The following is a 115,343-nucleotide window of genomic DNA, read 5'->3' as shown; positions in this document are numbered from 1 at the left end:
GTTAGTAATATCGTTGGGGATATCTCTTATCGCCTCATCACCGAGACTGATACGCATGGGGTATTTCGATATCGGATTTATCATCGTAAGCTTACTATACAATTTTGTTTTTTGCATTACCTGCTGGATTGTTTTCCAATACATGTTCCGGAAGCAATGGTTGCTGATCAAGCGATACAGAGCCATCGTGTCTGGCATAGCCATATTGGGCGTAGGGCTTTTAGCTTATTTATATGATTACCTTTTTTCTGTTTTTTTGAATACCCCATTGCAATTTCCCGAAATAATTGCCAGTAAACGGCAGTATTTAATACTGCTCCGGGGCCTACTGGTAAGCGGATTGTATTACTTCATTTCCTATTACCTGTATGTCCTTTCCGAAAAGCAAAAAAACAGCCTGGAAATTGCCGAGCTACGACAAGCTCAGCTGGCTGCAAATTTGTCATCGTTAAAAGAACAACTTAGTCCCCATTTCCTGTTCAACACATTGAACACGCTCAGCTCTTTAACACAAGAAAAGAATGTAAAGGCCTATGTGGCTGAGCTAGCCAATGTATACCGGTATGTATTGCAATATAAAGAACTGGATACCGCCACAATAAAACAGGAGCTTGCATTTATCACCTCATACCTGTACATCCTTAAAACAAGATTTGAAGACGCGTTTGAGGTAGATATAGCGGTGGATGAAAAGATCATGCATTCCGGTATTCCGCCTCTTACATTACAGTTGCTGATTGAAAATGCCATTAAACACAATATAGCTTCAGTTGCCAGGCGACTAAAAATTCACATCAGTAATTCGCCTGATAATTTTCTGATTGTCTGCAATAATTTTCAACCGAAATCGTCTACCCGATTTTCCACCGGTATAGGATTGGACAATGTAATAAAGCGCTATCAGCTGCTATTTAATAAAGAGGTTATTATCGAGAAGAGCGAAGTATCCTTCACCGTAAAACTTCCTATTGTATGACCCATATCTTAATTATAGAAGATGAAGCCAAAGCAGCCAGGGAGTTGGCAAATATCCTGAAGCATATAGATGACGACATCAACATCCTGGCCATCCTCGATTCCGTAGAAGAGTGCTTGCAGTGGTTCACAGTTAACAAACAACCAGACCTGATTTTCTCTGACATACAATTAGCAGATGGCCTTTGCTTCGATCTGTATAACAAAGTAAATATTCGAAGTCCGGTCGTCTTTTGCACCGCTTTTGATGAATATATGATGAATGCCTTTGACACTAATGCAGTAAGCTATCTACTAAAACCTGTCACCCGTGAAAAGGTGGAGAAAGCACTGGATAAATTTCATACTTTAAAATCGGTGTTTGAAAAAAATGAGCACAACAAAGGACTTCCGGGCCTGCTGAACCAACTGAAGAACAACTACAAGTCAGTCCTGCTGGTACATCAAAAGGAAAAAATCATACCGGTTCAGGTGAGGGAAATCGCCTATTTCTATCTGGATAAAACCATCGTTTACATTACCACGTTAAGCCATCAGAGATTTTACCTTACCAATACACTGGAAGACCTCGAAAACGCGCTCGATCCGTCCATGTTTTACCGGGCTAACCGGCAATTCATCATTAACAAAGCAGCTATCGCGAACGCGGAGCGATTCTTTGCCAGGAAACTGGTTGTAAAACTGGTGGCAGACACACCTGAACACCTAATTGTGAGCAAAGCGAAGGCAAGTGACTTTTTGCAATGGCTGGAAGGTTAGTAAAGGAATAGCTATGAACAAAAAAACAGATGAGCTGTTGCAGGGTTATCCGGAGCTTGTAGTCAGCATGTTTTCGAGGCTTCGGGAATTGATTTCGGAGCAATTGAACGGCATTAACGAAACCCCGGATTTTTCGTCAAAACTGATTGGTTATGGATATGGCCAAGGCTATAAACACACTGTTTGTACCATCATTTTGTCAAAGAAAGGGGTAAAGCTGGGATTATGGCGGGGTACCGAATTGCCGGACCCAAAACGATTGTTACAGGGCTCGGGTAAGGTACACAGGTACGTTGCAATCGAACACGAAGAGGATATAGATAACCCCGCCCTGGTAAAATTGCTGGTCGAAGCCGACAAAGCTTACCGCGTGCGCATGGGCAACCCGGAGTAAATACATACGCAAGGCCGGGATATCAGCTATAATAAGTAGTAATTGAAAACAAAACATGAGCAGGCAACTTTGGATATTCGTCATCATCGCATACGCCATTACATGGCCCATCGTTTTTGGGCTTTATTTTTTATACACACAAAACAGGATTTCGCTGGACCAGCTGAATATTCTGTATTGTTTCGGATCGGCAGGACCATTTCTGGCGGCTATCATTACAAGTGCTGTATGCTATAAAAACGCAGGGGTACGCGCACTGCTGGATACATTACGGCCCGGCCTTATAAATAAAAAGGCTTTTTATCTTTCCCTGACTCCTTTATGCCTTTTTGTGTTGGGTTACCTATTGTATCCGCTATTTACCGGTACATCCTTTTCCTTCGGGACCACAAAATCACAGTTTAGCCTGAGCACGCCGGAGTCTTATGTGGGCTGGGGTCTGCCCTTCGTAAGCTATGCATTATTGGAAGAGTTGGGCTGGCGTGGCTTTGCCCTGCCCCATCTTCAGACCCGATACTCCGCCCTTACCTCATCTGTGTTACTCACCCTGGTATGGGGCCTATGGCATCTGCCCTTTTTCCTATGGCGTTTTCAGTTCAGCGTCGGCATGATATCCGGCTTTTTCTTCGGGCTTTTTGTCGGGACGATTATACTGACTGCAATCTTTAATATCAGTCGCGGAAGCGTATTGGCTGCCATTATTTTTCACCTGACCAACAATATTGCCTCGGCGTTCGATAAGCAGTATATCGTTGCGGTAATCAGTACGGGTTTTGTATTGATCGCTGCTTACCTGCTGATGAAATACAAGCCGGTAAATCTTGCCGATGTGGAACGCAGCAGTTTTCACTTAAAAACCAACCGCCTTGTTGCAAACAGAAATACTATAAATACTACATAAGAAATGAAGCAGACACCAACACTATACGAGTGGGCCGGCGGAATGCCCGTTTTTGAACAGCTAACAACAATGTTTTACAAAAAAGTATTGCAAGACGCGTTGCTGGAGCCAATCTTTAAACACATGGCGCCGCAACATCAGCAGCACGTAGCCCATTTTATTGCCGAAGTTTTTGGAGGCCCCAAAGCTTATACCGAGGCGGGCGGCAGCCATTTTACCATGATCCGGAAGCACTTTTCAAAACACCTTACCGAGCAGCACCGCAAACGATGGGTGGCCCTTCTGCTGGAAACTGCAGATGAGATTGAATTGCCAGGCGACCCTGAATTCCGGTCGGCCTTCGTGGCCTATATTGAATGGGGCACACGTATAGCCGTCTTAAACAGTAATACCGATCACATCGACCTGGCGGAACACGAACCAATGCCCAGGTGGGGTTGGGGCGAAACCGGAGGCCCTTATCAGCCATAAAATATTGTTAGCTAAAAAAACAGAAACATGACCACAGAGCAAGTAGCGCAGCATTATTACGAGCTGGCACAACAACAGAAATGGAGTGAAATCATCGATACCTATTACCATGATGATATTGAGTGTATAGAGCCGCCCAACAGCAAAAGCCAGCCCTATACAAAAGGAATCGAGCATGTAAAGGCAAAAGCAATGCACTTCACATCAATGATTGAAAAAATCCATGCAGGTTACACCACACAACCGATCATTGCCGGCAATATGTTTTCAGTGGGCATTGGTATGGACTTTGACATGAAAGGAGCAGGGCGTATGAAGTTTGATGAGTTTGGTGTATTTACGGTACGGGAGGGAAAAATCGTTCGGGAAGAGTTTATCATGAACTGGAGCGATAGCGGGGGTCACGAGTATAAAGCATAGTTATCATTTCTTAACCATAATTAGTTACACACAACATGACAACACAACAAGTAGCAGACCGGTTTAATGAACTGGCACAACAAAATAAATTTGACGAAATTCTGACTGAGTTATTCAGTGCAGATGCCAGAAGCATTGAACCGGCAAATGCACCGTTTCAGTCGGTACAGGGTATCGACAACATCATTGCCAAAGGCAAGCAGTTTCATGATATGATCGAAGAAATGCATAGTGCCTATACGAACGCGCCTATGGTAGCGGGCAACTTCTTTGCCTGTACTATGGGCATGGACGTTTCATTAAAAGGACTGGGGAGGCAGCAGTTCGACGAGGTAGCAGTGTATGAAGTGAAAGACGGGAAGATCATTTCAGAGCAGTTTTTTTTCTGATAAATTCGAACAACTTTAAAACGAGCCACAGCATTTGTTGTGGCTTTTTTATGCCCGCACACATCTGCGGTCAGGTCGTCACACGGGGCTATTATATACCGTTGGCGCCCGCATCACCGGGCAAATTGCCTGCCTGGGAAACTTAACAGCATGCAAAAATTGGATCATCCGGGAATTTTGTACTCACAATTAAAATAATGCAAAATGACAATGAAACCATTGCTGACGCTCTTACTGTTTATAACAAGTCTGTTCGTAACCGCTGCAAAAGCACAAACAAACGGCGAAGCCATTTTAGGTAAGTGGGCGAATGAAGACCGGACGAGGGTTATAGAGTTCGTAAAAACCGGTGACGGCTACGAAGCCATCATCAAAGAAGCTACCGACAGAAACCTCATCGGCCAAAAGCAGATCACCGGCCTCCAATACAACAACAATGTCTATAGCGGCACTCTGCGCCTGCCAAAAAAAAGAAAGACATTTCCATGCACCGCCAATATAGAAGCCAATGGAGAACTGGAATTATCTGCCAAAGCTGGCTTTATGAGCAAATCACAAACGTGGACAAAGGTTAAATGACGATGCAAAAACGTCTTTGTGCGGGCAGCTTTCGGGCCAGGACTATCACGATGCAAAAGTCATGCGCCCGACAAAGCTTACTGGTATTATTTCTTCTTTTAAAGGCTCCGTATGTTAATGCCCAGATCAGCTTTAGCTCTTTGCCGGACGTATGGGCTTATGCAGACATGCATAACATCCGCATTAAAACAATGGAAGCCGAAAAATACATTGCCAGGAAGAACGTGCAACAGACGTATGGGAATTTATTGCCAGCAATCTCGGCAAATGGTGCATTTACAGACAATATAAAAATCCAGCCTACATTAATACCGGCCAGTCTGTTCAACCCCACAGCACCGGCAGGCACTTATACTGAAGCCACATTCGGCAGACGGTATATTTATAACGCAAACATCACCGCACAGTTTGACCTGCTGAATACCAGAGACTGGTTCAGCATTAAAGCCGAAAAATTAAATGAAGAAATAGCGGGACTCAATATCGCAAAATCAAAGGCAGACCTGTATGAGCAGCTGGCCAATGCCTATTATTCCTGCCTGTTACTGAGCAAGGCAGCTCAATTATCGAGCGAAAACCTGCAAACAGCCACCGCATTATACGATATTGCCCGGAACAAATTCGCCGAAGGGCAGATAAGCGAAGTTACTTTGAACACAGCGTTGATCAATAGAGAAAAGGCCGCCAAAAGCCTTGATATTGCTGAAGAAAATCAGGCATTGCAACGGAACAGCCTCAGGCAGTTACTCAATACAAACGACAGTATCCATATCTCCGACAGTAATTTTATTGCTATCGCTTTTACCGAAGACACTTCGTTTGCGCCAGATCCGGATGTGGCGCTTTCCTACAAGCAAATGCTGGCTTCCAAAACCCAATGGCAATCTTCAAAAGCTGCTTTTGCACCAACGCTTTCGGCAGTGTATCAATACAACACACAAGTTGCTGCAGACGATTTTCTGAAATTCGACAACAGCAATACCATACCGCAGCAGTACTGGGGCCTGAGGTTATCGCTACCCTTGTTCAACGGAAATACCAAACACTATCAGGTACAAAAAGCAAGAATGGATTACGAGCTCAAACAGCAACAATATGAGGCTTCCAGGTTGCAGTCAGCAATTGCCGATCAGGATATCAGGTCATCATTCAATAGTGCCGGAGCTGCCTTTGACCGATCGGGCACCATATTAAAACTGTATCAAAACAATGATGCGCATGCCGGTAAAAGAATGGAAGAAGGCATTATATCCCTGGATGAAAGACTAAAGGTTTATTCAGAGTTGATCACTAACCAGAACGAATATCTGCAAAGCATGAGCGATTATTTCATACAGCAGTACCGGTTAAAAATCCGCCGGATAAATTTTACAGAATGAGACACTTTCCAATCTTTTCAGTGAGCATAACGTTGTTTCTATTTTCCTGCAAGGCAAAAAAAGACGAATTCGTTTCACCCATTATGGCGCCGATAACGGAAGCTGTCTTTGCATCGGGACATATAGAAGCTAAAGACCAGTTCACACTGACAGCGTTGAATGATGGCTATATAAAAGACGTGTTGGTAACAGAGGGCGATACGGTAGCAACCGATCAAACATTGTTTGCGCAGGACAACGCCGCCGCAGCCATACAGCAGCAAAGCGCGGCAGAAAATCTGGACATTGCAAACCAGCAGGCAGCCCCTGGTTCTCCATTGTTACAGGAACTTCAGGCAAAGCTGCTGTCTGCCAGCCAACAACTTCAGGCAGATAAAACACAATTGGAAAGAATGCAACGGCTGTATTATACACATTCCGTAGCAAAAGTTGATCTGGATAACGCACAATTGAACTACGATAATGCAGCAAACAATGTCGCTGTTATCAGGCAAAATCTCGGAGAGACAACATTAAACCTGAAGCAAACGCTCATAAACAGCCGCAGCCAGCTTCAGACGGCATCCGTAAATACGGGATATTATAATGTAAAATCGCCGGGTATTTATAAAGTATATACGCTGCTGAAAAAGAAAGGGGAACTGGTACGCAAAGGGGAAGCTGTTGCTGTATTGGGCAGTGTTGCTGATTTAAAAATAGTGTTGAGCATTGATGAAGTCAGTATCGCGAAACTGCACCTCCGGCAGAAAGTGCTTATTGGGCTGAATACAGAAAAAGGGAAGACATACACCGGTTACCTCACCAAAATATATCCTGCTTTTGATGCCGCCAGCCAGGCATACACAGCAGAAGCAGCTTTTGATACAAGTGCTGCAGGCATTATCAACGGTACCCTGTTACAGGCAAATATCATCATAACCAGGAAAGAAAAGGCCATGCTAATCCCACGCAGTTGCCTCAGCCCGGACGGGAATGTGTTGGTAAAGAAAAATAAGCGGGTGGATACGGTGGCTATTCAAACAGGTATTATATCGAATGAATGGGTAGAAGTGATCTCAGGACTGGCCCTGACTGACAAAATCGAGAAATTATAAGACATGAAAAAAAATGCAGGCGGTATATTCATGGTATTGCTTTTTAGCATCAATGCTACAGCGCAACCTGACACAGGCGATAGCATTCACTTTAGGAATTTTCTTTTTGATATCTCGGGCGGTGTCTACTCGCAGCAGCAATCCTTAAAGAAAGGTGATGCAACAGATATACTGGTGCCCGATTATCTGAACAGCCGCCGTTCGCAGGAGCAGGCACTGGCAAGCCTATGGGGTATAGACCAGCATCTTGCCGCCACCGACAACCCCATGGGACATGGCGCCTCTTACCTGCGCTTTCATAGCTGGTACCATGCCGCAGAAGGGCTAGACGTCTACGGTTCACTGGAAGTTAATAACGGTGGATTTTCATGGGGGCCGTACAACACCTACAATATATCCGTCCTGCCACGTTACTACGTTGACTACAAGAACCTGTTCGCTATAGGCAAAACACCCTTATCCCTGAACGCAAAAATCGGCTACTTCGAAAATTTCAAAGACTATGAAGGACTGAGTATTTATAATATTGACATGCAGGGCTTGCAGGCTGCTGTTTCGTATAAAAAACTACACCTGTCTGCCACATCAGTAACCGATTTACAAAACTCAATAGGCCTGAATATTGACGGCACCAGGACACAAACTGTATCGCTGGAGAAACTGAGCATCGGTACGCGGCTGAATGCGGATATCCGTGCCGGGCATACCAAGTACTTAGGACCTGCTTACGGCAATTCGTCAATAGACGTTTCAGCCGCAGTTTACAACAAAATATTCCGGGCATATACACAGATTGCATATCGCTTCAACGATTCTTTTGAAACCCGAGACAACTATGCTTTGCTGACAGGAATAAAAACCAAGTTCACCGCAGGCAGATGGTATGTAGATGCGACTGCCGAATACCGCTATTATGGCGGCGGTTATAATGATAGATTTCGCAAAGAGCAGAATACACATTATCGCAAAACAGACCGACCTGTCGGTTCTAATTTCACCGGCGATCAGGTATACCCCATCAGCTACAATAATCGTCCCTTCAGCCAGTGGGCAGTATTTACCGAGTACGATCAGAAAGACTGGGTAGCAGGATATACTGCCGCGATCAACACAGAATTCAGCATCAAAAAGAATTTCAAAGCAATGGTAAACTTTGATTTCAACTGGATACAGGCAAAGGACGAAGCTTTGTTTCTCTATCCGTTTTACAAGACAGGCTTTAAGCTGGAGCCGGTAAAAGGTACCTATGTGTCGGCATACGTAACCAACCGAACGCTTAACCTCGATAAACACTATACCACATATTATGCTTTAAAATACCCGTCCTGCCAGCTGGAATTCAGAAGAGACATCAGACAATGAAAATCGGTATCAATACAGAAATAGCATTTACCTACATGGTCAGCCGGCGAAAGCAGACCATCGTAGCAGCATTGGGCGTCACCTTTGGCATCAGTATGTTCATCTTCATGAACGCACTGATTACGGGCAGTAATGAATGGTCAGAGAAGAGCATGCTGAGCAGCACGCCTCATTTACGATTGTACAACGACCCTAAAATGAGCGACAATCAGATGCTTGATAAATATGCCGGCGGGGAAACCATCAACCTTATCAGCAACCCGAAATTTGTCAACACCGACTCCAGAATAGCGGATCCGGATGCTGTACTGCAACAACTGCAACATCGGGCAGAAATCACCGCAATGAGCAAACAGGTAAGTACCAATGTGATTTATGCCAACAGCAACGTACAGGAAAACGGCAATGTGTCGGGTGTGAATATACGGGAGCAGGATAAAATGTTTGACATATCCTCAACCATGATTTCAGGGTCTGTCGACGCACTGGCCGGCAATCCGGACGGAATCATTATTGGCACCGGATTAGCGGAGAAACTGAATGTTTCCAAAGGTGATTACATCACCCTTTCCACGACCAATGCAGCTTCCAAAAGACTGGAGATTGTAGGTATTTTTAAGACAACCATCAAAGGGATTGACAATACCCGAAGCTATACCAACATATCGTTTGTGCAACAGTTGCTGCGTAAAGACCGCAACTATATTACGGACATCTACATCAACATAAAAGATTACAACAACACGACCGGTTTGGCCCGGAGCATAGCGTCCGAAACGGGATACACGGTGGAAACCTGGCAGAGCAATAATGAACAATCACTTGCCGGCAAAAAGATCAGAGATGTTATTGCCAATTCAGTAGTGATCACCATACTCATCGTGGCGGGCTTCGGCATTTACAACATCCTTAATATGGTCATTTATGAAAAAATAAAAGAGATCGCCATACTCAAAGCAACAGGTTTTCAGAGTGGCCATATCATCAGCATATTCATCCGGCAGGCATTGTTTATTGGCGTTGTCGGGGCTGTTGCAGGCTTACTTTTCGGATGGCTCATTTCATTCACCGTTTCCAAAATATACATTGGCCTGGGAAATGTAGCTTATCTGCCCATTGCCTTTCAACTGAGGCATTACGTACAGGGTGCCGTATTTGGTATTGTCACCGCCTTTTTCGCGGGATATATTCCTGCAGTTAAAGCATCAAAGGTTGATCCCGTCACCATTATCAGAGGATAGCTATGTTACCCGCAAATGCATACATGTCTCTTTTTCCAGCCGTATTCATGATTCATGAACTGGAGGAACTGATTATGCTGAAACCGTGGCTCGTGAGCAATAAGACCATGCTTGAGCAAAGGCTAATGAAGCGCCGCCTGTACAAAGTAATACAGCTGCATACAAAAATCTCGGAAAGCGCACGCGCTTTAATTATTGCCGAGGAATTCCTAATGGTAAGTACCATCACCCTGTTATCAATAAACACCAGGTCTTACAACTTATGGTTGGGTCTGGTACTCGCCTTTCAGATTCATTTATTCATCCATATCCTTCAATTTATCATTCTTCGCGTTTACATCCCGGCACTGATCACAAGCCTGCTCTGTTCTATTTACACGTTTATTATACTGTCGGACTGTCGTGACTGCTTTCAATTCGAAACCGTAGCAGTATACACTTTTTTGTTTTTGTGTGCACTTGTCATCAACCTGGCAGGATGCTTTAAAATGGCAATTGCGTTTGATCATTGGCTGATAAAATATTCATCTGACAATGACGGAAAATAGCATCGCTCTTAGGGCTCAGAATATCGGAAAATACTTTTTAACGCCTGAAAGATTCCAGGTGTTGGATGAGGTAAGTTTTGAAGTGAATAAAGGTGAGTTTGTTTCCATCACCGGAAAATCAGGTTGCGGCAAGTCCACACTACTATACATCCTTTCCACCATGGATACAGACTATGAAGGCCTTTTGGAATTGAATGGCGAAAGCGTCACAGGCAGAAAGCAGAATGAACTGGCCGCATTCCGTAATGAACACTTAGGATTTGTATTTCAGTTTCACTATTTACTGCCCGATTTCAGCTGTCTGAAAAATGTAATGATCCCCGCCCTGCGACTGGGTAAGTACAGCAACAAAGAAATAGAGCACCATGCGTATGAAAAGCTGAAAATACTGGGCATGGACGACCACGCGTTAAAACCTGCTTCTAAAATATCCGGCGGGCAACAGCAACGTGTAGCCATAGCCAGAGCACTGATCAATGATCCAGCGATCATCATGGGTGATGAGCCTACAGGTAACCTGGACAGCAAGAATACGGCTATTGTTTTCGAGATATTAAGGCAGCTGGCCGCCGAGCATAACAAAACAATCATCACTGTAACACACGACAATGACTTTGCGGCTAAAAGCGACCGGACTATTGAGATGATGGACGGGAAAATTATCCACGTATGAAACGATACTTCCATCTTGCGCTAATGATATTTGCAGCGCTTAATAGCTTTGCTCAAGACAAGGACCTGTTATCGGTAAACTATGGTTTATCCGGCTTTCAATATCACGACACCGCGGCAATAGCACAGCAAACAGCGCTGAAATGCGCGCTTCCGGTGTACAGGAAAAATAAACATAGCATTGTGGGTGTCATGAATTATAAGAATACCGCATTTTATAATTTTCCGGAAAGCTACAGGCAAACCCTGCATGGCTTTACCCTGCAGGCTATATCGATCTATAAAATGTCGGGTAATAAAAGCATTGCTTTATTTGCGCAAACAGGTTTATTTTCCGATCTGCAGGAAATAAGCATAAAAGACTTTCGGTATACCGCAGGCTTTCGCTACAGGTACAAACATTCCGGCAGGTTGAGCACCGGCTGGGGTCTTGCCTATTCCCGTCAGTTCTTTGGCAACCAACTGGTGCCCTTTATCGACGTGGACTACAAGCCCGGTCGCAAATGGAGTATAACCGGACAATTTCCTATTAAACCGAAGATATTATACCACTTAAACAAAAAACTAAGCGTGGGTATTGAAATCAACGGCGATGCTGCAAGCTACCGCTTATCTGCAAGCGATAAGAACAACAGGTTTATCCAAATTAACCAATGGACAGGGCTCGCCAAGATGGAATATCAATTCAGCGGGGGATGGCAATTGACTCTTGGTGTCGGAAGAAACTTCAGTCAGTCATTCAAGCTATACGACAACGCCTCTGCCTCATCATGGACCATCATTACAATTCCCATCGGCGAGAAACCAGTACCTGTAGAAAGAATAGACAATAAAGGATTCAGGGCAGTGCTTGGCATATCCCTTCAGGCGTTCTGATGACGACCGTGTTTATAAAGATGTATTTGTATTTGGCTTAATGTAAAGCCGTTGAAATAAGCCAGGCAAACGAATAAGTCGGCAGAAGAGGCCAATCTGTAACGTCAACGGGAAAACATACGTCGCTGCAAATGAATGGCAACCTGCTTACAAAGATTTGGACTCGGCTTTCCCATTGTGTTAAAAAGTGAAAGCCTTGCCAGGCAAGGCTTTCACTGGAGTGGAGCCGCCGGGATTCGAACCCGGGTCCAAACATATGCCCAATGAGCTTTCTACGTGTGTATCCTGTTATTATTTGTCGGCGAAAAAGCAGGAAGCAGTCAAACCAACCTTTCGCTTAGCTGCTTTGATTTCACCTTTGCAGCGCAGCAATGCATCGGCTATCCCTATTTTTTTTGATTTAGACGGCGGCTGCAGCTAAGGGCATGCTGCGTTGCGGCGGTCAAAATGGGTGACTAATCACTGATTAGGCAGCCATGGCATACGTAGTATTGCCAGTTATAGTTCGGGTATTCAGATTTACGTGCTAATTATCCAACGCACGACACGCTTACTCACCCTGCCTTATGCTGTCAAAACCAGTCGGCCCCATACTCGGGAACGCCGTCACAAAACGGGTAAAGTAGAATACAAAGGTACATTAAATAAACATGATAAACTGCTAAAAAGCCGCAGTACGCAGCCGGTACAGTCGCCTCCAGCTGAAGTAACCGAAAATCGCAACAATAAACAGAAATACCGTCAGCAACATCGTTACATAATAGCCCTTATACGCAAACAAGGGTATCGCAACCAGATTGGACAGATTCAGCAAAATCCAGTTTTCCACTTTGCGACGCGCCAGCAACCACATACCCGCACAGGCCGTTGCCGATACAAAACTATCCCAACCGGGTACGGTAGACGGCGTAAAGCCCAGCAGGTACCAGAAGAGCGGCCACAAAATAAGCACTATGCCTATCGTGATAAACCACTCTGCCGTGTTGCATATCGAAATTACCAGCTCCGCTGCACCATCACCCCGTTTCCAATGCCACCAGCCATAAAGGGTCATTACAAAGTAATATGTGTTCAGTAATGCCTCCGCATATAAACCCGCTTCTCTGCGCGAGAGCAGATACGCATAAATACCGGTGCTGACCAGGCCTGTCGGATAAAGCAGGATATGGTTACGTTGTGCAAACAACACACTGAATACGCCGAAAACAGCCGCCAGCCATTCCAGCCAGCTGGTCGATTTCACCTGCACCAGAAATTCATGTATCCATGCTGTCATTTACGCGGGCGTTGCTTCTGTCTGATGACGGAAAAGTTTCGCATAGCGCCCGTTCAGCTGCATCAGCTCATCATGCACTCCCTGCTCTGCGATTTGCCCGTCGCGCATTACGATGATCTGATCAAAGTTCCAGCCGGTGAATATCCTATGCGTGATCACCAGCACGGTCTTATCTTCCAGGTACTTTTTCAGATTTGAAAGAATGATCTGCTCGGTTTGCGTATCCACTGCAGAAAGACATTCATCCAGCAGTAATACCGGACTGTTCTTGAGCAGGGCTCTGGCCAATACAATACGCTGCTTCTGACCGCCGGATAACATCACTCCCCTTTCGCCGATCACCGTCTGGTAGCCGTCCGCAAAACTGCTGATCTCGTTTTCAAGATGCGCCATACGCGCGACCTCATATACTTCCTGCTCACTGGCATCGTCTCTTCCGAAACGGATATTGTTGAAGATCGTGTCGGAAAACAGCAACGCATCCTGCGGTGTATAGCTGATGTTCCTGCGCAGGTGGTTCAGATCCATTTCTCTCAGATCCACACCGTCCAGTCGTACGCTTCCGGACTGCGGATCGTACATGCGCAACAGCAATTGACCCACTGTTGATTTGCCGCTACCCGTTTCTCCAAGGATGATTAGCTTCTCTCCCGCCCTTAGCTTCAGTGAAAACTCGCGGAGTGCCTGAATGCCGGTATGCTGGTACGTAAACGAAACTTTATCAAACGCCACATCGCCCAGCACAATCGGGTTCAACGCATGCTCCGGATCTTTAATCGCAGGTTCTGTCTTCAGGAACTCATCGATGCGGGATTGGGAGGCGGCCGCCCTCTGGGTTGTGCTCGCGATCATACCGATAATGAACATCGGGAACATCATCAGGTTGATGTAAATAACAAACTCGGCAATATTCCCCGCAGTTGCCTTCCCGATAATGGTGAAATAACCGCCGACAAGAATTGTAGACAGCATACTGAGACCGACAAAAAGGTTCATGGCCGGAAAATAGATCGCTTCCGTCATTGCGAGATTGATCGTACTGTGTTTGTATGCTTCGGAATGAGCATCAAAAAAACGCATGATATTCTTTTCCTGCACAAACGACTTAATCACACGGATACCCGAAAACGCTTCCTGTGCCGTTGTCGTGAGATCTGACAACTGGCTTTGGATTTTCTCACTTTTTTTATAGATCAGCCGGTTCACATAATAAATAGAAATGCCCAGTATCGGCATCGGGATCAGTACACAAAGCGTAAGCAGCGGATTTACACGCAGCATACCCCAGACGCACATCACCGTAAGCACTACAAGGTTCACGGCGTACATGATCGCAGGCCCGGTGTACATACGCACACGCGATACGTCTTCCGACAAACGGTTCATCAGGTCACCGGTGGCGTGCGATTTAAAAAATTGCGCATCCAGCTGTTGGTAGTGATTATAGATTTCTTCCTTTTGCCCGTACTCAATATGGCGCGACATCACAATAATCGTCTGGCGCATCAGGAACATGAAGATTCCCCGTAAAAAAGCGAGCAGCAGCAACAACATTCCATACCAGAATACCTGACCGAAAATCTCGTTGCGGAAAAGCTCCTGTGTCTTTCCTCCACCGATCAGGTGATACACATCTATCTCCTCACCGACCGCATCAATAACGGTTCTTATCACCGTGGGCGGAATAACGGCGAACAGGTTGGCAATAGTCACAAATAAAATACCCGAAAACAGACGCCATTTATGCCGCCAGAAATATTTATTCAGAGAAGAGAGTCGTTTCATTGCCCGGCAAAGTTATTGGTTATGTATGAGGATGTATGAAAAAGCGCCGTATCTATAAGGATACAGCGCAGTTGATAATATCTATTACTAGCTTTATAACTTGAAATGTATTTCCTGCTCTGAATTGCAAGGTACGTGCTATTATTTTCCAATAGCTCCATTACTCTCTATTAAACTACTTCAAATGACGGATTTTCTATCATTTTTGTTCGTCCAATTGTTATTAATTTACCTTTGATTTTTACTGATTTACCTTGCTTGTGAGCTTCACATGCTTTATCGTAATCAGCATTATTTAGAATTACTTTCGCTTTAGATACTTTTTCTTCGTCCCCGACAATATAATTTAAGATGATTTCGCCTTCAGTTCTTGAATGAATATCCGGATCTGCCTTTGTTAATGATATTTTTCCAATGAAATCGTCTTCAATACCTTTATCAATGGGTTTTACTTTGCTGATTATATTTTCTAAGACAGGAATATAATCATTGCTAAATTTTACAGCTTTGACAATTGCTGGTTGCTCACCTGTAAAGACAGACCAACTTGTGATGATCTCAACTTCAGTAGTTTCTTTAGTAGTAGAGTTTAATTCAACTATGCTCTCTAGAAAGTTCCCACTAATGATATTTCCTCCTTCAAGTTCGACAATTTTGTTTTCTTCGCCACGATCTATTGCATTTTTAATTTCTGATAAAGAATGCATAAGTCTCGTTGTTACTTGTCTTGTGAGAGAATGCCTAAACTCGTCTGCTTGATTAAATATAGTCAATTGTTTAGGTTTGTCCTCAGGCGTTTGATTTATAAAAGGACAAATTACTGATGCAATAAAACTACCTTTTTCTGTTTGACCTAATCTGCACTCCTCGATAAATTGTTGAGCACCTTTCAATCCTAGACGTTTGTGATATTTCTCCGGTTGAACAATATCACAAGCTGTTGTAAACAGAGCTTTTTTTGCTGCCTCTAAAAGATTAAAACCTTCAAGAAAAGAGATGGTACCACCAATGGTATCTTTATTAATAACTCTAAATCGAACGGTATCTCCAGGTGGAATAGATAAATCTGTTAGAACTTGATGTACCTCTCGACTCTCGGCTTGTGCAATATTTTCAAGTACATCCACGATCCTGTAAGCATAGTCTGAATAGTCTTTTGATAACGGTAGGAGAACTTCATAAAAGTTAGTGCCAACTTGCTTTTGGAACAGAGCAATGCTTTGCTTTATTGTATCAATTCTTGCCCAACCAGTATTCCGTAAATAGGCCTGAAGTTCAGTAAACTTCAACTCAAGAACGGCTTTTATTATTTCGTTCGCTGTCATAAGTCTTCTAATTTTGAGGCTTTAATCATTAAATTTCTTAATGCAGAAGGGGTGAGAATATTTACTGTTGGTATATAAACTCGTTGGTGTCCCCCATTCACGCTTGCAGGTTGCCCCTTTAGATTCAGGTAATAACAGCAGTCTCGAATAATGAGTTTATCTGGGTGATGCAATAACCAGTCGACCTGTTGTGGTGGTAAGGTTAAAAGAATAAGTAAACGGGGTAGGATAGTGTTAGCCCTTAAGTCGTCGTAATTTTTTATCGTTAGATCAAAAGGTATGTTCCCTTGGCCATTAGGTTGCGCATTTATTGTTGCTTTCAATTGCACTTCAATTCGTGGCGAGTATCTTAAAGATGTTACATCAATTTTTCCTTTCCCAGAAATAATAGCATCCACGCTATCACTGTCAATGTGGGGAACGTCGACTGCAAATGTTTCTGCAGCGGCTATAGCTTGCAGATATGCAAGACTTAATTCAGCTTCTATTTGATTTCTAGTCAACATCTAATCATTCAAAGGTATCATTTTTTGATTTTGCTGTCAGTTTACAAGTATTTATTTTTGAAAGTACAATATCACAAAACTGCTTCATTACTGATTTCAAATAAAAAAGCGCTGTTACCCGGGGTATACAGCGCCTTTTTTAACGTATGTAAGGATTTATACGGCAAAACTCTCTCCACAGCCGCAGCTACGACTGGCGTTAGGATTGATGAAATGAAAGCCTTTGCCATTCAGTCCGTCTGTAAAATCGAGAACCGTATCACAGAGATAAAGAAAACTCTTCAGATCCGTTACCAGTTTGATGCCATCGCTTTCAAACACCTGATCCTTCGGCTGAAGTTCATTATCGAAATCGAGCTTATACGAGAGACCGGAACATCCGCCGCCTACCACGCCTACCCTAAGGAAATAATCTGCTCCGAGATCGCTATCCTGCATTAATTGTAACACTTTCTCTCTCGCCTTCTCGCTAATAGTAATAGCGCCCACTTCTGCTGCCATAGTTTTAATTTTAAAACCTGCTGTATTTACAATTAGTGTTTCGCGCCTTCTTCAGTTAACTCAGGCAAACCGTTTTTCACACGGTAATCATTGATTGCAGATTTGATTGCATCCTCTGCCAATACAGAACAGTGAATTTTAACCGGAGGCAGATTCAGTTCTTCAACGATATCCATATTGTCAATGTTGATCGCCTCATCCACCGTCTTTCCTTTCAGCCATTCTGTAGCCAGGGAAGAAGATGCGATAGCAGAACCACAACCGAAAGTTTTGAATTTCGCGTCTTTGATAATGCCGCTCTCCTCATCCACCTCAATTTGCAAACGCATAACGTCTCCGCACTCAGGAGCTCCTACCAGACCTGTTCCCACATTTTTTTTGCTTTTATCAAGCGTACCCACATTCTTGGGGTTAGTATAATGATCTATTACTTTTTCTGAATATGCCATGATGTAATTTTTTGATTGTTGTTGTAAAAAAATCCTGAAACAAATGATTAGTGGTGTGCCCACTCGATCTTGTCAAGATCAATTCCCTCTTTAAACATTTCCCAGAGCGGACTCATTTCACGCAGCTTCAGCACTGTGCCGGAAATAGCCTTGATCGTATAGTCGATTTGTTCTTCAGTAGTGAAACGTCCCAATCCGAAACGCAGGGAACTGTGTGCAAGGTCATCGCCAAGGCCCAGTGATTTCAGTACATAAGAGGGTTCCAGAGAAGCAGAGGTACAGGCAGAACCGCTGGACAATGCGATCTCTTTATTGAAACCCATCAGCAGGCCTTCACCCTCTACATATTTGAAGGAAATATTGGTAACGTGGGGCAGTCTGCTTTCGCGATTACCATTCACGTAAGATTCCTCGATCTGAGTAAGCGCAGCTTCGAGTTTATCACGCAGTTTGCTCAGGCGTTTTGCTTCCTCATCCATTTCCAGCCGGCACAACTCGCACGCCTTTCCTAATCCCACAATACCCGGAACATTGAGCGTACCGCTACGCATACCACGCTCATGGCCACCGCCGTCCATCTGGGCAGTTACCTTTACACGCGGATTTTTACGGCGCACATACAATACACCCACACCTTTAGGACCATACATTTTATGTCCGCTGAATGCCATCAGATCGATGCCATCAGCCAGCACATCCACAGGAATTTTACCTACAGCCTGTGTGGCATCAGTAAAAAACAGGATACCATGCTTTTTTGCAATTGCAGAGATTTCGCGGATGGGTTGTACCACACCGATCTCGTTATTTCCATACATAATGGAAATCAATATTGTCTGAGGAGTGATCGCAGCTTCCAGCTGAGCCAGGTCCACCAATCCATCGGGTTGCACATCGAGGTAAGTTACACTTCCTCCGAGCTTTTCAATGTGTTTACAGGTATCCAGTACAGCCTTATGCTCCGTGGTACAGGTAATGATATGATTTCCTTTCGCCGCATACATTTCGTACACGCCTTTGATTGCCAGATTGTCTGATTCTGTAGCGCCCGAAGTGAAAATGATTTCCTTAGGATCCGCATGAATCAGCTTTGCCACCTGCTCACGGGCGTAATCCACCGCTTCTTCCGCTACCCAGCCGAACGCATGGTTCCGGCTTGCAGCGTTACCAAATTTCTCCGTAAAATAGGGCAACATTGCTTCCAGCACTCTGGGATCCATGGGCGTGGTTGCATTATTGTCCAAATATATCGGCAATTGTAATTCCATTTCTAATTGATTGTTGTTTAGTTTTGCAGTACAAAGATAGTCCATCACCGCTACTTTACCCCTAAAAACTAATTCCATAATACTATAAACGTATTTCAAAAAGCTATCCGGATGATCAGAATTGAACACATCGGTATCGCAGTCGCGAATCTTAAAGACTCGATCGAATTATATGAACAATTGTTAAATACACCCTGCTATAAAACGGAAGTAGTGGAAAGTGAACACGTTTCGACAGCATTCTTCCGTGTGGGTGATTCTAAAATAGAATTACTTGAGGCGAGCGACCCGGAAAGCCCTATTGCAAAGTTTATTGCCAAAAAAGGACAGGGCATCCACCACATTGCTTACGAGGTGGAAAATATCCAGGCTGAAATGAAACGACTGGAAGCGCTCGGTTTCGAACTACTGAATGTGAGCCCCAAAAAAGGAGCGGATAATAAACTCGTATGCTTTCTGCACCCCAAAACAAGCGGTGGTGTGCTCGTGGAATTATGCCAGGAGATAACTGATGAGGCATAATACTGATATCTGACAATAAACATTATAACAAAAGCCGCCGGAACACTTATTCCGGCGGCTTTCTTTTGCGTTGCTGGCGCGTTTATTTTCAGACCGTCGCGAGTTCCGGCAGTGGACGCGTCGGATATTTTTTCATCTGATCTGCGATAGCCCGGATATGCGGTGGTGTTGTACCGCAACAGCCTCCGACCAGGTTCACCCAACCGTTCGCAGCAAACGAACCTACTATGGAAGCGGTCATTTCAGGAGTTTCATCATATTCTCCCATTGCATTCGGAAGACCGGCATTGGGATAGGCACTCACGTTACATGCAGCGAGGGCCGAAAGCTCTTCAATGTGCGGGCGCATCTGCTCCGCGCCCAGGGCACAGTTCAGACCAATACTCACCGGGTTTGCGTGCATCATAGAAACATAGAAAGCCTCCAGCGTCTGCCCGCTCAGGGTCCGGCCCGATGCATCGGTGATCGTACCGGAGATCATCACCGGTAAAGGTTCCCGGCCGCTTTCCTCGTAATAACGGTTCAGCGCAAATACCGCAGCCTTGGCATTCAGCGTATCGAAAATAGTTTCAATCAGCAGGATATCCGCTCCCGATTCATCCAGCGCTTTGATCTGCTCATAATAAGCGTCAGCTACCTCGTCGAAAGTAATAGACCGGTAACCGGGATTATTTACGTCCGGCGACAAGGAAAGCGTTTTATTCATCGGACCAATTGCCCCGGCAACCCATTTTTGCGCACCCGGGTGATCCGCTGCAAATGCATCGACCGCAGCCCTTGCTACCTTTACCGCAGCCCTGTTGATCTGGTCGGCATATGCTTCCATGCCGTAATCTGCAAGCGAAACACGCTGCGCATTAAATGTATTGGTTTCGATAATATCTGCTCCGGCGTCCAGGTATTCACGATGGATCGCCTGAATGATCTCCGGGCGGGTAAGACACAGCAGGTCATTGTTACCCTTCAGGTCAGACGGCCAGTTTTTGAATAAATCCCCGCGATAATCCTCCTCTTCCAGCTTGTACCGCTGGATCATCGTGCCCATGGCTCCGTCGATTATCATAATGCGTTTTTTAAGCTCCTGGAGTAACTGTGCGCGCTTCGTCATTGTTCAGTATTTTAAGGGAAACCACAAAATTAAAGGATTTCAGACTCGGAATCTTCTAATTTTGCGCTGCAAACAGGCTTAACAATGAACGCTCAAAAACAATTCATCCGGGAATTCCCCGAAAAACTGAAAAGGATCAGTCCGGATGCACAGCCTTTATTCGGTAAAATGAATCCGCAGCAAATGGTGGAGCACATGGCCGAATATATCCGTCTTGGTTATGGTAATCCTGTAGTTACCGAAAGCTTCTACGCTCCTGAAGCAACGGAAAAATTACATGCATTTCTGCGCAGCGACAAAAGTTTCAGGGAAAATACTCCCAATCCGCTGATGAGCGAAACGCCTCCGGCTACAGTACATCCCGACTATGCAACTGCAGTGGCCGATGTAGCCAGGGCGGTAACTGAATTATTTGATGCCTTTGAGCGCCTGCCGGAACTGAAAGTCGCCAACCCGTTTTTCGGTTTGCTGGACGAAGAACTGAGCTACCATCTCCTGGCCAAACATGCGGCACACCACTTACGCCAGTTTCCGGTGATATCCTGATCTGCTTTTATGGATAAAAACGCTGTTTTCATCTTATAAATACATCTCAAGCGGCAATTTGCGCTACTTTTGCGCCATTCTTAATAAAAAACAGCACTTATGAGCACTCAGGATCAGGACTACAGTCACAATCCCCCCAAATGGAGAGCTTATCTTCACCTTGCCATGGGCCTGGTATATCTTTTAATGGGAGGACTGGTACTATACATGCGGAAATTCGGCAGTATCGAACTGACGGACTTTTCCACTTACGGGCTTTGTTCCCTGCTGGGCCTGTACGGTTTGTTCCGCATCTGGCGCGGATCGAAAGACTTGCAAATGAGCAAAAGCCGCGACTAGCAAGCCTGTTAATTTTCTGTTAGATTCAAAATGCGGGTCAACGATACCACACAATTAATGTCTAAACTTGCACGTATGCGTTTCAAAAATCAGTTAATCGCTCTGTCTTTGGGAACACTGAGCCTGGCGTCCTGCGGCGAAGACAAATCTGTACCGAAGGAAACCGACACTCCTACTTCAGGCGTCCTTAAAATGGTGGTGGATGAAACCTATAAGCCTGTGATCGAGGAAGAAGTGAAGGTGTTTATGAGCAATTACCCCGATGCCAAAATCGAGGTAAGTTATAAACCCGAGGCGGAAGCCATACAGGATTACCTCGCGGGGAAGACCAAACTGATCGTTGTTTCCCGCAAGCTTACCGAAAAAGAAGAGCAATATTGCCTGAACAACAAAAACGTGCCGAGCTCGCTGGAACTGGCAAAAGATGCGGTAGCGCTTGTCTGCAATAAAGATGCAAAAGACACGGCTTTCAGCATATTGGAATTGAAAGGCATTATCGCCGGCGAATCGCAGAAAAAATACACGATTGTTTTCGATAATGCCGGATCCAGTACCCTGCGCTTTATCACCGATTCCGTAATGGGCGGTCAGAAAACAGGTAAAAATCTGTACGCGGTAAAAGGAAACCAGCAGGTGATCGATTATGTAAAGAAAAATCCCGAAGCGCTTGGATTTGTGGGCTTAAGTTTCGTAACCGACACAATGGACTCCACAGCCGAACGTTTTTCAACAAGTATCAAAGTAGCTTCTGTTTACAGCGATACAATGCAGGAATATTATCAACCCTACCAGGCTGATATCGCATTGAAGCATTATCCGCTGGTACGGAAAATGACCTATATCAAAAATGAAACGTACCAGGGTCTCGCCACCGGCTTCAGCAACTTTATGGCTTCAGATATCGGCCAGATGATCATGGGTAAAGAGCGACTGGTGCCTTTGCGCATGAGTATCGTGGTGCGCGAGGCGGAGATCAACACAAAAAAATAAGTACTCATCTAAAAATACGGAATGCTAAAAACTATACGTTAATCTTAACTGTAATGAACAACAAAAAAACAATGCTTGCGATTGCCTTCATGGGTCTTGCCGTTGGTGCAAATGCCCAATCAATGGAGGAAGGAATCAAAATGCTGAATTACGAGAGATACGAAAGTGCTCAGAAAATTCTGCAACCTATGGCTGCCGGTAACGCGCGTGCCAATTATTACCTCGGCCTGGCGCAACTCGGAAATGAAGATACCGCAGCTGCCCGTGCCACCTTTATGAAATTCCCGGAAGATGCGGCGAATATCGCCGGATTGGCACGTCTTGATTTTGCCCAGGGTAAGAATACCGAAGGAACCACAAAAGCCCTTCAGGCTGCTGCTAAAGCAAAGAAAAAAGATACGGAACCACAACGCTTCGCTGCAGACGCCCTTGCTTCTGACGGCGGTTCTCCGGCTATGGCAGTTGATCTGTACACCAAATTGCTTGAAAAAGATCCGAATAATGCGAGCCTGCGTATCGCATTTGCAGATGCATCGCAGCAATTGGATAACGGTGCCGGTAAAGCAATGAGTTCTTATGAAGACGTAATTGCCAAAGACCCTAAAAACTCTCTTGCGTACAGCCGTATCGGAAAACTGTGGTATGCAGCCCGTAAATATGACAGCGCGCTTGTTAACTATGCCCGCGCCAAGGAAGCCGACCCAACCAATCCGCTGCCTTACCGCGACCTGGCAAATGCATACTTCTATGTAGGCAAATACGAACTGGCCAAACAAAACAGCGATGAATACCTGAAATACTCAGATAAGTCGACTGAAGATAAAATCCAGCATGCCAATCTCCTGTATCTGGCCAAATATTATCCTGATGCGATCGCTGAAATGCAGCAACTGATCTCAGAAGGAGCAGAAAAGCCATACATGTACCGCGTTATCGGATACAGTCAGGCGGAAACAAAAGATTACGCAAACGCGCTGATCAACATGGATAAGTTCTTTGCAAAACAGGATCCGAAAAAAGTTCTGCCTTCCGATTACATGTACTATGGAAAAATTCTGGCGCAGACAGGCAAACCTGATGAAGCCGACACTTATTTCAATAAAGCCGTTGCAGCCGATACCTCTAAAGACAAATCGGAAACCTACCGCAGCATTGCCGAAGGGTTCGTGGAACTGAAAGCTTATGGTAAAGCAGGCGAATGGTTTGGCAAAATAGTTGCCGAAAAACCAGACACCAAAGTAATGGATTACTTCAACTGGGGCTTGTACAAGTATTACGGTAAAGAATACGAAGAAGCGGGTAAAGCATACGCGGCTATGCACGCTAAATATCCCGAACAACCTTCCGCGGTTTACTGGCAGGGACGGGTAGCTGCAGCAATTGACCCGGAAGCTAAAACCGGCGCGGCGCTGCCTTACTTCAACGATTGGTTGAAAATCCCGGATTCAGAAAATTACACGAAGAAAAGTCCTGACCTGATCAAAGCATACCAGTATATCGCCCTCTATAACTACAATACAGGAAATAAAGCGGAAACCAAAGTATACATGGACAAGATCACCGCTCTGGACCCCAACGATGGCCTGGTGAAACAACTGAAAGACGTAATGGCGAAACCTGCCGGTAAAACAGGTAAATAATCGCCCTTTCAATAAGATACCAATACCCTGTACGGTTTCGTACAGGGTATTTTATTACCTGAACTTATACCCGCATCACGACAAAATACACCGTTGAAATGGAACGAAATAAGTACTTTTGAGTATGCAATTAAGCGAATTGTACGCGAAGGCACTGAACTTCGAATTTTTAAGTGTTGCAGAAGGAGTATTCCTGTATGAGCACGCCCCGCTTACCGAACTGATGTATGTGGGCAATGAACTGAGAAAAAAACAGGTACCCCACGGAAAGGTTACATGGATCATCGACCGGAACATGAACACTACCAATGTTTGTGTGGCCAACTGCAAATTCTGCAATTTTTACCGTATTCCCGGTCATCCCGAATCTTACATTACAGACATTGAGACCTACAAGCGTAAAATAGAAGAGACCTTCCGTTACGGAGGAGAACAATTACTGCTCCAGGGTGGACATCATCCTGAATTAGGAATCGAATATTATACGGATCTTTTCCGCGAACTCAAAGTCCTGTATCCGCAACTCAAACTTCATGCTCTGGGCCCTCCCGAAGTGGCACATATCTGTAAAGTATCCGGCATTTCGCACCGCGAAGCACTGACCCGGCTGAAAGAAGCGGGCATGGACAGTATGCCCGGACCCGGGGCAGAAATCCTGGATGACCGCGTAAGGCGCCTGATTTCAAAAGGGAAATGCGGAGCGCAGGAATGGCTCGACATTATGAAAGAAGCACACCAGATCGGGCTCACTACTTCCGCAACCATGATGTTCGGGCATGTGGAAACGATCGAAGAACGCTTTGAGCACCTGGTGAAACTCCGGGAGGTACAGTCTCTGAAGCCGGAACACGCCAAAGGTTTTGTGGCGTTTATTCCATGGACCTTCCAGGACGTGGACACCCTGCTGGCCCGTATCCGCAAAACAAAATACAATACCAGCGGAGACGAATATATACGCATGATCGCATTATCAAGAATCATGTTGCCCAACGTGAAAAACATTCAGGCATCCTGGCTTACTGTAGGGAAACAGGTAGCACAGATGTGCCTGCATGCCGGAGCAAACGATTTCGGCTCCATCATGATCGAAGAAAATGTGGTGAGCGCTGCCGGAGCTCCGCATCGCTTTACTGCAGATGGCATACAGGATGCAATCCGCGAAGCCGGATTTGAACCGCAACTGCGCAATCAGCAATATGAATTCAGGGAAATGCCTAACCTGGAACAACAGGTGATCACATACTAGGTGTTTTTAAGACTCCCCCAACAGAAGAGCCGCCTCAGTGAGACGGCTCTTCTGTTTAACCGGCAGATGTTCCGGTCAATTACAGAACTTCATAGATACGCTCCATTTTACTGCCCCGGCTGCCTTTGATCAGAATCAACGAATGTTGCGGCTTTTCGCTGGATACAAAAGCCGCTGCCTCAGCAGAATCAGGAAACCAGTGATATTTTCCCCTGAACGGCTCGAACTCCTTACCAACGAGAATAACGGACTTCCAGTCCCAGCGACCGATATACTCCACGAGATCCTGATGCTCTGCAGCTTCCGCATCGCCCATTTCCTTCATCGCCCCGAGCCATAACATTTTATTGCTTCCGGCCAAGCCGGCGAAATTGTCAATAGCGGCACGCATACTGGTAGGATTAGCATTATAAGCATCCAGAATTACCCGGTTGGTGCCCTTTTCCACGAGTTGCGAACGGCTATTGTCAGGATGATAGTTTTCCAGGGCCGCTTTAATATCAGCCCGGCCCACATCAAAGTAATTGCCTACAGCGAACGCAAGCATGAGATTGGCGAAATTATAGTCGCCGACAAGATTACTTTTTATTTCAATGGTGTATCCGGGAGCATTTGCCTGTAAATGGAGGGTTATCGAATCGTCCGAAACAGAGCCCGTGTATGTGGCATTAGTACTCCCGTAACTTACCCGATTCTCTATTCCTGCGGCCATTTCCTGTAAATAATCAAGGTCACTGTTGATAAAAATAGTTCCGCCGTTAGCACGGATAAAATCATACAGTTCTCCCTTCCCCCTGCGCACGCCTTCTATTCCTCCGAAGCCTTCCAGATGCGCCTTTCCGCAATTATTGATAATAGCGTAATCGGGTAATGCAATCTCGCAATAAGAAGCGATTTCGCGTTGATGGTTTGCTCCCATTTCGATAACGGCCATCTCCGCATCTTTACGGATTTTAAGAATAGTCAGTGGGACACCGATATGATTGTTCAGGTTTCCTTCAGTAGCATATGTCCTGTACTTCCGGGACAGCACTGCAGTGACGAGCTCTTTGGAAGTGGTTTTACCGTTTGAACCGGTGATCGCAATAAACGGGATATTGAATTGCCTGCGATGATATTGTGCGAGCGCCTGAAGGGTGCGGAGCACATCATCCACCAGGATACATCGTTCGTCCGTCTTAAATTCCGGGTCGTCAATAACAGCAAAAGAAGCGCCTGACTGCAACGCCTGATGCGCAAAGGAATTGCCGTTGAAAGACGGGCCTTTTAAGGCAAAGAAAATGTCTCCCTTCTGTATCTTCCTTGTATCTGTCTGTACCGATGGATATTGCTGATAGAGCGCGTATAGATTACTAATCTCCAAGGCTTGTGCTTTTTGTAAAAATAAAAAACCCACCAGATTATTGGTGGGCTTTTTATTATTTCTCAGAATTTTTATTTTCTTTTTCTCTTACCGGAGAAGTAGTTACCGGCACGGGTACTGTTTTTGCCGTCAGGGCTGCCCAGGCGATCCATTGCACAACGGAAACCTACTGTAGAGCTTGCCTTATCAGCCTGCATGAAGCGGCGGGTACCGGGAGACAGCCAATAAGCGCGGTCGGCCCATGATGCACCTTTGTATACTTTAGAATCATCATTAACCAGAGACGTTTTTCCGTAATCGTAGAAGTAAACGTTCATGCTGTCACCGTCGCCGTAGTTGCGGATATCGGCTTTCTTCACACGCCACAGGTTACCGTGAGCGAGTTCAGTAGAATCCAGTTCACGCTGTGTCAGACGTCCCAGACTATCTTTCTCTTGCAGAGAACCGTCTTCAGGGTTGCGTGTGTATGTTTCATAAACGTTACCACGGAACGGACGGAAATCGTCAACATCCTGGTGAGAGCTTGGGCGATAAGTATCTTTAACCCACTCAGAAACGTTACCTGCCATGTTGTACAGACCCAAAGCATTAGGCTGGTAAGATCCAACCGGAGCAGTTACGTCTGCGTTGTCGTTAAGACCACCGGCGATACCCATGTTGTCACCTGCACCGCGTTTGTAGTTAGCGAGGAACTCACCCTGATAAGTGTTACGGATCAGGTAACGGGTAGTGTTCGGATCACCCCATGGATAAGTATTTCTGTTGGTAACAACTTCTTCACCACGACGACGTTTGGTAGCAGGCTCAGGGTTGTTTCCTTTCAGACCAACAGCTGCGTATTCCCACTCAGCCTCTGTCGGAAGGCGGTAAGCTGGCAAAAAGTAGCCGTCGGAATAGTTAACACCACGCTTTCCGGATCCGTTCGGGTCGAAATCTTTTTTACGGTTGTTACCGGCAAGACCTTCGTATTGACCGGAAACGTATGCTTTATCGTTGTAAACGTCTTCATTCACCTGGTTAGGGTTCTTTTTCAGTTTACCGGATTTGATCAGGATCAATTCATTCACGCGGTCGGTACGCCATTCACAATAGTCGTTTGCCTGGTACCAGTTCACACCGACAACCGGATATTTGTTATACGCAGCGTGGCGGAAATAATAATCCACGAATGGTTCGTTGTAAGACAATGCTCTTCTCCAGCAAGTGGTATCAGGCAGTGATTTGGCAACCAGCTCCGGATAGTCGGAACCATATGCTCTACCCATCCAGTATGTATATTCACGATAGTCTACGTTGGCAACCTCTGTCTCATCCATGTAAAAAGAAGAAACGGAAACGGTACGTGCGAAATTCGACTGATCATCGTTCAGGTTATCCTCTGTCTGCCCCATTGTGAAGCGTCCGCCCTCTACAAATACCAGTCCGGGGCCTGTTTGCTGACCGGGGTAGTTCGGAACATCAAAACCACCCAGTTTCGGGTCGTTGTAGTTCCATCCGGTAGTGGCCGATGTCCCCGTGTTTTTAGAAGAGCATGCGGAGAAGAGCGTAGCTGTTCCGACGCACAGTAAGCTCATACTAATGAGTGTTCTTTTCATAATTCTGAGAGAAATATTTACTACTAAAAAGTCTACTATTGATAAAAGTCCTACAATAGTAGAGCATCTTTTTCAAAATGTCAAGTATTTACAACTCGTTTTTTTAAAAAAACTTTTACAAACACCGTGCGTTTTGAAAGTGTGCTGCGCTAAAAGTACGGCGTATTGAATTATTTCCCAACATTTTTCAAAAATTATCGCTAAGGTTTGCCAACGGCCCGCCGATACTATCTGTCAGGTAAGCTCCATCTCCTCACCGGCAGATAATATTTAACAAATAGCTGCGTTTTAGGTAGACGAAAACAATGCACACATACAATCTGAATATGATTGAGGTTGAGTGGCGGATCGTAACTTTGTATTTCCCTGCACCTAAATATTTTTTATGAAAAATTCTTTATTACTGCTTGCTCTGCTCCCCGCCTCTTTCGCGGCACACGCCCAGCAGGCCCATACTTTTTCCAAAAGCACTTCAGGCAACGCTGTACTGAACGGTTTCTTCATCGAGCCCGTAAAACTGACACTGTCCGGCACTCCTGAAGTAAAGGTGACAGACAAGGTGTATACGTTGCTCGAAGACACAGCCAAAACGGAACTCATACAGAAAGCAGGCGTTGCCGTGGATGTGGGCATAGAACGCAAACATCCGGTAGCGATGGTGCGCGTGCCTGCTTACCGCAGAAACGACGCGGGCCAGTGGGAGGTACTTAGCTCGTATACGCTTACCGTTATTGAAAAAGAAGCAACAGCAAATAACAGCATATCCGACGCATCCAATCCTACTGCGCGCACTACTACTGCAAGCACTTCGGTATTGGCATCCGGATCCTGGCAAAAAATTGCAGTTGCCGAAAGGGGTGTCTATAAAGTGGACTATGATTTTGTCAGTTCCAAACTGGGCAAAGGCGGCTCCATTAACAGTACAAACATCCGTTTATTCGGCAATGGAGGCACTATGCTGCCGGAATCCAATAAGGTTGCGCATCCGGACGACCTGGTTGAAAATCCGATTGAAATGCATGATGGCGGCGACGGCATTTTCAACGCGGGAGATTACTTCCTGTTTTATGCGAACGGTCCCGTAGCCTGGCTCAAAGACAGCGTCAATCAGGGTTTTATCCACCTTATAAACCTGTATGCCGACGCCAGCTATTATTTCATCACATTTGACAACGGAGCCGGACTGCGGATTTCCGATGCTGCCGGAACTACAAAACCCGCAACTACAAATGTTTCCACCTATAATGAATACGCGAGCTACGAAAAAGAACAATACAATCTAGGGCTTTTCGGAAAAACATGGTGGGGCGATATGCTGAATTTTAGCGGAACCGGTACAAATGAAAAGAATATAGTCTTCAACCTCGACAATATCAACGATACGGTTTACTACCGTTACAGTCTTGCGAGTGCGGCGTTGGGAAAATCGGGAGCCGCGGCTTTTTATGTATCGCTGAATGGCACTAACATCGGCTCACATACCGGCATCTACGGCATTGACGGCTCAGATGGAACCGATCCTGCGGTCGGTGTTTTCAACTCCGGTATGCTGGTTCAATCCAGCTCCGGCACACTCACTTTCAATATCAACTACCAGAAAAACGTTTCCAGTGCGAAGGGCTATATAGACTATGTGGAAGTAAATACACGCCGCACACTGAAACTCAATTCCGGCGGACAGATTGTATTCCGCGACTGGCGCAGTGTAGCTCCGGGATCCGTGGCGCAGTTCAACATCCAGAATGCAGACGGGAATACCCGTGTATGGGATGTTACAGACCCGCTTCATCCGTCGGTAATGCAGGGAAATCTTTCCGGCTCTGTATATAGCTTCACCAATGATGCCGATATATTGCATGAATATGCCGCTTACGGTACGGGCTTTATGTCGCCTGCTTATGTAGGAACGGTTGCCAATCAGAACCTGCACGGACTGGCTCAGACGGACTATATCATCGTGAGCCATCCCGATCTTACCGATGCGGCAAATAAACTGGCGGAATACCACAGGAACAACAGCGGTTTGTCTGTAACAGTTGTCACCACCGACCAGGTATATAACGAGTTCGGCTCCGGTGCGAAAGACATCAGCGCGATCCGCGACTTTGTACGTATGTTTTACAAACGGGCCGGATCAGATGAAAGCCAGCTGCCTAAATACCTGTTACTGATGGGCCAGGCATCATTTGATTATAAAGACATTATCCCCAATACCGCCAAACTCGTTCCTACTTATGAAACACCGGAATCCCTCTCGGCTACATCCGGCTATTGCAGCGACGATTTCTATGCATTACTGGACGATAACGAATACATCCATGAAGGATTCCCGCTTATGGATATAGGTGTGGGACGTATTCCTGCGACTAACGCGGCAGAAGCATCTGCCGTTGTGGATAAGATCATCCGCTATAAAAGCAATTGCTCGCTGGGACCGTGGCGCCTGAATAACATTTATGTCGCCGACAAAGAAGACGGCGGCGGAGATCATCTTCTGGATGCCGATGCGATGTACACAACGGTTACTAACTCCAGTGACATCTACAACGCGCAGAAGGTGTATCTCGACAACCTGGACATCATTTCCACCCCGGCAGGATTCCGCTGCCCGGATGCGAACAAGATTATCAACGACAATATGTACAAGGGTGCTTTCCTGATGAATTACAGCGGTCACGGAAGTATCTACACGCTGTCGTCCAAAAGGATTGTTACGCAGACAGATTATAATGCCTGGACCAACAGCTGCAAAATGCCGATTATGATCACCGCTACCTGCGACTTCAGCAGATTTGACAACCCCGCATTGCAATCGTCCGGTGAAAAGATCATGTTGAAATCCGACGGCGGTGCTATTGCGCTTGTCACCACCACCCAGGTTGTATATGCAACTTACAACAGGGTATTTAATCAGTCTTATCTCAGCACGCAATTCCAGAAAGAAGGCAATATCTGGCATACGTTCGGTGACGCATTCCGTATTTCGAAAAATTATGTGATCGCTTCCGGCGATACCTTCAATTCCCGCAAGTTTGCACTATTGGGAGACCCTGCTTTACTCCCGGATTTCCCACGCTACAATATGCAAACAGACTCTGCGCAGGAGGTGATCGAAGGAACTGCAGTGAGAGCTGACACGATCAATTCGCTCGGCCATTACCGCATCTTCGGCTCTGTCCGCGACGATAACAATATCGTAATGAGTGACTTTAATGGCAAAGCATACGTCACTATTTTTGACAAACGCCAGATCGTATCCGTGAAAACCGATAACAGTTCGGAATACCGCAGGTTCATTACACAGAACAATATTATTTACAAGGGTACGGCAACTGTTACAAACGGTGTCTTCAATTTCGATTTTATCGCCCCTAAAGACGTGAATTACGATTTTGGTAAGGGCAAAATCAGTTATTATGCTGAAAATGGCAGTACCGATGCAGCAGGCAATGACACCAATATGGCGGTTGGTGGCTTTTCCGAACATTATGTGCTGGATGAAGACAGTCCGGTGATCCGTCCTTTCATGAACGATTCGCTGTTTAAAAATGGCGGCCTTACAGGAACCAATTCGATCCTTTACGCCATTATCACAGATGAAAGCGGCATCAATGTGTCCGGCAACTATGTGGGTCACGACCTTAGCGCCATCCTGGACAACAATGAGGAAACACCTTATGTACTGAATGATTACTATGAGACGGCACCCAACACTTACAAAAGAGGGTATGTGAGCTTCCCGATCAGCGGACTTTCTGACGGTATGCACTCTCTGAAGATCACCGCCTGGGATGTATTCAACAATTCCGGATCAGGCATCGTGGTATTCGAAGTAGCCAATGGTTCCATTGTAAAAATCAGAAATATATACAGCTATCCGAATCCTTTCCGCGAAACAACAAAATTTGTTTTCGAACATAACCATCCGAATGAAGAACTTACCGCTACAATAAATATATATGATATGGCCGGCAGCCTGGTGCGTACACTGAGCCAGACCTTCACTCCCACAGGTAGCAATTCAGCTGATATTGTTTGGGATGGAACAGGCAACGGCGGTGAAAAACTGAACAGCGGCGTGTATATGTGCCGTATCAAAATCGCCACTTCCAAAAATATTGAGGATATGGGATACCAAAAGGTTGTATTGATTCGTTAAACAGAAAAAAGATTTTCTTAATGAATTTCTTTAATTTTGCTCACATTTTCAGACTAAACAAAAACAAAACTGAATTACTCAAGATGAATTTTCGTAAAGCATGCATTGCACTCAGCGCTGTTGCCGCGGGCCTCAGCAGCCAACACGCACAGGCGCAGAACCAGATCAACGGTCAGAATATAGCGATCACCACTGCTGTTCCTTTCTTACGTATTTCTCCTGATGCCCGTTCGGGCGCTATGGGCGATGTGGGTATCGCGATTTCTCCTGATGCAAATGCTCAATACTGGAATCTCGGAAAGATTCCGTTTGCAAAGAAAAAATACGGCATCTCCGTAAACTACACTCCCTGGTTAAAAGACCTCGTTCCTGATATCTTCCTCGGTTACCTGTCAGGGTTTGCACGTTTCGGAAAAGACGGCAACCAGGCAATCAGCGGTTCGCTGCGTTATTTCTCTCTCGGAAATATCAATTACACAGACGGTTTGGGTAACCCTACGGGTACCGGTATGCCACGTGAATATTCACTGGATCTCGGATACTCCCGCCGACTGTCTCCTTATTTATCTGCAGGTGTCGGCTTGCGTTATATTCACTCTGCACTGGCTACCGGCCAGAGTGTGAGCGGTGTTGCGATTAAACCGGGTAATGCGGTAGCTGGTGATGTAGGTGTGTTCTATTCCCGCACTACAGAGCTTTCTGAAGACAGAGCATCAACATTCAATGCAGGCGCTACACTGACCAATCTGGGCAGCCGTATTTCCTACACTTCCACACGTCGTGATTTTATCCCTACCAACCTCGGTATCGGAGCTGCTTACACATACAAAGCGGATGTGTATAACAAGATTACCGTCGCACTTGATGTAAACAAACTGATGGTTCCCGCTCCGGAAGCCAAAACAGACGGAAGTGGCAACACTTATTATGAATATCCTGACAAATCGGTAGTGAGCGGTGTTTTCTCGTCTTTCGGAGATCCTGCGGGACTGAAGCGTCTGAATGCGTCACTCGGTGCTGAATACTGGTATCAGGATCAGTTTGCCGTACGCGCAGGATATTATTACGAAGACAAGAACAATGGTAACCGTAAATACTTCACCTGCGGATTGGGTGTTCGTTACACTATGTTCAATCTGAACGTAGCTTACCTTGTTCCTTCCGGTAACGGTACCAACCGTAACCCGCTGAGCAATACATTGCGTTTCTCCCTGAACTTCGATTTCGACAGTTTCGAAGATTTCAACAAGAGCAATTCTGAGAACTAAACCATACTGATAAGACAAAAAAAGAAGGCGGAACAAATGTTCCGCCTTCCTTTTTTATATCCGGCCGATCCTATTCTTCAGCTTTATGGCGTGCCAGAGCATCCAGCGCTTCGTAAAATTCAGGTCCGTATTTACGGACAATCGGTTCTTTTAAAAACTGGTACACAGGCACCTGCAGCTTTTTGCCCAGCTTACATGCCGGTCTGCATAATGATTTGCGTGGTTCGTAATTCACCATTTCATAACCGGCAGCTTCATCAATGCGTAACGGGAACAAATGGCAGGATATCGGCTTCTTAAAATCGACCTCGCCATTCCTGTAGGCCTGCTCAATGCCGCATTTCACCACTCCAAGCTCATCTGTAAAGCCATATACGCAAATACCCCCGTTAACCGTAGGGGTAACCATTCCGTGCTCGTCATCGGTAACGTAAAAACCCTGCCGTTCCACCTCAAGCACATATGCCTCGGGCAGATATTTTTTTACGACCGGGAATATCTCGGTGATCTTTTGCGCTTCAGCTTCAGTAATGGGCGCGCCGCAGTCTCCGTCCACACAGCAGCCTCCTTTGCACTTTTCGAGGTCGCAGACGAACTGGGCGCTGATCACATCATCGCTCAGCAGTACATTGTCTATTGCAATCATGCAGTAGCTTGTTCAAAGGCCAGGACTCCCAGGTAACGCTCTGCGTCCAGCGCAGCGATACAACCGCTTCCAGCCGCTGTCACCGCCTGACGATACGTCTTATCCTGCACATCGCCACAGGCAAAAACGCCTTCAACGTTGGTGCGGGAAGTACCCGGAATCGTATTGATGTATCCTTCTTCGTCCATATCAATCACTCCTTTGAAAATACCGGAGTTCGGCGTATGGCCGATCGCCACGAAAAACGCGCTCAGCGGAATATCCTGTTGTTCTCCTGTTTGCACATTGCGTACACGCATACCTTCCACGCGCTTTTCACCGAGTACTTCCACGGTCTCCGTATTCCAGTAAACCTGGATATTAGGAGTGCTCAGCACACGTTGCTGCATTACTTTACTCGCGCGCATTTCATCGCGGCGGACAAGCATATGCACTTTTGTGCAAAGTTTGGAAAGATACAGCGCCTCTTCAGCTGCAGTATCACCGGCTCCAACGATCGCCACCTCTTTACCTTTGAAGAAAAAGCCGTCGCAGACCGCACAGGCAGACACTCCGTATCCGTTCAGACGTTGCTCGCTTTCCAGTCCCAGCCATTTTGCCGAAGCACCGGTTGCGATGATCACTGAATCTGCCTCAATCCATTTTTCTTCGTCTACTTCCACTTTAAAAGGACGCTCGCTGAAATCTATTTTTGTGATCATACCCCAACGGATATCTGTTCCCATTCTCTGCGCCTGCGCTTCAAAGTCTTTCATCATCTGCGGCCCCATCACGCCTTCCGGATACCCGGGAAAATTCTCCACATCCGTAGTGATCGTCAGCTGACCGCCCGGCTGCAGGCCCTGGTACATAACCGGTTTCAATCCGGCTCTGGACGCGTAAATAGCAGCAGTGTATCCTGCCGGACCTGATCCGACGATCAGACAGTGTACTTTTTCTGTAATTTCCATTATGTGTTTAGTGTTAATTTAGTTATTGTTTCCTTCTAGAAAACATATTTTCCTTCGGGAGTGTACATGACTGGCAACAATTTCCTGTGCTCTTCAAAATAATCGTATCCGGATTTCAGGTTCACCCAGAATTTCTGTTTATCCTGATCTGCCTGATAAGCTTTACCCAGGAAATCCAGCCCGCGCTTATTGAAACGCGTGGGATAAATACTTACAGGAATATAATTCTGGCCGTTCATTTTTGCATTCAGACAGGCAACATACAATTCTGAAATCACCTCATTGGTAAGCGGTACGCAACCTACAGTTACGCAACCTCCGTGGATATAAATGTCGCCGCCCGGTTTCTTTTTATCGCCAAGAATCACATCCGAATAGTTCGGGTAGTTCAGCAGCATAGACAGGAAGAAGTCGCTTTGCGGATTAAAGTCTTCAATAAAGTACGAGCCCTCCGGCACCTGCCGGTCGCCTTCATAACGTTTAGGGCCGAGAATACCGGACAATGCGCAGATACGATACAACTTTACGAGCTTATAGGGGTCAGAAGGCTTTTCGCGTGCCCATAGCTCCATTTCGTTCTGCGATTTAAAATCACGTATGTACAGATCTTTGGGCGGATAGCTTAACCCGCTTTTCTGGAATAACACGCGCAGCGAATCATTATACTTGGCATAGGCCTGGGCCACGCGGGTAAATGACATCTGACTGTTGCGCATATTAGCCACATCTGTTTGCGCAAAGGCTGTGTGAGTGATACCTCCGATCAGTATCGGAAGCAGCAATTTGATGAAAGAGAAACGCATTGCAAATACGCTGAAAATTATTTTTACAATAATGCAAATATACGAGGAAACGCCGCTGTATACAGTGTTTTACACCGTACAGACGACACCCGTTGTTCCAAAAGTTTTCTTAAAAGCCGAAGCCCTATTTTACCGTCATTACCAGCACCTTCTGGTTTACGATACCATAATTATTCTTTACAGTGAAAGTATAACGCTCGGTACCGCCTCTTTTCAGCGTGGTAAATGCATGCGTGTAATAGTAATCTGTCTGCTTGTCTCCAACGAGGTCTTCATAATAAACAGTGGTATCTCCTCCACCGGAATACGTGCGGGTAATCTCGAAATACGTATTGGGAGTCTGATTCTCTGCGTTGGTTGCATGGATCTCAATCTGATACTTTTTATCCATTACCAGCGTGGAATCAGTGGAAATCAGGTCGGTTCCGGAAACGAATTCAAGATTCGGTTTGTTACCCAACTCTATTGTTTTGCGGCAGGAAGAAAAGCCAGCAATAATACCCACAGCAGCAACGGTAGCGAATAAAAATTGACGAGTTTGCATTTACAGATTTTTTTCAGTTGGCTAAGATAAGAAAATAAATTGCTAAGATGCAAGATGTATCTGATCCTAGTTGGACAAATGCGTGTCGGACGGTAAAGCGATCTTCTGGGCAAGCCAGCTTCGCCGCAGGGGTACCAGCCAGTTTTCCAGCAGATCCTGCTTGGTATACACCACATTATTGAAGATATGTGTGTCTCCGTCGATAAAACCACGATCGATCGCATACTGGATCTGGTTGAACGGCAGCATTTCTGCCTTGCCTTTACGCAGGAAGGTAATGCTCAGCCGATCGAACATATTCACATCATATTGCCGTTCAATACTTTTGACGATACGCACAGAGCTGTCGGTACTGCATCCACTCACCGCTACATCGGATTCATCAGCCATTACGACGATAAACTGGCGGAACAGCAATTGCGCCCAGCCTTTAACAGGCGCGCCATGAGCTGTCCACTGCGCATAAAACTGGTATAATTGTTCGTTTATTTCCCGCTCTTCTTTTTCAATAAAAGCCCTGCTGCTCTGGTACACCCAAACCCTGGATCCGGATGCAAAATCTGCGGGAAGCTTTTTCTGGATTTCTTCGATAATCATGCCGCAAAAATATTAATATTAGCTCAAACCCGCTATCGCATTTGCTTATCCCGACTTCAGCGCAATTGTTCCACACCCACCAATATTTTTTTTGGAAATAAAAAAAAGGTCGTATCCTTGCATCGGAAAGACAAGCATTTTTCCGGTAATGAATAATACGGCAATACCGCCGTCTTCAATTCCCCCTTTTTAACGCATATTACGCGCTTCCGGTACACACTCTTTACCGGGCTACTTTAAAATTTTTCTAGACATACTTTCATGCCCTTTGACAAATCTCAATTGAAAGAAATGCTCGTTCCCGAGCTGATAGACATGATGCAGCGCCTCCATATTCCTATGGCCGCAGTGTCAGACAAACAATCACTGATCAATGCCATCCTTGAGCATCAGGGAGGCAGCGCTCCTGCTGAACAGGCAGACGCGGGCGAAGGCACTGAAAAAAAGCGCCGGACGAGAAAAACCCGTAACGCAGACACTGAGGCAGCCGCATTGGAAACCCCGGCTACTGCATCCCAAACTCAGGACACAGTAGCGGTTGAGGTCCATGAAGCTGACGCACAATCCGAAGCGGCAGAAGCAGCAGATGACAAAAACGGGAAAAGACCACGCCGTCCGAGAATTGAGCGCAACGGTGCAAAAGCACCTGTCAGCACTCCCGAAGAAACGGCAGTTCCTGCAATGCCGGAAGCAGTAATTGCAGCTGAAGCAACGCCAGCTGAGCCCGTAGCGCAGGAAGCTCCTGCCCCGGCACAGGCACCGCGCCGTCAGGAAAGAGGTGAACACGGTAAAAACCGTCAGAACAACAACCGCGAGCATCAGCAGCAACGTAATCAACAACCAACAGAGTCCGCTGCTCCCGCAACTGAAACTGAAGCTGCCGAAACGGGCGAAACGACTGAACGTCCGCAACAACAGCAAAACAACAATCAGAACAATCATCACAACAACCGCAAGCAGCGCGAGCAGCAATACGGTAATTACAATGTGGAGTTCGACGGCATTGTACAAAGCGAAGGCGTATTGGAAATGATGCCTGACGGCTACGGCTTCCTGCGCAGCAGCGACTACAATTACCTCAACTCGCCTGATGATATTTATGTATCGCCTTCGCAGGTGAAACTTTTCGGACTCAAAACGGGTGATACCGTTAAAGGAACCGTGCGTGCACCTAAAGAAGGAGAAAAATACTTTGCACTGGTAAAAGTGGATACGATCAACGGACGCCTGCCTGATGAGATCCGCGACCGCGTACCTTTCGACTACCTTACCCCGCTTTTCCCTTATGAAAAACTCACGCTTACCGGATCGGCAAACAGCTACAGCACACGTATCGTAGACCTGTTTACTCCTATCGGTAAGGGGCAGCGCGGACTTATCGTGGCGCAACCTAAAACGGGTAAGACCATGCTCCTGAAAGAGATTGCGAATGCCATTGCCGCCAACCATCCGGAATGCTATCTGATGGTCGTGCTCATTGATGAGCGCCCGGAAGAGGTGACCGATATGCAGCGTAGCGTAAGGGCGGAAGTAATTGCCTCCACCTTCGACGAACCGGCTGATAAACACGTAAAAGTGGCCACCATCGCGTTGCAGAAAGCAAAACGCCTGGTGGAAGTGGGTCATGACGTGATTATCCTGCTTGATTCTATCACCCGTCTGGCACGTGCGCACAATACCGTGGCACCTTCCAGCGGTAAAGTATTAAGCGGTGGTGTGGAAGCGAATGCGATGCAGAAACCGAAACAATTCTTCGGTGCTGCGCGCAAAATAGAAAATGGCGGCTCACTGACCATTCTAGCCACAGCGCTGATTGATACGGGCTCAAAAATGGACGAGGTGATCTTCGAAGAATTTAAAGGAACGGGCAATATGGAGCTGCAGCTGGATCGCAAGCTGGCAAACCGCAGGGTGTACCCCGCCATCGACCTGGTTTCTTCTTCCACGCGCCGCGACGACCTGCTGTTCGACAAAGAGGTACACGGTAAAGTATGGATATTGCGCAAACATCTTGCCGATATGAACGCCGAAGAGGCTATGACTTTCCTGCTGCAGCAGATGAAAGGCACAAAAACCAACGAGGAATTCCTCGCCACAATGAATAAATAATTGTTCACGGCAGAAGGATAGAAAAAATTCTTTTTTGATAAAAAGAAAAAACCTATTACTTTTGCGCAAAATATTTTGGAGTATCATGTTTGCAATAGTTACTATAGCAGGACAACAATTTAAAGTTAAGAAAGACGATGAGTTGTTCGTGCACAGATTGGCGGGCCAAGTGGGCGATGCCGTTGAGTTTAAAGAGGTGTCTATGACGGGCGAAGCCGGAAAGTTTTCTTTTGGCAAATCTGTAACTGCATCTGTTAAAGCTGAGATCGTTGAACACCTGAAAGGTGACAAAGTCATCGTGTTCAAGAAAAAACGCCGAAAAGGATATCAGAAATCCAACGGTCATCGTCAGTACCTGACTAAAATAAAAATTAGCGCTATCGCTTAATTTTTCGAATCTGATTATTATATTTGTTTTAAATAAAGTAAAAGAGTTATAAGAAATGGCACATAAGAAAGGTGAAGGTAGTGTAAAGAATAACCGTGATTCTGAAAGCAAACGCCTCGGAGTGAAAATCTTCGGCGGTCAGCCTGCAATTTCCGGAAACATTATCGTGCGTCAGCGTGGTACTGTGTACCATCCGGGAAACAACGTAGGTCTGGGTAAAGATTTTACCATCTTTGCGCTTACAGACGGTATTGTTGAATTCCGCAAAACAAGAAATAAAACATTGGTTTCTGTAAAAGAAATCGCAGCAACTGCTGAGGCGTAACTTACCTCTGCAGTTTTGCCATAAGAATTTTTATTAACCCACAATTAAATTCCAACGGTTATGGCAACAACAAAGAAAGCAGCTCCTGCTAAAAAAGCGGCTCCTGCTAAAAAAGCGGCTCCTGCAAAGAAAGCAGCTCCTGCAAAGAAAGCGGCTCCTGCTAAAAAAGCAGCTCCTGCTAAAAAAGCGGCTCCTGCTAAAAAAGCAGCGCCTGCTAAAAAAGCAGCTCCTGCTAAAAAAGCAGCGCCTGCTAAGAAAGCGGCTCCTGCTAAAAAAGCAGCAGCTCCCAAAAAAGCAGCACCTGCTAAAAAAGCGGCTCCTGCTAAAAAAGCTGCGGCTCCCAAAAAAGCAGCGCCTGCTAAAAAAAAGTAAATTGATTTAGCATTCAACAAAAAGCGACTGTACTAACCCACAGTCGCTTTTTATTTCGGGTTATTCCCCGCAAAAAAGCTCCGGTATTCGCGAATACCGGGGCTCTCTGTTGTATAATTGTCCGTTAGTTGAGATGCATCTGCTCGTCCAATTGGAGCTTCTGCTCCCATTTCCAGGCAGTTTCCATCATCTGGTCCAGTCCGTAAGCCGGAGACCAGCCCAGCTGCTTACGCGCCTTCTGATTGTCGGCATATACCGCTACCACATCACCTGCGCGGCGCGGACCGATCTGAAAATTCAGCTTGCGGCCGGAAACACGTTCAAAAGCGCTGATCAGTTCCAGTACGGTAACGCCCTCCCCGGAACCCAGGTTAAACACTTCCACGGACTCCCTGTTCTTCCCGGCCATCAGGTATTGTAACGATTTTGTGTGCGCGTTTGCAATATCCATTACATGTATATAATCCCTTACGCAGGAGCCGTCACGGGTGTCATAATCATTTCCGAATACATTCATGCTGCTGCGTTTGCCTATTGCAGTCTGCGTGATCATCGGAACCAGGTTTTCCGGCTTGTCCTGAAGCTCACCGATCAATGCGGAAGGGTGTGCACCAACGGGATTAAAGTAACGCAGCAGGCTGATACCGAATCCGCTTTTACCCCGTGCAAAATCACGGCAGATCACTTCGCCTACCTGCTTGGTATAAGCATAAGGCGACTCCGCCGGTTGCAAGGGCGTTGTCTCCTTGACCGGCAATTCGGCAGCATTGCCATATACCGAACAGGAGGAGGAGAAAACGATATTGGGTACCTGGTAATCGTTGGCACACTGGAGAATGTTCACCAGCGAATTGATATTGTTGCGGTAATAAGACAGCGGATCGCCAACCGACTCGCCCACGGATTTGTACGCCGCAAAATGGATGATGCCCACTATATCCGGATTCTCAATGAAAATAGCCTGGGTATCATCAGGATTGGTAAGGTCTACTTTATAATTTTTGATTTCCCGGCCCAGTATCTGTTCTACACCATCCAGCATACGTAAAGATCCGCGCGACAGATCGTCTACGGAAATCACGTCAAAACCATTGTTGATCAGATCTACTATCGTGTGGCCGCCTATATAGCCACAACCGCCAGTTACAAGAATTTTTCCGGGAATCATAAGCCACAAAGTTAAGCAAAACAGGCTGCTTCCGACAGGTATTGCGTTATTGTTTCGGCAGGAATATATGTTCTTCGATCGTCATACCCGGCTCCAGCCAGATACCGCGTATACCCAGCGACTCCGCGGCGGCTATATTCTCCTTCAGATCGTCGATGAATAGCGTCTTTGCAGGATCGAAACCGCATTCGTCCAGTACCAGCTGATAGATGGCTGTATCCGGCTTGCGCAGGCCTACCCTGTGAGAATAATATACGCGATCGAAGAATACACCCAGGTTAGGCATACCGTGTTCGCGCTGCAAAGTGGCATTGAAGGCAGCCTCGTGGATCTCGTTGGTATTGCTCAGTAGCACCAGGTCGTGGTAGAGACTCAGTTGCTGTAATATCTGCAGGCGACGCAGCGGGAAGTCCAGCAACAGAGCATTCCAGGCAGCATGGATCTGCTCGTCGTGCAAAGGAATACCTGCGTGGTGGCGTATCCTGTCTGTAAACTCAGCCGGCGTATATGCTCCGCATTCCATACGTCGGAACAGATCTTCCGATTGTACGCGTTGCATAAATGCTTCCGTATCGGGGATCAGTTCTTTAAAAGCGGTTTCGGTACGGGGCGGGTCTATATTCAGCAATACATTTCCGAGGTCAAAGACAATATGCCGTATTCCTTCTATCATAGCGCAAAAATAAATAGTTTGGAATTAGCATTTTGGGACAAAATCCCATACATTTGCGTTCCATTTTTTGCTTGCAAAAGCAAAGGGCCTATAGCTCAGTTGGTTAGAGCACCTGACTCATAATCAGGGGGTCCCTGGTTCAAGCCCAGGTGGGCCCACAAAGGATTCCGTATATATTATGCCGGAATCCTTTTTTTATTCTATGGCCTGGTGTTACATCCTGTTTTCTCACAAAGCCAATTAAAATGTAATGACAATTCAAAAATGTGTTAACAATTAACAGGATAGGATTCTTTGGCAATGATACTGTTTAAGTTTGCATCAGTAACCATTAAACAAAATCAATGCTTATGAAAAAGTTTTTGAAAACCACCGTCATCTTTACTTTCCTGGCTTTTGCAGCAAAAGCGCAAAATGCGAAGGAAGTTCTAACCAGATTTAATAAGCAAGAGCGTCCTGCGTTTACGGCTGAATACCCGATCTCGAAAAAAATGATCGACAATACATTGAAACATAAATTGGCCAAAGCAGGTTCAGGTGGCAGAAGATATAAGGGCTTCCGCATGTATGAGGCTGTTGTGCTGCCTGAGTTATCGTCTACCAAAATTGATTTTTACAGTAAGGTAAAAGGCAATCGAAGCAGGGCTACTGTCACCATTTTAGTTTCTACCGGCTACGACAATTTCGTCAGTACTGCCAGTAACAGCAGCATTTCCTCAAACGTCCAAACTATGCTGAATCAGCTGAAAGACGAAGCTGTCGCATTGAAAGCTGAACAAGACCTGGCCGCACAGCAGTTAGCGCTGAAAAAAGCGGAAGAGAAAAAGAAAAGATCCGACGAAAAGGCTCAAAAGCTCGCTAAGAAAAAGGCCGAACTTGACAAAAAACTGGCTGAAGAAAACAAAACAGGATCTAAAGCGAGCCAGCAGGTAGAAACCGAAAAAGTACGGCTGGAAAACCTGAAACTTCAGAAGGCGGAGTAAAAGGCAGTTGTGCTGTCTATCACCGCCAAACATTTCAGACTTTAACCGAGACGCATCTTTGTGCGCAAAAAAGGGAGCAGTGCATCACTGTTCCCTTTTGCGTATGCCAATCTCTACAGCAAAAATCTATCCGTAAGTATACATCGGCCTGTCTTTCAAATCATTTACGCAACACCTCAGCAAATGCACTGCGCCATAAAGCCTCAATCGTGTAAACGCGCGAATCGCTGAATGTAAGTACCTGTCTGGCTTTATGCGGTTTCTTTGCTTATTACTTAATCAAAAAACTTGCAGCGATGAGACAGTATAACAGCAGCGAACGGACAAGCAGGATTTCCTTGACACATATCATGCGCAATATAGCTGTGGGAATATTTATGGCAATATCAGCTATTGCCTGCCGCAATAACAAGCCTGATAGCATAGACAAAGCCGAAGCAGCCAACAAAAAGGTTGTAAGCGTATCCGCGGATGATCTCCGGTTTGTGGTGCAGGCAGCGTCAGGCGGAATGATGGAAGTGGAGCTGGGCAGGATGGCACGCGAACAATCGTCCAGCCAGGCGGTAAAAGACTTCGGTCAGACGATGATTGATGATCATTCGGCTGCAAACGGAGAGCTCAGGAACATGGCCGCAACAAAGGGGATCACACTACCACAGAAACCCGGCGAAGAACACCAGGAAATGATCAATAAGCTCGCGGCTAAAAAAGGCAATGACTTCGACAGGGCGTACATAGATATGATGGTGACCGACCACGAAGAAGATATTGACGCTTACGTAAACGAATTGAAAACCGGCAATGATATGAAGATCAAAACCTGGGTGGAACAAAAGCTGCCCACGTTACGCCATCACCAGGAAATGGCTGAGCAACTACAAAAACAGCAATTGAAATAACTTTTTTCGATAACCAATAAAATGTACAATTATGAAAATGATCCGAACAGCAGCATTGCTGCTCCTGCTGCCCTTCTGCACAATGGCGCAAAACACGCAATCAACCAAAACCACTAACCAGAAAAACGTACGAAAGCAACAGAAGAATGACAGCCAGGAGCGGGCGCGTATCCGCCAGGAAGGTCAGAAGCCGCAGGCTCCGTTGAATAAGAAATATTCAGGACGCGACTCTTTTGATATTCACGGAAGACCTGTTATCCAAAAGGATACGATGTATTAAAAAATGAAGTCCCGAGGTTTTTGCCCGGGACTTTTTCTTTGATTTATTGAAGACGCATAAAGCGGAATTTGTTGCGTATCTGCCGGTTATAATAGCTTCCCTTGGAGCGTGCCCGTCTCAGTGCCTCAACTATAGCCAGCGGCACGTTTTCGTAGCGATACACGCGGCCGGAATGAAAACGGATATCAAGCACATGCTGCGCATCCTGATAATCAAACGAAGCTATTACTGTGGAAGGCATAGACTACAGTTGATAAGAAGGTGTACTTCTGATTAATATTTGTTCCTGCCGGAATTGCGCTTCCAGTTCTTCCCTGAGCGCCTTCCAGTATTCCGCATCAAGCAAGTCCAGCATCAGTTCAAAAGTCAGCATCCTGTCTTTCGTCTGTGCACCATCTTCAGCTTCCCAGAATCCCTCCGCAGGCTGTCTCAGTGTAATGGTAACTCCTTTGAACTTTTTGCACAATGTATCACGGATCTTTTTGAACCATGCTTCCGGAAACGGTTTGCCTTCGTTGTCATTCAGGGGAAGGAACAGCTCGACCATATAGCGCGGTTGTTGCATTTTGCCCTGTGCTTTGCATATCTGTTTCAGCGCCTTTTCAGCCTTCAAGGGCTTATGCGGATGAAACTCGCGTCCTTCCGCAGCATTATAATTTACAAAGAACTGATCAAGTTGATGTGGTATGTAGTGAGGCAGATCGCTCAGTTCGCTCACATCAGCATATACTTTAGAGCAGACAGGAACGCCTACATAGCGATCGTTACGGACTTTGTCCTTTCCTTCCTCCTTTTGTTCTGCCGGCAGGCATCCAATAATGCGGCATTCTATTTCACAGCCCGGATGGCACGCAGCTTCCGAAATAACAATGATGTCCAACGGATCTCCATCTTCACCTAATGTTCCGGGAATAAACCCAAAATCGTAAGGAAAATGAAGTCCCGGCGCAAGTATTTTCTTCAGCCGGAAGCTCCCGGTTGCCGTATCAAAACTGTATTTGGCCGAACTGCCTGCAGGTGTCTCCACACACACATTGATGGTCTTTTCCATGCTTCTAAATTAACCGGATCGCGCTTTGGCCTGTTTATGTCACAAGCGGTATCTGTTGTACGATTCACACTTGATTATAATGGAAAACCGCTGTGCTTAAGCATAACGGAAGACAAAGGCTGAACAGGTACTTTGCATACAACAAATGCCCGAGTCTATGATTTCAGTAGCGGAATTATGGGGAACAGGAAAGGAGCTGGAAGTGCATCAGGTACTGCTGCGTTGTGTTGCGGTATTTATATTGGTGCTGATATGCATCCGTATTGCAGGGCGTCGTTCTTTCGGGCTCAAAACACCACTGGACAGTATAGTTACTATTCTTCTTGGGGCGTTGATGAGCAGAGCGATTGTAGGTTCTTCGCCTTTTGTACCGGTAGCTGCCTCAGGAATTTTGCTGGCCGTATTGCATCGCCTTTTTGCAATGATGATGCTGTCCAGTCCGCGTATGGCCAGAATGCTGAACGGAACCCGCATCTGTGTATACGCTGATGGTAATTTTCTTACGGGGAATATGCGTAAAGCGCTGGTGCGGGAGCAGGACATCATGCAGGGTGTGCGTAAAACCATTGGTAAGGAGTCGCTGGAAGATGTGGAGAAAATATACCTCGAACGCAACGGGGAATTTAGTATCATTAAAAAATGAGTTATGCCGGAAGGACCGAGTATCGTCATCTTAAAAGAACTTGTACAACAGTTCGCCAATAAGAAAGTAATTGCAGTAAGCGGCAACGCAAAACTGGACATCGATCGCGCAAAAGATCAGAAAGTGATCGCGTTCCGCAGTTGGGGGAAGCATTTCCTGATCTGCTTTAAAGGCTGGGCCTTCCGTGTGCACCTGCTGATGTTCGGATCGTACCGTATAAATGAAGAAAAGGATACTCAACCAAGACTAAGCCTGATATTTCCTAACGGATCGCTGAACCTGTACAGTTGTTCCGTAAAAATTATAGAAGGCGACCTGTCCGACACCTACGATTGGTCAGCAGATATCATGTCGGATGAATGGGATCCGAAAGCAGCCGTTAAGAAGCTTCGGGAACATAAAGAGATGCTCTTATGTGACGCTTTGCTGGACCAGGAAATTTTTTCCGGGTCAGGCAATATCATCAAAAATGAGGTGCTGTTCCGTGAGCGTTTGCATCCGGCAAATGAAGCCGGTTGGCTTAAGCCAAAGCAATTATCGTCACTGGTAAAAGCCGTGCATGATTATGCATTCGACTTTCTGAAATGGAAAAAAGAATACACGCTTAAAAGCCACTGGCAGATACATACGCGTAAGGAATGCCCGCGCTGTAAACTACCTGCGCACAAGGAATATATGGGTAAAACGCACCGCCGCACCTTCTTCTGCACCAACTGCCAGTTATTGCACCAACCATAGATATATAGAAAGGATGTAACAAGGGCACCATAAGTCTGCAACAATACAGAGCATAAGCCTGCTTTACTTGCAGTAAGTTAAAACGTCCTACTTTATGAGTCTAGTGCGCTACAAACAGAAACGTTCGGCGGATCGTACACCGGAACCCTTCGGTGGAAAGCCGGATACGAAAACATTGTTGTTCGTGGTTCAGAAACACGCCGCATCACATCTGCATTATGATTTCCGCCTGGAAATGGATGGCGTGCTCAAAAGCTGGGCGGTTCCGAAAGGCCCATCTATGGACCCTTCCGTAAAAAGACTGGCAATGATGGTCGAAGACCATCCTTATGATTATCACGATTTTGAAGGTATCATACCGCAGGGAGAATATGGAGGAGGTACTGTAATTGTATGGGATGAAGGAACATACACCTCTCTGGAAGATACGGCCGCTTCAAAGAAGGAGCAGCAGCGTATCTTACTGGAGCAGCTGGAAGCCGGGAATCTGAAGTTCCGGCTGAACGGTAAAAAGCTAAAGGGAGAATTTGCGCTGGTACGCACCGGATCTATGGGCAAGAATGCCTGGCTGCTCATCAAGCATAATGACGAATATGCAAGCAGTGAAGACATTGCCGCGGAAGAAGCATCTGTACGTTCCGGGAAAACGCTGGATGAAATAGCCGCTGCAATGGATACTGCGGCACCCGAAAAACCTGCAAGGAAAAAGAAAGCAGTCAAGGCTTCCGCTCCTGCAAAAAAAAAGACCGTTGCGGTAAAAAAAAACGTAAAGACGCTCATTGACGCAGCCCCTAAACACCGTTTCCCGGATATGCTTGTACCCATGCTGGCGACACTTTCAGAAGAGGTACCGGCGGGTGATGACTGGGTATATGAAGTAAAATGGGACGGCTACCGTGCACTTTGCAACCGCAAAGGAAAAAAGCTCGATCTGTATTCGCGCAATGGCAAATCATTCAACGAAAAATTTCCGCCCGTTGCGGCATCGCTTGCCGGCTGGGATGCCGACTTCGTTGTAGACGGTGAGATTATTGTAGAGACGGAAGAAGGCAAGTCTGATTTCGGTGCGCTGCAGAACTGGAGAAGTCCGGCAGACGGTAAACTGGTTTATTACATATTTGATCTGCTCTGGTATGATGGCCACGACATAAGTGTATTACCACTGCAAGAACGCAAAAAAATTCTGGCAGCCGTACTCCCGGAGCTTCCGGATATACGCGTCAGCGAAGATTTTGATACATCCGGAACGGCCTTCCTGGAAAAAGCGAAAAAGCTGGGGCTGGAAGGTATTATGGCTAAACGCAGAGACAGCAGTTACCTTACCGGAGAACGCTCCGATGAATGGCTGAAGATAAAGACCGGTAAACGGCAGGAGGTAGTAATTGGCGGATACACATTGAATGGCGGCAGCAGCAAGCCTTTCAGCGCATTGCTGGTAGGCGTGTTTGAGCAGGGCCGATTTATTTATACCGGTAAGGTGGGTACGGGCTTCTCTATCCGCAAACAGGAAGAGATGCTGCGCAGTTTTAAAAAATATATACGCAAGACGAGTCCTTTCGACACAGAACCGGAATGGAATAAGGCCAGCCGGTTCCGCAAAGCATCGGCGGGCGCCACTGTTACCTGGCTGAAACCTGAACTGATCTGCGAAGTAAATTTTACCGAGATGACTTCCGAAGGTGTAATGCGCCATCCTTCTTTTGAAGGAATGCGCAGCGATAAGGATGCCGAAGAGGTACATCTGGAAAAAGCAGTTCCTGTTTCGAAGACTGCAAAAAAGGCTGTAGCCTCAAAAACCACCTCTTCCGGGCAACCGGACTTGTTCTCCGCTAAGGACGACATCACGTTTGAAGCGGATGGTCACGAACTGAAGCTCACCAATATGAGTAAGATTTACTGGCCGAAGAAAGGTGTAACCAAAGGCGATATGCTGCGGTACTACGATCAGGTGGCCCCCTTTATCCTTCCTTATCTGCAAAACCGTCCGCTGTCGCTGAACCGGTATCCGGACGGGGCAGAAGGAAAGCACTTTTACCAGAAAGACATGACAGGTAAAGCTCCGGACTGGGCAGATCTGTATCTGTACCACAGCGCAGATGAAGAGCGTGACAAACATTTTATACTGGGCAGCAATGAGGCGACGATGCTGTTCGTAGCCAATCTCGGATGCATTGAGTTTCATCCCTGGAGCAGTACTGTGCAGCATCCGGACAATCCGGACTGGTGCATCATCGATCTGGATCCTGGTGACAACCCTTTTAAGCAGGTGATCGAGACGGCAAATGTGACGCATGAAATATTGTCCGCCGTGGATTGCCCCTGCTACTGCAAAACCAGCGGATCAACCGGCCTGCATATTTATGTACCGCTGGCCGCCAAATACACATATGAACAATCCAAAGAGTTTGCGCGCATTGTGGTGAGCCTGGTACATCAGCGGTTACCACGTTATACTACACTGGAGCGCGGTATAGCTGACCGAAAAGGCCGTATGTATCTTGACTTTCTTCAAAACCGTCCGCAGGCCACGCTTGCAGCTCCTTACTCGCTGCGACCACACCCTGACGCTGCGGTATCCATGCCGTTGCACTGGGATGAAGTAAAACCTTCACTGAAAGTGTCGGATTTCAATATCCACAATGCACTGGAGCGCGTACGGCAGCAGGGAGATATTTTCCTGCCGGTGCTCGGCAAAGGTATCAGTATGAAAAAAGTGCTCGACCGGATCGACACAACATTCGGCACCCGATAACAACTGTAAAAGACAATAATTATGGCAACTACAAGACCTTCATGGACAGGCCATCTGCGCTTCTCCCTCGTAACAATACCGGTCCAGCTGTTCAGCGGATCAAAATCCACACGTAATATTCCGCTGCACCAACTGCATAAGGACACGCTAAAGCGCGTGCACAACCAGCCTGTGGTAGAAGGTATCGGCCCCATCGACCGCAAAGACATTGTGAAAGGATATGAATACAAAAAAGGTAACCATGTAGTGCTCACGCCTGATGAACTGGATAAGATACGCCTGGAGTCCAACAAGCAGATCAATATCACTGAATTCGTGGATGCAGCAGAGATTGATGAGATTTACTACGATAAACCATATTATATAGTCCCCGACGGTGACTTCGCGGTGGAAGCGTATATGATCTTTCAGCAGGCTTTAAAAAAGACAGGTAAACTGGCTATAGGCGAACTGGTATTATCGGCGAAAGAGCACCTGGTGGCCATTAAACCTTACGGATCGGGTATGCTGCTGGAGACACTGCGCTATGCTGATGAAGTCCGTTCTGCAGACAGCTTCTTCAGCGATCTGAAAGCAATCAAAGCAGATAAGGAACAACTGGACCTTGCCATATCACTGATCGAAAAAAAATCTGCTGCCTTCCATCCTGAAGATTTCGACGACTCTTACGAAACCGCCTTGTATGAACTGATCGAACGCAAACTGAAAAAACTTCCTCTGGAAAGCAAGGAGCCGGTACGCAGCACACGTGTGGTAAACCTGATGGATGCGCTCAGGCAAAGCCTGGATGAAGACGACGAGGCAGAAGAAGATGATGATGATAATTCGGAGGAAGCAAAGCCAAAAAAGAAAGCGCATAAATCCCCGGTAAAAAAGTCCGCAAAATCCGCCAAGGCAGCTAAACCTGCAGCAAAAGCAACAGCCAGACGCAAGCGTGCTTAACACTGCGTCCGGCTGTATAATAATATCATTGCTTATTCTATAATGATCTTTTCTGTTGCGGCTGCATCGCCGGTGCTGAGGCTCAGATAATAAATGCCGGAGGACAGAATCACGCCATCCACATTTTTCTGATATACTCCTGCTCCGAGTTGCTGATCGAGCACACGCATCACTTCTTTACCATGCATATCGCGTACCACTACATGCACGCTGCTTGTGCGTGCGAGTGTAAATGAGAATGTGAAACTCGTTCTGAACGGATTAGGATAGACAGCGCCCAGTTCCAACTGAACCGGTTTCGGAGTGCTGATACCCGTACCGGCACGTGGTGTAAGTACCAGGATAAACTTATTGCCCTCATCTGAACTGATATACACTTTTCCATTGGCATCCGTTGCCAGACCTACCGGTCTGCCCCAGTAAGTACGCGCTACAGTATCTGTCAGGAAACCTGTACAGAAATCAGCTACATAATCCACTGTGGTATCTGTTGCATCAGCAAGATGGCCATAGATCACTTTGAATCCGCGAAAATTATTTGGTGCAGTTGTATTCCAGGAACCACGCAGCGCGGTAAGGAATCCGTAGCGCATAGCAGGGCTGAAAGTCGCATCCAGGAACTGTAACGCCATCGGCGCGGAATGTGCACGGATAAGCGCAGCGGGTGCTACCATGGAAGCCACTTTAGCAGAGTCTGTTGCCGTAATCGGAAGCAGTGCGGTATAATCAGCATGCGCTGTAAAATCAAACCAGACGCCGCTGCCATACGCAAGCGGATGTCCGTAAAATCCGGCATCCCGTACAATGTCTATCCATTCGGGAGGCGTTTCATTTCCCTGCTGGTCGCTGCCGTTATTATTCGCCCATAGCTTACCGGTTGCCGGCTGCAGCGCCATTCCCACCGCATTGCGTGTACCGGTTGCAAACACCCTGCGGCCTGTTCCATCATCGTTATATTGTTCGATGATAGCCCTGTTCTCCTCACGGCAAACATTACACGACGAGCCGATAGATACGTATGCTTTTTCATTAGCGGGATCGAATAAAAGTGTGCGCGTAACATGCCCGCCTGTAGACCCTGCTCCAAGTCCGTCTATAAAAATTGTTTTGGTCTCATAGATACCATCCCCGTCTGTGTCGGTGCACTTCCAGATCCGGGTCGTTTCCGTCACATACATCGCTCCCTTGTAAAACTTTACATCATGGTTGCCGGAAAATCCGGTAGCTGCTTCGATCACCGTATCCGCAACACCGTCGTTATCTGCGTCGGGCAATGCGAGTATTTTTCCGTTTGTCATATCAGATACATGCAGCACCCCCGACGGACTGAAGGCCATGAACCGAGGCTTGCCCAAGCCACCGGCATAGAATACAGAGACAGTGTAGTCGGACTGTACGCTTACTGTTTTGCCCGTCGGGAACTTGCCGGTAAACTTTGCCGGAATATCCACAGGCACTGTATGCATACCTATATCACGAACAGATGTGAGCGTTGCAGACTGCGCATATACATTTGTCCCCCCGAAAGCGAACGCTAAAGTTGTTATGACCCTGAAGAGTGTTACGGCTGTAACAACAGGTTTGAATCGTAATTGTGTATTCATCGCTTTGATTTTTGAGGTTAAGAAAAAATGCCGTTGGCGTAAATCGGATCCTTCCTAAAGTTCGGTGCAATTAACATGCGGGTATTTTCATCGATCCGCTTTTGTTTATCATTATCTCACTGTCTTTGGGTATTTTCGGAAACAATTGTTCACGCTACATGATCCGCACCTACCTGACCTACTCCCGGGATCTGGGAGACTTTATGCCTGATCTGGCGCAACTGTATACACAGGGACTAAGCGGGATACGCATCATCAATAAAGGCAAAACCGCTGCGGAATTGATCAGCCGTGTAAAAGAGATACAGCACTACTGTCATTCAAGGCAAATTGATATAGAGATACTTATTGATCTTCCGGGAGAAAAGCCCATGATCGGATCGTTGGGAAGCGGAATGCAGGTGCAGCAAAACCTTGTTTATACTTTATGCAGTGACGGCAAGGAGTTGTTACCGCAGGAGATTCCCACTATCAATTTCCTGAACCGCCCGGACCTGGAAAATATTAAAACCGGGGATATTGTATCTGTTGCCGACGGTGAGCTGGAAATGATAATTGAAGAACTATCCACCGACCACGTACGCTGTCGTGCATTGAATTCCTTTTTTCTCAGAACGAACCGATCGTTTAATATCCGTGGGAATAAACTGCCGGCACAGCCACTTTCCCGGCAAGACCTGTTATTGCTGCAGGAGATGCAGCATCTGCCGGAGCAGAGTAGCATTAAACTATTGGTTTCTTTTGTAACCGAAGCGGCTCCGCTTCAACGTGCGAGGGCAAACTGTCCCGGATTTCCGGTGCTGGCAAAAGTAGAAAATGTGATCACCGCAGATCGACTGGATGAAGTGATCAGCGCTTCAGACGGGATCATGCTGGGAAGGGGGGATCTCAGCGCAGCGAGCCGGATGGCGGATATCTTTATATTTCAGCAACTGGTGATTGAGCGCAGCAAAGCACTCAATAAACAACTGATCGTTGCTACGGGCCTGTTCGGTGAACTGAAGAACAGTGGCAAGCCTTCTATTTCCGACATCATGGATTTCGGCTATTTACACTCCGCACAGGTAAATGCGTTCCTGATTGCCGGGAGCAATGCCGCACAATATCCGCTTGAGACATTGTACCTGATCAGAAATTTTAATGAGCTGTGAGCGCGGAGTTATCAGGCTGCACTCATTTCCCGGCACGCTTTTGCACAGGCTTCGCATTGTCTGGCACATTCCTGGCAATGTTCATTCTGATGTTGTGCACAGATTGCAGCACATTTTTCACAGGCAGTTGCGCATAATGCACACAATTCTCTGGCAGATGCACCGCCCAGGCTCATTACCTGCGCTGCAGCATAGCATAATGCGGCGCATTCCATATCCATGCGGATACATTCGGCCATCATATTTACGTCGTCTTCCTGCGTGCAGGAGCTTGCACAATGATTACAGATCGCTGCACACTGAAGACAAGCTTCAATACAGGCTTTATATACGTGGTACCCTTTCATTGCTTTACGGTTTTTGTATGCACAAAATTACCGGAGCAAAACAGGTACCCGTTTATAAAAAACCCGACTTAAAATTGCAGGATTTGCAGGTAAGGCTGATAAGACTACAGATTAGCCTTCATTTTTAAAGTGATGTCTCCGATGTTGTAGGTATATACTGCTGATGGTAAAAATGTCAATTGCAGGTTATCTATTTCGACCATACCCATTCTGTCAATAGATGTGGCTACAGCATTTTCAAAGCCATTTGCTTTGCAGAATTGAATCAGACTTTTCAGCTCCTTAGGTTTTTCAAAATACCGGTTACTCCATTTTATTTCTACACCCCACACAGGTTTATACTTCTTATCGTCTACAAGAACAAGATCTACTTCTCCCTCATGGCGTCCTTCCCGCCACCGGGCATAAGTAAGATCTAATTTTTCGCGGTGCATCCATTGAGATAATACGGCAGTTTCCACCATATTGCCCATTTCACTATCCGCTTCTGCGATAGGTGAAAACAATGCTGTGCGCAAGGATGGATTAGTCAGATATACCTTAAAACTGGTAACTCTTTTCAGGCGCATGGCATTCATATCTATCTTATTCAGCACTTTGATCAGGAAAGCTGCTTCAAGATATTCCAGGTATTTTTTGAGTGTTTCCTTTTGTATGCCACTTTCCTTAGACATTCTTTCATAAGAAAATTCGTTACCTGTATTATAGGCTATGTAAGTAAAGAAACGATTCAGCTCCTGCACATCTTTTATACCATACAGACTAGGGAGATCTCTTAAAAGGACTTTGTCGACGATGTCACTTTTTACGTATCTGCCCATATCACCCTGAATTTTTTCAGAAAGCACCACTTCCGGATAACCGCCAAAATTAAGGTAACGAATAAACTCTTTATTCAATGCTTTTACATCACTGGTTAGGCAATAGGGTACCTGCTTCCCTCCATAATCAATGAAGCCATCGAAGATGAGGTGGTCCATTTTCTTTAGATGGATATATTCCTGGAAGGTGAGCGGCGGCAACATAAAATCTGTAAAACGCCCTGCACCACTTTCGGTACTATGCCATTTCAAGGCTGCGGCAGCCGATCCGGAAACTATAAATTTGGTATCGGGATAGGTATCTACCAACACTTTCAGATGCCGCTCCCAATCTTTCAGATATTGTATTTCGTCGAAGAAAATATAACAATCATTAAGGTGATGCAGACTCAATGCGTCTTTGCACAAACTCAGAATATCCTCTAATCCTAAATGAACATAAATAGGATTATCGATACCAATGAAAAAAATTCGCTGCGGATTTACATTTTCCGATATCAGTTGAGCAATACTGTGAAACAGCATCACGGTTTTTCCTACGCGTCTGGGCCCCATCAGCACCAAAGCCCTGCGAACGCCTTTTTCTTTTACAAAAGGATAAAATAAATCAAAATACAGTCGCCGACTCATGACACTATATGTCTCGGGGATTTTCTTAGATATCCACCAGGAATTTTCATAGCGCAGACGCTCCATTATTTTTTCTGTCGGAATAAGATTGTAATTGTTCATAAAAAGGCTTATTAAAACAAATATACAACAAATAGGCACTTTTGAAATTGTCTATTTTTACAATACTGTAAATTTAGACAATTTATTGTACTGCTTCCAATTATATTCCTCATTATCTCACTCTGTTAATACGGCCGGAAAATTTGTTGCCTTTCCATATAATTGGTATCATTGAAATCATACTGATGATTATAATAGTACCAAAATGTACTCGGGAGGTGATATGGATAAAGTGCGTGAACTGCAGGAAGCGGTATTATTACTGCAGTCGCACAGCACATTGCGCGAACCGGCAACTGTTGCAGGCAGTACCGGCAATATGATTGCGCGCGCATTTCCGGGCAATCGTTTTCCCACGTCCTGCATGCATGAGTTCATCAGTCCCGCAGCAGGCTCAGCAGCAGCCACAGATGCATTTATCGGTGGATTGCTGCATACATTTCTTCCTCCCGGAAATTTTTACCTGTGGGTACAGCAGCGCAACCTGGTGTTCACGCCTGCGTTTACGCAATTCGGCATTCAGCCGGACAAGCTCATATTTGTGACCGTACGCAATGACCGCGAAGCGCTCTGGGTGATGGAGGAGGGATTAAAATGCGCCAGTCTTACAGCCGTAATCGGTGAAGTACGCGAACTGGGATTTACCGAATCGCGACGGCTGCAACTGGCCGCAGAAAAAGCAGGAGTGACAGGTTTTGTACATCGCCATTGCCCGCGTACCACTAATGTAACCGCATCGGTATCCCGGTGGCAGATCACACCGCTTCCCTCCTTTACCGAAAAAGGATTTCCCGGACTCGGTTTCCCGCGATGGAATGCGCAGCTTCTGAAAGCCCGCAACGGCAAACCCTGTCATTGGGACCTGGAATGGACACCCGGAGGATTCAGGTCAGGCAGCGTACCTGCGGCTCAACCATCTGTTCACTGGCGCAAGCAACAAACCGGGTAATATGGGTAAGCGATTCATGTCTGTATTATTCCCGCACCTGCAGGCAGACATCTACAGCCGCAGGCATCCGCAATTACGCGGCACCTTATTTGCGCTTGCCGTACCGGATCAGAACCGTATGCGCATCTGCTCCGTAAGCCCCGGAGCACAGAAAGAAGGTATACGGCCGGGCATGGTGGTGGCAGACGCGCGTACCCTTATACCGGCATTACAGGTATTCACAGACGATGTCCCCGATATTGTACAAAGCCTGCAGCAACTGGCCATATGGGCCTTACGTTTTACACCTGTGGCTGCTGCAGATGCACCCGATGGACTCATACTGGATATCAGCGGCTGTACACACTTGTGGCAGGGAGAGCGCCCCTATGCGGATTGTATAAAGCAACGGCTGAACCAGGCCGGGTTTACCACCTGCACCGGTATCGGCGATACTCCGGGTGCCGCATGGGCTGTAGTGCGCTTTCTGCCTCAGTGCGATATACTGGAGCCTGGCATGCATCATCACATCCTTCCTTCGCTGCCGGTGGCGGCGCTGCGGCTGGACAATCAGTTGGCCGAGCGTTTCAGCAAACTGGGAATGTACCGCATACAGGATATCCTGCACCTCCCACGGCAGTCTTTACGCCGTCGCTTCGGATCTGTACCGGGAGACAGGCTGGACCGGGTATTCGGTATACAGGCAGAGCAGATTACCCCCGCAGTGTCTCCGCCCGAATATACCGAACGCCTGCCCTGTCCCGAACCCGTGCGCACGGCTGTTGCGGTAACCGCAGCACTGGAAACACTGCTCACCCAACTATGCAACCATCTTTCACGCGCAGGGAAGGGATTAAGACATTGCATCCTGCAGGTGCACCGTACAGACAGTGAAACCAGAAAACTGGAACTACGCACCGCGAGAGCCACAAGGCAGGTACAGCATCTGCTCCACCTGTTTTCCCTGCGCATAGACCAGATAGACCCCGGACTGGGCATTGAACTGTTTACACTGGAAGCCGCGCTTACCGAACCCTTGCTGCCGGAGCAGGAAATACTCTGGGCGCAGCAGGAACAGCAGCACACGAGGCAGACTGCTTTGCTGCTGGACAAAATAAGGGCCTACCTGCCGCAGGCTTCTGTATACCGTCAGCTGCCGAAAGAACATCATTGGCCCGATCGCAGTGTGGAAAACGTTCCCGATGTGATGCAGCAGCCGTCAACACAATGGCGGGAAGATCTGCCCAGGCCGGTGCATATATTCAATCCTGCGAGGGAAATATCGGTGATGGTTCCCATACCGGATTATCCGCCGGTACAATTCAATTATGAATCGCGCATACACCGCATTATAAAAGCTGATGGTCCGGAGCGCATAGAAGCAGAATGGTGGACCGGCATTATACCGCACAGGGATTACTACTGTGTGGAAGATGAGCAGGGACAACGTTACTGGCTCTACCGGGAGGGACATTATAACGACGAGCATACTAAATGGTTCCTGCACGGACTGTTTGCCTAAACGAAAAGCATATGCATTATACAGAACTACAGGTAACCACTAATTTCAGTTTTCTGCGGGGAGGTTCTCATCCTGAGGAACTGGTGACCGAAGCTGCACAACTCGGTTATTCCGCCATTGCCATTACCGACCGTAACACTCTGGCCGGGGTGGTACGCGCCCATACTGCTGCAAAAAAGCTGGGAATCCGCATGATCACCGGGTGCCGGCTGGACCTCGAAGATGGTCCTTCCCTGCTGGCCTATCCTAAAAACCTGCAGGGGTATCAGAACCTTTCCACACTGCTTACCACAGGTAATCTGCGCACCGAAAAAGGGAAATGCCTCTTATACCGTGAGGATGTATTCCGCTATGCAGCAGGTATGCTCTTCATTATGGTGCCTCCCGACCAGCTGAACAGGCATATGGAGCTGGAACAGACATTTACCGCGGCAGCGGAGCAGTACTGTGCAAAGCTGGGCGGCAGTCTGTACCTCGGTATGCGCCGATCGTACCAGGCCAACGACGGGAAACTGCTGTTCCGCATTGCACAGCTGGGGGCACAACTGTCCATACCGCTCACTGCGCTGAATGATGTGCATTACCACAACAGGGAGCGCAGGGCATTGCAGGATGTGCTCACCTGTGTGCGCCTGAAATGCACGATCTATAATGCCGGATTTGCACTGTACCAGAATGCAGAGCGGTATCTGAAACCGGTAAAGGAAATGCACCGTCTGTTCCGGCACTACCCAGAGGCGATCGAATGCACCCGCATCATAGAAGCGCAGTGCACTTTTTCCCTGGACAGCCTGCAGTATCTGTATCCCGAAGAGCTGACCACAGAAGGTCGCACACCACAACAGGAACTGGTCTATCAGACCCGCGAAGGCGCACGCAGAAGATTCGGCGAAGACATCCCGGAATCTATAGCCACATCCATATCAATGGAACTTGATTTTATCGAACGGCGTAATTATGCTTCTTACTTCCTGACCGTATTCGACCTGGTGCAATTTGCCAGAAGCAGAAAGATACTCTGCCAGGGAAGAGGCTCTGCGGCGAACTCGGTAGTGTGTTATTGTCTTGGAATAACATCGGTGAACCCGGAAAAATTTGACCTGTTGTTTGCCCGCTTCATGTCGGACGCAAGAGATGAGCCGCCGGATATTGATGTGGACTTTGAGCATGAACGCCGGGAAGAAGTGATACAGTATATCTATAAAAAATATGGCAGGGATCGCGCAGGTGTGGTGGCCACCGTTACACAGGTACATCAGAAAGGAGCTATCCGCGATGTGGGCAAAGCCATGGGACTATCCGCAGATGCGATCACCAAGCTGTCCGGCTCTTTGTGGGAGTTTACAGAAGAATGGTTTTCGGGAGAAAGGATCAGTGATCTTGGCTTTGATCCACGCGATCCGCATCTGAGAAAAATATTAGCGCTCACATATGAATATGTAGGATTCCCGCGGCAGCTCGGTCAGCATACAGGCGGTTTTGTAATTACGCAGAACAAACTATCTGCACTCTGCCCCATACTGAATGCACGTATGGAAGGACGAACCTGTATCGAATGGAATAAGGATGATATTGAAGCGCTCGGATTTATGAAAGTGGATGTACTGGCACTTGGCATGCTCACCTGCATCCGTAAGGGATTTGACCTGCTGCAGCAACATTACCGGAAAGACTGTACACTGGCCGGCATTCCACAGGACCAGACTGACGTGTATGATATGATCTGTGCTGCGGATACGATCGGGGTATTCCAGATAGAAAGCCGCGCACAGATGTCGATGCTGCCACGCCTGAAACCACGCGAATTCTACGACCTCGTGATTGAAGTGGCGATCGTGCGGCCAGGCCCTATACAGGGCGATATGGTGCACCCTTACCTGCGGCGCAGGGATAAAAAAGAAGTCGCAGAATACCCGTCAAAAGCCTTTGAGAGAATACTGAGCAGAACCCTGGGCGTACCGCTCTTCCAGGAACAGGCAATGGAGATTGCGATCGTTGCGGGAGGATTCTCTGCTGCCGATGCAGACGGGCTGCGCAGAAGCATGGCTACTTTCAAAGCGAAAGGTCTCGTAAATCAGTACGAACAAAAACTGGTATCCGGTATGATCGCAAACGGTTATGAGGAATCTTTTGCCAAACGTGTGTTCCGCCAGCTGGAAGGATTTGGCAGCTATGGATTCCCGGAGAGTCATGCCGTAAGCTTTGCCTTGCTGGTGTATGTATCAGCCTGGATCAAATGCAGGTACCCGGATGTATTTGCAACCGCTTTGCTGAATAGTCTGCCTATGGGATTTTACAAACCTGCGCAGATAATATCAGATGCCCGCAACCATGGTGTGACGGTACTTCCTGCCGACATCAATTATTCGCAGTGGGATTATAAGCTTCAGAGGCACAACGGAAAATATTTTAATGTCCGCATGGGCTTCCGGCAGATCGACGGACTTTCCGAAGCCGATGCAGATCGTCTTATTACCTGCAGGCCGTTTAAAAATATTACCGAGCTCCGCGCCACAGGAGTAAGCTTACCGGCCCTTGAGCAACTGGCAGATGCAGACGCGTTCCGCTCCATAGGACTGGACAGGAGACAGGCGCTTTGGGAGATTGCAGCGTTCAGGGATCACCCGGAAGGCATGTTCAGCGGGCAGGATCCGGAGGCTCAACAGGAGCGGCAGATACAGTTGCCGCAGATGAGCCTGTCTGAACACGTGGTGCAGGATTACAAGAGCATTTCCCTGTCGCTGAAAGACCATCCGTTATCTTTCCTGCGTCCTGCTTTTGACCAGCTGGGCATTACACCCGCCAATCGATTGCCGCTCGTACAGGCAGGTGCGTATGTGAAGGTGTGCGGACTGGTGCTGGTGCGGCAACGTCCCGGTACGGCTACAGGCATTTGCTTTGTAACGCTGGAAGACGAAACAGGAACCTGCAATATCGTGGTGTTCCGCCAGCTGTTTGAGCGATACCGCAAAGAAGTGGTACGCTCAAGGTTGCTCATGGTAGAAGGTACGTTACAGAAAGAAGGAGCAGTGATCCACATTATTGCCGGGCGATGTCACAATTATTCCGGGCATCTGCAGGCGCTCGTAAATCCGAAAACAGATGATTCCGGGAAAAACACGGCAGCACTGCCGCGCCCGATACAGATGGAAATATTCCCGGACGGGCGGAATTTCCGCTAACAGAAGCTTAATGGAATCCGGCGGTACATGAAAGAAAAGGATCTTACTTTTAGAGGAGACGATATTCATATCATGCAGGTATATCAGAAAACAGGATTGGTTTTATCAGGCGGTGGCTTCCGTGGCTTTGCACATCTGGGTGTCCTGAAGGCATTGGATGAATTACAGGTGCCGGTACATATCATTGCCGGAACCAGCGCCGGAGCGCTTATGGCAGCGGCCTATGCGGCAGGGAACAAGCCTGAGGCGATATGTGCGCAGGCAAAAGAATTTTTCCGCTTTGGTTTAGGTGATCTGCTGCGCATGCGTCACAGTTTTTATCCGGGCAAATTATTGCTGCGTTTGTTACAGGTGCTGGTACCGGAAGACAATTTCTCCAAACTGCACATACCGCTCATCGTGGTGGCAACAGATATCCGCACAAGTAAATCCGTCACGTTCAGCTCCGGTGCACTCTGGGCCTGCCTGATCGGCGCAGCTTCGGTACCCGGAATTTTTGAACCTGTATCTGTAGGCAGCCATTTGCTGGTAGACGGCGGTGTACTGAACAACCTGCCTGCAAGCATGCTCCCCGGCAACTGCGACAGGATCATCGGTGTACATGTGAATAAAGCAGACCATTCCGAGCCGCTGAAATGGAGCCGCATGAAGGTGATAGAGCAATGCTTCCACCTTGCGGTTGCAGATACCGTATACCGGGAAGCGCAATCATGCACCGTATTTATAGAGCCGGCTCTGACCGGCATCGGCATGTTCGACTGGAAAAAGATCGACCGCGCATTTGAAGCAGGCTATGAGGAAACCATGCGCCACAAAGCGCTGCTGCTTTCTTAAACAAGAACGACCGCTTTGCAACAACAAAGCGGTCGGACATAATTCTGTAGAGAAGCGTCTACACAGAAAGGTAGCCGCCATCGATCGGGTAATAGGAACCCGTAACGAAAGAAGCTTTTCCGGAACTCAGCCATAAAACAAGCTCTGCCACTTCACCGGCTTTACCAAGCCGCCCGATCGGATGTCTGGCGATCAATTGCTGTTTCACCGATTGGTCCATATTGTTCAGCAGAGGGGTATCAATAAATGCAGGCCCCACTGCATTCACCCGGATCTGCTTTGTAGCGTATTCCACAGCTGCATTCTGGGTAAGTCCGACCACCCCATGCTTTGCGGCCACATATCCGGCAGACTGAGGGAAAGCAACCTGCCCGAGTATGGAAGACATATTTACGATACTGCCGGAACCGTTTTTGAGCATAGCGGCGATCTGGTATTTCATACAATAAAACACGCTGTTGAGATTGACCGAAATGATCTTATGCCATCCGTCCACACTCATATCCACCACGAGGTTAGCTTCTCCTCCTATTCCTGCATTGTTGCAGGCGATATCGAGCTTACCGTATTGTTTTACTGTTTCGGCAACCAGGTGTTCGCAATCCTCCGGTTTGGAAACATCGGCTTTTACAAATGAAGCTTCGCCGCCCGCCGCCCTGATATCGGCGATCACCTTCTCTGCTCCTTGTTCATTGATGTCTGACACGATCACTTTCGCACCTTCACGTGCATAAGCCATTGCTGTGGCTGCGCCGATACCCGATCCTGCTCCGGTAACGATGGCTACTTTGTCTTTCAGTAATTGTTCCATATGTATCATTTTTGGTTTAAAAAATTACGCTTTAGGTATGGATCCGAATCGTTCGAAATAAGCTCTTTCCAAAGCTTCCCGGTGATCCGGATGCGCTATGTTGATCAGCAGGCGTGCCCGCTGTTCCATATTCCTGCCATATAAATTCACCACTCCGTATTCCGTGGCCACATAATGCACATGCCCCCGGGTAGTGACCACACCGGCACCCTGGCGGAGGAAAGGAACAATGCGTGAGGTACCTTCCCTGGTTGCCGAGGGTAATGCAATAATCGGTTTACCCCCTTCGGACAACGCAGCTCCCCGCATAAAATCCATTTGCCCGCCGATACCGGAATACTGATACACTCCTATGGAATCAGCGCAAACCTGTCCTGTGAGATCCACCTCAAGTGCGCTGTTGATAGAAACCACCTTCGGGTTGCGCCGGATGATATCCGTATCGTTTACAAAGGATACATCTTTACAGACCACGAAGGGATTATTGTCTACGAAATCGTACAACCGGCGGCTGCCGAGTACAAATGTGCTGACCATTTTGCCGGGTTCGACCAGCTTATGTTCGTTGGTGATCACTCCTTTTTCCACCAGCGGTATCACGCCGTCGGAGAACATTTCTGTATGCACGCCCAGACCGCGATGTCCTTCCAATTGCTGCAGAATCACATCGGGAATAGCACCGATGCCCATTTGCAGGGTCGCTCCGTCTTCAATAAGGGCGGCCACATTACGGCCGATCTGTTGCACAATGCCATCTGCTTTTGTGGCATAATGCACTTCCGGCAATTCACTTTCCTGCCATACCATTGCCGAAAATCTTGAAACGGGAATAATGCCGTCACCCAATACACGCGGCATACGGGGATTTACCTGTGCAATAACAATACGCGCATGCTGAACGGCGCTCAGGGCGGCATCCACGGAGGTTCCCAAAGTACAGTAACCATGTTCGTCGGGGGGTGACACCTGAACCAAGGCTACATCCAGGGGCAATATTCCTTTTTCGAACAAGCCCGGAATTTCGCTCAGGAATATAGGTACATAATCGCCGTTACCTGAATTTACCCACTCACGCACATTTGCCGATACAAACAGGGAATTCATGTAAAAACTCTGCTGCACCTCGGGGTGGTTCCAGTCGATATGACCGTACGTACTGATAGAAACAAGCTCCACGTTCCGCAATTCGGCAGCCCGATGCAGCAATGCATTCACGAGTACCACGGGTGTGGCCGCACTTCCATGAATAAATACGCGATCGCCGCTGTTTACAAGGCGAACAGCAGACTCAGCGGAAACGTAGGGAGTATACAGTGTCATAATGCTTCACCAAATTTCGGTTAAAAGCACCGCTTGATAGCTGATAAAACCTTTATGGAAATGTGATTTTTATCGTGTTTTTAGTCAGCTACAGCAACCACGCTCAGCAAACGGAAGCGCCATTGCCCGGATGAGGAGTCCGCAACAATCACCGGATGCCTGAGTTCGGCACCATGGTAGCCCTTACCCTGGGCATTCCGTATGTCCTTGAGCGACAGATCAGACGAACTCAGGTCCAGATCCAGATAGTTGCAGACACCGCTGCCGGAAACCAATACCTTCATTCCCGGAGTTCCGCCCTCTTCCTGATACGCTGCAACTTCGTAATGCAGGCGTTGCAACCCTTCCTGCTGCATTGCCTTCCATAGCTCACCCAACTGCTCATTGGTGGCCGTCTCCGTATTGTCTCCGGTATTCGTGAGCGGACAGGATCTCCGCTGGCAGGAAGTCAATACGACTACAAACAAAATAACGCCGGGAAGCAAAAAACGGAGCCGGTTCATAACGCAGGATTTTACCTGAAAACGTAATGCGGCCGCTTTTATTGCCAACACAAAACGGTGAAACGAAAAAAAGGAATGGGATTAACGCAAGAGATGTTTCAACAAACTGAACAACAACAGAAAGGGCGTGAAGAATGCCCAGAACCATCCAAACTTTGCAAGTTTACGGTATGCCTTTAATTCACCCATACGCATGCTCATCCGGTTGCCGGACAACCCGCCTTTACTCAGTTGGGGACGTCCGAGCACCGTAAGCTGTGAAGCACTATAGTATACAGGGTACTTATGTATTGCTACCTGCAGGGCCAGATCGAAGTCTTCGCTGAAACGCATGCTTTCATCAAAACGAAGCGGCGCGTCTTTCCTTACGGTGATGGATGAGCCCTGGAAACGGTTCCGCCATAAGAATCTGAATATTCCTGAGCGCACTAACGGAAGCGGCTTCACATCCTGTTGCAGCAACGTCGCCTTATTGGTATCGAAGGCGTGTCCTATCAGTACAGCATCTGGATTGCCTTGTATCCATTGTGCGAGGTATTCCAGCTTACGCGGATGCCAGCAGTCGTCGCTATCCAGAAAGGCGACAAATGACCCTGATGCATGCTCCCAGCCCGTATTGCGTGCGGCGCTCACGCCTTTGTTCCGCTCATGCCGGATAATGTGCGCGTGCAGTTGCCCTGTATGATCCGGCAACAGTATGTCCTCATTACCGCCATCGTCTACAACGATCAGTTCCCATGCAGGGTAAGACTGGTTGTATACAGACAATACCGCATTGGCAATCGTGGCATTTGCGTTGAAAGCAGGAATAACGACACTGATCTTAACCATGGGCAAATAATTCCTTGTAAACAGACGTCAATGTTTCCGCTTCCTTCTGCCAGCAATATATTTCACGGGCTTTCAGGCATTGCTGTACGAGATGATCGTGGTATGGGGTATCCTGAAGCATTTTGTTCAATGCAGCGGCTATATTTTCGGGTGAAGGGTCATCCAGTAAAGCTGCCACCTCAAAACGTTCATTAACGCGTTCATATTCCGGATATTTATTGCAGATCTGCGGCACTCCTGCGTGCATATAATCGAAGAACCGGTTAGCCATGCTGAGACGGTTGCTCAGACTGGTCTCTTCAAAAAGTGTGATCCCCGCCCAGGCGCCCAGTGTGTAATTTCGCAGTTCTTCCGGCGGTACATAACCTTTGAATACTATTTTATCCGATACACCGTATTGAATAGCGAGTGCTTTTGCAGCAGCGAAGAAATTGCCTTCACCGCACACAATCAATTTTGCGTCCACCCACTGCATCGCCGGTATAAGCTGCTCGAAACGGCGGCCTACATTCACCCATCCCTGGTACAGAATCCATCGTTCGGGTTTGGCCGGGATCTCCAGCGGTCTTAACACGGTAGCATTGCGAACCACTTTATACTGTACGCCATAACGCCGTTCAAATTCTGCAGCATAACATTCGCCGATGGTATAACCCACCGGGAAATGCGGAACCGTATGTCGCTCGATCCATAACCACATGTTGTGTACGGCAGGGCGGCTGATCACTTCTTTCAATTCGGTGAATAATTCATGCGCATCATATACACGCTTTACGCCGCGTATGCGCGATGCGTAATATACAGGCATGATCGTATCGAGGTCGATTGCGCAGAATGCATCAGCACGGCGGAACAGCAATACGAAAAACAATTTGATCCAGTAATCGATGTATAACAATTTGCCCTGCTCTGCAATAATGGGAATACGCAACTGACGGAAGCTGCGGTTTACAAGCGGCTTACTGGTCTTCCGGCGGAAACCGATCAGCGTGACATCGTAACCCTGATCTGTCAGTGCAGTGCAGATCCTGATCATCCGCTGATCGTAATTCAGATCATTGGTAACGGTAAATACAAGGCGCTTACCCATTCAATACAGCCTTTGTGAAATATACTTTTTGCTTATCCACCTCGCAATAGGGCGGTTCAAAACCGGGCATCATAGTTGCACGCACATGCCGGTTGATCTTCTCCGCATCCCAGTTCAGGTCAATGCGCTTGAGGTCGGCAATCTCATGACGGTAATGAAGAGAAGTCCCTTTAGCAGCCACCAGCGATGCCTGAGACACGGGCGTATAATTCCCGTCGATCAGGTGCTTCAGTGTATACCGGAACAATTTCACCGATGCCGCCACCGTAAGCTCATACAAATGATTTACCCAACAATGCTTCGGGATCTCGAATCTCCTCTGAAACAGTATGTCGCCATGATCGATACGCGTATCCATCAGGTGGATGGTCGTACCGAATTCCTTTTTCCCATCGATGATCGCAAAAGCGAACTGGTTGCTACCGCGATATTCGGGGAGCGGAGCCATGTGCAGGTTCACCGCTGCCTGCCTGGCTCTGCCGATATGTTCTGCATGTAATATCCGGTGGTATTGTACCGAATACAGCAGGTCGCATTCGGGAAGCGCATTCAGATCGGCAATAACGGGCACTCCGTATTGTTCCGCCAGAACAGTAAGATCTGCCGGTCCGCGAAATTCCTTTCTTTCCTGCGTGAGCAGTCCTGTCACTTCTATCTGCAACGCATCTTTTTGCTGTAACAGGTATTCGAAGCAGGAATATCCCACCGGCTTCGAACCCAGGAAAACAACTTTCTTTTTGTTCATACTCTGTAAAAATACGCTCCAAACCATAAAGAGTAAGCGATTCCGCTAAAAACAAACGGTGCCCCGAGGAGCACCGTTCAGAAAAAAGTCCGGATCGGCAACATTTTATATTTCGGTAAACAGCTGATCGTGTGACCTGCGCACTTTTTTGGCACCCAGCAAATAGTCATTTTGTTCATCGCGGTAACCGAGAGCAAGCAGCACATTGCTGCGCAGACCCATTTCCTCCAGACCGAGCACAGCATCCATAGCGTCCGGATTAAAACCCTCCATAGGTGTGGCATCCACGCCCTGCTCTGCAGCGGCAACGGTTGCGATACCGAGTGCGATGTACGCCTGGCGAGCAGCCCATTGCTGATTCTCCTTCTGGTCGCGGCGTGTAAGTCCCATCAGGTTTCCTTTAAAACCATCCAGGCTTTCCACCGGTACACCACGCGTGTCTGCTATGCGATTCATATATTCATTCACGGCATCCTCATTGAGTTCTTTCCATGATGCGAATACCAGCAAATGGGAACCCTCCAGTATCTGCGGCTGCTGACAAGCCTTTTCACTGATCTCTTTCAGTTTTTCCCGGTCGCTTATCACAAACACCCGGAACGGCTGCAGGCCTGCAGAGGTAGGTGCGAGTTGTATCGCCTGAAGGATATTGTTTACTTTCGCTTCAGGGATTATTTGTCCGTTCATACGTTTTGTTGCATAACGGTAGTTCAGTAAATCGATAAGATTGGATTGCATTGTTATTTTCTTTTTGCAAACCTACATGCAATCAATAATGCGTTTTGCCTTACTATCCCCAATTATAGCGGGTTTGATCTGATAGCACTATTGCTTTTATCAATAAAAAAAGCGCCGGCAATAAACGCCGGCGCTCTCATTTTAAACGAAAACACAAAATCAGTCAGGCTTCTTTCCGTCCAGGAAAGTATTGATCGTATTGATCGAAATTTCAGCCTTATCAGAATGTTGCTGTACACCAACGGTATATCCGCTGTAAAAACGGTCGTTGGACTTAACACTGTTGTCAATATTGGTTTCTTTGCGCAGATAGGCAGGCACGTTCTCGATGTCATCGGAGGACTGGCTTGCGGTATCGGAAGGACGTACATTGAAGCTGAGATTGCGCAGACGCTCTGCACGTTCTTCAAGCTGACGCTTCTGCTCTTCAAAACGGCGTTTGTCCTCCACTTCCTGTGCGCTCATGTTTCTTTCGAATACAGGCATTTCCGAACCGGTTGTATTGGATACAGGCTCGGTACGCACATGCAGTGTCATGCCCATAAAGTTTGTTTCGGCGGATTGCGGCTCTGCCGGTTCGGCAGACTTAGCTGATTGCAAAGCGTCGAGATTTCTTTCCCACATAGAAACCGGCGCTTCGGCTTTCGCTTCCGGAGTCTGTTCGTCTTTCAGACGTGGAGCAAGCGGATCCGCAACAGGAGTTTCTTCTGCAACAGGCATCGCAGGTGCGGGTGCCTCAACTGCGCCGAGTGATACGACTGTCTTTACCTCTGCCGCTTTACTTTCCTGCATCTGTGCAGTGATCTCTTTGTGATGGAATCCTGTGGCGATAACGGTTACGGAAATCTTATCACCCAGCGTGCTGTCGTTACCCATACCGAGAATGACGTCACAGTTATCTCCGGCCTGTTGCTGTACGAAAGCCTGGATTGTTTCCGCTTCATCCATTGTATGCTCAAATTCTCCTTCAGCCGAGTTAATGTTCAGCAGGATCCATTTAGCACCCCTGATGTCGTTATCATTCAGCAACGGAGAGTTCAACGCTTCTTCCACCGCTATATGTGCACGGTTTTCTCCACTTGCAACAGCACTTCCGAGAATAGCCACACCACCATTTTTCATAACGGTGCATACGTCCGCGAAGTCTACGTTGATCTGCCCGGTGCTGGTGATCACATCGGTGATACATTTGGCAGCTGTAGCCAGAATATCATCGGCTTTGGCGAAAGCCTGGCGGAAAGGCATATTGCCGCACTGCTGACGCAGTTTGTCATTGGAGATCACAAGGATTGTGTCTACATGGTCACGCAGACGTGCAATTCCCTCCTGAGCCTGTGCCATACGTTTGCGTCCTTCGTAAGAAAACGGAGTAGATACAATACCTACAGTCAGGATATCAAGGTCGCGGCATGCTTTGGCAACAACCGGAGCACCACCGGTACCGGTTCCACCGCCCATACCAGCCGTAATGAATGCCATACGGGTATTTACTTTCAAAATCTTGGTAATATCCTCAAGACTCTCTTCACTTGCCTGTTTTCCGATTTCGGGATTAGCTCCCGCTCCCAGTCCCGACGTAAGATTTGGCCCTAACTGAATTTTGTTAGGAATAGGGCTTTGCGCGAGCGCCTGGGAATCTGTATTGCAGACGAGGAAATCCACACCCTCTACCCCGAGGTTATACATGTAGTTCACTGCGTTGCTGCCACCGCCGCCCACACCAATTACTTTGATGATGGAAGACTGATTTTTGGGAATTTCGAAATGTATCATACGCTTTGCATTTTTTTAAGGATTAGTTGTTATGGGTTGGTAAGTTGTGTGTGTATTTAAGATTTAGTCAAAACGGCGGTCTTCCTCGTCTTCAAACATGCTCATCAGCTTGTCCTTCAGACCGTCGAAAATTTTACCGAACTGACGGCGGCGTTTGCGTCCGAGCTCTTCCTGTTCTGCCAGTGCGAATTCGTCCATTGGAGTGTCCGCAACATATTCCTCTTCTTTGGCTGCATCAAGGCTGATGTGGATCAGATTGTTGCCGGAAGCCTTATAAGTTCCGTTTTCAAAATCGTGGTATCCTCTCAGGATTAAACCGATACAGGTAGAATACATTGGATCTCCCATGTCTTCGCTGTGTCCGCCGGCGAGATGCTCGTTCGGGCGACCGATACGTGCGCTCATACCGGTAACATATTCTGTAAGCTGCGTAATATGGCGCAGGCTGGCACCGCCACCCGTGAGGATGATACCGCCATACAAGCGTTTCTCCAGTCCTATCTGCTTCAGATGATAGGAAACATAATCCAGGATCTCGTGTGTACGCGCCTGGATGATATGAGCCAGGTTCTTCACAGAGATTTCTTTCGGAGGCAGGCCTTTCAAGCCGGGAATTGTAATATAGGAATTAGGGTTTGCGTGATCGGCATGAGCAGTACCGAACTGCACTTTCAGTTGCTCGGCCTGAGCGCGAAGTACACCCAGTCCGTAGTGAATATCGTTGGTAATATTCACACCTGCGTAAGGAATCACCGCAGTATGTTTCAATATGCCGTCGTAGAAAACAGCCATATCCGTGGTTCCTCCTCCTATATCCACAATGGCAACGCCTGCTTCGAGATCTTCAGGACTCATAACGGCAGCCGCAGAAGCGAGCGGTTGCAGCACCAGGTCGCGTGTCACCAGTTCAGAACGCTCCACACAACGTTTGATGTTGCGGATGGCATTTTTATCGCCGGTAACGATGTGGAAGTTAGCACCTATCTTGGAGCCGTTCATGCCTACAGGACTCAGCGTCGTCTGCATATCATCGACAAAAAACTCCTGCGGTACGATATCAATTATCTCGTCGCCTGCCGGAATAAATGTCTTCTCCTGGTCTTTAATGAGCGCGTCCAGTTCGTTCCGCGTGATTTCGGTATTGTTATCAACGCGAACGCGATCACCACGGGTCTGCAGACTTTTGATGTGCTGACCTGCGATACCAACGTAAACCTCCCGGATGTTCAGATCCGGATTGTTTGTAAGACACTTTTCGATTGCAATTTTTATCGATCGGATACACTGATCGATATTCATTACAACGCCATGGCGAACGCCCTGAGACTCCGTTTTCCCCACACTGAGGATCTCGAGTTTCCCGAATTCATTCTTTTGCCCGGCAATCGCAACAACTTTGGTTGTTCCGATGTCTAGTCCTACGATAATTGGTTGGTCTTTTTTGCTCATTGTTTACTCCTTTTATTAGTTTGCAATAGTTTATTTACAGTCGTGAAGTTTTTAAAGTGTCCTGTGCGATATTGTTAGCCGTTTGCTCTGTCTTTGCGACATCGCCCACAATCGTTTTCACCCAGTTCATATTACTTAAGGCGCGGTCTACCGGGGGCTTCCAGGGAAGTGACGGGGCAGCAACGATCTGATCGGCGAAACGTGCATCCACAATCGTGTAACGGTTCCAGCCCACTTTATTCAGCACATCGGTGTAGAACGCAAATATATTTTCCAGCTTTGTCTGCAACTGATCTGCAGTGCCCAGCAATATTCTGTGTGTGCCCAGTACCGGAACGATCTCAATATCTTTAAGGCTGTTTACAACCACTTCCGATGTTTGCGCCTGCCAGAAAGTATCCCGTTTGATTGTACGGGCCACTTGCAGCATTGTCTTTTTGTATAACGTGCTGATGCTGTCATCGGACAAATCAGGAACATTTACGAACAGCAGTTCGTAGTGTGTGTTTTCATCTGAAACCGGCAACAGGTGCAGTGTGGAATCCATATAGAAACTTGCACCTTTACGGGTAAACAAACGCAACTGCGGTACGCGCTGAATCACCTTGATATTGAGCACACGGGCATTATCCAGATATATCTGTGCATATTCGATCCAGGGATTGGAGGAAAGAATACGTTCCATGCGCTGCAGATCAACTTTTCCCACTGCGATACGCTTGACATCCACGTGCCGGTCAACAAAAAGCTGCCGCATGATCTGCTCTTTATTCACAAAGTGAAACTCTTCTTCATTTTCGATCATCACACGCACGCCCCTCACCGGCTTTTGATCCTGGATGCGGGAAGTGCTCAGCATCGCAAATACACACGCAGTCACCAGCACTAGTGTGAACAGTGCCAGGAAGACTTTACGCAATGATATTTTCCGCTTTTGCTGATCCATTATTTTTCTAAAATCAATTCTTTAATCGGTTGCACCAACTTATCAATATCTCCTGCTCCTGCTGTTATAAACAGCTCCAGTGGCGCAGCTTTCACATACTCCAGCAGTCCTTCCTTCGACAGGATGGTCACCGGACAATTCACTATTTTTTCTGCAATTATCTTGCTGCTTACTCCTTCTATAGGCATTTCGCGTGCAGGATAAATATCCAGCAGGATCACCTCATCTGCCAGAGCCAGGCTATCTGCAAATCCTTCAGCGAAGTCCCGCGTACGTGAATAAAGATGCGGCTGGAATGCCACAACACAACGCAGTCTCGGGAACAGGGTCTTTGCACTTCTGATCAGCGAAGCCAATTCCTCCGGGTGATGGGCGTAATCGTCTATATACACTTTCTGGGTATCACGCACCACATACTCAAAGCGACGTCGAATACCTTTAAATTCTTTCAGCGCACGTTTGACACTTTCCGGATTTGCCTGCAGCACCTGCGTGACGGCTATTGCGGCAACTGCGTTCTCCACGTTATGCATGCCTCCCAAAGGCAGGTGAATTCCTTCTATACGCCATCCGGGACCTGACACATCAAAAGAGTAGGTGCCGTTATGCTGGATGATATTATCTGCATACACATCCGCTGCATCATTCTGCAGGCTGTAGCTGATTACCTTATCTGCTTTCAGATCCGCAAAGCGGTGTAACCCATGCTTGGCAATCAGGGTTCCGCCCGGTTTGATGTTATGTGTGTATTGTATAAATGCCTTTTCCACTTCCTCCTTCGTTCCGTAGATGTCGAGGTGATCTGCATCCATCGCGGTGAGTACAGCCACATCCGGGAACAGCTTCAGGAAACTTCTGTCGTATTCGTCAGCTTCGATGACAGCGACATTGTTATCATCGCTCCAGTAATTTTTATTATAGTTTACGGCAATACCACCAAGGAAAGCATTACACCCTACGCCGGTTTCACGGAGGAGGTAAGCAGTCATGGTAGATATCGTTGTCTTACCGTGCGTACCTGCGACAGTAACTGCAAAAAGCGATTCGGATATCCACTGTAATACATCGCTGCGCTTGAATACCGGATAATTATGTTCACGATACCATGAAATTATTTTATTGGATGTGGGGATGGCAGGCGTATATACAACCAGCTCCGCAGCCCTATCGACCAAAGTAACCTCATCTTCAAAAGCGATCTGCATACCCTCCTCCTGCAGCGTACGGGTAAGATCTGTCTGCGTAAGATCGTACCCGAGCACTATCACACCGCGTTCTTTAAAGAAGCGGGCCAGGGCACTCATTCCAATGCCGCCGATACCAATAAAATAAATCCGTTTCAGTTTCGTAATATCCATGTCTAGCTCTTCCTTTTATTCATCAAATCAATTGCGATCGCTGCGATACGGTCGTCCGCATCCCTGATCGCCATTCTTTTTAACTGATCACTCATCTGCCGTTGTGTTGTTTCGTCGGCCAAAAGGCTTTTCAAAACAGCCGGCAATTGTGTACGTACTTCATCATCCTTGATCATCAGCGCGGCATTCTTTTCCACCAGAGCAATTGCATTGGCTGTCTGATGATCTTCCGCTGCGAAAGGATAAGGGATAAATATTACCGGTTTTGCCACAATACATAATTCCGCAATTGCTAATGCACCTGCGCGTGACACAACCATATCCGCAACCGCATATGCTTCATCCATTTCACGGATGAAATCAAATACCTTAACCCTATCTCCAAAGGGTGCGGCAGCGGCTTTAGCCTGCTCGAAAAATAATTTTCCAGTCTGCCAGACAACCTGAACACCTAGGTTTACTATCTCAGCAAGATGTGCCGCCATAGCTTCGTTGATGGATTTAGCCCCGAGGCTTCCTCCCACGACCAGCAAGGTTCTTCTCCCGCTTTGTAATCCGAAGAATGCAATTCCCTGCTCATGCGTCACTGTGCTCTGACTGATCACCTTTCTTACCGGGTTACCGGTGAGCGAAATTTTATCAGCCGGGAAAAACTGCTGCATTTTATCATAGGCCACACATATTGCATCTGCACGCCTGCCTAAGTGCTTATTCGACTTCCCTGCATACGAGTTCTGCTCCTGAATCATGGTAGGGACCCCGGCAGATTGTGCGGCTTTCAGAATAGGGAAACTGGCGTAACCGCCAACACCGATTACAAGATCCGGCTGAAATTCGCGGATGATCCTACCTGCTGCCTGCATACTGCGCCATAATTTCAGCGGCAGCAATACATTCTTAAGCATATTTGACCTGTTGAACCCGGCTATATCGAGCCCAACAATACGGAACCCTTCCTGGGGCACCTTCTCCATTTCCATTTTACCGTTGGCACCCACAAACAGGAGCTCCACACCTGGGCAGTGTCTGCCCAGCGCGTGGCCGATAGCTACCGCCGGGAATATGTGTCCCCCGGTGCCTCCTCCTGCTATGATTACTTTTTTCGGCATCTATGCTGTTACTACAGGTGCGGCTTTATCCGCTCCGTTTTGAATAAATAATTTTGATCCTTCTTTTTTTGGTGATCCTGTTTTAGTTCCTTCCATCTCATCCACATAGCGGCTGATGCTCAGAATGATCCCAAACGACATACTTGTAAATAATATCGACGACCCCCCCATACTCACCATCGGCAGTGTCAATCCGGTAACCGGCACCAGGTGCACGGTAACGGCCATATTCAGCATGGCCTGAAAAACAAGTGTGATGCTCAACCCTACACCGAGGAATGCTCCGAATGCATACGGACATCGCCGGAACAACAGGATACATCGCCAGAGAAACAACAGGTACAGGAAAACAATAACCGCTCCGCCTACGAGCCCATACTCTTCGATCACAATAGCGTAAATAAAATCTGAATACGGATGGGGCAGGAAATTGCGCTGCTGGCTGTTGCCCGGACCTCTGCCGGCAACGCCGCCATTAGCAATCGCTATTTTTGCCTGTTCTACCTGGAAAGGGTCTTCCTTTTTATTGCCGGAAGCGTCTTTACCACGGAAGTCTTCAATCCGCTTCACCCATGTGGCCCCACGTCCGAAATCGAAATAAACAGAAGCTGCCACAAGAATAATGATGCCTACAAGTCCCGCCAGCGCCAGCATCAGGATATGCCTCACCTGCACGCGCCCTATAAAGAACAGAATACAACAGGTGGCGCCGAGCAGCAAAGCTGTGGAAAGGTTTTCCGGCGCAATCAGCCCGCAGATAACCAGCACCGGCGTGAGCACGGGGATAAATCCTTTTTTAAAGTCTTTGATCACTGCCTGTTTCATACTGAGCAGGCGTGCCAGATACATAAACAAAGCCAGCTTGGCGAAATCGGACGACTGGAATGTGATATGCACGACAGGTATGGTGATCCAGCGCGAACCTTCATTGATCTTCGCCCCGTAGAACATCGTGTACAACAACAGCGGGATACTCAGATAATAGGTAAGTACCGATATCTTGGAAAATTTTGCATAGTTCACCTTATGAACCGCAATGATGATGCCGATTCCCAGCGCGATCATCGCAAACTGCTTGATAAGGTATGCACTTGCATTCTTATCATTCTTGTATGCCAGCGTACCTGTGGCGCTATACACCAGCAGCAAGCCAAAAAGAGACAGCAGTACTACGATTGACCATATTACTTTGTCGCCTTTGATATGTTGCAATAATTTCTGCATCCGTCAGGTTATTCGCTTTTATTAATTACAGACTTTTAACGGCTTCTTTAAACTGGTCGCCCCGGTCTTCATAGTTTTTAAACAGGTCAAAGCTGGCACAGGCCGGTGACAGTAACACCACGTCATTCTTCTCTGCCAGGGAATATGCTGCAAGCACCGCGTCTTTCGCACTTTGCGTATCCACGATGTTGGGAACGATACTTTCAAAAAATGTATGAATGTTCTTGTTGTCTATTCCGAGACAAACAATCGCTTTCACTTTTTCCGCAACAAGGTCTTTGATCTCCTGGTAATCGTTTCCTTTGTCCTGACCACCCAGAATCAGCACCACAGGTTTTTTCATACTTTCCAAAGCAAACCATACGGAATTCACGTTCGTAGCTTTACTGTCGTTCACAAAATCCACACCGCGAACAGTGGCCACAAACTCCAACCGGTGCGCAATGCCTTCAAACGTAGAAAAGCTCTCTCTGATCTTTGCACTTCTGATACCCGCGGTACGAGCGGAGATACCTGCTGCCATACTGTTATATTGGTTGTGTTTTCCTTTTACTGACAAATCGTGGATAGACATGGTGGTATCTTCTCCTTCATAGCGTATATGCAGTTGATCGTTTTCCGTGAAAGCTCCGTCGGTGTCTGAATGCTGGTTGTTGGTTTGATCGTTGTTCATCGTGAAAAATAATGTTCTAGCGTTAATGGGATGCGTAAGTAAATACTGGTTAATTTCTTTGTCGTCTTTGTTTGTGATAAAAATATCTTCCGCTGTCTGGTTTCGGGTGATATTGAACTTCGCTTTTATGTAGTGCTCATATTTGTAATCGTACCTGTCCAGATGGTCCGGACTGATATTGAGCAAAACCGCTACATCCGGTCTGAAAGTCTGTATATCATCCAACTGAAAACTACTGACCTCCATCACATACCATTCTGTCGGCTGCTCAACGATCTGCTTCGCAAAACTGTTTCCGATATTACCAACCATACTCACATCGTAGCCTGCCGTTTCGAGTATATGATAGGTCATCTTCGTGGTAGTGCTCTTACCGTTACTTCCGGTAATCGCAATGATCTTTCCTTTACCCTTATACCGGAATCCGAATTCTATCTCGCTGCATATCTCCGTTCCGGCCGCTCTCAGCTTTTTGATCATGGGTGCTTTTTCCGGTATACCCGGACTCTTCACCACCAGATCTGCCGCCATGATCTTTTCTTCCGTATGCCCTCCTTCTTCAAATGCTATTCCTGCATCTTCCAGCATCTTACGATAGCTGTCCTTTATTTTTCCGGCGTCGCTCACCCACACATCCCACAATTCGCGCTTCCCCAGCAATGCGGCCCCTACTCCGCTTTCGGCCGCGCCGAGTATCACCAGTTTTTTCCGGTCCATCATTACTGCAGTTTCAGGGTTACGATACTTAATACAGACAAAATGATACCGACGATCCAGAAACGTGTTACAATCTTACTTTCGTGATATCCCTGCTTCTGATAATGGTGGTGTAAAGGTGACATCAGGAAGATCCTGCGCCCTTCACCATACTTCCTTTTGGTATATTTGAAATAGCTTACCTGGATCATCACCGAAGCATTCTCCACCAGGAAAATGCCGCATATGATCGGGATCAGCAGCTCTTTACGCACGATGATCGCAAGCGAAGCGATGATACCTCCAAGTGCAAGGCTGCCGGTGTCACCCATAAATACCTGCGCAGGATAGGCGTTGTACCAGAGAAATCCGACACAGGCTCCTACAAATGCACCGATAAAAATGGACAATTCACTCAGGTGCGGTATATGCATGATACCGAGATAATTTGCAAATACATAGTTACCCGAAACGTAAGCAAACACACCCAGGCAGATACCCGCAATCGCTGAAACACCCGTCGCCAGTCCGTCTATCCCGTCGGTGATATTGGCACCATTGCTGACAGCAACGATGATGAAGATCACAAAAAGTATATACACGATCGGCGTTACCACTTTAATCGAATTTTTCCCGAATACAGAAGCGATCTTCGCGTAGCTAAGCTCGTGCGTCTTTATAAAAGGAATTGTGGTCAATGCGCTTTTTACCTGCACATACGTATGTTTTTTCCCATTCTCGTCCTTACGCACGATAGGAGCAGATACTACGCGTTCCGTAGCATTGTATACCGGATTGCCGTTGTTGACGATCTCACGGCTCAGGGTTACATGCTGGTTATAATAAAGAGTGGTACCGACAATGATGCCTAATCCTACCTGCCCGAGGATCTTGAATTTACCGGACAAGCCTTCCTTATTTTTCTTAAACACCTTGATATAATCGTCTATAAAGCCGATAAAGCCCAGCCATACGGTAGACAGCAGCATCAGGATGATATACACATTCTCAATACGTGCAAACAGTAAAGTCGGGATCAGGATCGCCAGGATGATGATCACACCTCCCATGGTAGGAGTTCCTCTTTTTTGCTGTTCACCTGTCAGACCCAGGTCGCGAATGGTTTCTCCGATCTGCTGCCGGCGCAGGAACTGGATAAACCTTTTGCCCATGAGCATCGAGATCACCAGAGACAGGATAATGGCCATTGCTGTACGGAACGTGATGTAATTAAACACCCCGGCACCGGCCATTCCGAATTTTGCTCGCAGATAAATGAATAAATAGTACAGCATCCCTGGCGCTTATTTTTGTAATACTCTAAATGTTTCTCCCAACACCTCACGATCATCAAAGTGCGTGCGCACTCCTTTTATTTCCTGGTATGTTTCGTGTCCCTTTCCTGCCACAAGCACAATATCTCCCGGTGATGCAATCGAGCAGGCCGTTTTAATAGCCTGGTAACGATCTGCAATCCGCAGCACTTTACGTTTCTGGGGAAAACTTAATTCCGCTTCCATCTCATCCAATATCAACTCCGGGTCTTCACTGCGCGGATTATCAGACGTGAGGATTACCTGATCACTCTTGTCTGCCGCCACCTGTGCCATCAGCGGTCGCTTTGTCTTATCGCGGTCACCACCGCAACCGATTACCGTGATAATGCGTTCATCATTAGCCCGCAGTTGCTGGATCGTCGCAAGCACATTCAGCAATGCATCCGGTGTATGCGCATAATCGACGATGCCGAGTATCTGCTCTTTACCGGAACGGATCGTTTCAAAACGTCCGGGAGCGCCATGCAGCGAACTGAGTACGCTCAGTATTTCCACATCCTGCTCTCCCAGCAGGCGAGCGGCGCCGTACACAGCAAGCATATTATAGGCATTAAAAATGCCGATCATCCGCATATGCACCTCATGTCCGTCGATTGACATAACCAGTCCGCTCAGATTATTTTCCAGCACTTTTCCTTTTATATCTGCGGGCACACGCAGACTATATGTCTGTTTCAGTGCCGCGGTGTTCTGTAGCATCACCATACCCCGTTTATCATCGAGATTGGTAAGTGCAAAAGCGCTTTTGGGCAGTTGATCGAAGAAAGATTTTTTTACCCTGATATATTCATCGAATGTTTTATGGTAGTCGAGATGATCGTGCGTGATATTGGTAAAGATGCCTCCGTCGAACTCAATACCGCGAATTCGCTGCTGGTGTACCGCGTGTGAGCTTACTTCCATAAATACATGTGAGCAGCCTGCATCCCGCATTTTCGCAAACAATGCCTGAATAGATATTGCATCCGGCGTGGTATGTGTTGCTGTAAAGGCTTCTGTACCTATATAATTGGTGACAGTGGAAATGAGCCCGCAGTGATAACCGAGCTGCGTGAACAGCTGATACAGCAGTGTGGCTACAGTTGTCTTTCCATTGGTACCGGTAACTCCTGTCACCTTCAGATCCCGTGACGGGAAATCGTAAAAAGCTGCCGCAATATCACCGGCCGCGGCTGAAGCATCTTTCACCAGCAAATAGGTGACTGTGGCGTCCTGCAGGGAAGGCATTTGCTCACATACCACCGCTGTGGCACCTGAAGCAACAGCCTTATCGATGTAATCGTGACCATCAGACAAGGTGCCCCGTACCGTAATAAACATGCTGCCTTCGCTTACTTTACGCGAATCAATACAGACAGCCGAAACAGCTTTATCTGTATTACCGGTAATAGTAATTACCTGCACCTGCTTCAATATGTCCTTTAATAGATGCACGATCTTTTAGCTCAATTGAATAATAATTATCTGTCCCTTACGCACGGCCGATCCTGGAACCAGCGACTGACTCTGGATCACTCCCGCGCCCATCACACGCACTTTCAGCCCCTGGCGCTCCAATACATATACCGCATCTTTCAGCGACATCCCTACCACATCCGGCACCAGATTCTGAACCACCTTGCGTGATGCAAGCACCACCCTGTGCGATGAATCCGTCTTAACTGCCGCCATGCTTCCTGCACGCTCATTCCACTCAGACTTCAGATTGATCGCGTTCAGCAAAGTCTGCTGATTAAATACCGTTGTGGTATGTGCCACAATTCCCTTGTCTGGCGTCTTGGAAAAACTATCCACCGGTCCGCCCTTCCAAACTCCCTGTCCGTTGGCAAAAATTTTATCGGCCACCATCCTGAACACCGGAGCAGCGATCGTACCGCCATAATAGGAGCCCGAATTTTTCTTTGTACGGATCACAACGATCATCGTGTACTTCGGATTATCTGCAGGAAAGTATCCCACAAAAGAACCCTGGTAAACTCTTGCGCTGTAAGGAATACCCTTATCGCAAACCTGTGCCGTACCGGTCTTACCTGCTATTTTATAGTAGGGAGACTGGATATGCTTACCCGTACCGGAAAGCACTACTTCTTCTGTACATTTTCTTAATTGGGAAATTACTTCCTTACTGGCAACCGATTCTTCCAGTACTGTAGGCTCTATACGTTTCACTTCACGACCATACTCTCTTATGGAGCTTACCAGGTAAGGCTTCATGAGGCGGCCATTGTTTGCAACAGCGTTATAGATCATACAGGTATGCAGCGGCGTCACCATAACGCCGTATCCCGTCGCAAGCCAGGGCAGGGTAGCCGCATTCCACAGATTTTTTTCATGAGGCTCGGTCACAATCGCCTTAGACTCTCCAAACAGATCAATACCGGTTTTGCTGTTGAGGTGCAGTTCCTTGATATGTTTGATAAAACGCTCCGGCTCTTTATAATAATGCTCGTATGCCAGCGAACCCATCGCCACATTCGACGACTGGGCGTATGCGTTTTTTATGGGCATGACACCCAGACCATGATGCGAGTCGTGCATAACGCGGAATGCAAACTGGCGTTGTCCGCCATAACAGTTCACATTATCTTCCACGTTGATCAATCCGTCTTTCAGCAAAGACAGCAGCGTTACGATCTTGAAGGTAGATCCCGGTTCCGCAAGTGTGAGGGCATAGTTCTTATCCTCGCTGTAAGGGGATTGCTTATCGATATCCGTACCAAGGTTAGCCATCGCCCGGATCTTACCGGTAGACACTTCCATTACGATACAGGTGCCATTCCAGCAGTTGTACTGCCGGAGCGCATCCAGCAGCGCGTGTTCTGCAATGTTTTGTATACCTATATCAATAGTGGTGACAATATCTTTTCCGTTTTGTGCTTCAATGCGCGAACCTTCGATAGAAGCCCATTTGGTGGGTGCGATCCGCTGAGACAGGTACCATCCGTTTTTACCGCTCAGGATACTGTCATACATCGCTTCCAATCCCTTCACGTTACGTACGAGCTTTTTGTCCCGCCAGATGGCAGGCTGGTATTTACCCACCGTCTGTAACGCCAGAAATCCGTACGGATTGTCACGCGTATTGCGGGTGCTAACGATCATCCCTCCGCGGCGGGCTCCTTTATTGAATATCGGGAACGTACGCAGCACCAGGTATTTGTCGTAAGGTATTTTTGTACCCAGCTCATAATAACGAGCCGAATCTTTATAGGCCTTGGTCAGGTCAGACTTATACTGAGCAGCGCTTGCATCGCGGAACAGTTCAGATAATTTGTAGGCAAGCGTATCAATGTGTTTATAAAAAGTATCCTTTTTGATAACGGCCATATCCAGGTGTACGTCAAACTGGGGAATGGTGGAACAAAGCATCGTACCGTCTTCCGTATAAATATTGCCTCTTTCCGCAAAAATGGTATCGGTCCGCACACTCATACTTTGCGCACGCGCGCGCAGAGACGCACCGTCCTTCGCCTGTATCAAAGCCGCCTTCACGATGATTGCGAGCCCTAACACGCAAATACCGCTGAAGGCGAGATACACCCTGAATCGTATGTCTCTTCTTACATTCACTTTTTAACTACTCCTTTTACAGAATCAATCACCACTTTATAAGCCGGAATCATCAGAGGCTTCATACCGAGGCCGGCGCCGCGGCGGATCACTTCTGCTTCCATGCCTGCATTCATCAATTTCGATTGCACGTCCATATTGCGCCAGCGCAACTCCTTCAGTGCTTTTTGCTGCGCATCGCGCTCACGCTGCATCTCTGTAGCCAGATGGCTGTTGGCGATATAAAACACGCCCAGCAACACAATAAATGCCAGGTACGGAACATTCTTCACTATCCCGTTATAGGAAATCCTGTCGACCACACTGCGCCAGTCGAGTTTAGCGGCCACCACTTTCTGGGTGCCGCTGGACGCAGTTTCTTCCTGTATGATTTCCTCCTGACTCATTTATATTTTTTCCGCTACCCGCAGTTTCGCACTGCGTGCACGTGTATTATTTTTTTGTTCCTGTTCCGTAGGCTCTACCGGCTTCTTTGTCAGCTCCCTGAACGGAGATCGCTGACGCGGTGCAAGTCCTAACGGATCTTCTGTTACATCCCACGCGCCGTTTTTCATAAACTGCTTTACCAACCTGTCTTCCAGCGAGTGGAACGAAATAATGCTCAACCGGCCCTCAGGTTTCAGGCATTGCGCCGATTGCTCCAACAGTTCACGCAGTGCACCCAACTCATCATTCACTTCAATACGCAAAGCCTGGAATACCTGCGCGAGATAGCGATGCTGCGGTCCTTTGATCACGGGATCAATCAGCGACTTCAGGTCGTCGGTGGTATACACCGAGGCTTTCCCTCTGCCGGTAACGATCTGCTTCGCCAGCTGCTTTGCATTCCGCACCTCTCCATACCGTTCAAACAATTTATGCAGCCGCTCTTCGCTATAGGTATCGATAATATCTTTAGCTGTGAGCTCCAGGCGGTCATCCATCCTCATGTCGAGCGGACCGTCGAAACGGATCGAAAAGCCACGCGCTCCGGTATCAAACTGATAAGAACTTACACCCAGATCGGCAAGAATGCCATCTACAGCGGTAATTCCGTGCAATCTCAGAAAACGTTTCAGGTACCTGAAGTTCTCCTGCACCAGTATCACGCGCCCGTCGTCAGGCTTATTTGCCCAGGCATCTTTATCCTGGTCAAATGCAATAATCCTTCCCTGCGGACCCAACTCCTGAAGGATGCGACGCGTATGCCCGGCGCCTCCCATAGTACAATCCACATACACCCCATCCGGCTTCACGGCAAGACCTTCTACAGCCTCTTCCAACATTACCGTAGCATGATAAAAATCCTGTTGCGCCATGGTTACATCGATTCAAACGGACTGATAAATCCTCCACCCAATACCTCATTTGCCAGGTCGCTGAAGTCACCCATTTTACTTTGAATGTGTGCGTCCAGCAGTTTTTTATCCCAAATCTCCACTTTGCTGCCCTGTGCGGTGAGCACAATATCTTTCGACAATTGCGCATGCTCCACAAGGGGTTTATTCAGCAGCAGACGGCCGGCAGCGTCCGCTTCCACAATGTTTGCTCCATTGAAGAAGAGACGCTTGAAAGCGCGTACCTGCGGATTGAAATCATTAAGCTTGTTTATTTTTTCGGAGAGTTGATTCCACTCATCCATCGTGTACAGGTTGAGACATTGCTCAAACCCTTTGGAAACCACGAACTGCGCGTCAGCCCCTTCCGGCAATTGCTTGCGGAATGCGGATGGCAAAAGAAATCTTCCTTTTGCATCCAGGGTGAGCTCATATTCGCCAATCAGGTGGGACATGCGACGTGTTTCCAATTTCAATTACAAAGAAACACTTTTCTCCACTTTTCTCCACTTTTCTCCACTTTCTAATTATCCACAAAATCATAAAAAAGTAAAAGCAGCCACAGTAAAGGCTTACAAGGTGATTTTATAGAAAAATAACATTTAGCATGTGGATAATGTGAAAAAGATGTGGATAACCTATGAAAACACCGCCAAAACAGGTTTATAACTGCCTCAAATATAGTGAAAAACGTGGGGAATGCTGCACGGTGCGTTTTCTTTGTGAATTAACGCTGCCATTATCCTCTCCTGCCATGGAAAAAATCTATTTTTACGGCACAAAAAACTGCAGACCGTGAAGATCGCCATAGCCCAGCAAAACTATCATATCGGTAATTTCGAAGCCAATACCGCCAAAATAATACAGGCTATCCGCGATGCCAGAATGGCAGGAGCGGATCTTGCGGTCTTTTCGGAATTATGCGTCTGTGGCTACCCCCCGCGCGATTTCCTTGAATTTGAAGACTTTATCGAACGCTGTATCAACGCTGTGCAGCAGATAGCTGCCGAAACCGGGGATATAGGTGTACTCATCGGGGCTCCCTCCCGCAATCCGCAGCCTGAAGGTAAAGACCTGTTCAACTCTGCCTATTTTCTTTATAAGGGTTCCGTACAGCAGGTAATTCATAAAACACTGTTACCCAACTACGACATTTTTGATGAGTACCGGTACTTTGAACCTGCTTCCGAATGGCAAACCATATCATTCAAAGGCAAAAAACTTGCGGTCACCATATGCGAAGACATCTGGGATCTGGTGGAAAACCCTTTATACCGTTCGCGGCCAATGGATCAGCTTATCAGACAGCAACCAGACATCATGATCAACCTGAGTGCTTCACCGTTCGACTATGTCCATGCCGAGAACCGCAAAAAAGTAATAGCCGATAATGTGAAAGCGTATGGCATCCCAATGATCTATTGCAATACTGTGGGATCTCAGACCGAAATTGTATTTGACGGGGGCTCGGTTGCAATGGACGCTTCCGGAACGATCGTTGCCGAACTTCCTTATTTTCAGGAAGCTCTGGCCTTTGTAAACTGGGATGGTACACTGTCTGCAGATGTTGCCGGTACCACTCCGCACAATGCATACCGGAATAATTTTTCAGGAAACACAGAACTCGATCCTGAAAAAAATATTGCATTGATCCATCAGGCACTGTTATCAGGCATTAGGGATTATTTCGGCAAAATGGGCTTCAGCAAAGCGATTGTGGCTTCTTCCGGAGGTATTGACAGTGCTGTGGTACTGGCCCTTGCCTGTGAAGCGCTTGGTGCCGCAAACGTACGGGCATTGCTATTGCCCTCACAATTCTCTTCCGACCACTCGGTGGCCGATGCGGTGGAGTTGTCCCGGAACCTGAACAATCAGTATGACACCATTCCGATCCGCGGCGTCTTTGAAGCTTACGAACAGGCGCTGGAACCGGTTTTCGGCGGGCTCGCTTTTTCCGTTGCGGAAGAAAATCTTCAGTCGCGCATACGCGGCGCTATGGTGATGGCGCTCAGCAATAAGTTCGGCTCAATATTGCTGAACACATCCAATAAAAGCGAGTTGTCCACAGGCTATGGTACACTGTATGGTGATATGGCAGGTGGATTGGGTGTATTGGGTGACCTGTACAAAATGCAGGTATATGCTCTGGCACGCTACATCAACCGTAACGAAACCATTATCCCGCAAAATATCCTGGATAAAGCCCCCAGTGCTGAATTGCGGCCGGGACAAAAGGATAGCGACAGTCTTCCGGAATATGAAGTATTGGATGCTATTCTGTACCAGTATATCGAACAGCGGAAAGGACCCCGTGAACTCGATGCCATGGGTTTCGACAAAACGCTGGTGGCGCGCATCCTGAAACTGGTGAATACAAATGAATACAAGCGAAACCAGTTCTGTCCGATCATCCGCGTATCTCCGAAAGCATTTGGTGTGGGACGGCGCATGCCGATTGTGGGGAAATATCTTTCTTAAAATAGAAAACACCGCAGCGTTGGCCGCGGTGTGTTTCATCTCCACCCTATTTAAAACAAAACTACTTGTTTGTTTCCTGTGTTATTGGAAAGACCGGAAACCGTTTGTCCGCCTTTCTGAAATCAAAGATGCTGCGATTTAGTCCCGGCACAAAATTTATGGGGCAGACGCGCATATTTTTGGGGTTAACGCGGACTGCGGTCTTCAAAAAACTCCATCAATTCCCGCTCAAAGCTGCTGCCAATGGGCAGTTCGTGCCCTTCGATGAATACGGTCTTATTGCGGATACTCTTTATTTTGTCTACCGGAACAATATAAGATCGGTGTATTCTCACGAACGAGGCTTTGGGCAGCATATCGGCTATCGTCTTCAGTGGCATACGCGCTAATACCGGCTTTTGTGCCTGCAAATGTATTTTCACGTAATTATCCAGACTTTCTATCAGCAGAATGTCTTTAAGGAAAATTTTGATCAGGCTGTAATCCGCCCGAACGGTCAGGAATGGTTCGACCACAGCAGTATCCGGTGCATGCATTTTCAGCTGGAACAACGCCTTTTCCAGCGCTTTCTGAAAGCGGGAAAAAGTGAAGGGCTTCAACAGGTAATCGACTGCATTGAGATTAAAGCCTTCCACCGCGTACTCGGAATAAGCTGTGGTGAAAATCACTTTGGGCTGCACTTTCAACTCCCGGAAAAAATCTATTCCTGAAATAGAAGGCATGTTGATATCCAGGAAGATCAGATCGACTGAATTCTCCTCAAGATATTGCATTGCCTCATGCGTTTGCGTAAAGGTCTTAGCAAGACTGATCTGTCCGGATTGCGCGGCGAACTTCTCTACTATTTTCAGCGCCAGCGGTTCATCATCAATGGCAATTGCCGTAATCATTACAAAAGGATTTTAAGGGTTACGGAGAAATAATGCTCCTTATCGGATATATCGAGAATATAACGCCCGGGATACAGGGCCTGCAAACGCCGTTTCGCATTTTCAATACCCATTTTCCCGACTTCCTCCTGGCTGATACGCACGGGCACTTTGCGGTTCAGCACAAAAAGATGAAGCTCTTTTTCAGTGATATGAATATCAATACGCAGCTCGCAATCCTCATCCGGATTGATGCCGTATTTAAAAGCATTCTCAATAAACGGTATCATCAGCATCGGCGCTATATACTTGCTCCCGGGATTGCCATTAACGGAAAATGAGAACTTTGTCTGTTCGGTGATCCGTATTTCCTGGAGGGATATGTAATTGCTGATATAATCGATTTCCCGGTGCAGCGGTACATGGTCCTGAGAAGCGTCCGTAAGCACATACCGCATCAGTCCGGACAGCCGCACCACGGCATCGGCAGTTTCGTCTGACTTGTCTATGGCAAGCGCGTAAATGCTGTTCAGTGAATTAAAAAGAAAATGGGGATTGATCTGAGCTTTTAAATAACTAATTTCGGCCTCAACCCGCGCCTTTTCCGTTTGCTTCCACCGTAGATTGGAAGCAATAGAATACGAAAACAACCCTACCAGCGCGAACTGCGTCACATATCGTGTAATGATAAAACCGATCGGGCTATGGTGCCTGGGCGGACGCATGATCGGAGGCATCATTTTTCCGGCAGCCCCGGGAAACTGATGTGCAAAATGGGATCCCCTCACAAAATGCGGGAATATCTGCATCGGTATAAACGAATAGATCAGGAAGCATACCACGATTATGCTCCAGAACTGCCACATCTTACGTTGAAAATAGAATTTCGGAAGCAGTACAAACGAATTCAGGAAAAAGAACACCAGCAACAGGAAATAGGAAAGAAAACTCTCTTTGAATCCGGATACCCGGATAAAGCTGAAGTCCCAACTGAAGTCGGGTGAGGTAAAAAACGGGATTATTAAAAATAACAGACTGTAAAGCGCGTACAGCCACCATTGTCTCTTTGAAATCTTATCCACAGTCAGTTATTAATGTCTATGGTAAAGGTACATCTTAAGAGTTGCGCAGCACGAAGCACCGCCGTTCTTGGGGTAAACGAGTAAAAAGTAGGGGTAATATGCTGGGTGGAGATACATAATAAAAAATAATTTTGCGTTAGATAAAGTAGTATGAAAAGTTTCTATCGATTATTGAGCGGTTTGACAGCTTTGCTGCTCGTATGTGCGATGCCGGCAACAGCATCCCATCTGTATGGAGGGGAAATGTATTATACGCATATCAGCGGTCGGCAGTATAAGGTTACGATGGTATTGTACGGCGACTGTGGCGGCACTGCCAGCGTATTTGCAGCGCTTTACACCGCCAGTCCTAAGGTACAGGTATACAACGGAACGTCTTTGTACCGTACCATGGACCTGAAGGTGATCACCGCCGGAACAGAAATAACGCCCGTTTGTCCGAGCTCCCTTTCCTCCACCACCTGCAACGGCGGGACGGTTCCGGGTGTGCGGAAATTTGTGTACGAGGATACGATTACGCTCAACGTCGCTTCTGCCAACTGGAAGTTCCGCTCTACGGGTTACCTTACTTCCACTACATCAGCCGGGCGCAGCGCTTCCATCACCAATATTCTTATGAGCGGCTCCGGCTCCATTATGTCGCTGGAAGCTACGCTGAACGATACAGGTGCCTATAATAATAATCCTACGTACACGACGGTACCTACTCCTTTCTTCTGTATCAATACCGCGCAGGAATACAATCCCGGCGCGGTGGAATCGGACCTGACGGATAGCCTGGCGTATGAACTGGTGGACGGACTCGATGCGACTACAACCCCCAGTTCGCTCGTAACGTATGCATCAGGATACAGTGCCACAGCACCACTCGCCGTTGCCACAGGCAGCTTTTCATTCAACAAAACCACGGGGCAACTTACGTTTACACCCAATCTTGCTCAGAAGTCACTTGTGGTAATGAAGGTAAGTGAATACAGAAACGGGGTCCTTGTCGGTACCAGCATGCGCGAAATGACATTTATCGTCTTGTCTACCTGCTCAAACCGATCTCCGTATGGCAAGATCAGTTCGCTTGCGGCAGGAACGCTTACCGGGAATACAACGGTCAGCATCTGTAAAAACGAAAATTACCTGGGTTTCGAGATCAATCCGATCGACTCAGACGGCAATTCGATCACCATGACGGCGGCCGGGCTTCCATCAGGTGCGACGCTCTCCATTACCGGCAATGGCACCACGGCACCCAAATCCTCTTTTCTCTGGAACATCAGCAGCGTTAGCCCGGGCACCTACTATTTCTACATTACATACCAGGATGACGGCTGTCCGCTAAGCAGTAAACAAACAGTAGCATATACGCTGACGATACTCCCCAAGGCAAGCTCTACCATTACCCTTATAAGTGCAGCTACCTGTGTGAAGAAAGCTGTTTTTGATATCATTCCGGCAGCAGGCGGAGCACCTTATACCATACAGGTGAAAAGTACCGCAACCACCTTACATACATTTAGCGGGTCTTCTTCCAGCTTCAGGGATTCGCTGGCTCCGGGTACCTACACTATTCGCACCACCAATACCAATGGCTGCTATTCAGACACCAGCTTTACACTCGCGGCCCCGGCCAACCCGACTTTCGCAAGTGTAAGCACCGTAATGCCCTTATGCTTCGGCGGCACTAACGGATCGCTCACTGCAACGGGCAGCGGTGGTTTGAGCCCTTACACGTATTCTATTGACAAAACGACCTTCGCCGGATCGGGCACTTTCACCGGACTCAGCAAAGGTTCCTACACGATTACGCTTCGCGACGCTAACTATTGCACAAAAGATACCACCGTCTCCATCAGCGAACCAACGGAAATAACTTCGGTGAGCACCAGTAAAAACAACGTCTGCAATGTAACCAAAACAGGAGCGATCACACTCACCGCGGGCAACGGTACGCCGGGATACCAATATGCTCTGGGAAGCGGATCTTACAGCGCTGCCAATACATTCACCGGTCTCGGCTCGGGCACGTACACCATAAACGTCAAAGATGCAAACGGCTGCGTGAAAAGCTTTCCGGTAACGGTAGGTGATTCCATCACGGTGCGCACTACCGTCATTACCGATAATGTATCCTGCAATAAAGGCGCCGACGGATCGCTCAAATTCAGTCCCTACCTGGGCGTTACTCCTTTCACCTATGCGCTCGGCAGCGGATCTTACGGTTCGTCGTCCAGCTTCACCGGCCTGACGGCAGGTTCTTATGTCGTGCACATTAAAGATGCCCTGGGGTGTTTTCTGGACACTACATTGACGATTTCGGAACCGGCAGCGCTGGCAATGGCGTTTTCCAAAACGAGTCCCACCTGCAATGGGTACAGCGACGGTTCAGTTACCGTTGCTGCAGCCGGAGGTACCACCGCATACACTTACGCAATTGACGGAGGCACCTATTCTTCCGTACGTACGTTCACCAAACTAAAAGCAGGAAAGCATGTGATCAGTGTCCGCGATGCTAAAAATTGCACGCTGGATTCTTCCATACAGCTTACCGAACCGGAACCGATCCTGATCAGCGCAGTGCTGGACTCTGTAAATTGTTTCGGAGGTGCTGATGGTATCATTACGGTTTCCGGCCGCGGAGGCGTGCTGCCATACAGCTATATACTCAATGCCGGGACACCGCAAAGCAGTCCTTCTTTCGCAGGCCTTTCCGCCGCAGGATATAAAATTCAGATTGCCGATGCGAATGGTTGTCTGAAAGACACGGATGTCGTGCTTTCACAACCGGCCAAGCTGCTGATCTCCGATATCCTCATTCAGCATCCAACCTGCGAAGGCTACAAAGACGGCTCGCTGGCCATTCGCGCAAATGGCGGAACGAGCCCGTATAGCTATGCACTCAACAATTCCGGCTATGAAGATAATAATGAATTTGCCCAACTGGGTGAAGGGAAATACGCTGTAAGCGTAAAAGACACCAAAGGATGTATCACCAATGGAGAAGCTGATCTGGTGGGTTATCCAAAGATCACAGAAGACAGCAGGACCGTCATTCCGACCAGCTGTTACGGTAAGGAAGACGGTTCCTTTATATTCATTGCCACAGGCGGCAACCCTTCCCTGCGTTACGTATTGAACGGCAGCAAAGACACTTTAACGGCAGCGGATTACGCCAACCTGAAAGCCAGGGATTTTACAGTAACGGTGATCGATTCGACCAATTGCTACAAATCTTTCACAATCTCCGTTCCGCAGCCGGACGCATTACAGACAGACCTGGATGTAACGCATAATGATTGCTCGGGTCTCGATACGAACGGTAAGATCATTGCAAAAATATCCGGCGGAACAGGGCCATACAATTACCTCTGGAGCTATCAGGGAGATACCGACAGCCTGATCAGCGGACTGGCAAACGGCTACTATACCGTGTGGATCACAGATGCGCACCAATGTAAAGACTCCGTCACTCAGGAGATCTATTACGATAATTGCTGTACACCTTCAATTCCTAATGCATTTACGCCCAATGGTGACGGACGGAATGATGTGATCCGCATTTTGTACAAAGGCGACATTATCCTGAAAGAGTTCAGCATTTACAACCGTTACGGGCAGCAGGTGTTCACCACAGATAATATAGATCAGGGCTGGGACGGGCGTTTCCTCGGTCGCGAAGAAGAGCTGGGTGTGTATTATTATTATGTGAAATTAATATGCGGCAACCAGCACAGCCACGTACGCACATTTAAAGGCGATATAACACTCATCCGGTAGTTGTTTATCACAAACTTTCGCGAATGCGCTATTTTTTCGGTTTTTACCCGAGAAAATAGACGCAAAAAAATTACATTTGCAATCTTTTTAATAACGACAATATGGAATACAGAGAAATTGTTGCCGTGACCGGAATAGGCGGGCTGTTTCAATTGCTTACTACAAAAAGCGACGGAGCGATTGTTCGCAACCTGACCGACAAAAGCACGAAATTTATTTCTGCACGTGTACACAATGTTACTCCTATCGAGAGTATTGAAATTTACACTAATGACGAAAACGTTCGTTTGCATGTAGTATTGCAGGCAATTAAAGATAACGAAGCGCAACATCCGCTGCCCGATACAAAGGCCGGCAATGATGCCGTTAAAGCTTATTTCAAAGCTGTTTATCCGAATCTGGATGAAGACCGCGTGTATGTAAGCGATATGAAAAAGATCGTGAAATGGTATGAGCTGTTGAAGAAGAACGACATGTTGAACTTCGATATGTATAACCAGGAAGAAGCACAGGCGGAAGAAACAGTTGAAGAAACAGAAGTGGAGGCTCCCGCAAAAAAAGCAAAAGCGAAAAAAGCAGCTGAAGAGGTAACGGAAGAAGTTGCAGAAAAACCTGCTAAAAAAGCACGAGCTAAAAAAGCAGTAGCGGAAGAAGGTGCCGAAGAAGCTCCTAAAAAAACAGCCCGCAAAAAGAAAACTGAAGAATAATTTTCTGAATACAGTATTACCGGAAGCAGCGCTTATGCGCTGCTTTTATTTTTTAAAACAGTGTAAGTTGTTGCGCCGGTATCCGGCGCAACGGCAGCACCGGCTCTTCCTTTACCTTGCCTGCCCCGTGCACCTGCCACAATGGACCAGCGGCAGTGCGGGATGCCACAGTGATCTCAGCAGTACCCGCATGCGGATCAAAAAGCTGCTGCACAATCTGCGGGCAATTATTTTCTGCCGATAAGTGCGCCAATATCAAATGACTCATATATGCGGGCTTGTGTTCCTTTACCAACGCCAATGCTTCGGTATTGGACAGATGTCCGTTCCCGCCCCTGATCCTGTGTTTCAGATGATAGGGATAGCGCCCTTTTTCAAGCATTTCCCCATCATAATTCGCTTCAAGAAATGCAGCATGACAACCGGAAAAGTGCTGCTTCAGTGATTCGCATACACGCCCCAGATCGGTAAATACGCCTACCCGGATCCCCTTGGATTCTACCACCACACTGAAGGGATCACCCGCATCATGGTATTTGGAAAAGGTGTCGATTGTAAATTCACCGAAACAGGTACGGCTATTTGCCTCAATCAGATGCAGGTTTCTGGTTTCGGGCCGTTGCCGCATGCGTGCTAAAGTTCCGTTGGTAAGAAAAACAGGCAGATCATATTTGCGCGATAACTGCTCCAGTCCCCTTATGTGGTCAATATGTTCGTGTGTGACCCAGATTGCCTTTACGAGACTGAAAGACAAGCCAAGCGCGTCTATCCGGCGCTCTGTTTCTTTGCAGGATATACCCGCATCCACAAGGATTGCTTCATGCTGTGTCCCAATGTAATAGCAATTCCCGTTGGAACCTGAATTTATAGCAGCAATGTGTAATCCCATAGACATAAAAGCAATCGCACGAGTCTCCTCTCTGTAATTTAAAAAAACGCCTGCAATTGCAGACGTTCTGTAAGATATTTTTTTGTCCTAACCGGGATAACCTGCGGCAGTCAGTTCCACCAGTTTGCCCTGTTCGATACGTACGATACGGCCGGGATATTTCTGCAGGATGGTATAGTCATGCGTTGCCATCACCATAGCAGTATTGTATTCTTTACAGATAGTGAGCAATAATTGCATGATCTCATCTGTGGTTTCCGGATCGAGGTTTCCGGTAGGTTCGTCCGCAATAATGAGTTTCGGATTATTGAGCAGGGCCCGTGCGATATCCACACGCTGCTGCTCTCCGCCGGACATTTCATGCGGCATTTTAAACCCCTTTCCTCTCAACCCTACTTTCGACAGTACGGATTCAATTTTCTCTTTCATTTTAGCCTTATCCGTCCAGCCGATCGCCTTCAGAACGAATTCCAGGTTGCTGAACACGTTCCTGTCGCTCAGCAGACGGAAATCCTGGAAAATGATGCCGAGGTTGCGGCGCATCAGCGGCACCTTTTTCCAGGTAAGATCTTTGAGGTTGAAACCTGCAATGTGTCCTTCCCCTTCTTTCAGATACAAATCGCCATAGAGGGTTTTCAGCAAACTGGATTTACCGCTGCCGGTTTTCCCGATCAGGTACACCATTTCGCCTTTCCGAACCTCCATGTTTACGTCCGACAAAATCAGGGAGTTGCCCTGATAAATATTTGCATTCCGTAACCAGACAATATTGTTCTCGTTCATATCTTCTTTTTAAATGCAGCAGCGTACGGAAGTACTTTTCCGTACGCTGTGCTCTCTGTAAAGCGCTTATTTATTCAATTTAGCTTTGAGTCCTGCATCCAGTGCATCCAGGAATTCTTCCGTATACAGGAAGTGTTCTCCGTGTTTTACGCTGTTACCATGGACACATACCGCCAGATCTTTTGTCATTTTACCAGACTCAACAGTTTCAATACAAACATCTTCCAGTGCCTGACAGAAATCAATCAGTTCCTGGTTATTATCCAGTTTACCGCGGAATGCCAGACCACGTGTCCATGCAAAAATAGATGCGATCGGATTGGTGGATGTTGGCTTTCCTTTCTGATGTTCCCGGTAGTGACGGGTAACGGTACCATGCGCCGCTTCTGCTTCCATAGTTTTACCATCCGGGGTAACCAGTACAGACGTCATCAGACCAAGGGAACCAAAACCTTGCGCCACCGTGTCACTTTGAACGTCTCCATCGTAGTTTTTACAAGCCCATACAAAGTTACCGTTCCATTTCAACGCACTTGCCACCATGTCATCGATCAGGCGGTGTTCGTATACGATACCGGCTGCGTCAAACGATGCTTTGAATTCATTCTGGTAGATATCTTCGAAAATATCTTTGAAGCGGCCATCGTATTTTTTAAGAATTGTATTCTTTGTGGAAAGATATAACGGCCATTTTTTGCTCAGAGCCATATTGAAGCAGGAGCGGGCGAAGCCTTTGATGGATTCATCAGTGTTGTACATAGCCATCGCAACGCCGTCGCCTTTGAAGTTGAACACTTCATGCTCGATCACCTGACCGTCCTCGCCTTCAAATTTAATGGTAAGCTTACCTTTTCCTTTAGTAACGAAATCGGTAGCGCGGTACTGATCGCCAAAAGCATGACGGCCTACGATAATCGGCGCATCCCAGTTGGTAACGAGTCTCGGAATATTGCTGATAACGATGGGCTCGCGGAATACAGTACCATCCAGGATATTGCGGATCGTCCCGTTAGGGCTTTTCCACATTTGTTTCAGACCGAATTCAGTAACACGTTGCTCATCGGGGGTAATTGTAGCGCATTTGATACCAACGCCATACTGCTTGATCGCATTGGCAGCGTCTACAGTTACCTGATCATTGGTAGCATCACGATGTTCTACGCCTAAATCATAATATTTAATGTCAACATCAAGATAGGGTAAGATCAGTTTGTCCTTGATAAACTGCCAGATGATTCGCGTCATCTCATCACCGTCCAGTTCTACAACGGGATTTGCAACTTTAATTTTTGCCATTGAAAAATGATTTAAAAAGATGGGGGCTAAGGTACAATTATAGCTGCACATATAACCCCGGGGCCAAGGAAAAAATGCCTCGATTTTGGTAATCGCAGACAATATTTTTTCTATAGAGACGTTTTATTCCGCAAACACCCTTTATAGAATGATCAAAAATCTACACTTAAAAGATACTGCCAAACGTGTCAAACATCGTCGTCCTCCGCTGCAGGACCTGACCGATCATCAATTTCAGCAACTGATAGCGGAAGATCTGCTGCAGCCCAGACAGGAAGCGGTGGCGGCACTACTGAGAAAGGTATCGGAGTTATCTTCGAAGTCGTAAAATACTTCCCGCAAAATACTGCATTAAGAAACAGGGGCAGACATTAAAGTAAGCACTTGTTTCTTAATGCAACCTAACGCAAAACGCCATTTGAAAATTATTCAAATGGCGTTTTACTATTTGTATCCCGGCTATAATGCTACCTGTGCGCCGATGTTGGCAATCAGACTGCTGTGTTTGAAATCGGTATAGGACTGATCAATCTTCACGTTTGTCAGGCCGGGCTGGAACCGGAAGGTTCCGTAAATGGATACTTTAGACGCCAGTTTAAATCCGACACCCACTTCTGCCAGAGCGGAAAGATCAAATTTCGAAACCATGGAAGTTACCGATTGAGAATATGTTTGCTGGCTCATAGGATAGGATAATTTATCTTTAGCCCCCAGAAGATACCCCGGAACGATTCCTATATTCGCAATGGCTGAAAATTTATTTCCCACAACAATTCCTACTTTCAACGGAAGCGCCAAATAGGAAAAGTTAAGCCTTTCGGTTGCTGTCTGATATCCATAAGTATTGTCTAAGTAGGACGCCTTCGCTCCCCTGTTTTCCAGATTCAGTTCTGCACCGATATTAATGAAATGAATCCGGTGGTTATACGTAACACCAAAAGACACACGCCCGTTGTAATCATCGTCTTCATTTCCGTCATATTTCAATTTGGAAAATGAATAAGCAGCACAGGCACCAATATAATTTTGCGCTTGCACGCCGGAGAACATTGCAAATACCAAAGGAATTGCAAGTAACGTTTTTTTCATGGGGATGGATTTAAGTGATTTATTTTTTACAATATTACAACTATATCGCTTAAATAAAAAACTGGTTTATAATAAATAAGCAGATATAAAACAAGAAAGCCCCACTCGACGAGCGGGGCTTTCAATCAATGTTGTATCAATCAGGCCATCGCCTTTGCATCTTCGATCAGAACAGAAACTTTATTGTTCAGTACTTCGGCAAAGCCGCCGCTGATTTCAAAAGATTCGGTACTGGATTTGTCTTTCAGGATTTTCATTCTGCCTTTCCCTAAAGATGCGATCATCGGAGCGTGATGCTCCAGTATTTCAAAAGAACCTTCAATACCCGGCAGCTGTATTCCGTATACATTGCCGCTGAATATTTTATGCTCGGGTGTTAAGATATCTAATTGCATTCCTTAGTTTTTAGCCTGCTCCATCAATTTTTTACCTTTCGCGATAGCATCGTCAATTGTACCTACCAGGTTGAAAGCTGCTTCAGGATACTCATCAACTGCACCATCCAGGATCATATTGAAACCGCGGATTGTCTCTTCGATCGGTACCAATACACCTTTCAGACCGGTGAACTGCTCTGCCACGTGGAATGGCTGAGAAAGGAAACGCTGTACTTTACGGGCGCGGAATACAACTTGTTTGTCTTCTTCGCTCAACTCGTCCATACCCAGGATCGCGATGATATCCTGCAGCTCTTTATAGCGCTGGAGAATGCTCTTTACGCGGTCGGCACAAGCATAATGCGCTTCACCCACGATAGCAGGAGTGAGGATACGGGAAGTGGAATCCAATGGATCTACCGCAGGATAGATACCCAGATCCGCAATTTTACGGCTCAGTACGGTAGTGGCATCCAGGTGAGCGAAGGTTGTCGCAGGAGCCGGGTCCGTAAGGTCATCCGCAGGTACATAAACGGCCTGAACAGATGTAATAGAACCGTTTTTAGTAGAGGTGATACGCTCTTGCATCAGACCCATTTCAGTAGCCAGTGTAGGCTGATATCCTACCGCTGAAGGCATACGGCCCAACAGGGCGGATACTTCAGAACCTGCCTGAGTGAAACGGAAGATGTTATCTACGAAGAACAGGATGTCACGACCTTTACCGCTACCATCGCCATCGCGGAAATATTCCGCCATAGTAAGACCGCTCAATGCAACGCGTGCACGTGCTCCGGGAGGTTCGTTCATCTGACCGAACACGAAGGTAGCTTTTGATTCTTCCAGGTTTTTAAGATCCACAGAACTCAGATCCCATCCGCCTTCTTCCATAGAATGGATAAATTTCTCGCCATATTTCACGATTCCGGCTTCGATCATCTCACGCATCAGGTCATTTCCCTCACGTGTACGCTCGCCTACGCCCGCAAATACCGACAGACCACCGTGGCCTTTAGCGATATTGTTGATCAGCTCCTGAATCAATACGGTTTTACCTACTCCGGCACCACCGAACAAACCGATTTTACCACCTTTTGCGTATGGCTCGATCAGATCGATAACTTTAATACCGGTAAACAATACTTCCGTTGCCGTGCTCAGTTCCTCGAATTTAGGAGGCTTCGCGTGAATCGGACGACCGTTTGCTTTGCTCACCTGAGGCAAACCATCGATCGCATCACCGGTAACGTTAAACAGACGGCCTTTAATTGCTTCTCCGGTAGGCATTGCGATTGCTTTACCTGTATCAACTACCTCCATTCCGCGCATCAAACCCTCGGTTCCGTCCATTGCCACGCAACGCACGCTGTCCTCACCAAGATGCTGCTGTACTTCCAGTACCACCACATCACCGTTTTCGCGTTTGAGTTCCAACGCGTTATAGATTGCCGGCAATTTGTTGTCGTTCGCAAAATGCACGTCCACAACTGGGCCGATGATTTGTTTAATTTTTCCGGAGTTTGCCATCTATGAAATATTAGAAAAGAATTATTGTTGGAAATTTTGCGCAAAAGTAAGATGATATTGCTAAAGTGCAAAAACCTTTTGATATTTTCCGGAAAAAAGTGCTTCATCCGGAAGCGTGACAAGCCCGCTCTTCTGCAATTTTTAGCCGAATTTTGTAATCGTACCTTTATTTGCAGCCATGGACGATGTTTTGATCGAATACAGAAAACCTTTTTATCCGGTAAACCCGGATCTGATGCACTACCTGGAGGTGAACAGCCGGCTTACCAAAATACAGATCAGTTACGAAGACCTGCTCCGCTTCAACGATTATACCCCGATTACAGACAAACATGGCAACGATACGCTCTGGCTCAGTGTATTTTACGCGCAAAGCGAACAGCAGGAGCTGATTGCAAACCTGAATAAAATATATACGCTGCTGCATTCGGACGGAGACACGGCCACGCTCCCTTTTCTTACCATCGACTCCATCGCTTTCTGCACATTCGGTAATTCCAAACCTTTCCGCATACGGGTCCGCAATATTCTTAATGACAACTACACGCATTATTATGTCAAAAAAGCAGATGCATCCCGTATTTACGGACTGGAATTGGAAGATATTATATCGCCGAACAGGGTCAACTTCCTTCTATATAACAATACACTCATAGAAGAGCATATTCTGGGTATACCCGGCGACGTCTTTATAGCAGAACAGTTGCAGCATTGCAGCGAACATGAAAAAGCGCAGCTGGCCAAAGAGTTTGTGAAGTTCAATGAGCGCTGTATGATCGGATTGCTCGGAGATATGAGAAGTTATAATTATGTGGTGATCCCTATCCACGATTTCGATCAGGTGGTGTACCGTATCCGCCCTATTGATTTTGATCAGCAGAGCTATGAGGGCAAAATTGAGGTGTATGAGCCGTTCCGCTTCAAGGAAAACAAGGCTATGCTTCAGCTTGTGACCGAAAAACTCAAACCAAGTTCCGTAGAACAATATAAAAAGGAGGTTCGTTCGGCTATTGTGAAAAGGATTATGAGCGACCTGGATCGATTTGATCACCTTATGGAGGTTGTGCGCAAAGACACCATTGCTCCGGAAGAGCATGTGCTGCAGTTGCGGGAAAGCCTTCTGAAGCGTACGTATATTGCCGGATTCGGCATATGCCAAACGATGGGAGCCATCATCGACACCGGATTCCGCTTTACGATGAAGAATTACCGCAGTAATTACTGATGATGCTGTAGCACACGAACCGGACGACGGTAGATCATCCGGCCGGGAGGATCATGCACATAAACATAGTTCAATAAAATTAAATAACAGTTTAGAAATCCGCACGTGTAGGAAATGCTATGCTCATTAGCGTATATTTCCCACCTTTGCAATCCATGGCGGGCATTTATATCCACATTCCGTTTTGCAGAAAAGCGTGTAACTACTGTAATTTTCACTTTTCCACTTCCCTTTCTCAGAAACAGGAGGTAGTGACGGCGATTATCCGGGAACTGGAAATCAGGAAGGACTTTCTGGAAGGGGCACCCATAGAAACTTTATACCTGGGTGGCGGAACACCTTCTTTGCTGAGCTATGACGACTTATCGCGGATTTTTGAGGCCGCGCAACGACAATTCAATCTGGATACTTTACGCGAATGCACACTCGAAGCCAATCCCGACGACCTGACTCCTTCCTTTCTCAGGGATCTCAGGCGCACGCCGGTCAACCGTTTCAGTATCGGTGTTCAATCTTTTCGTGATGATGACCTGAAGTATATGAATCGTGCGCACAATGCGTCCCAGGCAGAATACAGCATCAAAGCGTCACAGGATGCAGGCTTTGAACTGATCACAATCGACCTGATCTACGGCACACCGGGCCTCGACGATGCTGCCTGGAAACAGAACCTCGCAATGGTTTCCGAACTTTCTATTCCGCATTTCTCGGCATATGCCTTAACCGTGGAAGAAAAAACCGCCCTGCACCATTCGATTGCAAAAGGAAAACAGGCACCTGTGGATCCCGAACAAAGCGCCGCTCAGCTGGAATTGCTGATGGACTTAGCTCCGGCAATGGGTTTTGAACAATACGAGATTTCCAACTTTGCTAAGAACGGTCAATACGCCGTCCATAATACGAATTATTGGAGAGGCGTGCCCTATTTAGGTATCGGTCCCTCCGCACACAGCTTCGACGGGAAACGCCGTCGTGTAGCGAACATTGCCAATAATGCGCTGTACACAAAAGCCATGCTGCATAAAAAGCCGCTTACCGAAGAGGAGACACTCACGGAAGAGCAGCAACTGAATGAATATTTGATGACGAGCCTCCGCACTATCTGGGGTATGGACCTGAAGCATATTGAGGATTCATGGGGTATCAGTGCGGTGAAAGCGATCAAAAAAAACAGCCAGATCTTCCTGGAGAAGAAATGGCTGTCGGAAACAGTGGAATATAAGCTCCGCCTGACCAATGCCGGTCGCCTGTTTGCAGACCACATTGCGTCGGAACTGTTTGTTTAAAGGCGGAACGTTACCCCAAAGCGTACGTCGGACAATACGTTACCACCACCTACTTCGAGGTTCAGTCCGGCTGCACGTGAGAAGTAGTAGCGGCCGCCCAGCTGCAATCCTGCAGCGAGTCCGCCAACTCTGCGGTAAGTGTAATCGGGTGCACCCAAAGGACGGTCATATCCTTCAAAGCAATAGCCGATGTTCGCTCCGAGGTACAAATCCCAGTTGGACGGGATGTTGAACACACGGTTGAAGTGATAATTGGCAATTGCACTGATGGTTGTAGCCGAGAAATCATAGCGGTAGTCACGCCAGTCGGAATAATAACGGCGATAGCTCAGCATACCACCGATCGTAAAATCGCTTACATACGCTTCCACGCCACCGTACAGCGGAACTCCCCAGTTGGACAAACCGATCCCGGCGTTAATCAATACCAGCCCGTCGTTATAAGAACGTCCGCGCGTTGCGCTCTGCGCGATGCTTGTAGAACCTGCGGCCATCATGGCGGCGAAAATCATTGCTTTTTTCATAATCGTCAGTTTTTGGTTAGAGGAAAGAGAGAAGACCTGGAAGCAGGTCCGGCTCTCCGGAACAAAAGTATAACCGGCTACAGCCACAGCGCTTTCCTTTATTGTTTTTTTAAGATAACAGGACACCCTTCGTTTGGACTTCTTTTTGCTATTTTTGCGGAGCCGGTTGCATCAACAACTGATAAAAAATTCATCTACCAAAACAACCCTCATATGGCATTATCGAAAGAAGCAAAAACGGGATTAATGGTGGCTATTTCGATAGCGGTCATTGCAGTGGGTACTTATTACCTGAAGGGCTTCAACCTGTTCTCGTCTGAAAAAAAATATTATTGCTATTTCGACAACGTGGAAGGACTGGCAGAATCCTCTACTGTGCAGGTGAAAGGAAAAGTAGTGGGAAACGTGACCCGTATCATCCTGCAGGGTAACGACAAGGTGAAAGTGGAAATAGGCGTGAGCAAAAAGGTACAGCTTCCCCAGGGAACGGTAGCCGCTATCTTTTCTCCCGATCTGATGAGTGCAAAATCCCTGAAACTGGAGCTTGGCAACAGCAGCACTATCCTGAACGCAGAAGCAGAAATTCCTACAAAAATCATCCCGGGACCAATCGATAAAATCACCGGTCAATTGGACCCGATTATGACCAATGCGGGCCAAGTGATCTTACGCCTCGATTCGGTAATGCTCGCAATACAGACGGTGCTGGATGCTGAAACGCAGCAGAACCTGCACCAGAGTATGGCCTCTCTGGAGACAACCATGAGAAATTTCGCTTCGCTTTCGGCAAGCCTGAATAGGGAAAGTGCACAACTCGCCGGCGTTATCCGTAATGCGAACAGCATCACCGCCAACATTGCCAGAAACAGCGATAACATTGACGGCATCATGACCAATCTGCGCAGCACAACCGATAAGCTGAGTAAAGCGGAGCTGGATCAGATGGTAAACAAACTCGAGCAGACACTGAACGAAACCCAGATCCTTATGGGTAAGATCAACCGGGGCGAAGGCTCTCTGGGTATGATGGCCAACGACAAGCAACTGTACAACAATCTTTCCTCCAGCCTTACAAGCCTGGACAAATTACTCGACGATCTGAAAAAACATCCGAGCCGTTACATCAATATCCGCCTGTTCGGAAGAGCTCCGAAAGACAATCCATAAGCTATTTTGAAGACATCACAGCTGCTCCTGTTTTATAGCCGCGCATTCGTCGTTCTGTTGTTACTGCAATGGAACGCTTTTGCATTATACGCACAGTCTGCCGGACAGGAAAAAAATAAGCGCCTGCCGATCAACATTCTCGACAACGGGCAGGGAGAATCTATTACGAAAGACGGCATTACGCTGTTTAAGTTTTCCGACCATGTGATCTTCCAGCATGGCACCGACATCATGTATTGCGATACCGCCTACCTGAACCAGCAGCAGAATAGCATGGAGGCTTTCGGAAATATTAAAATCGTGCAGCAAAACGGCACGACAGCCGAAAGCGATTACCTGAGCTATACCGGCAATACCAAGAAAGCATATATGCGGGGAAACGTTGCGCTCAAAAATGCGGACGATAACCTCTGGACGGAAGAACTTGATTACAACCTGAATACCAAAATCGGCAACTACTACCAGGGAGGTACCCTTCAAAGCGGCTCCACCACCGTTTCCAGTACGCTCGGCACCTATAACGCCCAGACAAAAGAAGCCCGGTTTACAGAAGAGGTACTCGTGACCGACACTTCCTACAATATTGAAAGCCGGGACCTGGGCTACAATACGGACTCGAAGATGATGCGTTTTTTCGACACGAGCGTCGTGTACAATGAACGTTCTATTCTGCATACAAGCTCGGGCACATACGACTCCAAACTGGAGATCGCCAACTTTTATACAAGATCTTCCATACAGAACGAAGAACAATACATTGAGGGCGACTCACTTCATTACAATAAGCAGACGGGCATAGGCGAAGCTTACGGTAAAGTGATTATTCATGATACAACGGAAAAAGCTACGCTGTTCTGCGGAAGGGCCTTTGGCAATGATAAACTGAAAACGTTGCTGGCGGTAGATAAACCCGTGATGCGCAAGAAGAGTGAATCGGACAGTATGTTTGTCCGTGCGGATACTTTTTATTCAGCACACCTGGTATTCCGCGAAGAGCGTATTGCGGTTGCTCCGTCGGACTCGGCAACCGCTGCGACAGACACCGGGAAAAAACGCAGAAAGCAAACCGTTCCGCGTGAGCAATTTCAGATCATTCGTATACCGGATACTACCAGTCCGAAATATTACTCGGGATTCCACCATGTAAAAATATTTTCGGATTCACTTCAGGGACGATGCGACAGTATTTGCTTTACCGGGAAAGACTCTCTGATCCTGATGATGCAGTCGCCCATTGTATGGAGCCGCAAGAGCCAGGTAACAGGCGACACGATCAAGGCGTTTATCGACAGCGGTAAGATTTCCAAAATCGTTGTGCCGAATGATGCGCTTGTCGTTTCCAGAAGCGGTCCCGAAAAAGCAGACATTTTCAACCAGATACAGGGCCGGACCCTTACAGCTTACCTGGTAAATAATGAATTGGATTTTGCGATGGTCCGTCCCGATGCCGAGTGTATTTACTACGTCACAGACGATGCGGGCGCATATATCGGCGTGAGCCAATCAAAAAGCGAACGCATGAAAGTTTATTTCTCGAAAGGGGAAATTGACCGTATTTTTCAGATCCAGGAAGTGGACGGCAAATTATCACCGCTCCCTAAAGTAGACCTGCGCACCATGCGGCTGAGCCGCTTTCAGTGGCTGGACAAGCTGAGACCGAAAGAACTCTTCGAACTCTTCGAATAAAATATCACTGTACCAGCCTGCTATATATTGAACTTTGTTATTTTTAGTACACCTTTCAATAACTTCGTCAGCAGAAAATTATCAAGTATCCGATCAATTACCATAAATGTCTTTTTACTTCTGTAATAAGGATTCCCCCGGTAATGAGGATCAACTTTCAGGAGATCATTTTTTAATGCCGATAATACTTTATTGCCGGGAGCTGAAGAATTGATTATATAATTCAATGCCGCGTGAACATACCCTTTGCGAAAATATAGATAGTCTACCTCGTCCTTGTATCTTTCGTAAAGCCCACGTTGCTTATATTCATCAATAATCATTTGACAGACAGCTACTTTATCAAGGTATTTTGTATCGGTAACTTCAGTCGTTGTCGAGTTTGAACGAATAAAATAATTAAACAGTGGCTTTTTTACTGCAGCGATATGATTTACATACGGGATTATCAAGGGGTCGATCATCATATCCTCATACCTTAATTTTATTGGAAACAGGATATTATTTTCTCTGAAAAGCGAACGTTTATAGATATAGCGTTGTATAAAAGTAACGTGATTAACGAGCATTTCTTTGCGACTCTTTTCTGAAATAGCACCCGTCGGAAGAAAGTATGTGGTACTATCTGAAGTAATGCTGCCATTTTCAAAAACCTGCTGGCGCATACAATAGCAAATATCACTATCCGCCTTCCTGGCTTCATTATACAGATCTTCGTACATCGTTGCCTCAGCCCAATCATCGCTATCGACAAATCCTAAATATTCTCCTGTAGCAATTTTAATTCCGTTATTTCTTGCACCGCCCTGTCGTTGGTTTACCGACAAATGAAGTACACGAATTTTATCAGGATATGCTCTTTCGTAAGTTTTTATAATTTCTAAACTATTGTCTGTTGAAGCATCATCAACCAGAATAATTTCAATCTCCGACAAAGTCTGGTTGAGTAACGAGTCTACACATTTATTGATAAATTGTTCAGAATTATAAACAGGGACAATGACCGATACTTTGGGTATCGGAAGGCCATTTAAAAGGGTGCTTTTTGTTTCCATTGTCATTTAATTTTGCTCATAATTCAATATAATGAATCCTTTAGGAATTCGGATTTTGCTATTAGCGGAATCCGACCTCCGTCGTTCTTCAATCGGAGCCTGTAACTATTGTAAATCACATATTTACAAGCTAAGTTTTAGCCAGCAAGGTCAAATTTAGTAATTGTTTTTTGATTCTTTTTCCGGTCTCCCTTTCTCGTCTTACCGGATAAAACAGGCCTGGCCCACAAATCTGATTTTTGGCCGAATATAATCCCATATCGCTATAAAGCAGCCGACCTGATTTTTAACCTTTATAATCATTTAAGAAGAACTGCTTACACTTCATGAGCAGCACCACTCATTGTTGTATTGGCCTGAAGACAGTCCTTTTACGTGGTTTAATTGATTTGACGGAAACGGGAAAAAGCCGTAAAATTGCACCCGCCACAGTTTGATATTTACCGGGAAACCGAGTATAAATTAAAAATCTAATGTCTGCTCAACAGAAAATATCGGTGATAACCATCTGCTTCAACAATCCGGAGGATTTGAAGAGTACGTGCAGTTCGGTGGATATCCAGGAGTCTACACCTTTTGAGCATATTATAGTAAACGGTTCCACGACAAAAGATATTGAATTATGGGCGAATAATTCCCCCCAACCACATTACCGGAAATTCATTCATGAACGGGACAAAGGAATTGCCGATGCCTTTAACAAGGGCATACTTGCCTCTTCGGGTGATATTATCGTTTTATTGAATAGTGCGGATACCTTTGCAAACTCAGGGGTAACGGCTGAGGTATTGCGTGCTTTCGAAAAGGATCCCGAATTGACATGGACACATGCCAAATACAGATTTCAGCGCGGGGGAATCTGGGTAACGCTGGGCAAGCCACATAATCCGGACTTAATCTACAGAGGCATGCGCGCAATTTGCCATCAGACCATGTTTGTAAAGCGAAAGCTATATGATACATATGGATTATATGACATCAACCTGAAAGTGGGAATGGACTTCGATTTTCTGGTCAGGATCCGCAACGAGAAATTCGCATTTCTGGATTCTGTGATGGTTGTCTTTGCACCGGGCGGAGCCAGCGTTCTAAATGTCAGAAAAGGCCTGGACGAGAATAGCCAGTCGATAAAAAAACACATTGGCTTCTCCTTAAAACACTACCTCTGGAAGATGCGCATCCTTTTTCTATCAGGGTTGCTTCAATCCTCATTCGGGAAATTTCTATACAAGATAAAAGTACGGCTGAAACTGGAAAACGTCTAGTTGCCTGACAGTTCCGACGACCACAGCAGCATTTTGCGGACGCCGGTGAGGCAATCTATTTTCGGCGCCCATCCAACCATTTGCTTTACCTTCGAGATATCCGCAATGAATAGCTTTTGGTCGCTCTCCCGCGGCGGAAGTTGCTCGTATTTCATCTGAATAGACAATTCTCTTTCCAACATTGAAAACAATTCCAGGAGGGAAAGACTGTTTTCTACTCCACCTCCCACATTGAAAACCTCCCCTTTGAGCGTATCAGCCAATTCAATGCAGGAAGTATACAATCTCACAGCATCTTCTGCGTGTAATACATCGCGAACCTGCTTTCCGTTACCGGCAATAGTAAAAGGTTTCCTGTCCGGATCTGCTTTAATGGCGACAGCCTGTTGACAAAACCAGCCAATCCAGCCCTGATCAAATGTCGCAAACTGCCGTCCCCCATATATTGTAGAGTGCCGGAAGACAATGCCCTTAATTCCATACAACCGGGAAAAATCGAGGATATACTGGTCTGCACACCCTTTTGAGCAACCGTAGGGAGAGTGAAAATTCAGCCGCTCCTGTTCATCAAAACCATCAGGCTTTTCAGGAACCCGATATCGTAAAGCCTGTTCTTCAAATGTATACTGTTCCAGATCCCCGTACACTTTGTTGGTAGAGGAATAAATAATTGCGGCGTCGGGCTTATAAACACGGAGCGCCTCCAGCATATTTAATGTTCCCAATGCATTGATTTCAAAATCCAGCCTCGGGTTAGCCAAGGATGTAGTCATGGCCACCTGACCCGCCAAATGAAAAACAACGTCAGGCATTACTTCCCGTATTACGGAAGCAACCGTTTCCGCATCCCGTACGTCCCCGTTGAAAAATCTGAGCGACATACCCGATTGCAACCACTTCAGGTTTTCTGCACTTCCATATCTGCTCAGATTGTCAATTACAGATACCTCGTAACCTGCATCTTTAATAAAGTAGGCGATATTGCTGCCTAAAAAACCGCAGCCGCCGGAAATCAGTACTTTCTTCATGTTTTAATGTCGCTAAGTTCGCTTTCAACAGTATATCTGAGCCCCTCCTCCAGTGTCACCGCAGGTTTCCATCCAAGTGCTTTGATAGCCGAGATATCCACACTGGAGTCCATAATCTCATTGGGACGGAACGGCAGGGCACCAAAGTCGAGCAGGGTGTTTGTGTTTTTGCAAAGATGTTTCAAATGTTCGACCAGATTGCGGATTGTAATCGTTTGTTCGGAAGCGATGAAAAACTCCTTAAAACCGCTGTCCTGACCGAAGGGAAAATCGAGTACAGTCATAAAAGCCTCAACAACATCGTCGATAAAGATAAAGTTGCGCTTTTGAGTTCCGGGAGTAAGCGGAATTCTTTCCTTTCCACAAAGCAACTCATTGATAACAAAAGAGACAAATTTAGTTTTATCGTCGTATGGACCGTAAAAGTGTTCTAAAACCATGTTCACACAAACCATACGATCAGCGTAGGTTTTAAACCACTCCAGAAATTGCCGCTTCGACAAACTGTAATGACTAACGCCTTTATCCAGAAACGTATCAGTATTGATAAACTTCTTAACACCGAACTGCCCCGCAGCATGAATAAGTTTTAAAGGCAGAATCAGATTCGCCTCCACAATTTGCATTGGCGGAACGGCTTTACGGCCATAGTCCGTTGCGCAATGGATGATCACTTCCGGCCGGAAGGACTCCACAATTGAATCGATACTATTTGATTCAATACGATAGTTTTTTATTTGAGAACTAAGGTTGCTGATCCTTGAGAAAGACGATACTTCTCTCGATAATATAGCGACATCATGCTCTGTAACCAGTCTTTTCAGAAGATTGGCTCCGAGAAATCCTGTTGCACCGGTGAGCAGTATCCTGGACATATTGAGTTATTGAAAAAACAAGCGCAGCATAAAAAAATAATCTGTTCGGGTCGTACGCATATCCCGCAGCATATTGGCATGAATACGCTTATGAAGTATGTAGCGGATTTTGGTAATTGCCTTAAACTTCGGTAACATCTCCGGAAGATACCCGCGCACAAAAAAGAACTTGGCCCAGTCGTAGTGCAGTTTCAGTCCCGACTGCTGGCTGGCCATCACGGTAATGGAACTGGCGTGGCTTCTGAACAGTGCCAGATGCTCCGGTATAATATATATGTCTGGATAGTCCTTCGCTGCCAACAGGAAAGTTAGCAGGTCAGGGCCGGCGCCGGTCTTGTTGAAATCGATTCCGTCCGAATTAGGCAACTGCGCATGAATATTTTTTTTCAGATCCGCAGTCCGAAACAGGGCACAGGAAGGAGAAACCGGTAATCGGTTCTTATTCTTGAACAAAACTTCTTGCAGGTAGGCATTCACCGAAACCAGACCGGACATCCGGTAGTCACTGGAATAATATACCCCGGTGCCGTCGAATTCCTGAACACCTGTCATGACGAAAGCAACATCGTCGGTAAATGCTGCAAGCGTCGCCTCGACAAATGTTTCTTTGACCAGATCGTCAGACCACAAGATAAGCGCGTACTGTCCCTGAGCATGCTTCATCACAGATTGCCAGTTACGGACCGCTCCCAGGTTGCTTTCATTCTGAAAAATACGAAGCCGGGCATCCTTTGCTGCCAGTTCCTGCAATAATTGCCAGGAGCTATCGGTACTGCAGTTATCGTTTACAATAACCTCAATATTTGTGTACGTCTGAGCTAAGGCACTGGCGATAGTTTCTTCGATCAGGTCTGCCCGATTATAGGAAGGTATACAGATACTGACTAATGGATTTGCCATGCCTATCGCTTGATGAATTTACCAATTACATCCGTGATGTAATCATAGTGATCCGCATTCAGTCCGGGCCATACGCCCAGCCAGAAACTGCGGTTCATTATGATATCCGTATTGGTAAGATTGCCGACAATACGTTTCTCAATATTGGTGTATGCAGGTTGCTTGATAAGATTGCCGGCAAAAAACAAGCGAGTACCGATTTTGTTCTTTTCGAGATGTTGTACGAGCGCATTACGGTCTATACCGCTGTCTTCACGAACGGTGATCATATTACCGAACCAACTCGGTTCACTGTTTTCAGTAGCCTGATGCAGGATGAAATGTTCTTCGAATTGTTTCAGCCTTTCGTTCAGCAAAGCATGGTTCTCACGGCGCCTGGCAACGAAACGGTCTGCTTTCTGCAACTGACTCAGGCCTATTGCAGCCTGCATATCCGTCACCTTAAGGTTGAAGCCGATATGGGAATAGGTATACTTATGATCGTACCCATAAGGCAGGTCACCTAATTGCCATTCAAAGCGTTTATTACACGTGTTGTCGCATCCGGTTTCACAGAAACAGTCGCGTCCCCAGTCGCGAAAACTCTTTGCCGTCAGGAAGAGCTTCATATTATTGATCAGCACAGATCCGCCCTCGCCCATCGTGATATGGTGTGCCGGATAAAAAGAAACGGTGGCAAGGTCTCCGAATGTTCCGGTTTTTTTGCCATCATATACGGCGCCCAGGGAATCGCAATCGTCCTCAATAACCCATAGATTATGTTTCCTGGCAACTGCCATCACTTTATTCAGGTTGAAAGGGTTTCCCAGAGCGTGGGCAACCATGATCGCTTTGGTCTTGGGCGTGATAGCCTCCTCCAGTAAAGTGGTATCAATATTATAGGTCGGAATTTCCACGTCCAGGAATACCGGCACACAACCGTATTGAATCATTGGATTTACGGTAGTGGGGAAACCTGCGGCCACCGTGATCACTTCGTCTCCCGGTTTTATCTGGCGTTCTTTCAGATTAGGAGAAGTAAGTGTATAAAAAGCCAGCAGATTTGCCGATGAGCCGGAATTGACCAGCAACGAGGTTTTAGAACCGAAGTAGCGCGCGAATTCTTTCTCAAACCGCTCACCGTGATGACCGGTTGTCAGCCAGCCATCCAGGCTTGCATCAACGCTTTGCAATAAATCGTCGGCATCCAGCACCTTTCCGGTAACCGGTATATAACTTTCTCCGGGAATAATGTTTTGTTGAACACGTTTGGCAGCTATTGCCCGCAATTGTTCTTCCAGGCTTCCCTCAAAATTCTTAAACATGGGTGATCAAAAAGTTCAGTGTAAGGCAAAGGTAGCAGATTGTCTTAATTTTCCTGCTTTTATCGGATAAGGGTTATATCTGAATTGCTTTCCGAAAAACGGATTGATTTCGACAACCCGACACACATCCATCGCCCGGCCTGATCTTTCACCGATGCTGGAAAAAGCAAAAGAGAGGTGATAACGTCTTCTTCGGTTTTTTGATGACTCTCTATTGTATGATTCTTATTTTTTATTGAGAAAGGTTCCTTATTTGGTTATTTTTGTACCGTAAAGTTTGAATTATGTTGAAAACAGGAAATACTGTGGTGAGTATCTACACGGAGATGACTCCAAACCCGGAGACCATGAAATTTGTGGCTAATAAATTATTATACCCCTCAAAAAGCATTGACTTCCAGGACGAATCTGCTGCAGGCCCCTCTCCGCTTGCAAAGGAATTATTTGCCTTCCCATTCATAAAAAGTGTATTTATCGCCAGCAATTTCGTTACGCTGACTAAAACAAATGACACTCAATGGGAAGACGTGATCCCTACGGTGCGCGAGTTTTTGAAAGAATATCTGGAAAGTGACAAAGTGGTGATCAATGAGGAGGAAGTTGTGGTATCAAAAGGAACCAATACCATCAGCGCGGATGATACCGATGTTGTGGTTCGGATCAAGGAATTACTCGAAAACTATGTGAAGCCTGCCGTTGAAATGGATGGCGGCGCAATCAGTTTCCGTGGCTATAATGACGGAGTGGTATCACTGATGTTGCAGGGATCCTGCTCCGGATGCCCCTCCTCTATGATAACACTGAAGTCTGGCATCGAAGGAATGATGAAACGGATGATCCCTGAAGTAAAAGAGGTAGTTGCGGAAGCAGAATAATATCCGATCCGTTCGGTTTATAAAAAAAGAGGTCGCTGTACGAACAGCGCCCTTTTTTTTTAGGTAATTGTATTGGTTAACTATCCCGGTATTCTTTACCGGTAGTGGCGATAAACACATCTTCCAGACTGGCGGCCTTCACTTCTTTCTTTCTTTCGAAACCCGAAGCGATGAGCTTATCAATCAATCCGGCCGGGGTATCCAGCGAAACGATTTTTCCGGAATCCACAATGGCAACTCTTTCACATAACTCTTCCGCTTCATCCATGTAATGGGTTGTGAGCAGTACGGTTGTGCCGCGGTCGCGGACATTCCGTATCAGATCCCACAGGTTACGTCTTGCCTGCGGATCCAGCCCCGTAGTCGGTTCATCCAGGAAGATGATCTTAGGTTCGTTAATGAGCGTGGTTGCGATGGAAAAACGCTGCTTTTGTCCGCCCGACAATTCTTTATACTTATTCTTACTTTTTTCGCGCAGGTTAACGGTGTCGAGCAATGCATACGGGTCGACGGAACGGTTGTATAATCCGGCGAATAAATCAATGATCTGCACCAGGCTCAGCATAGGATAATATCCTGCGGCCTGCAATTGCACACCGATAATTTCCTTGATTTTGTTCGGATGCTTATCCAGGTCAATGCCGTCCACGATCACCGTACCGGAGGTTTTCTCCCTTAATGTCTCGATGATCTCGAGGGTAGTGGTTTTACCTGCTCCGTTGGGTCCGAGCAGACCGAATATTTCTCCGTGCGCCACCTCAAATGAGATCCCGTCCACTGCGGTAAAATCGCCATAACGTTTTACAAGATTCTGAACAGAAATAATCGGACGATTCATATAGCTGAGTATGTTGCGTTCAAAGATACGCCCTGCAGCGCTTTATTTTTGTATCATAAAACAGGACCGGAACAGGCGTCCCTGGAAATCGAAAGGAGTGGTCTGACTCGTTATATCTTTCACTACCGCGGCCGGAATCGCATCCCTGTCCATAGAAAAACCCCGGTAGTTATTACTGAAATAGATTTTGCCTTCTTCCGTGCAGGCTTTCAGCAGCTTTTTCAGTAACACCACGTGATCACGCTGTACATCGAAAGAAGTGTCCATTCGCTTGCTGTTGGAGAATGTCGGCGGATCACACACGATCAGATCAAAACTGTTACGGGGTAATTCATCGATCACTTCCATTACATCCGCCTGAACGAATTCATGTACTTCCGGCCGGTATAACTTATTGAATTGCATGTTCCGCTTAGCCCAGTTGATATAGGTCTTAGACAGGTCGACGGACGTAACGCTCTTTGCTCCGCCCTTTGCCGCATATACGGAGAAGGAGCCGGTATAGCAAAAGAGATTCAGTACGCGTTTACCTTCTGCCTCCTCCTGAACCATCCGACGGGTGATCCTGTGATCCAGAAACAAACCCGTGTCCAGATAGTCGGTAAGATTTACGATAAAGCTCAGACCGTTCTCAGAGACGATACGCTCCTGCTTTGTGGTATCGAATTTCTGATACTGACCTTCTTTTCCCTCTTTACGCTGTCTTACTTTGATAAATACAAGATCCGGCGTTATTTCCGTCACACGCGCTATCACATCCCTGCACGACTCCAGCCATGCGTCATGCACTTCGTCCTCCATTCCATGCCTTCTCTTATATTCTGCCGCATGCAGCGCACCGTCGTAATATTCAATTACAAACGGGAATTCGGGCATATCATGATCGTAAAAACGGAAGCAGGACTGTTGTTGCTTGCGTGCAAGCTTCGCAAAGTGCTTATACACTTTGCGAAGCCTGTTCTCAAACATCTGCAGCTTGTTGTCCGACATAAAAAATAAGCGTCTGTTACACGTTGAAACGGAAGTGCAGGATATCTCCGTCCGCTACCACGTATTCTTTTCCTTCAATACGCAGGCGTCCATTCTCGCGACAAGCTGCTTCGCTTTTGTATTGTACAAAATCGTTATACGCGATTGTTTCCGCTTTGATAAAACCCTTCTCGAAATCGGTATGAATGACAGAGGCCGCCTGAGGGGCTTTCCATCCCCGGTGAATGGTCCACGCGCGAACTTCCTGCACTCCTGCAGTAAAGTACGTGATCAGATTCAGCAATTGATAAGCGCTGCGGATCAGTCGGTTCAGGCCCGGCTCTTTGAGTCCGTACTCTTCCAGAAACAAAGCTTTATCGTCTTCATTTTCCATCTCAGATATCTGCGCTTCGATAGAGTTGTTCATTACAATCACCTGTGAACGCTCTGCATTGGCAGCGGCGATCAGCGCCTCTGAGTATTTATTTCCGGTATGAATTGCCGTTTCATCCACGTTTGCAACATACAATACCGGCTTTTGTGTCAGCAAAAAGATATCTGCGATCGCTTCGAGTTCTTCGCCTTCCAGTTCCATACCGCGTATGTTCTTACCTTGCTCCAGCCATGCTTTCACACGGGATAACGTTTCGAGCACCGGCTTCGCTTTCGGATCGGCTTTTACCACTTTCTCCATCCGCTGCATCTTCTTCTCCACACTTTCCAGATCTTTCAGCTGCAGTTCCGTATCGATGATTTCTTTATCGGCTACGGGATTGATGGCACCTTCTTCACGAAGGATATTTTCATCTTCAAAACAGCGGATCACATGTACGATAGCATCCACTTCACGGATATTCGCGAGGAATTTATTTCCCAACCCTTCACCCTTGCTGGCACCTTTTACGAGTCCGGCGATATCCACAAACTCAATGGTTGTGGGTACCACGCGCTGAGGCTGCACCAGATCGGTAAGCACTTTCAGCCTTTCGTCCGGCACATCTACAAGTCCGACGTTGGGTTCGATGGTACAAAAGCGATAGTTCGACGCCTGCGCCTTGGCACTGTTGCTTACTGCATTAAAAAGTGTTGATTTCCCTACGTTGGGTAATCCGACAATACCTACCTGTAAAGCCATTTGCTGTCTGAAATTTTGTGCAAAATACGTTCATTTGGCCCGAATAGAAAAACGTATCGCTTTAGGGGCGCGATCCTTACCGCAATAAACACTAGCTTTGACGCACTGATGAACCATCATATGGAGTCTAATCGCATTTTTCTGTACCTGAAAAAAAATCGCTTTCTGTTACTGGCAGGTCTGATTATCCTGATCGGTATCTGCTTCCGGGTTGTCATGTTTTTACAAAACAGGAACCTGATTATAGATGAGGCAAATGTGGTGAGGAATATATATGAACGCAGTCTTCCCGGCCTGTTAAAACCACTTTCTTACGAACAATACGCTCCGCCCCTCTACCTGTGGCAGCTGGAAGTCTGTTCCTGGATATTTGGCTATTCTGAATATGCCATGCGTTTACCGGCGCTTATATGGGGAGTTGCCGCTTTATTTGTATTCTATGCAATGGCCCGCCGTGTGATGACCGAACGCGGCGCCTGGATGCCGTTGGGGCTACTGGCTTTTGCCCCGATATTTATTAAATACTCGGCTGAAGTAAAGCAGTATGGCCCGGATGCATTTACCGCCATAGCCCTTATTTACTGCGCATTACAGACAAACATCTTCACTGTTACCAGACGCAGGTTTTTACTTACCTGGGCCATAGCGGGCAGTATTGCGATCTGGAACTCGCAACCCTCGGTATTCATTCTTGCCTCTGTCGGTGCTTATTATTTTGCGCAGTGCGCGCAGCAGCGCCGCTGGGATTACTGGAAATTACTGCTTCCTATCGCGCTGATCTGGTTTGCGCAGTTCGCGGTGTATTATGAGCTGATCCTCAAACCCCAGATCAACTCCGATTATCTTCAGAATTACCATCACGATTACTTCCTTTATGCAATCCCCGACAACGCCGAAGAATGGCGTCACAACTGGATACGCATACAG

109 protein-coding genes, 1 tRNA gene and 1 other RNA gene (1 of these 111 cut by a window edge) are annotated in these 115,343 nt (G+C 46.9%); 50 read left to right on the top strand and 61 right to left on the bottom strand.

Annotated elements, in window-relative coordinates; genetic code table 11:
- The first annotated feature begins 256 nt into the window (after positions 1 to 256).
- The 15 genes from ABD846_RS02640 to ABD846_RS02570 all read left to right on the top strand — a co-directional run bounded on the left by ABD846_RS02640 (position 257) and on the right by ABD846_RS02570 (position 12,060).
- Complete coding sequence (locus ABD846_RS02640; RefSeq protein ID WP_344822375.1) at positions 257 to 976, top strand: sensor histidine kinase; 720 nt, start codon at positions 257 to 259, stop codon at positions 974 to 976.
- Entirely contained in the window at positions 973 to 1,734 is a 762-nt protein-coding gene (locus ABD846_RS02635) for a LytR/AlgR family response regulator transcription factor (RefSeq protein ID WP_344822373.1), read from the top strand. Before ABD846_RS02640 ends, ABD846_RS02635 begins: the two co-directional genes overlap by 4 nt.
- Before the next feature lie 13 nt (positions 1,735 to 1,747).
- Positions 1,748 to 2,128 (top strand): DUF1801 domain-containing protein, encoded by a 381-nt coding sequence (locus ABD846_RS02630; protein WP_344822370.1) that lies wholly within the window; start codon positions 1,748 to 1,750, stop codon positions 2,126 to 2,128.
- A gap of 55 nt (positions 2,129 to 2,183) precedes the next feature.
- On the top strand, positions 2,184 to 3,029 hold the full coding sequence (locus tag ABD846_RS02625; RefSeq protein WP_344822368.1) for a CPBP family glutamic-type intramembrane protease: 846 nt from the start codon (positions 2,184 to 2,186) through the stop codon (positions 3,027 to 3,029).
- Positions 3,030 to 3,032: 3 nt separating this feature from the next.
- Positions 3,033 to 3,500, top strand: coding sequence for a group II truncated hemoglobin (locus tag ABD846_RS02620; protein ID WP_344822366.1), 468 nt, complete (start codon positions 3,033 to 3,035; stop codon positions 3,498 to 3,500).
- A 27-nt stretch (positions 3,501 to 3,527) separates the two neighbouring features.
- Positions 3,528 to 3,920, top strand: coding sequence for a SnoaL-like domain-containing protein (locus ABD846_RS02615; RefSeq protein WP_344822364.1), 393 nt, complete (start codon positions 3,528 to 3,530; stop codon positions 3,918 to 3,920).
- Positions 3,921 to 3,955: 35 nt separating this feature from the next.
- Positions 3,956 to 4,309: a SnoaL-like domain-containing protein gene (locus ABD846_RS02610; protein ID WP_344822362.1), complete on the top strand. Its 354-nt coding sequence runs from the start codon at positions 3,956 to 3,958 to the stop codon at positions 4,307 to 4,309.
- Between the two features lie 210 nt (positions 4,310 to 4,519).
- Positions 4,520 to 4,888, top strand: a complete 369-nt coding sequence (locus ABD846_RS02605) for a DUF2147 domain-containing protein (RefSeq protein ID WP_344822360.1) — start codon at positions 4,520 to 4,522, stop codon at positions 4,886 to 4,888.
- A 191-nt stretch (positions 4,889 to 5,079) separates the two neighbouring features.
- Positions 5,080 to 6,267: a TolC family protein gene (locus ABD846_RS02600; protein WP_486374923.1), complete on the top strand. Its 1,188-nt coding sequence runs from the start codon at positions 5,080 to 5,082 to the stop codon at positions 6,265 to 6,267.
- Complete coding sequence (locus ABD846_RS02595; RefSeq protein WP_344822356.1) at positions 6,264 to 7,361, top strand: efflux RND transporter periplasmic adaptor subunit; 1,098 nt, start codon at positions 6,264 to 6,266, stop codon at positions 7,359 to 7,361. The genes ABD846_RS02600 and ABD846_RS02595 overlap by 4 nt, the downstream gene beginning before the upstream one ends.
- A gap of 3 nt (positions 7,362 to 7,364) precedes the next feature.
- Complete coding sequence (locus tag ABD846_RS02590; RefSeq protein WP_344822354.1) at positions 7,365 to 8,723, top strand: hypothetical protein; 1,359 nt, start codon at positions 7,365 to 7,367, stop codon at positions 8,721 to 8,723.
- Positions 8,720 to 9,964: an ABC transporter permease gene (locus ABD846_RS02585; RefSeq protein ID WP_344822352.1), complete on the top strand. Its 1,245-nt coding sequence runs from the start codon at positions 8,720 to 8,722 to the stop codon at positions 9,962 to 9,964. The genes ABD846_RS02590 and ABD846_RS02585 overlap by 4 nt, the downstream gene beginning before the upstream one ends.
- A 23-nt stretch (positions 9,965 to 9,987) precedes the next feature.
- Positions 9,988 to 10,512, top strand: coding sequence for an HXXEE domain-containing protein (locus ABD846_RS02580; RefSeq protein WP_344822350.1), 525 nt, complete (start codon positions 9,988 to 9,990; stop codon positions 10,510 to 10,512).
- Complete coding sequence (locus ABD846_RS02575) at positions 10,499 to 11,185, top strand: ABC transporter ATP-binding protein (RefSeq protein ID WP_344822347.1); 687 nt, start codon at positions 10,499 to 10,501, stop codon at positions 11,183 to 11,185. The genes ABD846_RS02580 and ABD846_RS02575 overlap by 14 nt, the downstream gene beginning before the upstream one ends.
- On the top strand, positions 11,182 to 12,060 hold the full coding sequence (locus ABD846_RS02570) for a DUF6268 family outer membrane beta-barrel protein (protein WP_344822345.1): 879 nt from the start codon (positions 11,182 to 11,184) through the stop codon (positions 12,058 to 12,060). Before ABD846_RS02575 ends, ABD846_RS02570 begins: the two co-directional genes overlap by 4 nt.
- A 218-nt stretch (positions 12,061 to 12,278) precedes the next feature.
- Here ABD846_RS02570 and ssrA read toward each other — a convergent pair.
- The 8 genes from ssrA to ABD846_RS02530 form a co-directional block, all read right to left on the bottom strand.
- Positions 12,279 to 12,650: a transfer-messenger RNA gene (gene ssrA / locus ABD846_RS02565) on the bottom strand.
- A 71-nt stretch (positions 12,651 to 12,721) separates the two neighbouring features.
- Entirely contained in the window at positions 12,722 to 13,336 is a 615-nt protein-coding gene (gene pnuC, locus ABD846_RS02560) for a nicotinamide riboside transporter PnuC (protein WP_344822343.1), read from the bottom strand.
- Positions 13,337 to 15,121, bottom strand: a complete 1,785-nt coding sequence (locus ABD846_RS02555) for an ABC transporter ATP-binding protein (protein WP_344822341.1) — start codon at positions 15,119 to 15,121, stop codon at positions 13,337 to 13,339.
- A 170-nt stretch (positions 15,122 to 15,291) separates the two neighbouring features.
- Positions 15,292 to 16,446, bottom strand: a complete 1,155-nt coding sequence (locus ABD846_RS02550) for a hypothetical protein (protein WP_344822339.1) — start codon at positions 16,444 to 16,446, stop codon at positions 15,292 to 15,294.
- Positions 16,443 to 16,952, bottom strand: a complete 510-nt coding sequence (locus ABD846_RS02545) for a DUF4365 domain-containing protein (RefSeq protein ID WP_344822337.1) — start codon at positions 16,950 to 16,952, stop codon at positions 16,443 to 16,445. Before ABD846_RS02545 ends, ABD846_RS02550 begins: the two co-directional genes overlap by 4 nt.
- A gap of 156 nt (positions 16,953 to 17,108) precedes the next feature.
- Entirely contained in the window at positions 17,109 to 17,453 is a 345-nt protein-coding gene (locus ABD846_RS02540) for a HesB/IscA family protein (RefSeq protein WP_344822335.1), read from the bottom strand.
- A gap of 32 nt (positions 17,454 to 17,485) precedes the next feature.
- Positions 17,486 to 17,902 carry a Fe-S cluster assembly scaffold IscU gene (gene iscU / locus ABD846_RS02535; protein ID WP_344822332.1) on the bottom strand — a complete coding sequence of 139 codons (417 nt, stop codon included), beginning with the start codon at positions 17,900 to 17,902 and terminating at the stop codon, positions 17,486 to 17,488.
- Positions 17,903 to 17,949: 47 nt separating this feature from the next.
- Positions 17,950 to 19,248 carry an IscS subfamily cysteine desulfurase gene (locus ABD846_RS02530; RefSeq protein ID WP_425568009.1) on the bottom strand — a complete coding sequence of 433 codons (1,299 nt, stop codon included), beginning with the start codon at positions 19,246 to 19,248 and terminating at the stop codon, positions 17,950 to 17,952.
- A 33-nt stretch (positions 19,249 to 19,281) separates the two neighbouring features.
- On the opposite strand from ABD846_RS02530, the gene mce reads away from it, so the two are divergent.
- Entirely contained in the window at positions 19,282 to 19,692 is a 411-nt protein-coding gene (mce, locus tag ABD846_RS02525) for a methylmalonyl-CoA epimerase (RefSeq protein WP_344822330.1), read from the top strand.
- Positions 19,693 to 19,780: 88 nt separating this feature from the next.
- On the opposite strand, the gene ABD846_RS02520 is transcribed toward mce, so the two are convergent.
- Positions 19,781 to 20,800: a homocysteine S-methyltransferase family protein gene (locus ABD846_RS02520; RefSeq protein WP_344822328.1), complete on the bottom strand. Its 1,020-nt coding sequence runs from the start codon at positions 20,798 to 20,800 to the stop codon at positions 19,781 to 19,783.
- Positions 20,801 to 20,884: 84 nt separating this feature from the next.
- Here ABD846_RS02520 and ABD846_RS02515 point away from each other — a divergent pair, with 84 nt between their 5' ends.
- From ABD846_RS02515 to mqnC, 5 genes are all read left to right on the top strand, one after another.
- Positions 20,885 to 21,346, top strand: coding sequence for a hypothetical protein (locus tag ABD846_RS02515; RefSeq protein WP_344822326.1), 462 nt, complete (start codon positions 20,885 to 20,887; stop codon positions 21,344 to 21,346).
- 99 nt (positions 21,347 to 21,445) lie between these two features.
- Positions 21,446 to 21,685 (top strand): hypothetical protein, encoded by a 240-nt coding sequence (locus tag ABD846_RS02510; RefSeq protein ID WP_344822324.1) that lies wholly within the window; start codon positions 21,446 to 21,448, stop codon positions 21,683 to 21,685.
- A 75-nt stretch (positions 21,686 to 21,760) separates the two neighbouring features.
- The gene (locus ABD846_RS02505) at positions 21,761 to 22,675 is read left to right on the top strand and encodes a PstS family phosphate ABC transporter substrate-binding protein (RefSeq protein ID WP_344822322.1); all 915 of its coding nucleotides are present in this window, start codon (positions 21,761 to 21,763) and stop codon (positions 22,673 to 22,675) included.
- Between the two features lie 53 nt (positions 22,676 to 22,728).
- Positions 22,729 to 24,315 carry a tetratricopeptide repeat protein gene (locus tag ABD846_RS02500; protein ID WP_344822320.1) on the top strand — a complete coding sequence of 529 codons (1,587 nt, stop codon included), beginning with the start codon at positions 22,729 to 22,731 and terminating at the stop codon, positions 24,313 to 24,315.
- A 124-nt stretch (positions 24,316 to 24,439) separates the two neighbouring features.
- Positions 24,440 to 25,561 carry a cyclic dehypoxanthinyl futalosine synthase gene (gene mqnC / locus ABD846_RS02495; RefSeq protein WP_344822318.1) on the top strand — a complete coding sequence of 374 codons (1,122 nt, stop codon included), beginning with the start codon at positions 24,440 to 24,442 and terminating at the stop codon, positions 25,559 to 25,561.
- A 79-nt stretch (positions 25,562 to 25,640) separates the two neighbouring features.
- Here the strand turns inward: mqnC and ABD846_RS02490 are convergent, their stop codons facing one another.
- Positions 25,641 to 26,924, bottom strand: a complete 1,284-nt coding sequence (locus ABD846_RS02490) for a UDP-N-acetylmuramoyl-tripeptide--D-alanyl-D-alanine ligase (RefSeq protein WP_344822316.1) — start codon at positions 26,922 to 26,924, stop codon at positions 25,641 to 25,643.
- A gap of 71 nt (positions 26,925 to 26,995) precedes the next feature.
- Positions 26,996 to 28,519 carry an SUMF1/EgtB/PvdO family nonheme iron enzyme gene (locus ABD846_RS02485; protein ID WP_344822314.1) on the bottom strand — a complete coding sequence of 508 codons (1,524 nt, stop codon included), beginning with the start codon at positions 28,517 to 28,519 and terminating at the stop codon, positions 26,996 to 26,998.
- Between the two features lie 385 nt (positions 28,520 to 28,904).
- Between ABD846_RS02485 and porU the strand changes: the two genes are divergently transcribed.
- On the top strand, positions 28,905 to 32,678 hold the full coding sequence (porU, locus tag ABD846_RS02480; protein WP_344822312.1) for a type IX secretion system sortase PorU: 3,774 nt from the start codon (positions 28,905 to 28,907) through the stop codon (positions 32,676 to 32,678).
- Between the two features lie 83 nt (positions 32,679 to 32,761).
- Positions 32,762 to 33,946 carry a type IX secretion system outer membrane channel protein PorV gene (gene porV / locus ABD846_RS02475; RefSeq protein WP_344822310.1) on the top strand — a complete coding sequence of 395 codons (1,185 nt, stop codon included), beginning with the start codon at positions 32,762 to 32,764 and terminating at the stop codon, positions 33,944 to 33,946.
- A 70-nt stretch (positions 33,947 to 34,016) separates the two neighbouring features.
- On the opposite strand, the gene ABD846_RS02470 is transcribed toward porV, so the two are convergent.
- From ABD846_RS02470 to ABD846_RS02450, 5 genes are all read right to left on the bottom strand, one after another.
- Complete coding sequence (locus tag ABD846_RS02470) at positions 34,017 to 34,592, bottom strand: DUF3109 family protein (protein WP_344822308.1); 576 nt, start codon at positions 34,590 to 34,592, stop codon at positions 34,017 to 34,019.
- Positions 34,589 to 35,542, bottom strand: a complete 954-nt coding sequence (gene trxB, locus ABD846_RS02465; RefSeq protein ID WP_344822306.1) for a thioredoxin-disulfide reductase — start codon at positions 35,540 to 35,542, stop codon at positions 34,589 to 34,591. The genes ABD846_RS02470 and trxB overlap by 4 nt, the downstream gene beginning before the upstream one ends.
- A 35-nt stretch (positions 35,543 to 35,577) precedes the next feature.
- Positions 35,578 to 36,345 carry a L,D-transpeptidase family protein gene (locus tag ABD846_RS02460; protein WP_344822304.1) on the bottom strand — a complete coding sequence of 256 codons (768 nt, stop codon included), beginning with the start codon at positions 36,343 to 36,345 and terminating at the stop codon, positions 35,578 to 35,580.
- 124 nt (positions 36,346 to 36,469) lie between these two features.
- Positions 36,470 to 36,889 (bottom strand): hypothetical protein, encoded by a 420-nt coding sequence (locus ABD846_RS02455; protein ID WP_344822302.1) that lies wholly within the window; start codon positions 36,887 to 36,889, stop codon positions 36,470 to 36,472.
- 66 nt (positions 36,890 to 36,955) lie between these two features.
- Entirely contained in the window at positions 36,956 to 37,486 is a 531-nt protein-coding gene (locus ABD846_RS02450) for a hypothetical protein (RefSeq protein ID WP_344822300.1), read from the bottom strand.
- A 261-nt stretch (positions 37,487 to 37,747) separates the two neighbouring features.
- Here ABD846_RS02450 and rho point away from each other — a divergent pair, with 261 nt between their 5' ends.
- From rho to rpmA, 3 genes are all read left to right on the top strand, one after another.
- Entirely contained in the window at positions 37,748 to 39,595 is a 1,848-nt protein-coding gene (gene rho / locus ABD846_RS02445; RefSeq protein ID WP_344822298.1) for a transcription termination factor Rho, read from the top strand.
- An 85-nt stretch (positions 39,596 to 39,680) separates the two neighbouring features.
- Complete coding sequence (rplU, locus tag ABD846_RS02440) at positions 39,681 to 39,983, top strand: 50S ribosomal protein L21 (protein ID WP_344822296.1); 303 nt, start codon at positions 39,681 to 39,683, stop codon at positions 39,981 to 39,983.
- A gap of 55 nt (positions 39,984 to 40,038) precedes the next feature.
- On the top strand, positions 40,039 to 40,308 hold the full coding sequence (gene rpmA, locus ABD846_RS02435) for a 50S ribosomal protein L27 (protein ID WP_344822294.1): 270 nt from the start codon (positions 40,039 to 40,041) through the stop codon (positions 40,306 to 40,308).
- Positions 40,309 to 40,352: 44 nt separating this feature from the next.
- Here the strand turns inward: rpmA and ABD846_RS02430 are convergent, their stop codons facing one another.
- From ABD846_RS02430 to ABD846_RS02420, 3 genes are all read right to left on the bottom strand, one after another.
- Positions 40,353 to 40,700 (bottom strand): hypothetical protein, encoded by a 348-nt coding sequence (locus ABD846_RS02430; protein WP_344822292.1) that lies wholly within the window; start codon positions 40,698 to 40,700, stop codon positions 40,353 to 40,355.
- A 104-nt stretch (positions 40,701 to 40,804) separates the two neighbouring features.
- Positions 40,805 to 41,848: a UDP-glucose 4-epimerase GalE gene (galE, locus tag ABD846_RS02425; RefSeq protein ID WP_344822290.1), complete on the bottom strand. Its 1,044-nt coding sequence runs from the start codon at positions 41,846 to 41,848 to the stop codon at positions 40,805 to 40,807.
- A gap of 46 nt (positions 41,849 to 41,894) precedes the next feature.
- Positions 41,895 to 42,521, bottom strand: a complete 627-nt coding sequence (locus ABD846_RS02420; RefSeq protein WP_344822288.1) for an HAD family hydrolase — start codon at positions 42,519 to 42,521, stop codon at positions 41,895 to 41,897.
- 84 nt (positions 42,522 to 42,605) lie between these two features.
- On the opposite strand from ABD846_RS02420, the gene ABD846_RS02415 reads away from it, so the two are divergent.
- From ABD846_RS02415 to ABD846_RS02400, 4 genes are all read left to right on the top strand, one after another.
- Positions 42,606 to 42,679 (top strand) — tRNA-Ile (locus ABD846_RS02415).
- A 192-nt stretch (positions 42,680 to 42,871) separates the two neighbouring features.
- On the top strand, positions 42,872 to 43,504 hold the full coding sequence (locus ABD846_RS02410) for a hypothetical protein (RefSeq protein WP_344822286.1): 633 nt from the start codon (positions 42,872 to 42,874) through the stop codon (positions 43,502 to 43,504).
- Positions 43,505 to 43,800: 296 nt separating this feature from the next.
- Positions 43,801 to 44,403: a DUF4142 domain-containing protein gene (locus ABD846_RS02405; protein ID WP_344822284.1), complete on the top strand. Its 603-nt coding sequence runs from the start codon at positions 43,801 to 43,803 to the stop codon at positions 44,401 to 44,403.
- Between the two features lie 31 nt (positions 44,404 to 44,434).
- A complete protein-coding gene (locus ABD846_RS02400; protein WP_344822282.1) occupies positions 44,435 to 44,683 on the top strand; it encodes a hypothetical protein in 249 nt (82 codons plus the stop codon).
- Positions 44,684 to 44,726: 43 nt separating this feature from the next.
- Here ABD846_RS02400 and ABD846_RS02395 read toward each other — a convergent pair whose 3' ends face one another.
- Together ABD846_RS02395 and ABD846_RS02390 are read right to left on the bottom strand one after the other, a co-directional pair.
- Positions 44,727 to 44,924 carry a KTSC domain-containing protein gene (locus ABD846_RS02395; RefSeq protein ID WP_344822280.1) on the bottom strand — a complete coding sequence of 66 codons (198 nt, stop codon included), beginning with the start codon at positions 44,922 to 44,924 and terminating at the stop codon, positions 44,727 to 44,729.
- Between the two features lie 3 nt (positions 44,925 to 44,927).
- Complete coding sequence (locus tag ABD846_RS02390) at positions 44,928 to 45,734, bottom strand: inorganic diphosphatase (protein ID WP_344822278.1); 807 nt, start codon at positions 45,732 to 45,734, stop codon at positions 44,928 to 44,930.
- A 157-nt stretch (positions 45,735 to 45,891) separates the two neighbouring features.
- Between ABD846_RS02390 and ABD846_RS02385 the strand changes: the two genes are divergently transcribed.
- The 4 genes from ABD846_RS02385 to ku all read left to right on the top strand — a co-directional run bounded on the left by ABD846_RS02385 (position 45,892) and on the right by ku (position 50,809).
- A complete protein-coding gene (locus ABD846_RS02385) occupies positions 45,892 to 46,377 on the top strand; it encodes a DUF421 domain-containing protein (protein ID WP_344822276.1) in 486 nt (161 codons plus the stop codon).
- A gap of 3 nt (positions 46,378 to 46,380) precedes the next feature.
- Positions 46,381 to 47,115 (top strand): DNA-formamidopyrimidine glycosylase family protein, encoded by a 735-nt coding sequence (locus tag ABD846_RS02380; RefSeq protein WP_344822274.1) that lies wholly within the window; start codon positions 46,381 to 46,383, stop codon positions 47,113 to 47,115.
- A 94-nt stretch (positions 47,116 to 47,209) separates the two neighbouring features.
- The gene (gene ligD / locus ABD846_RS02375) at positions 47,210 to 49,867 is read left to right on the top strand and encodes a DNA ligase D (RefSeq protein WP_344822272.1); all 2,658 of its coding nucleotides are present in this window, start codon (positions 47,210 to 47,212) and stop codon (positions 49,865 to 49,867) included.
- 21 nt (positions 49,868 to 49,888) lie between these two features.
- Positions 49,889 to 50,809 carry a non-homologous end joining protein Ku gene (gene ku, locus ABD846_RS02370; protein WP_344822270.1) on the top strand — a complete coding sequence of 307 codons (921 nt, stop codon included), beginning with the start codon at positions 49,889 to 49,891 and terminating at the stop codon, positions 50,807 to 50,809.
- Between the two features lie 32 nt (positions 50,810 to 50,841).
- On the opposite strand, the gene ABD846_RS02365 is transcribed toward ku, so the two are convergent.
- Positions 50,842 to 52,413 carry a T9SS type A sorting domain-containing protein gene (locus ABD846_RS02365; protein ID WP_344822267.1) on the bottom strand — a complete coding sequence of 524 codons (1,572 nt, stop codon included), beginning with the start codon at positions 52,411 to 52,413 and terminating at the stop codon, positions 50,842 to 50,844.
- Between the two features lie 158 nt (positions 52,414 to 52,571).
- Between ABD846_RS02365 and ABD846_RS02360 the strand changes: the two genes are divergently transcribed.
- Positions 52,572 to 53,564, top strand: a complete 993-nt coding sequence (locus tag ABD846_RS02360) for a pyruvate kinase (protein WP_344822265.1) — start codon at positions 52,572 to 52,574, stop codon at positions 53,562 to 53,564.
- 11 nt (positions 53,565 to 53,575) lie between these two features.
- Here the strand turns inward: ABD846_RS02360 and ABD846_RS02355 are convergent, their stop codons facing one another.
- Both ABD846_RS02355 and ABD846_RS02350 read right to left on the bottom strand, forming a co-directional pair.
- On the bottom strand, positions 53,576 to 53,911 hold the full coding sequence (locus ABD846_RS02355) for a four-helix bundle copper-binding protein (protein WP_344822263.1): 336 nt from the start codon (positions 53,909 to 53,911) through the stop codon (positions 53,576 to 53,578).
- Positions 53,912 to 54,015: 104 nt separating this feature from the next.
- Positions 54,016 to 55,464 (bottom strand): ATP-binding protein, encoded by a 1,449-nt coding sequence (locus tag ABD846_RS02350; RefSeq protein ID WP_344822261.1) that lies wholly within the window; start codon positions 55,462 to 55,464, stop codon positions 54,016 to 54,018.
- A gap of 205 nt (positions 55,465 to 55,669) precedes the next feature.
- Between ABD846_RS02350 and ABD846_RS02345 the strand changes: the two genes are divergently transcribed.
- From ABD846_RS02345 to ABD846_RS02330, 4 genes are read left to right on the top strand one after another with little or no spacing between them, the layout of a single operon-like run.
- The gene (locus tag ABD846_RS02345; RefSeq protein WP_344822259.1) at positions 55,670 to 56,413 is read left to right on the top strand and encodes an ImuA family protein; all 744 of its coding nucleotides are present in this window, start codon (positions 55,670 to 55,672) and stop codon (positions 56,411 to 56,413) included.
- 16 nt (positions 56,414 to 56,429) lie between these two features.
- Positions 56,430 to 57,914, top strand: a complete 1,485-nt coding sequence (locus tag ABD846_RS02340; protein WP_344822257.1) for a Y-family DNA polymerase — start codon at positions 56,430 to 56,432, stop codon at positions 57,912 to 57,914.
- Between the two features lie 11 nt (positions 57,915 to 57,925).
- Complete coding sequence (locus ABD846_RS02335; RefSeq protein WP_344822255.1) at positions 57,926 to 61,096, top strand: error-prone DNA polymerase; 3,171 nt, start codon at positions 57,926 to 57,928, stop codon at positions 61,094 to 61,096.
- 27 nt (positions 61,097 to 61,123) lie between these two features.
- On the top strand, positions 61,124 to 61,930 hold the full coding sequence (locus tag ABD846_RS02330) for a patatin-like phospholipase family protein (protein WP_344822253.1): 807 nt from the start codon (positions 61,124 to 61,126) through the stop codon (positions 61,928 to 61,930).
- Positions 61,931 to 61,988: 58 nt separating this feature from the next.
- Here the strand turns inward: ABD846_RS02330 and ABD846_RS02325 are convergent, their stop codons facing one another.
- From ABD846_RS02325 to mraZ, 20 genes are all read right to left on the bottom strand, one after another.
- Entirely contained in the window at positions 61,989 to 62,741 is a 753-nt protein-coding gene (locus tag ABD846_RS02325) for an SDR family NAD(P)-dependent oxidoreductase (protein ID WP_344822251.1), read from the bottom strand.
- A 24-nt stretch (positions 62,742 to 62,765) separates the two neighbouring features.
- The gene (locus ABD846_RS02320; RefSeq protein ID WP_344822249.1) at positions 62,766 to 64,061 is read right to left on the bottom strand and encodes an acetyl-CoA hydrolase/transferase family protein; all 1,296 of its coding nucleotides are present in this window, start codon (positions 64,059 to 64,061) and stop codon (positions 62,766 to 62,768) included.
- A gap of 80 nt (positions 64,062 to 64,141) precedes the next feature.
- On the bottom strand, positions 64,142 to 64,564 hold the full coding sequence (locus ABD846_RS02315; protein ID WP_344822247.1) for a hypothetical protein: 423 nt from the start codon (positions 64,562 to 64,564) through the stop codon (positions 64,142 to 64,144).
- 81 nt (positions 64,565 to 64,645) lie between these two features.
- A complete protein-coding gene (locus ABD846_RS02310) occupies positions 64,646 to 65,395 on the bottom strand; it encodes a glycosyltransferase family 2 protein (RefSeq protein ID WP_344822245.1) in 750 nt (249 codons plus the stop codon).
- On the bottom strand, positions 65,388 to 66,485 hold the full coding sequence (locus ABD846_RS02305) for a glycosyltransferase (RefSeq protein WP_344822243.1): 1,098 nt from the start codon (positions 66,483 to 66,485) through the stop codon (positions 65,388 to 65,390). Before ABD846_RS02305 ends, ABD846_RS02310 begins: the two co-directional genes overlap by 8 nt.
- Positions 66,478 to 67,230 carry a formyltransferase family protein gene (locus ABD846_RS02300; RefSeq protein WP_344822241.1) on the bottom strand — a complete coding sequence of 251 codons (753 nt, stop codon included), beginning with the start codon at positions 67,228 to 67,230 and terminating at the stop codon, positions 66,478 to 66,480. Before ABD846_RS02300 ends, ABD846_RS02305 begins: the two co-directional genes overlap by 8 nt.
- Positions 67,231 to 67,335: 105 nt before the next feature.
- Positions 67,336 to 67,968 carry a nitroreductase family protein gene (locus ABD846_RS02295; RefSeq protein WP_344822240.1) on the bottom strand — a complete coding sequence of 211 codons (633 nt, stop codon included), beginning with the start codon at positions 67,966 to 67,968 and terminating at the stop codon, positions 67,336 to 67,338.
- A 159-nt stretch (positions 67,969 to 68,127) separates the two neighbouring features.
- Positions 68,128 to 69,741, bottom strand: a complete 1,614-nt coding sequence (gene ftsZ / locus ABD846_RS02290) for a cell division protein FtsZ (protein ID WP_344822238.1) — start codon at positions 69,739 to 69,741, stop codon at positions 68,128 to 68,130.
- 63 nt (positions 69,742 to 69,804) lie between these two features.
- Positions 69,805 to 71,190, bottom strand: a complete 1,386-nt coding sequence (gene ftsA, locus ABD846_RS02285; protein ID WP_344822236.1) for a cell division protein FtsA — start codon at positions 71,188 to 71,190, stop codon at positions 69,805 to 69,807.
- A gap of 34 nt (positions 71,191 to 71,224) precedes the next feature.
- The gene (locus ABD846_RS02280; RefSeq protein ID WP_344822235.1) at positions 71,225 to 72,136 is read right to left on the bottom strand and encodes a cell division protein FtsQ/DivIB; all 912 of its coding nucleotides are present in this window, start codon (positions 72,134 to 72,136) and stop codon (positions 71,225 to 71,227) included.
- Positions 72,136 to 73,494: a UDP-N-acetylmuramate--L-alanine ligase gene (gene murC / locus ABD846_RS02275; RefSeq protein WP_344822233.1), complete on the bottom strand. Its 1,359-nt coding sequence runs from the start codon at positions 73,492 to 73,494 to the stop codon at positions 72,136 to 72,138. The genes ABD846_RS02280 and murC overlap by 1 nt, the downstream gene beginning before the upstream one ends.
- A 2-nt stretch (positions 73,495 to 73,496) precedes the next feature.
- Entirely contained in the window at positions 73,497 to 74,603 is a 1,107-nt protein-coding gene (gene murG, locus ABD846_RS02270) for an undecaprenyldiphospho-muramoylpentapeptide beta-N-acetylglucosaminyltransferase (RefSeq protein ID WP_344822231.1), read from the bottom strand.
- On the bottom strand, positions 74,604 to 75,827 hold the full coding sequence (locus ABD846_RS02265) for an FtsW/RodA/SpoVE family cell cycle protein (RefSeq protein ID WP_344822229.1): 1,224 nt from the start codon (positions 75,825 to 75,827) through the stop codon (positions 74,604 to 74,606). It lies immediately after the preceding gene.
- A 25-nt stretch (positions 75,828 to 75,852) separates the two neighbouring features.
- Positions 75,853 to 77,220 carry a UDP-N-acetylmuramoyl-L-alanine--D-glutamate ligase gene (murD, locus tag ABD846_RS02260; protein ID WP_344822228.1) on the bottom strand — a complete coding sequence of 456 codons (1,368 nt, stop codon included), beginning with the start codon at positions 77,218 to 77,220 and terminating at the stop codon, positions 75,853 to 75,855.
- Positions 77,220 to 78,491 carry a phospho-N-acetylmuramoyl-pentapeptide-transferase gene (mraY, locus tag ABD846_RS02255; protein WP_344822226.1) on the bottom strand — a complete coding sequence of 424 codons (1,272 nt, stop codon included), beginning with the start codon at positions 78,489 to 78,491 and terminating at the stop codon, positions 77,220 to 77,222. The genes murD and mraY overlap by 1 nt, the downstream gene beginning before the upstream one ends.
- A 9-nt stretch (positions 78,492 to 78,500) precedes the next feature.
- Positions 78,501 to 79,967 carry a UDP-N-acetylmuramoyl-L-alanyl-D-glutamate--2,6-diaminopimelate ligase gene (locus tag ABD846_RS02250; protein ID WP_344822225.1) on the bottom strand — a complete coding sequence of 489 codons (1,467 nt, stop codon included), beginning with the start codon at positions 79,965 to 79,967 and terminating at the stop codon, positions 78,501 to 78,503.
- Between the two features lie 6 nt (positions 79,968 to 79,973).
- Positions 79,974 to 82,103 carry a penicillin-binding protein gene (locus ABD846_RS02245; protein WP_344822223.1) on the bottom strand — a complete coding sequence of 710 codons (2,130 nt, stop codon included), beginning with the start codon at positions 82,101 to 82,103 and terminating at the stop codon, positions 79,974 to 79,976.
- Complete coding sequence (locus tag ABD846_RS02240; protein WP_344822222.1) at positions 82,100 to 82,489, bottom strand: FtsL-like putative cell division protein; 390 nt, start codon at positions 82,487 to 82,489, stop codon at positions 82,100 to 82,102. Before ABD846_RS02240 ends, ABD846_RS02245 begins: the two co-directional genes overlap by 4 nt.
- The gene (rsmH, locus tag ABD846_RS02235) at positions 82,490 to 83,401 is read right to left on the bottom strand and encodes a 16S rRNA (cytosine(1402)-N(4))-methyltransferase RsmH (protein ID WP_344822220.1); all 912 of its coding nucleotides are present in this window, start codon (positions 83,399 to 83,401) and stop codon (positions 82,490 to 82,492) included. It lies immediately after the preceding gene.
- Positions 83,402 to 83,403: 2 nt separating this feature from the next.
- Positions 83,404 to 83,874, bottom strand: a complete 471-nt coding sequence (mraZ, locus tag ABD846_RS02230) for a division/cell wall cluster transcriptional repressor MraZ (RefSeq protein ID WP_344822219.1) — start codon at positions 83,872 to 83,874, stop codon at positions 83,404 to 83,406.
- Between the two features lie 340 nt (positions 83,875 to 84,214).
- Between mraZ and ABD846_RS02225 the strand changes: the two genes are divergently transcribed.
- A complete protein-coding gene (locus tag ABD846_RS02225; protein ID WP_344822217.1) occupies positions 84,215 to 85,897 on the top strand; it encodes an NAD+ synthase in 1,683 nt (560 codons plus the stop codon).
- Between the two features lie 185 nt (positions 85,898 to 86,082).
- Here ABD846_RS02225 and ABD846_RS02220 read toward each other — a convergent pair whose 3' ends face one another.
- Positions 86,083 to 86,787 (bottom strand): LytR/AlgR family response regulator transcription factor, encoded by a 705-nt coding sequence (locus ABD846_RS02220; protein WP_344822216.1) that lies wholly within the window; start codon positions 86,785 to 86,787, stop codon positions 86,083 to 86,085.
- Positions 86,787 to 87,848 (bottom strand): sensor histidine kinase, encoded by a 1,062-nt coding sequence (locus tag ABD846_RS02215; protein WP_344822214.1) that lies wholly within the window; start codon positions 87,846 to 87,848, stop codon positions 86,787 to 86,789. The genes ABD846_RS02220 and ABD846_RS02215 overlap by 1 nt, the downstream gene beginning before the upstream one ends.
- A gap of 150 nt (positions 87,849 to 87,998) precedes the next feature.
- Here ABD846_RS02215 and ABD846_RS02210 point away from each other — a divergent pair, with 150 nt between their 5' ends.
- Together ABD846_RS02210 and ABD846_RS02205 are read left to right on the top strand one after the other, a co-directional pair.
- The gene (locus ABD846_RS02210; protein ID WP_344822212.1) at positions 87,999 to 91,616 is read left to right on the top strand and encodes a T9SS type B sorting domain-containing protein; all 3,618 of its coding nucleotides are present in this window, start codon (positions 87,999 to 88,001) and stop codon (positions 91,614 to 91,616) included.
- Between the two features lie 101 nt (positions 91,617 to 91,717).
- The gene (locus ABD846_RS02205) at positions 91,718 to 92,323 is read left to right on the top strand and encodes a DUF5606 family protein (RefSeq protein ID WP_344822210.1); all 606 of its coding nucleotides are present in this window, start codon (positions 91,718 to 91,720) and stop codon (positions 92,321 to 92,323) included.
- 52 nt (positions 92,324 to 92,375) lie between these two features.
- Here the strand turns inward: ABD846_RS02205 and ABD846_RS02200 are convergent, their stop codons facing one another.
- From ABD846_RS02200 to ABD846_RS02190, 3 genes are all read right to left on the bottom strand, one after another.
- The gene (locus ABD846_RS02200; protein WP_344822208.1) at positions 92,376 to 93,212 is read right to left on the bottom strand and encodes an MBL fold metallo-hydrolase; all 837 of its coding nucleotides are present in this window, start codon (positions 93,210 to 93,212) and stop codon (positions 92,376 to 92,378) included.
- Between the two features lie 87 nt (positions 93,213 to 93,299).
- Positions 93,300 to 93,995 carry a cell division ATP-binding protein FtsE gene (locus tag ABD846_RS02195; RefSeq protein WP_344822206.1) on the bottom strand — a complete coding sequence of 232 codons (696 nt, stop codon included), beginning with the start codon at positions 93,993 to 93,995 and terminating at the stop codon, positions 93,300 to 93,302.
- Between the two features lie 66 nt (positions 93,996 to 94,061).
- Positions 94,062 to 95,291 (bottom strand): NADP-dependent isocitrate dehydrogenase, encoded by a 1,230-nt coding sequence (locus ABD846_RS02190; RefSeq protein ID WP_344822204.1) that lies wholly within the window; start codon positions 95,289 to 95,291, stop codon positions 94,062 to 94,064.
- A gap of 148 nt (positions 95,292 to 95,439) precedes the next feature.
- Between ABD846_RS02190 and ABD846_RS02185 the strand changes: the two genes are divergently transcribed.
- Complete coding sequence (locus ABD846_RS02185) at positions 95,440 to 95,619, top strand: hypothetical protein (protein ID WP_344822202.1); 180 nt, start codon at positions 95,440 to 95,442, stop codon at positions 95,617 to 95,619.
- A 131-nt stretch (positions 95,620 to 95,750) separates the two neighbouring features.
- On the opposite strand, the gene ABD846_RS02180 is transcribed toward ABD846_RS02185, so the two are convergent.
- The 3 genes from ABD846_RS02180 to atpD form a co-directional block, all read right to left on the bottom strand.
- The gene (locus tag ABD846_RS02180) at positions 95,751 to 96,380 is read right to left on the bottom strand and encodes a porin family protein (protein WP_344822200.1); all 630 of its coding nucleotides are present in this window, start codon (positions 96,378 to 96,380) and stop codon (positions 95,751 to 95,753) included.
- 140 nt (positions 96,381 to 96,520) lie between these two features.
- Positions 96,521 to 96,775, bottom strand: a complete 255-nt coding sequence (gene atpC / locus ABD846_RS02175; protein ID WP_344822199.1) for an ATP synthase F1 subunit epsilon — start codon at positions 96,773 to 96,775, stop codon at positions 96,521 to 96,523.
- Positions 96,776 to 96,778: 3 nt separating this feature from the next.
- A complete protein-coding gene (gene atpD / locus ABD846_RS02170) occupies positions 96,779 to 98,284 on the bottom strand; it encodes a F0F1 ATP synthase subunit beta (protein ID WP_344822198.1) in 1,506 nt (501 codons plus the stop codon).
- 178 nt (positions 98,285 to 98,462) lie between these two features.
- Between atpD and ABD846_RS02165 the strand changes: the two genes are divergently transcribed.
- Positions 98,463 to 99,509 (top strand): hypothetical protein, encoded by a 1,047-nt coding sequence (locus ABD846_RS02165; protein ID WP_344822196.1) that lies wholly within the window; start codon positions 98,463 to 98,465, stop codon positions 99,507 to 99,509.
- A gap of 119 nt (positions 99,510 to 99,628) precedes the next feature.
- The gene (gene hemW / locus ABD846_RS02160) at positions 99,629 to 100,795 is read left to right on the top strand and encodes a radical SAM family heme chaperone HemW (RefSeq protein ID WP_344822194.1); all 1,167 of its coding nucleotides are present in this window, start codon (positions 99,629 to 99,631) and stop codon (positions 100,793 to 100,795) included.
- Here the strand turns inward: hemW and ABD846_RS02155 are convergent.
- Positions 100,792 to 101,319: a hypothetical protein gene (locus ABD846_RS02155; protein ID WP_344822193.1), complete on the bottom strand. Its 528-nt coding sequence runs from the start codon at positions 101,317 to 101,319 to the stop codon at positions 100,792 to 100,794. The genes hemW and ABD846_RS02155 overlap by 4 nt on opposite strands.
- A 213-nt stretch (positions 101,320 to 101,532) precedes the next feature.
- Here ABD846_RS02155 and ABD846_RS02150 point away from each other — a divergent pair, with 213 nt between their 5' ends.
- Both ABD846_RS02150 and ABD846_RS02145 read left to right on the top strand, forming a co-directional pair.
- Entirely contained in the window at positions 101,533 to 102,486 is a 954-nt protein-coding gene (locus ABD846_RS02150) for an MlaD family protein (RefSeq protein ID WP_344822191.1), read from the top strand.
- A gap of 6 nt (positions 102,487 to 102,492) precedes the next feature.
- Positions 102,493 to 104,172 carry an OstA-like protein gene (locus ABD846_RS02145; RefSeq protein ID WP_344822190.1) on the top strand — a complete coding sequence of 560 codons (1,680 nt, stop codon included), beginning with the start codon at positions 102,493 to 102,495 and terminating at the stop codon, positions 104,170 to 104,172.
- A 20-nt stretch (positions 104,173 to 104,192) separates the two neighbouring features.
- Here the strand turns inward: ABD846_RS02145 and ABD846_RS02140 are convergent, their stop codons facing one another.
- Positions 104,193 to 105,227: a glycosyltransferase gene (locus ABD846_RS02140; RefSeq protein WP_344822189.1), complete on the bottom strand. Its 1,035-nt coding sequence runs from the start codon at positions 105,225 to 105,227 to the stop codon at positions 104,193 to 104,195.
- Between the two features lie 473 nt (positions 105,228 to 105,700).
- On the opposite strand from ABD846_RS02140, the gene ABD846_RS02135 reads away from it, so the two are divergent.
- Positions 105,701 to 106,492 carry a glycosyltransferase gene (locus ABD846_RS02135; protein ID WP_344822187.1) on the top strand — a complete coding sequence of 264 codons (792 nt, stop codon included), beginning with the start codon at positions 105,701 to 105,703 and terminating at the stop codon, positions 106,490 to 106,492.
- On the opposite strand, the gene ABD846_RS02130 is transcribed toward ABD846_RS02135, so the two are convergent.
- Genes ABD846_RS02130 through rfbH form a run of 4 tightly spaced genes read right to left on the bottom strand, consistent with a single transcriptional unit; the run spans position 106,489 to position 110,599 of the window.
- Positions 106,489 to 107,520 carry a GDP-mannose 4,6-dehydratase gene (locus ABD846_RS02130; RefSeq protein WP_344822185.1) on the bottom strand — a complete coding sequence of 344 codons (1,032 nt, stop codon included), beginning with the start codon at positions 107,518 to 107,520 and terminating at the stop codon, positions 106,489 to 106,491. The genes ABD846_RS02135 and ABD846_RS02130 overlap by 4 nt on opposite strands.
- Positions 107,517 to 108,395 (bottom strand): NAD-dependent epimerase/dehydratase family protein, encoded by an 879-nt coding sequence (locus ABD846_RS02125; protein ID WP_344822183.1) that lies wholly within the window; start codon positions 108,393 to 108,395, stop codon positions 107,517 to 107,519. The genes ABD846_RS02130 and ABD846_RS02125 overlap by 4 nt, the downstream gene beginning before the upstream one ends.
- Before the next feature lie 6 nt (positions 108,396 to 108,401).
- Positions 108,402 to 109,295 carry a glycosyltransferase family 2 protein gene (locus ABD846_RS02120; protein WP_344822182.1) on the bottom strand — a complete coding sequence of 298 codons (894 nt, stop codon included), beginning with the start codon at positions 109,293 to 109,295 and terminating at the stop codon, positions 108,402 to 108,404.
- Positions 109,296 to 109,297: 2 nt separating this feature from the next.
- Positions 109,298 to 110,599, bottom strand: coding sequence for a lipopolysaccharide biosynthesis protein RfbH (rfbH, locus tag ABD846_RS02115; RefSeq protein WP_344822180.1), 1,302 nt, complete (start codon positions 110,597 to 110,599; stop codon positions 109,298 to 109,300).
- 284 nt (positions 110,600 to 110,883) lie between these two features.
- Here rfbH and ABD846_RS02110 point away from each other — a divergent pair, with 284 nt between their 5' ends.
- Entirely contained in the window at positions 110,884 to 111,474 is a 591-nt protein-coding gene (locus ABD846_RS02110) for a NifU family protein (protein WP_344822178.1), read from the top strand.
- A 76-nt stretch (positions 111,475 to 111,550) separates the two neighbouring features.
- On the opposite strand, the gene ABD846_RS02105 is transcribed toward ABD846_RS02110, so the two are convergent.
- Genes ABD846_RS02105 through ychF form a run of 3 tightly spaced genes read right to left on the bottom strand, consistent with a single transcriptional unit; the run spans position 111,551 to position 114,416 of the window.
- On the bottom strand, positions 111,551 to 112,312 hold the full coding sequence (locus ABD846_RS02105) for an ABC transporter ATP-binding protein (RefSeq protein ID WP_344822176.1): 762 nt from the start codon (positions 112,310 to 112,312) through the stop codon (positions 111,551 to 111,553).
- 42 nt (positions 112,313 to 112,354) lie between these two features.
- Positions 112,355 to 113,302: a class I SAM-dependent methyltransferase gene (locus tag ABD846_RS02100; RefSeq protein ID WP_344822174.1), complete on the bottom strand. Its 948-nt coding sequence runs from the start codon at positions 113,300 to 113,302 to the stop codon at positions 112,355 to 112,357.
- Between the two features lie 16 nt (positions 113,303 to 113,318).
- Positions 113,319 to 114,416, bottom strand: coding sequence for a redox-regulated ATPase YchF (gene ychF / locus ABD846_RS02095; RefSeq protein WP_344822173.1), 1,098 nt, complete (start codon positions 114,414 to 114,416; stop codon positions 113,319 to 113,321).
- A 120-nt stretch (positions 114,417 to 114,536) separates the two neighbouring features.
- On the opposite strand from ychF, the gene ABD846_RS02090 reads away from it, so the two are divergent.
- A protein-coding gene (locus tag ABD846_RS02090) for a glycosyltransferase family 39 protein (protein ID WP_344822172.1) crosses the window boundary here: on the top strand, positions 114,537 to 115,343 show its 5' portion. It continues 693 nt past the right edge of the window; 807 of the gene's 1,500 nt are visible here — the first part of the coding sequence; the start codon lies at positions 114,537 to 114,539; its stop codon lies off the right edge, out of view.

The sequence above is a fragment of the Rurimicrobium arvi genome (assembly GCF_039540495.1).
Taxonomy (GTDB): Bacteria; Bacteroidota; Bacteroidia; order Chitinophagales; family Chitinophagaceae; genus Rurimicrobium; species Rurimicrobium arvi.
This window is presented reverse-complemented; position numbering and strand designations above follow the sequence as displayed.

Bases quoted from the DNA above. Each gene is read 5' to 3' on its own strand.
- ABD846_RS02635 (WP_344822373.1), top strand. From the start codon at position 973: ATGACCCATATCTTAATTATAGAAGATGAAGCCAAAGCAGCCAGGGAG.
- ABD846_RS02630 (WP_344822370.1), top strand. From the start codon at position 1,748: ATGAACAAAAAAACAGATGAGCTGTTGCAGGGTTATCCGGAGCTTGTA.
- ABD846_RS02625 (WP_344822368.1), top strand. From the start codon at position 2,184: ATGAGCAGGCAACTTTGGATATTCGTCATCATCGCATACGCCATTACA.
- ABD846_RS02620 (WP_344822366.1), top strand. From the start codon at position 3,033: ATGAAGCAGACACCAACACTATACGAGTGGGCCGGCGGAATGCCCGTT.
- ABD846_RS02615 (WP_344822364.1), top strand. From the start codon at position 3,528: ATGACCACAGAGCAAGTAGCGCAGCATTATTACGAGCTGGCACAACAA.
- ABD846_RS02610 (WP_344822362.1), top strand. From the start codon at position 3,956: ATGACAACACAACAAGTAGCAGACCGGTTTAATGAACTGGCACAACAA.
- ABD846_RS02605 (WP_344822360.1), top strand. From the start codon at position 4,520: ATGAAACCATTGCTGACGCTCTTACTGTTTATAACAAGTCTGTTCGTA.
- ABD846_RS02600 (WP_486374923.1), top strand. From the start codon at position 5,080: ATGGAAGCCGAAAAATACATTGCCAGGAAGAACGTGCAACAGACGTAT.
- ABD846_RS02595 (WP_344822356.1), top strand. From the start codon at position 6,264: ATGAGACACTTTCCAATCTTTTCAGTGAGCATAACGTTGTTTCTATTT.
- ABD846_RS02590 (WP_344822354.1), top strand. From the start codon at position 7,365: ATGAAAAAAAATGCAGGCGGTATATTCATGGTATTGCTTTTTAGCATC.
- ABD846_RS02585 (WP_344822352.1), top strand. From the start codon at position 8,720: ATGAAAATCGGTATCAATACAGAAATAGCATTTACCTACATGGTCAGC.
- ABD846_RS02580 (WP_344822350.1), top strand. From the start codon at position 9,988: ATGTCTCTTTTTCCAGCCGTATTCATGATTCATGAACTGGAGGAACTG.
- ABD846_RS02575 (WP_344822347.1), top strand. From the start codon at position 10,499: ATGACGGAAAATAGCATCGCTCTTAGGGCTCAGAATATCGGAAAATAC.
- ABD846_RS02570 (WP_344822345.1), top strand. From the start codon at position 11,182: ATGAAACGATACTTCCATCTTGCGCTAATGATATTTGCAGCGCTTAAT.
- pnuC (WP_344822343.1), bottom strand. From the start codon at position 13,336: ATGACAGCATGGATACATGAATTTCTGGTGCAGGTGAAATCGACCAGC.
- ABD846_RS02555 (WP_344822341.1), bottom strand. From the start codon at position 15,121: ATGAAACGACTCTCTTCTCTGAATAAATATTTCTGGCGGCATAAATGG.
- ABD846_RS02550 (WP_344822339.1), bottom strand. From the start codon at position 16,446: ATGACAGCGAACGAAATAATAAAAGCCGTTCTTGAGTTGAAGTTTACT.
- ABD846_RS02545 (WP_344822337.1), bottom strand. From the start codon at position 16,952: ATGTTGACTAGAAATCAAATAGAAGCTGAATTAAGTCTTGCATATCTG.
- ABD846_RS02540 (WP_344822335.1), bottom strand. From the start codon at position 17,453: ATGGCAGCAGAAGTGGGCGCTATTACTATTAGCGAGAAGGCGAGAGAG.
- iscU (WP_344822332.1), bottom strand. From the start codon at position 17,902: ATGGCATATTCAGAAAAAGTAATAGATCATTATACTAACCCCAAGAAT.
- ABD846_RS02530 (WP_425568009.1), bottom strand. From the start codon at position 19,248: ATGGAATTAGTTTTTAGGGGTAAAGTAGCGGTGATGGACTATCTTTGT.
- mce (WP_344822330.1), top strand. From the start codon at position 19,282: ATGATCAGAATTGAACACATCGGTATCGCAGTCGCGAATCTTAAAGAC.
- ABD846_RS02520 (WP_344822328.1), bottom strand. From the start codon at position 20,800: ATGACGAAGCGCGCACAGTTACTCCAGGAGCTTAAAAAACGCATTATG.
- ABD846_RS02515 (WP_344822326.1), top strand. From the start codon at position 20,885: ATGAACGCTCAAAAACAATTCATCCGGGAATTCCCCGAAAAACTGAAA.
- ABD846_RS02510 (WP_344822324.1), top strand. From the start codon at position 21,446: ATGAGCACTCAGGATCAGGACTACAGTCACAATCCCCCCAAATGGAGA.
- ABD846_RS02505 (WP_344822322.1), top strand. From the start codon at position 21,761: ATGCGTTTCAAAAATCAGTTAATCGCTCTGTCTTTGGGAACACTGAGC.
- ABD846_RS02500 (WP_344822320.1), top strand. From the start codon at position 22,729: ATGAACAACAAAAAAACAATGCTTGCGATTGCCTTCATGGGTCTTGCC.
- mqnC (WP_344822318.1), top strand. From the start codon at position 24,440: ATGCAATTAAGCGAATTGTACGCGAAGGCACTGAACTTCGAATTTTTA.
- ABD846_RS02485 (WP_344822314.1), bottom strand. From the start codon at position 28,519: ATGAAAAGAACACTCATTAGTATGAGCTTACTGTGCGTCGGAACAGCT.
- porU (WP_344822312.1), top strand. From the start codon at position 28,905: ATGAAAAATTCTTTATTACTGCTTGCTCTGCTCCCCGCCTCTTTCGCG.
- porV (WP_344822310.1), top strand. From the start codon at position 32,762: ATGAATTTTCGTAAAGCATGCATTGCACTCAGCGCTGTTGCCGCGGGC.
- ABD846_RS02470 (WP_344822308.1), bottom strand. From the start codon at position 34,592: ATGATTGCAATAGACAATGTACTGCTGAGCGATGATGTGATCAGCGCC.
- trxB (WP_344822306.1), bottom strand. From the start codon at position 35,542: ATGGAAATTACAGAAAAAGTACACTGTCTGATCGTCGGATCAGGTCCG.
- ABD846_RS02460 (WP_344822304.1), bottom strand. From the start codon at position 36,345: ATGCGTTTCTCTTTCATCAAATTGCTGCTTCCGATACTGATCGGAGGT.
- ABD846_RS02455 (WP_344822302.1), bottom strand. From the start codon at position 36,889: ATGCAAACTCGTCAATTTTTATTCGCTACCGTTGCTGCTGTGGGTATT.
- ABD846_RS02450 (WP_344822300.1), bottom strand. From the start codon at position 37,486: ATGATTATCGAAGAAATCCAGAAAAAGCTTCCCGCAGATTTTGCATCC.
- rho (WP_344822298.1), top strand. From the start codon at position 37,748: ATGCCCTTTGACAAATCTCAATTGAAAGAAATGCTCGTTCCCGAGCTG.
- rplU (WP_344822296.1), top strand. From the start codon at position 39,681: ATGTTTGCAATAGTTACTATAGCAGGACAACAATTTAAAGTTAAGAAA.
- rpmA (WP_344822294.1), top strand. From the start codon at position 40,039: ATGGCACATAAGAAAGGTGAAGGTAGTGTAAAGAATAACCGTGATTCT.
- galE (WP_344822290.1), bottom strand. From the start codon at position 41,848: ATGATTCCCGGAAAAATTCTTGTAACTGGCGGTTGTGGCTATATAGGC.
- ABD846_RS02420 (WP_344822288.1), bottom strand. From the start codon at position 42,521: ATGATAGAAGGAATACGGCATATTGTCTTTGACCTCGGAAATGTATTG.
- ABD846_RS02410 (WP_344822286.1), top strand. From the start codon at position 42,872: ATGAAAAAGTTTTTGAAAACCACCGTCATCTTTACTTTCCTGGCTTTT.
- ABD846_RS02405 (WP_344822284.1), top strand. From the start codon at position 43,801: ATGAGACAGTATAACAGCAGCGAACGGACAAGCAGGATTTCCTTGACA.
- ABD846_RS02400 (WP_344822282.1), top strand. From the start codon at position 44,435: ATGAAAATGATCCGAACAGCAGCATTGCTGCTCCTGCTGCCCTTCTGC.
- ABD846_RS02395 (WP_344822280.1), bottom strand. From the start codon at position 44,924: ATGCCTTCCACAGTAATAGCTTCGTTTGATTATCAGGATGCGCAGCAT.
- ABD846_RS02390 (WP_344822278.1), bottom strand. From the start codon at position 45,734: ATGGAAAAGACCATCAATGTGTGTGTGGAGACACCTGCAGGCAGTTCG.
- ABD846_RS02385 (WP_344822276.1), top strand. From the start codon at position 45,892: ATGATTTCAGTAGCGGAATTATGGGGAACAGGAAAGGAGCTGGAAGTG.
- ABD846_RS02380 (WP_344822274.1), top strand. From the start codon at position 46,381: ATGCCGGAAGGACCGAGTATCGTCATCTTAAAAGAACTTGTACAACAG.
- ligD (WP_344822272.1), top strand. From the start codon at position 47,210: ATGAGTCTAGTGCGCTACAAACAGAAACGTTCGGCGGATCGTACACCG.
- ku (WP_344822270.1), top strand. From the start codon at position 49,889: ATGGCAACTACAAGACCTTCATGGACAGGCCATCTGCGCTTCTCCCTC.
- ABD846_RS02365 (WP_344822267.1), bottom strand. From the start codon at position 52,413: ATGAATACACAATTACGATTCAAACCTGTTGTTACAGCCGTAACACTC.
- ABD846_RS02360 (WP_344822265.1), top strand. From the start codon at position 52,572: ATGATCCGCACCTACCTGACCTACTCCCGGGATCTGGGAGACTTTATG.
- ABD846_RS02355 (WP_344822263.1), bottom strand. From the start codon at position 53,911: ATGAAAGGGTACCACGTATATAAAGCCTGTATTGAAGCTTGTCTTCAG.
- ABD846_RS02350 (WP_344822261.1), bottom strand. From the start codon at position 55,464: ATGAACAATTACAATCTTATTCCGACAGAAAAAATAATGGAGCGTCTG.
- ABD846_RS02345 (WP_344822259.1), top strand. From the start codon at position 55,670: ATGTACTCGGGAGGTGATATGGATAAAGTGCGTGAACTGCAGGAAGCG.
- ABD846_RS02340 (WP_344822257.1), top strand. From the start codon at position 56,430: ATGTCTGTATTATTCCCGCACCTGCAGGCAGACATCTACAGCCGCAGG.
- ABD846_RS02335 (WP_344822255.1), top strand. From the start codon at position 57,926: ATGCATTATACAGAACTACAGGTAACCACTAATTTCAGTTTTCTGCGG.
- ABD846_RS02330 (WP_344822253.1), top strand. From the start codon at position 61,124: ATGAAAGAAAAGGATCTTACTTTTAGAGGAGACGATATTCATATCATG.
- ABD846_RS02325 (WP_344822251.1), bottom strand. From the start codon at position 62,741: ATGGAACAATTACTGAAAGACAAAGTAGCCATCGTTACCGGAGCAGGA.
- ABD846_RS02320 (WP_344822249.1), bottom strand. From the start codon at position 64,061: ATGACACTGTATACTCCCTACGTTTCCGCTGAGTCTGCTGTTCGCCTT.
- ABD846_RS02315 (WP_344822247.1), bottom strand. From the start codon at position 64,564: ATGAACCGGCTCCGTTTTTTGCTTCCCGGCGTTATTTTGTTTGTAGTC.
- ABD846_RS02310 (WP_344822245.1), bottom strand. From the start codon at position 65,395: ATGGTTAAGATCAGTGTCGTTATTCCTGCTTTCAACGCAAATGCCACG.
- ABD846_RS02305 (WP_344822243.1), bottom strand. From the start codon at position 66,485: ATGGGTAAGCGCCTTGTATTTACCGTTACCAATGATCTGAATTACGAT.
- ABD846_RS02300 (WP_344822241.1), bottom strand. From the start codon at position 67,230: ATGAACAAAAAGAAAGTTGTTTTCCTGGGTTCGAAGCCGGTGGGATAT.
- ABD846_RS02295 (WP_344822240.1), bottom strand. From the start codon at position 67,968: ATGCAATCCAATCTTATCGATTTACTGAACTACCGTTATGCAACAAAA.
- ftsZ (WP_344822238.1), bottom strand. From the start codon at position 69,741: ATGATACATTTCGAAATTCCCAAAAATCAGTCTTCCATCATCAAAGTA.
- ftsA (WP_344822236.1), bottom strand. From the start codon at position 71,190: ATGAGCAAAAAAGACCAACCAATTATCGTAGGACTAGACATCGGAACA.
- ABD846_RS02280 (WP_344822235.1), bottom strand. From the start codon at position 72,136: ATGGATCAGCAAAAGCGGAAAATATCATTGCGTAAAGTCTTCCTGGCA.
- murC (WP_344822233.1), bottom strand. From the start codon at position 73,494: ATGGATATTACGAAACTGAAACGGATTTATTTTATTGGTATCGGCGGC.
- murG (WP_344822231.1), bottom strand. From the start codon at position 74,603: ATGCCGAAAAAAGTAATCATAGCAGGAGGAGGCACCGGGGGACACATA.
- ABD846_RS02265 (WP_344822229.1), bottom strand. From the start codon at position 75,827: ATGCAGAAATTATTGCAACATATCAAAGGCGACAAAGTAATATGGTCA.
- murD (WP_344822228.1), bottom strand. From the start codon at position 77,220: ATGATGGACCGGAAAAAACTGGTGATACTCGGCGCGGCCGAAAGCGGA.
- mraY (WP_344822226.1), bottom strand. From the start codon at position 78,491: ATGCTGTACTATTTATTCATTTATCTGCGAGCAAAATTCGGAATGGCC.
- ABD846_RS02240 (WP_344822222.1), bottom strand. From the start codon at position 82,489: ATGAGTCAGGAGGAAATCATACAGGAAGAAACTGCGTCCAGCGGCACC.
- rsmH (WP_344822220.1), bottom strand. From the start codon at position 83,401: ATGGCGCAACAGGATTTTTATCATGCTACGGTAATGTTGGAAGAGGCT.
- mraZ (WP_344822219.1), bottom strand. From the start codon at position 83,874: ATGTCCCACCTGATTGGCGAATATGAGCTCACCCTGGATGCAAAAGGA.
- ABD846_RS02220 (WP_344822216.1), bottom strand. From the start codon at position 86,787: ATGATTACGGCAATTGCCATTGATGATGAACCGCTGGCGCTGAAAATA.
- ABD846_RS02210 (WP_344822212.1), top strand. From the start codon at position 87,999: ATGAAAAGTTTCTATCGATTATTGAGCGGTTTGACAGCTTTGCTGCTC.
- ABD846_RS02205 (WP_344822210.1), top strand. From the start codon at position 91,718: ATGGAATACAGAGAAATTGTTGCCGTGACCGGAATAGGCGGGCTGTTT.
- ABD846_RS02200 (WP_344822208.1), bottom strand. From the start codon at position 93,212: ATGGGATTACACATTGCTGCTATAAATTCAGGTTCCAACGGGAATTGC.
- ABD846_RS02195 (WP_344822206.1), bottom strand. From the start codon at position 93,995: ATGAACGAGAACAATATTGTCTGGTTACGGAATGCAAATATTTATCAG.
- ABD846_RS02190 (WP_344822204.1), bottom strand. From the start codon at position 95,291: ATGGCAAAAATTAAAGTTGCAAATCCCGTTGTAGAACTGGACGGTGAT.
- ABD846_RS02185 (WP_344822202.1), top strand. From the start codon at position 95,440: ATGATCAAAAATCTACACTTAAAAGATACTGCCAAACGTGTCAAACAT.
- ABD846_RS02180 (WP_344822200.1), bottom strand. From the start codon at position 96,380: ATGAAAAAAACGTTACTTGCAATTCCTTTGGTATTTGCAATGTTCTCC.
- atpC (WP_344822199.1), bottom strand. From the start codon at position 96,775: ATGCAATTAGATATCTTAACACCCGAGCATAAAATATTCAGCGGCAAT.
- atpD (WP_344822198.1), bottom strand. From the start codon at position 98,284: ATGGCAAACTCCGGAAAAATTAAACAAATCATCGGCCCAGTTGTGGAC.
- ABD846_RS02165 (WP_344822196.1), top strand. From the start codon at position 98,463: ATGGACGATGTTTTGATCGAATACAGAAAACCTTTTTATCCGGTAAAC.
- hemW (WP_344822194.1), top strand. From the start codon at position 99,629: ATGCTCATTAGCGTATATTTCCCACCTTTGCAATCCATGGCGGGCATT.
- ABD846_RS02155 (WP_344822193.1), bottom strand. From the start codon at position 101,319: ATGAAAAAAGCAATGATTTTCGCCGCCATGATGGCCGCAGGTTCTACA.
- ABD846_RS02150 (WP_344822191.1), top strand. From the start codon at position 101,533: ATGGCATTATCGAAAGAAGCAAAAACGGGATTAATGGTGGCTATTTCG.
- ABD846_RS02140 (WP_344822189.1), bottom strand. From the start codon at position 105,227: ATGGAAACAAAAAGCACCCTTTTAAATGGCCTTCCGATACCCAAAGTA.
- ABD846_RS02135 (WP_344822187.1), top strand. From the start codon at position 105,701: ATGTCTGCTCAACAGAAAATATCGGTGATAACCATCTGCTTCAACAAT.
- ABD846_RS02130 (WP_344822185.1), bottom strand. From the start codon at position 107,520: ATGAAGAAAGTACTGATTTCCGGCGGCTGCGGTTTTTTAGGCAGCAAT.
- ABD846_RS02125 (WP_344822183.1), bottom strand. From the start codon at position 108,395: ATGTCCAGGATACTGCTCACCGGTGCAACAGGATTTCTCGGAGCCAAT.
- ABD846_RS02120 (WP_344822182.1), bottom strand. From the start codon at position 109,295: ATGGCAAATCCATTAGTCAGTATCTGTATACCTTCCTATAATCGGGCA.
- rfbH (WP_344822180.1), bottom strand. From the start codon at position 110,599: ATGTTTAAGAATTTTGAGGGAAGCCTGGAAGAACAATTGCGGGCAATA.
- ABD846_RS02110 (WP_344822178.1), top strand. From the start codon at position 110,884: ATGTTGAAAACAGGAAATACTGTGGTGAGTATCTACACGGAGATGACT.
- ABD846_RS02105 (WP_344822176.1), bottom strand. From the start codon at position 112,312: ATGAATCGTCCGATTATTTCTGTTCAGAATCTTGTAAAACGTTATGGC.
- ABD846_RS02100 (WP_344822174.1), bottom strand. From the start codon at position 113,302: ATGTCGGACAACAAGCTGCAGATGTTTGAGAACAGGCTTCGCAAAGTG.
- ychF (WP_344822173.1), bottom strand. From the start codon at position 114,416: ATGGCTTTACAGGTAGGTATTGTCGGATTACCCAACGTAGGGAAATCA.